Origin of the sequence: Pseudidiomarina woesei (assembly GCF_001418345.1) — a bacterium.
Taxonomy (GTDB): domain Bacteria; phylum Pseudomonadota; class Gammaproteobacteria; order Enterobacterales; family Alteromonadaceae; genus Pseudidiomarina; species Pseudidiomarina woesei.
Map to the genome: position 1 here is coordinate 115,344 of NZ_LIPW01000002.1, position 115,343 is coordinate 230,686.

Genomic DNA, 115,343 nt, shown 5'->3' on the forward strand with positions numbered 1-115,343 from the left:
TACAATTTCGCCGTTGTCGGTAAATTTAATCGCATTACTGACTAAATTAACCAACACTTGATTTAAGCGTAGCGGGTCGCCAATGAGGCGAGTGGGAATATTGGTTGGCAAATTGATGATAAATTCGAGGTTTTTGTCGTAAGCTTGGTAGGCAAACATGTCTGCAAGGTTACTTAACACTTCTTCTAAATCGAAGGGAATAGATTCGATGGTTAATTTGCCGGCCTCGATTTTGGCAAAGTCGAGCATATCATTAACGATACCCAGCAAAATGCGCGAAGAGCTCTCAATAGAGCGCAAGTAGCCGCGTTGCTGCTCGTCGAGGTGTGTCTTTAAGCTAAGTTGTGTCATTCCCAGAATTGCATTGATGGGAGTACGTATTTCATGACTCATATTTGCCAAGAATTCACTCTTAGCTTGGTTTGCGGCTGCAGCGTCTTGCAACTCACGTTCGCGCTCGGCTAAACGGGTAGCGCTTATTGAACCGTCATCGTTTTGCTGGGTTGAAAAGAAACGTTGGCACAACCTTTTAAAAAAAGACTGAGACAAATGTGCTTGTTGCCGCTGTTTAGTCATATTTGACGATAAACCTTTGGTAAACTTTATGAGGTCTATCATGCCACGGGGAGGGAGCGCTGCCAATGCCAAACCATGATCAACTGCAATGGACGAAAGCGCAATAAAACAGTACTATTTCGCTATAACTTATGGCTTGACGATATAAGGCAGGGAAAAAATTTGCAGTCATTATTTGCCGATGCGTTAGCACAACTTTCGCGCCCCGAAAATTCACATGCGCTTCGCGACATTCACCGTGGTGTGGAACGTGAAACTTTACGAATTACCAAGCAGGGACGGCTGGCGCCGACAGGGCATCCAAAGCAGCTGGGCTCGGCGTTTAAACACCCATTAATTACCACCGATTATTCGGAAGCTCTAATGGAGTTTATTACGCCGGTTGCCAATGATATTTCGGTAACAATGCAGCAGCTCGAAGATATTCATGCGCATGTGTACCGTCATTTGGGCGATGACATGTTATGGCCGCTCAGCATGCCATGTTTTGTCGGTGATGAGAAAGATATTGTCATCGCGCAATACGGCAGTTCTCACAGCGGGCGGATGAAGACTTTATATCGCCAAGGTTTAACCCACCGATATGGTGGGGCGATGCAGATTATTGCTGGGGTGCATTATAACTTTTCGCTTCCAGAAAGCGTGTGGAAAGTTCTCGCCCAGCAGCAGGGTGAATCGCTGAGCCAATCGTTTATTTCACAGCGTTACTTTCACCTTATTCGCAACTACAAGCGTGTTAGTTGGGTGATACCTTATTTATTCGGTGCTTCACCGGCAATTTGTAAGTCATTTTTGCAGCACACCGAAGATAACATCGAGTTTTCCGAAATGGGCAAGGGTACCGTTTATAGGCCTTATGGTACTTCGCTGCGTATGAGTGACTTAGGCTATACCAACAAAGAACAAGCCGATCTAAAAATTACCTACAATACCCTTGAAGAATATGTGGCTGGGCTGCGTCGGGCTATTTCTACACCATCTACAAGGTTTAGAAAAATTGGCGTTAAAGTAGATGGTGAGTATCGCCAACTGAACAGTAATATTCTACAAATAGAAAATGAGTTTTATTCGCCAATACGGCCCAAACGGGTAACGCGAGCAGGGGAAACACCAACACAAGCACTAGAGCGCGGTGGCGTTGAGTACATTGAAGTGCGCGCTTTAGATGTAAACCCATTTAGCTCTGTAGGTATTACTGCAGAACAAATGCGCATGTTAGACGTATTACTTGTGTACTGTGCTCTAAAACCAAGCCCTGAGTTGAGCTGGGATGAACAGGTGTTAACTGATAAGAACTTTAATCGAGTCGTTATGGATGGTCGCAATCCACGCTTGACCCTGTTAGAACAAGGTTATGAGCGGCCAATATCTGACTGGCTTGAAGAACTGTTTGCAGACTTTCATGAAGTGGCCACGCTGTTAGATAAAGCGCATCAGTCAACAGATTTTTCCCTGGCAGTAACCGCTCAGTATCGCTCAGTTCTAAATCCGGAACTGACATTGTCTGGGCAGTTTATGGCTCTGTTAAAAGACAACAAATGGGACAACAGCGAGTTGGGCATGCAGCTTGCAAAAAAATACAAAGAGCAGTTAACGTCAGCCTCATTACAATACTTTACTGAGCATGAGTTTGAGAAATTACGAGATGCATCAGTGACTGCTCAACATGAACTTGAACGACAAGACGCAAGTACAAGTTTTGATGTGTTTTTACAGGAGTATTTCCGGCGTGCTAAGTGCAAAACACCAGCCTGTGATTAGTCGGAGTGGTAAGTAATGAAGCTTAAAGTATCGCTTTTAACGACTGCGTTTATTCTAACAGGGTGTGCTTCGGCGCCACCTAAAGAACCAGAAAATCTTTGTCGGATTTTTTATGAAAAACGCGATTGGTATGATGCCGCTGCAGATATGCGTGACAAGTGGGGCGTGCCTATTCAAGTGCCAATGGCCATGATGTACCAAGAGAGTTCATTTAAACATGATGCAGTGCCGCCTCGAGATTATATTCTTTGGATTATTCCTTGGGGGCGTGTAAGCAGCGCGTATGGTTATTCTCAAGCAAAAACTGGAACTTGGGATGATTACGTCCGTGAAACCGGTAATTCGTGGTCATCACGTTCCGATTTTTCTGATGCGATCGATTTTATGGGCTGGTTTATTAGCAAGACGCATCAAATTAATGGGGTATCCAAGTGGGATGCTTACGGGCAATACTTAAATTACCACGAGGGCTGGGGCGGCTACCGTCGGCAAACCTACCGTAACAAACAATGGCTGGTAAACACTTCGCAGCGCGTAAAAGAACGCGCTAGTCGCTATGGTGCACAACTACGTAGTTGTGAAGAAGACTTGCAGCGTGGATGGTTATGGCGTTTATTTTTCGGTTAAACGCCATAACGTGATAACGGCTGTCATTGGTTAGGTAAAAAGCGTACTAACTTAACTAAGTTATCGCTACTTTCGACAATTTCTAGCGCGTAGCCGTTTATGCGCAAGCACAAAGGCGCCTGCGGAATATCGCCAAGTTGCTCGATAATCAGTCCACTGACAGTTTTTGGACCATCGGTCGGTAAGTCCCAATTCATTTCTTTGTTTAATTCACGAATATTGGCAATGCCCTCAACCAAGACTGAACCATCTGGTTGAATTTTGGATGTTTCGCTCGGAGCTGGCGTGATATTGGTAGTAAAGTCCCCAACAATTTCTTCCAATATATCTTCTAGGGTTACTAACCCTTGAATATCGCCGTATTCATCGACGACTAAACCAATGCGTTCTTTATTACGTTGAAACTTCAGCAACTGCACGTTTAGCGGTGTTCCTTCTGGAATGTAATAAATATCACGCGCCGCGCGAATTATTTCAGACTTGTCTATATCTGAATTATTCTTGGTCATAATTTGCATGATGTCGCGGGCATGCAAAAATCCAATGGCGTCATCTATTTCATTGCGATAGAGCAAAATGCGGGTGTACTGAGCTTGGCCTAGTTGCTTGATAATTGATTTAACGTCGTCTTGTACATCAATCCCAGAAATATCAGCACGTGGAATCATCACATCTTCTACTGTGACTTTCTCTAAATCTAAAATACTCAAGAGCATTTCTTGGTGACTTGATGGAATCATTGAGTTGGCTTCATTGACCACGGTACGCAGCTCTTCTGAGCTCAAGGCATCGCTGCCGTTTGCCGCGCTGGGGTTTATTCCCAGTAATCGCATAAAACCATTGGTTATAAAATTCACCGCCGCAACAAATGGATACATAATCGTTAGCAACGGTTTCAAGATGATTGAACTTGGAAATGCTACTCGTTCAGGGTGTAAGGCAGCAATTGTTTTCGGCGTTACTTCTGAGAAAATCAAGACAACTAAAGTTAAGCCAAATGTTGCAACAACAATACCAGCATCACCAAATAAGCGCAGACAAATTATGGTAGCAATAGAGGATGCGGCAATATTGACCAGGTTGTTACCAATTAGAATCAGCCCGATTAGCCGATCGGGGCGATCTAACAAATACTGCACGCGGCTTGCACCGGCATTTCCTTGCTGGGCGAGGTGGCGTAAACGATAACGGTTGACCGACATCATGCCGGTTTCCGAACCCGAGAAGTATGCGGAAAGCACAAGCAACACCCCTAGAATGATAAAGAGGGTTGCGGTGGATATCTCGTCCAAAAAATAATCCTATAACTTAAAACTGAACGCTTAATTTAGCCAGATGACATCACAAGTCAAGTGATTCAGCACGAATAAGCCTACAACTACATCGAAAGTAGAATATCTTTCACAAAACGGCTGCCAAAATAGGCAAGTGAAAGTAGCGTACTTGCAACCACACTCGTAATGACTAAGGCCTTACCACGGGAATGCTTAACGGCGTGTAAAAACAGCACCACAACGTACATAGTAAATGCGACTAGGCTCAATATTGTCTTGTGAGCTTGGCCTTGAGCAAACATGTCATCTAAGAATAGGAAACCACTTAATATCGATACAAATAACAATAAAGTTCCGGTGCTTAATAACCGGAAAAAATATCGCTCAACCGTCATTAACGGTGGTAAGTAATTAATAACTAAATGACTACGATGGTGCTTGAGTAAGTAATTCAAATACAGCAACTGAATAGCATAAAGAGTTGCTAGCATTAGCACCGCATAGGCTATCAACGACAGTACGATATGAATGACAAGGCTTTGACTTGCCCCCAGCTGTGCGCCCCAGTTTGCCGGGCTAATAACCATTAAAATGACACTAACAGCAGCAAATACGTAGATGATAGGGGTTAATAATAGACCGCCTACTTGCCGCGCTCGAACAAAAGCAAGTAATGACAGGAACAATGAGACAGTACTTAAGCTGGTTGTAATATTGAGATGATCAAAATGATCATAATTTAGATATTGCCAAAGTAACCCCGCATGGCTGGCAATTGCTGCTAACGGCATGGCCATAGTAAGCCAAGTTGACACCGTTGAACGACTCAGCTGGCGCCATAATAGGACGGCACTTAAGCCGTATAAAAAAACAGTTATTGGAAGCAAAATGGCCATGTTCATTATCGTTTTATTGTGCCGCTGAAAAAGAATAACCTCAGTATATGCATTGTGTTGGCGAAACCCAATAGGATCAGGAAACTTTGCTTGAATTAAGATATACTCGGCGCCATATCGTTATCAATGTTTATAGACAGTCACCTAAGAAAGTGAGCGAATTCGCATGTTTGAGAACTTAAGCGAACGGTTGTCGCAATCGTTAAAAAATATTACTGGTCGCGGTCGTTTAACCGAAGACAATATCAAAGACACTTTGCGTGAAGTGCGTATGGCGTTATTAGAGGCCGACGTAGCCTTGCCTGTGGTGCGAGAGTTTGTCAGCCGCGTCAAAGAACAAGCCTTAGGGGCTGAAGTTAATAAAAGCTTAACGCCTGGCCAAGTGTTCTTGAAAATTGTACAAAAAGAACTAGAACACGCCATGGGTGAGGGCAATGCCCCGATTAATTTAGCCGCGCAGCCACCGGCTGTAGTGCTGATGGCTGGTTTACAGGGTGCTGGTAAAACCACCAGCGTGGGCAAGCTAGCACGTTTTCTACGTGAAAAGCAGAAGAAAAAAGTATTGGTGGTTAGTGCCGACGTATATCGTCCAGCCGCCATTAAACAGCTTGAAACCTTGGCTGCCGAAGTTGAGGTTGAGTTTTTCCCATCGTCGACCGAACAGAAGCCGGTGGCCATAGCACAGGCAGCTATTGACCACGCCCGCAAGAAATTTATTGATGTGGTGTTGGTGGATACCGCGGGTCGTACCGCTATCGACGACGCCATGATGGATGAAATTAAAGCGTTACATCAGACCATCAACCCAATTGAAACCTTGTTTGTAGTTGATGCCATGACTGGCCAAGATGCCGCGAATACCGCCAAAGCTTTTAGTGAAGCGCTGCCATTGACCGGTGTTATTTTGACGAAAACAGATGGTGATGCTCGTGGTGGTGCCGCGCTTTCTATTCGTCATATTACCGGCAAACCGATTAAATTCTTGGGCGTTGGTGAAAAGAACACGGCCCTCGAGCCGTTCCATCCTGATCGCGTGGCTTCACGTATTTTGGGCATGGGCGACGTACTGTCGCTTATTGATGAACTTGAAACCAAGGTTGATAAAGCCAAAGCCGAAAAAGTTGCTCAAAAGGTGATGAAGGAAGGTAAGTTTTCACTAGAAGACTTCCGCGATCAGCTTGCTCAAATGCGAGATATGGGCGGCATGATGGGGCTTATGGATAAATTACCGGGTATGGGCAAAATGACAGCCCAAGTGAAAGGGCAGCTTGATGATAAGGTAACGGTTCGTATGGAAGCCATTATCAACTCAATGACGCCTAAAGAGCGTCAGCACCCAGACTTAATCAAGGGCTCGCGTAAGCGTCGTATTGCGCTTGGCTCTGGCACGCAAGTGCAGGATGTAAACAAATTGCTGAAGCAATTTATGCAGATGCAAAAAATGATGAAGAAAATGAAAGGCGGCGGTATGGCGAAGATGATGCGCGGCCTTGGCGGAATGGGCGGGAAAATGCCCCCAGGAATGTTCCCGAAACGCTAGTAAAAACTTGCATTCGGACCAAATTTCGGGTAAATTCCACGACCTCTTCGACCCCGGTCGGAGACTTTTTTATTTACTTAACATTAGAAACTGTATCGAGGAACGTAATGGTAACCATTCGTTTACAACGTGGTGGCGCTAAAAAACGCCCATTCTACCAAATGGTAGTTACTGACAGTCGCAATGCCCGCGACGGTCGTTTTATTGAAAATGTAGGCTTCTTCAACCCGGTTGCTCGCGGCCAGGAAGAAAAACTACGCGTAGACTTAGATCGTGTTGATCACTGGGTATCTAACGGTGCTTCATTGTCTGAGCGTGTAGCGAAGTTAGTTAAAGACGCGCGCAGCGCGGCTTAATTAAAGTTTTATTCCGAATTGGGTGACTATGAACAATCCTGCACAAACCGTCGTTGTTGGTCAACTTGGCGCAGTATATGGCGTAAAAGGCTGGATAAAAGTTCAAAGTTTCACTGACGATCCGGAAGCCATTTTTGAATACCGTCCTTGGCAACTTGTATTACAAGGCAAGGCGCAAGCAGTTCAAGTCGAAGAATGGCGTCGACACAATAAAGGACTGATTGCAAAGCTAGTTGGCGTAGAAGATCGTGATCAAGCCCACCGTTTCACGGGTGCTGAAGTTGTGATTTCTGCCGAGCTGCTACCGGAATTGCCAGAGGATGAATTTTACTGGCGCGATTTGATTGGTATGACCGTAGTAAATACTGACGGTTATAACATGGGAGTCGTTGACCAGTTAATGGCCACGGCATCGAATGATGTGATGGTGGTGAAAGCGAACAGCAATGATGCATTTGGTCGTTCTGAACGTTTGATTCCGTTTATTCAGAGTCAGTACGTGCAAGAAGTCGACAAAGAAAACAAGCGCATTATTGTGGATTGGCCGTCGGACTTTTAATGACTGCGAACTTACAGGTTGGGGTGATCAGCCTTTTTCCTGAAATGTTTCAAGCCATTACCGAGAACGGTGTGACCGGCAGGGCAGTGCGCGATGGGTTATTGGATATTCAATTAGTCAATCCGCGTGACTTTACCCATGACCGCCATCGTACCGTTGATGACCGCCCATATGGCGGCGGGCCGGGAATGTTGATGATGGTGCAACCGCTGACCGATGCGATTGCTGCCGCCAAACAACAACTCGGGGCCGATACCAAGGTGATTTACATGTCACCTCAAGGTCGCAAGCTTGACCATGCGGGCGCACAAGAATTAGCGCAACATGACAAGCTTATTCTAATTGCCGGTCGCTATGAAGGCATTGATGAACGCGTAATAACGCGCCACGTTGATGAAGAATGGTCGATTGGTGATTACGTGTTAAGTGGTGGTGAATTACCGGCCATGGTGATGATCGACACGGTTGCACGCTTGATTCCTGGGGTTCTTGGGCATCAAGATTCAGCCAGTGAAGATTCGTTCGCTGAGGGCTTGCTAGATTGCCCACACTATACACGACCAGAAATCTTAGATGGTGAGGCGGTTCCTGCTGTATTACTCAGCGGTAACCACGAAAATATACGTAAGTGGCGTTTGCAACAGTCTTTAGGTAGAACCTGGTTGCGCCGCCCTGAATTGTTAAAACACCTAGCTCTGACTGACGAACAGAAGCTGTTATTGGATGACTTCATTCAGCAACACCAAGACGCTTCTGATACAGGTTCGGGCAGTTAATCTAGGCAAGTGAGGCTATCATGGCAAAAGTAAATCAAAATTTGATCAAAGCGATCGAAGACGAGCAGTTGAAAACCGACCTTCCGGCGTACGCGCCAGGTGATACAGTGGTCGTTAATGTTAAGGTTGTTGAAGGTAACCGTGAGCGTGTTCAGGCATTTGAAGGCGTGGTTATCGCTAAACGTAATCGTGGCTTACACAGCGCAGTAACCGTTCGTAAAATCTCAAACGGCGAAGGCGTTGAGCGTACTTTCCAAGTACACAGCCCAATTATTGACAGCATCGTTGTGAAGCGTAAAGGTGCGGTACGTCGTGCTAAGCTTTACTACCTACGCGAGCGTTCAGGCAAATCTGCACGTATTCGCGAGAAGTTGTCTTAATAAGCATTTGCTTAGACGAAAAAACCCGCCGCTGGCGGGTTTTTTTATGGTACAAATGCACACTGATGTGTGTCGTTTAGTCGCTGTGGAGCTGTTGTGATGTCAAACTCTGAACTCGAGCTAGAAAGTTTACGCCAACGTATTGATGAAACCGACAGTGAGTTGGTGCGTTTACTATTGCAACGGCGCGAATTGGCCGCGCAAGTTGGGGTTGTGAAGCGACAGTTAGGTCAGCCACTGTATGTTCCTGAACGCGAAGAAAAGATGCTCAAAGCACGGCGCCAACAAGCCGCCGATATGGGCTTATCAGCGGACTTAATTGAAGATGTGTTGCGCCGAGTTATTCGCGAGTCATACCAACAGCAACAAGCAGCTGATGTACACCTGCAAGACAAGAACGTGGTAGTGGTCGGTGGCGCTGGTGCCTTAGGTAAGCTTTTTGTACGCCTTTTTGAATCTGCTGGCGCAGTAGTGAATGTGTTAGATAAAGACGACTGGGCGCTAGCGCCAATTTATTGTGCTGATGCCGATTTGGTATTAGTGGCCGTGCCCGTTGCCTTAACCGAAAGCGTCATTGAACAGTTGCCCACACTGCCACCGAGTTGCATATTGGCTGATGTAACTAGTATTAAGCGTCGACCGCTGGCGGCCATGTTAGCAAAACACAGCGGGCCTGTGGTTGGCTTGCACCCTATGTTTGGGCCGCAGCAGGCGACCCTAGCCAAGCAGTTGATGGTGGTGTGTCATGGTCGCGAAGAAGACAGCTATCAATGGTTGCTGCAGAGTATTCAGCGCTGGGGAGCGCAGTTGCATCACATTAATGCAGAACAGCATGATGATGCGATGGCTTTTGTGCAGGTGTTACGGCACTTATCAACTTTTGTTTACGGCGCTCATTTGGCCGAAGAACATGCTGATGTGCAGCAGTTACTCAATCTTAGCTCACCCATTTATCGTTTGGAACTAATGATGGTGGGGCGACTATTCGCGCAAAACGCCAATCTTTATGCTGATATTATTTTATCAGAGCCAAGAAACTTTCAGATGTTACGTAGGTACGTGCGTTTGTTTGAGCAAGTTATCAATCAGCTTGAAAATGGTGAGAAGCACGAATTTGTTGAAACTTTCGCCGAAGTTAGGCGTTATTTCGGCGAATTTTCAGATAAGTTTTTAGTCGAAAGCCAACGCCTACTCGATACAGCTGGCGATTCGCAATAAATCAGCCAACTCAGTTGGCTGTACTGGCTTGTGCAAGCGTTTATTAATACCTGCGGCTTCGCAGCGCTGCCCAAAGTCATTGCCTTGATGGCCAGTAACCATAGCGGCTAACGGCAGCTGTTCACCAAGCTTTTCGGCAAGCTGACAATAAACATCGATACCGTCAATATCTGGTAGTTCATGGTCAAGCAAAATTAAGCGAGGTCGTTCTGCAAGTGCAATGTCGATAGCCTCTTGACCCGATTGAGCGGTTAGTATTTGTACTGGATATTGACCGACCATGGCTTTTAATACTTCAAGTGAAATAAAATCGTCATCAACAATCAATACTTTATTGGCTGAGTTGCTCATTTTACTATCCTATACTTCACTGCAGGTAAGTTATGAATACTATTGAACATAAGGAAGCATCAAAATGCAACGGGTAAAAATTTGGGATAGCTTTGTGCGCTTGAGCCATTGGCTAATAGTGCTGCTAGTTGGGCTTATGTGGTTTACCGCAGAAGAAGGGTATATGGAATGGCACTTGCGCTTGGCACCTGTGCTTGGGGCGTTGGTAATAACCCGCGTGCTGTGGGGGGTGTTTGGCAGTGAATCAGCGCGTTTTTCATATTTTTTGAAAGGGCCAAAAGCTGTTGTTCATCATCTTAATGAGTTAAAGCAAGGCACGTATAAACCATCCAATACCCATAACGCAGCCGGAGGCTGGGCTGCGGTGCTACTATTATTGTTACTGGTACTGCAGTTTGCTACAGGTTTATTCGCTACCGATGATATTTTTTATTCGGGACCTCTGGCGAGTTCAGTTAGCTCAGGTTTCAGCGAGGTCGCTAGCGACTTTCATGAAATAGCATTTAATATTTTGCTGGCGCTCGTTATTGTGCATGTCATAGCAATAGTACTTTACCGTATCAAAGGTATTAACCTTATTGCTGCCATGTTGCATGGGTATCGTGAAGGTGTTGTTGCACCGCGTTTGGTATCTGGCTTACTAGGAATAATTGCGGCAGCAGTTATTGCTGCCGCACTTTTCTATTGGATTAACTAACACTAAATTAAGTGATTAGTCTTTGTATTGGTCGTGGCAGCCTTTGCAGTTGCGTGCTGCGGCCATAAAGGCTTTGCGAATATCACCTTGGTCGCCGGCTGCGGCAGCTGCTTGCAGTGCCTTAGCGTCATTTTGTAGTTGCTCAGCGCGCTCTACAAAGTCATCCCAATTGTCCCAGATAGCGGGGAGTGCATCGGTGTTGTTGCCTGGCTGTGCGCCCGGTTGACTAAAACCTATCCACGGAATTGCGCTAAGTGCGGCAAAATCATTGGCGCGTTCGGTAAAAATAACGCCGTCAAATTCAATGTCACCTTTTACCATGTCACCCATAACTGCGAAGTTGTTTTGCATAATGGACAATGCTTTTTGACGATATTCAACAGCTTTGTCTGCATTGTTAAACGCGTGCTGAGCAGCTGCTGAAAATGACATGGCTAAAAGTGTTGCGCTTACAAGCCCCATTCCTAATTGTGCTGTAAATTTCATAGGTTGCCTCTTTTGTGTTGTTTAACGACTGCAATACGCTTTTCATCCCTAAACGGATTGCGCCGAACTGCAGATCCCCAGTACTGTAAGCATAATAACCAAAAAATCCACGAAAGGGGAACCAGATGAACGGGACGAAACACCTCAGTAAGCTGACATTGGCTGTTTGTGCCGCATTGCCGCTAGTTGCCGCTGCCTCACAAACTACGCCAGTGCGAGGCTTGCATGATAACTCTTCAAGCTATGTTGCGTTACAAAATGCGACAATTTATACCGAGCCAGGAAAAAAGCTTGAGAATGCGACACTTGTGATACGTAACGGAAAAATTGTGAGTGTCGCAAAGAATAACCGAGCTCCTGAAGGTGCGCGAGTCATTGATGCGAGTGGACATACTATTTATCCGGGTTTTATTGATGCTTATAGCAACTACGGTGTTCCCGAAGCTGAAAAACCTGAGCGCGCCCCATACCGCAGTGCGACTCCTCAATACAATAACAAGCGTGAAGGCGGAAACGCGTCGAATGATGCTATTCATTCTCAGTTAGACTGGGTCGATGAATTCGCTACCAATGTAAAGGGTGCAAAAGACTACATAGAGCAAGGTTTTACCGCGGTACAAAGTGCTCGTATGGATGGTATTTTTCAAGGCCAAGCAGTGACTGTGTCGTTGGCAGACACCATTGCTAATGACGCTGTGTACAACCCGCGCGCGCGGCACTTTGGATCATTCGATAAAGGTTCATCGCTGCAGCAATATCCTTCCTCGTTAATGGGGTCAATTGCGCTTATACGTCAAACCTTGGCCGATGCAAATTGGTATGAGCAGGCGTATGGAAAAGATGCGCACAACGGTCCAGTCGAATACAACGCAGCATTAGCTGAGCTAGCAAATATTGAACAAGAAGGCATGGTGTTTAAAGTGAGCGATGACAAGTCGCTATTGCGCGCTCACGATGTGTTTGCTGGGTTTAAAGTTCCTATCACTTACGTCGGTTCGGGCTATGAATACGCCCGCATAAATGCGATAAAAAATACTCAAGCCTCTGTCATTTTACCACTGGACTTCCCAGCAGCGCCTGACGTAAAGGGTGTTGATGACCATCTAGATGTTAGTTTGGCTGATCTTCGACACTGGGAAAGAGCTCCCGGTAATGCTGCGGCGCTTGCCCAAGCAGACATCGACTTTTCCTTTACGTTACATCAGCTCAAAAAAGCCGATGACTTTTGGCCAAACTTACGCCGTGCTGTACAGCATGGTTTAAGTGCTGATAAAGCCTTAGCAGCGTTGACAACAGTGCCGGCAAAAATTGCCGGTGTTAGTGATAAAGCTGGTAAGTTAGCGCCAGGCTATATGGCAGACTTTGTGATTGCTGAAGGTGACTTGTTTATCAACGGTGAGATTAAATCCGTTTGGCTACAAGGTTCGCAGGTTGAGTTAGCGCCAATGCATCAAGCTAACTTTGGCGGCACACTAACATTGAACATTGCTAACCAAGACGCGCAATTGAAAATAACCGATGGTAAGCGAGTGTCCGGTTCATTGTTGGTTGGCGAACAAGACAGCAAGTTACGTGACGCAAAGCGTGATGAATCAATGCTAGAGTTTGTGGTAGACGCCGAATTCGCAGAGCTAAAAGGGGCTTGGCGTATGCGCTTAGAGCAAGCCGCAGAAGATAAATTCACCGGCATAGCCATTGCTCCAGATGGTCGCCAGTTACCGTTACAAGCCGAGCGCACTGAGGCTGCAGAAGCGACGAAAGAAAACGACACACAATCATCAGCCGATTATTTAAGTCGTTTAACTTTCCCGAATGTAGCTTACGGATTAGACGGCCTGCCTGAACGGCAAGACATTCATATTAAAAATGCCACGGTTTGGACCGCTGATGAGGCTGGCGTATTGGAAAACACCGATGTGCTGATTCGTGATGGCGAGTTTTACCGAATTGGAAAAAACTTAAGCACGCCGCGCGGCTATACGGTCATTGACGGTACTGGCAAGCACATTACGCCAGGTATTATCGATGAGCATTCACACATTGCTATTGACGGCGGTGTGAACGAAGGCTCAGAAGCAATTACTGCAGAGGTGCAAATTGGTGACGTGGTGAACTCGGATGATATTCATATATATCGTTCGTTGGCAGGCGGAACAACCATGGCGCAATTGCTGCATGGTTCGGCGAACCCAATTGGTGGTCAAGCGCAAGTGATTAAGTTGCGCTGGGGTGCTGATGCAAACACCTTAAAGTTTGATGCGGCGCCGCCGAGCATTAAATTTGCGTTAGGCGAAAACGTCAAGCAAAGCAACTGGGGAACGCAATATACTGTTCGCTACCCACAAACTCGTATGGGCGTTGAAGCAGTTATGCGCGATGGCTTTATCGCAGCACGTGAGTACCAACGACGCGTTGATGCATACAACAAGTTAAGTCGTAGTGAAAAGGCCAAAACAGCGCCACCTCGCACAGATTATCGCTTGGATACATTGCTAGAAATTCTGAATAGCGAACGCTTTGTGCATGCGCACTCGTATGTGCAATCGGAAATATTGATGCTTATTCGCTTAGCAGAAGAGTTTGATTTTACCTTAACTACCTTTACGCACATTCTTGAAGGTTACAAAGTAGCCTCAGAAATGGCGAAACATGGTGCAGGTGGCTCAACATTTGCTGATTGGTGGGCGTATAAATTTGAGGTTTACGACTCGATTCCGCAAAACGCCTGCTTGATGGCAAATAAAGGTGTACTAACCAGTATCAACTCGGACAGTAATGACTTACAGCGTCGTTTAAATACCGAAGCGGCTAAGTCAGTAACCTATTGTGGTATGTCGGAGCACGAAGCCCTGCAAATGGTAACTTTAAACCCGGCGAAGCAGCTTAAGGTAGACCAATACGTAGGTAGCATTAAAGCCGGCAAACACGCTGACTTTGTGGTGTGGAACGGTCACCCATTGAGTGCTTATTCACACCCAGAGCAAACGTGGATTAATGCACGTAAATACTTTGACCGTGAGCGTGACCAGGAATTGCGTGCGGCATTAGAAGCTGAGAAGCAAAGCTTAGTGCAAAAAGTGTTAGCTAGCCCAGAAAGTGCGCGCAATGGCAATGGCAACGGTTACAAAAAACCGCAGCCAACATGGCATTGCGAAGACAATCTAGACGTGTGGAGTGACCAGTTTACTTTGCATGGCGAACACTTGCATTCACACTAAGGAGAGCAACAATGAAAAAACTAATAACTACTGTAGTTGCTGCCAGTTTAAGTGTGGCAGCCGCAGCTCACGATATGGTACCTGGCGAGCCTCAGTCGCAGCCAATATTGCTGCAAGGCGGCACGTTGCACACGGTAACTCAAGGGGTGCAAGCGAACACTGATATTTTATTCGAGAATGGCAAGATCACCGCTATGGGTGAGAACCTTGCTGCCCCCGAAAACGCGCGCGTGATAGATGTGAGTAACAAGCATGTCTATCCAGGTTTAATCGCCTTGGACACCACACTTGGTTTGATTGAAATAGAAGCGGTAAGGGCAACCAATGACACGCGAGAAATTGGCAATATTACGCCTGAGGTAAGTGGTCACACTGCTTATAACCCTGACTCTGAGGTTATCCCGACAATTCGCTACAATGGTATAACGCATGCTGAAATTGTGCCGCAACGTAACTTAATTGCAGGCCGTTCAAGCTTGTTGCAAACCGACGGCTGGACTTTCGAGGACGCTGCCGAAGCGTTAAACGTTGGGGTTCATGTTAACTGGCCGCGGGCAGGCTTGAATACTGCATGGTGGGAGCGTCGTTCTGCCGAAGAACAACGTAAGGCAAATGCAGAAGCTCTCAAGCAATTGAAAAAAGCTTTCATTGACGCAAAAGCGTACTTTGATGCTAAACAAGCTGGCAAGCTTAACGGTACCGACGTACGTTGGGAAGCAATGACCGGGCTGTTTGATGGGTCAAGCAAACTGTTTGTACACGCTCACGACCAACGCCAGTTAGAGCAAGCAATTGACTTTGCAAAAGAGCAAGGGTTTGAGTTAGTGCTGGTGGGGGCGCGTGATGCTTGGCGTATTGCTGACCAATTGGCTGCCGAGGACATCATGGTTGTGTACGGCGAACCATACGGTTTACCAACACGACACGACGAAGCCTATGATCAAGCCTATGCAACACCGGCAGCGCTTGCTGCGGCAGGTGTAAACTTTGCGATAGCCTATTCAACCGGTTACTGGGATATTCGTAATCTAGCATTCGCTGCGGGTAACGCTGTGTCTTATGGTTTGTCAAAAGAACAAGCATTGGCCGCTATTACCATTAAGCCTGCTGAGGTGATGGGAGTTGCCGATAAAATAGGCTCGCTTGAAGTAGGCAAAAACGCTTCATTGTTTGTGTCAGAAGGCGATGTTATGGACCATCTTGGCCAACAAGTACAGTTGATGTTTATTGATGGCGCTGAAGTTGACCTTAACAATCGTCATAATCAGCTTTATCAAAAATATCGTCAAAAGCCTTAATTCTACGCTTAGGTATAAAGCGGTAGCAAAAAGCCGGATAACTATCCGGCTTTTTTATTGTTTTTTTCTGTAAAGTCAAAAGTAACTATTGTGTTAAGGTGCTTCAATTGGCAGTATTTCACTAGAGCGTTATTACGAGGATACACACATGCCATTACACCGCCAGTTTGCCAACGACGGCAAAGAGCTCATTATTGCAATAAAAGGGAAGTTCGACTTTGGGCTAGTACAGGAGTTTCGCCAAGCTTATGGCGATGTTGGTGATCAACAACCGACAGTGTTTATCGATTTGCGAGAGACGGAATATCTGGATAGCTCAGCGCTGGGTATGTTGCTCAATATGCGCAAGTCTCTTGGTAAGTCAGTAAAGGCAATTCATATTATTAATTGTCGCCCTGAAGTGCGAAGTATTCTTGATATTTCACGTTTCGATAAATTATTCGTTATTGAATAATGTGGCTTTAAATGGAAATCTATATTGAGCCTCCCATCGATAAAGCGCCAACGTGGCTGATCGTTGATGACTCAACTTTTGCGCAAGACGTGGCAGCCCAACTTCAACAACTTGGGCTCAAAAATTTAAAAATTTCATCTTACAAAAACGCCCATCAACTACACATTCGTCCACCGTTGATTTGGCTAATGTCAGCGGCGACATTAAACAGGCAAACGGATATAGCACAGCAGGCAAGTCAGTCTCAGGTCGGATTGTTAATCACTGAAGCTGATGTAAATATTGACGCTTGGTTGGCCTGTGTACCTGACGTATTGTTGTGGCCTGAGCCGTTGGGCTTAGTGCACATGCGCATCGAATTACTGCGGCGACTTTATGAAAATGAAAGTCAGGTAGAAGCGATGCGCCGCTCGCTGGCGTGGCACAAAGCTCGCGTTGAGCGAGAGCATCAACTGGTTGAGCATATTTTCCAGAATGCACTCAGCCGAAATTACCTTGACTTCGAGTTTGTACAAACTTACTTAACGCCAGTGTCAAAATTTAATGGCGACTTGTGCTTAATTTCGCCAGGGCCATTGGGCAATATCTATATGTTAATGGCCGACTTTACTGGGCACGGATTAGCTCCCGCAACTGGCGCTCTGCCGCTTTCTCAAGCTTTTTTTGCGATGTCAGACCGAGGTGTTTCGGTGGCTGAAATGGTGACTGAGTTCAACTACCGTATGAACAGGTTGCTGCCAAATGATATGTTTTGCGCTGCTATTTTGCTTGAACTGTCTGCCAATGGTGAACGCGTAACCTATTGGAACGGAGGTATGCCACCAGCGTTGCTGTTCAACGACACGGGTGAAATTTTACGGCGTTTAAACCCAGGCCATATGGCATTAGGCGTGGTTGATGACGATGAGTTTGATAGCCGTGTAACTACGTTTAGAACCCCAGCTCGCAGCTCAATTGCGCTATTCACCGACGGCGTCACCGAGCTTCTTGGGCATCAGCATCAATTTTTAGGGTCAGAAGCACTCGAGATTTTACTGAGTAAGTACCCTAAGGCGGAAGAGTTTACTCAAATCGTTGAGGCTCTCGAAGGGTTTCGCGGCGAAACCCCATTACATGATGATTTGTCATTAGCTATTCTGCAATGCCGGGCAACGGGGTTAGGCGCGGTTCAGCCAGAAGCCGACATTTATGGTTTGCCGTTCGAAATAAAGGTTGAGCTGACGCCTGAACACCTCAAAACAATAGATCCAGTTAGTCATATTCTTGCTGCGCTGAGCCAATTACCGTTTTTGCGTCGACATCGTACGACTATTTATCTGTTTTTGGCGGAAGCATTTAACAATGCCCTCGAGCACGGATTGCTGGGGTTAGACTCGTCAATAAAGCAAGATGTAGACGGTTTTGCTCACTACTATCAGCAACGCCACGAGCGTCTTGCAGAGCTTAATCAAGGGCATATCACGATTAGCGTAGCCTTTGACACGAAGCAACGACAACTGCGTGTTAGCGTAGCCGATAGCGGACATGGTTTTGCCGCGGCCAATGCGAATAAACACGATTTAACCAAAAGTTATGGACGCGGACTTGATTTACTTCGTCAAATGACAAGTAACTTGCGGTGGGACCAAGAGAAGCGCGAAGTGTCTTTTAATTATCAACTTTAGCCGCCGGCAAGCTTAACGGAAAAGCCTTTCTGCTCAAGCCAACGCTTAGCTTTTTCTCGTTGATCGCCTTGTAACTCAATCGTATCGTCTTTTACCGCACCGCCCACACCGCAAAGTTTACGCAATGCTGAGGCGTACTCTTGAAGAAGCGCATTCTGTGCGGGTAGATCGAAAATTACCGTAACGCCTTTACCTTTGCGACCTTTGGTTTGCCTTTGAATTCGCACAGGTACCGAAGTGTCAGGTGTGTCGTTATTACGGGGTGAGTCAGCAGAGTTAGCTTCAGGCGCCTCGGACGAAGCCTTAAAACCTAGATTTTTCAACTGATCTTGTAAGCTGTTCACTATTTCCTCAAATTCGTCTTGGAATAAATAGTTAAGGTGTTATATATTTTTGGCATAAGCATTTAACTTTGGACCACGCCATGAAGTTGCAGCAACTGCGCTATATTGTTGAAGTATTAAATCACAATCTAAACGTTTCAGCGACAGCTGATAGCTTGTATACCTCACAACCAGGTATTAGTAAGCAGGTGCGCATGCTAGAGGATGAACTAGGCATTCAGATATTTGAGCGCAGTGGCAAGCATTTAACCCATGTTACAGCCGCCGGGCATGAGGTCATTCAAATTGCTCGCAATATACTTTCTCAGGTTGAGTCTATTCGTGCCGTGGCCGGTGAGTACACGCAACCTAATCAAGGCAAACTCAATATAGCCACAACCCATACGCAAGCACGTTACGCACTGCCAGCAATGATTAAAGACTTTATGCTCCGCTATCCAGACGTTTCGTTGCACATGCATCAAGGCTCACCGGAACAAATTAGTGAAGCTGCCGCCAAAGGCAAAGCTGACTTTGCAATTGCAACCGAGGCGCTACATTTGTATCAAGACCTCATTATGTTGCCGTGTTACCACTGGAACCGTTCAATTATTGCGCCACCAGATCACCCACTAGGGCAATTGGACAAGGTAAGTGTAACCGACTTAGGGCAGTACCCGATTGTGACTTATGTGCATGGCTTTACTGGGCGTTCAGAGCTAGATAAGGCCTTTGGCGAAGCGGGTATCAAACCCAATGTGGTTTTTACCGCAACTGATGCCGATGTTATTAAAACCTACGTGCGTATGGGCCTAGGCGTTGGTGTGGTGGCCAGTATGGCCATAGATAAAAGCCACGATAGTGACTTATTAAGTATTTCAGCAGGGCACTTGTTTGCTCCAAGTACTACTAAAATTGGCTTTCGCAAAGGCACTTTTTTACGTAGTTATATGTATGATTTTCTGGAGGGTTTTGCGCCTCATCTCACCCGCTCGCGGGTGGATGAGGCGATCACCAAAAAATCGCAAGAAGAAATCGATAAGTTATTTAAAAATATCGAGTTCCCCTTACTTTAAGCGGTCCGTGTTAACACTCAATAATATTCACGGCTAAGCCGCCACGTGCGGTTTCTTTGTACTTGGTTTTCATGTCGTTACCGGTGTCCCACATGGTTTTAATAACTTTATCTAGGGAAACTTTGTGGTCACCGCTGCCGCGCAGTGCAAGACGTGCGGCATTAATAGCTTTAATTGAGCCCATAGCGTTACGTTCAATACAAGGTACCTGAACTAAGCCACCGACAGGGTCACAAGTTAACCCTAAGTTGTGCTCCATGCCAATTTCAGCAGCACACTCAACTGAGCTCACATTACCACCCATAAGCTCTGCTAAAGCGCCTGCGGCCATTGAGCAGGCCACGCCAACTTCACCTTGGCAGCCAACTTCAGCGCCGGAAATAGAAGCGTTTTTCTTGTACAAAATACCGATGGCAGCAGAAGTTAATAAGAATCGCACCACGGTTTCTTCATCAAGTGGGGCAATGAATTTATCCGCGTATTTCATGACTGCAGGAATAATACCAGCCGCGCCATTGGTTGGAGCCGTAACTACACGCCCGCCGGCGGCGTTTTCTTCATTCACGGCTAACGCGAATAAATCAACCCAGTCCATGGTTTGCATGGGGTCGGCCGACTTTTCATTTTTCAGGCGTTGATATAAACCTGGTGCCCGACGACGAACCTTCAAGCCGCCCGGCAAGATACCTTCGGTACGAATACCACGGTCAATGCACTCATCCATGGTTTTCCAAATATGCATCAGGCCGCTGCGAATGTCGGCTTCACTGCGAAACACTTTTTCGTTGGCCAGCATTAATGAGCTGATACGTAACCCGTGTTCATGACAGTGTTTGAGCAATTCATCGCAGCTATCGAACGGATATGGAATTGGTTTGCTTGATTGTTCAATAGCTTCTTCAAGGCTGTCGTCAAAGTCGGCATCTCGAACAATAAAGCCGCCACCAATAGAATAATATAGGTCTTTGTAGATGACTTCGTCGCCTTTATACAGTCTTAGTTCCATGGCATTGGCGTGTCGGGGCATGGTTTTGCGACGATGAAATACGATGGCGCCTTCGCGTGGGAATTTGATCTGGTGTGTGCCTAACAGGGCTAAAGTTTGGTTTTCGTCGGTGCGTTGCAAGAAGTTGTCAACCGTGGTGGTGTCCACCGTTTCTGGTTGCTCTCCCGCAAGCCCTAAAATAACAGCTTTGCCAGTGCCATGCCCTTTGCCGGTTTGGCCTAACGAACCGAATAGTTCAACCACAATACCGTCGGCATTGGTTAAACCAACGGCTTTATCGGCGGCATGCAAGAATTCATACGCAGCGCGCATAGGGCCCACAGTATGTGAGCTAGAAGGACCGATTCCGACTTTGTAGATATCAAACACACTAATCATAAAATTTTCTAATTCCGTTAGTCATTAAGTGGACGATACATAAATTGCCGCTCAGGATACACGTGATCGGCTAGCTCACGCAAAATTCCAGCGGTTGCCCCCCAAATATTTCGTTGTTGGTAGGGGATAAAGTATACCTGATCATAAATAAAACGCCTTAGACGATACACATAATGCTGATGTTGATGTAGGACATCGCGCAGCGGCACGGTAAAAATTTCGGCAACTTCTCGGGTTTCGCGCACAAATGGTTGGCTAGGCTGCGCAAATACCACAAAGGGCCGAATTAAAAAGTTACTAATGACAGGATAGTCTTGCAGTTGCCCAAGCAGCGTAACCGAGCTAGGGTCAAGGCCTATTTCTTCGTGTGCCTCGCGCAAAGCGGTGGCATATAGGTCTTTGTCTTGTGGCTCTTGTCGCCCACCCGGAAAGCTAATTTGTCCGGCATGATGACGCAACTGAGCACTACGCTGAGTTAGCACTACCTGCAGCTCGCCATGTTGCTCCAGCAATACCACCAGGACAGCAGCAGGGCGTAAACGCTTAAGTAAAGGTCGCTTGAGTTTCGGGGCAGGGTTTAACTGAAACCTATGTAAAAATTCGTCACGGGTCATACTAGTGGCGACTCCGTGCTCAACACTGGCAGAATTCGGGCCACTTTATCGAAAGTTTCTTGGTACTCTGCGGCACATTCAGAGTCAGCCACCAGACCGCCGCCCGCCCAGCAGTAAATATGGCCAACCTGCTCGTTTTGCTGCACCGCAACCAGAGTGCGTATGGCGATATTAGTATCGGCATGACCATGTTGTGAAAAATAACCAAAGCTGCCGCAATAATAGCTGCGACGATGAGGCTCAAGCTCATCAATAACTTCCATGGCGCGAATTTTCGGGGCGCCGGTAATAGAACCGCCGGGAAAGCACTGGGCAAGTAAGTGAATGGCTTGCTTGGTATCGGCTAATTCGCCAACCACAGTACTCACTAAATGATGCACCGCAGGGTACGATTCAATAGCAAATAATTTAGGTACTTTAACGCTTCCAGGTTTGCAAACGCGGCTAAGATCATTGCGCAGTAAGTCGACGATCATAACGTTTTCGGCGCGGTCTTTAGAGGAGTGCTGCAAGGCTTCGGCCATGGCTTTATCACGGTGCGGATCAGCTTGTCGAGGTCGGGTGCCTTTAATCGGCTTGGTTTCCACATGACCGTTAGCATCAATGGCTAAAAAACGCTCTGGTGACAATGACAGCAGGGCGCCCTGGGGTAACTTAAAAAATGCTGAAAAAGGCGCATTATTGTGGGCTCGCAGATTTTGGTACGCCGCCCAAGTATTGCCTTGGTAGTTGGCTTGAAAACGTTGTGCCAAATTAACCTGATAGCAATCACCGGCAAGCAAGTAGTTTTGTACTTGCTTGAATTTATCAGCATATTGCTCAGCTGTCATATTGCTCTGCCAAGCGCTCTTCAGGGTAAAACTTTGCTGTGCTGGTTGCTCAGCCGATAACCAGTAGTCGCTTAAAGCTTTTGTTTGTGAGGCCTCGGCCAACAACCAAGTTGCGCCGGTTGCACGCTCTTGCATAAGTGCTTGGGTGTATAAACCAACGGCAATATCGGGCAGTGCAATATCGGCCTCTGCCTGCGTGGGTAATTGCTCTAACGCTCGCCCTGCATCGTAACTCCAAGCACCAGCTAAACCACCTTGAAATGGCAAATGCCTAGGGCCTTGGTAACTGGGCGTTTGGGCAAGCAAAGCCGCCAATTGGCTTGGCCAATCGTTTATGTCGGTAACCACCCTCATAGGTTGGCGAAAAATCATGTCCCATTGCCCGGCAGCGCTGTTACAGCTATCTAACAGCAATGCCCAAGGCTCGTGCGCACAGCGCTCGAAAACCTCGGCTAAAGGTGATTTGATCGGCAATTGAACGGCGACTAACGGCACTGCAAAACCTCCATGCTAAATCTGCTGTGAAGCATATCATAATCTGTGTAAGAAGCTGTGCTGAAAACTGGTCAGCGTGGTGACAAAAGGCTATGATAGCGTCAACTTTACGTTACCCCCTGAAATTGAAACTTAAGCGAATTCCGAGGTATTCATGGCTATTATTCGTCAGGCAGACTTTATTGAAAGCATTGAAGATGCGTTGCAGTACATTTCGTATTATCACCCGCTAGATTTCGTACAGGCGCTAGAAAAAGCCTACCACCGCGAACAAAGTGACGCGGCGAAGAACGCCATTGCCCAAGTACTTACCAATTCACGGATGTCGGCTCAAGGTCATCGTCCAATTTGCCAAGACACCGGTATTGTCACCTGCTTTGTTAAAGTAGGTATGGGGGTGCAATGGGACAAAACCGATATGACTGTGCAGCAAATGGTGGATGAGGGTACACGTCGTGCTTATACCAACCCAGAGAACCCGCTGCGCGCTTCTATTGTTGCCGACCCTGCAGGTAAGCGCAAAAACACTGGCGACAATACGCCAGCTGTGGTGCATATTGATATGGTGCCGGGCGACAACATTGAAGTGATGATTGCTGCCAAAGGGGGCGGTTCAGAGAATAAATCCAAAATGGTTATGCTTAACCCCAGTGATAATATCGCTGATTGGGTGGTCGAAACCATGCCTAAATTGGGTGCCGGCTGGTGCCCGCCAGGAATGATTGGCTTGGGTATTGGCGGCACAGCTGAAAAATCAGCTGTATTAGCAAAAGAAGCGCTGATGGACCCTGTCGATATTCAAGAGCTACTTGATCGTGGCCCACAAAATGCCGAAGAAGAACTGCGTTTAGAAATTTATCACCGTGTGAATAAACTTGGTATTGGTGCACAAGGTTTAGGCGGCGTGACAACAGTTATGGACGTGAAAATTAAAAGCGCACCAACCCATGCGGCCTCCAAGCCGGTAACCCTCATTCCAAACTGTGCGGCAACGCGTCACGCGCACTTTGTGCTCGACGGCTCGGGGCCGGCAGATTTGCAGCCACCGAAATTAGAAGACTGGCCGGATATTACTTTTGAACTTGGTGACGATGCACGTCGAGTGAACTTGGACACGGTGACTCAAGCCGATATTGAAAGCTGGAAAACCGGCGAAACGGTGTTGCTCTCAGGCAAAATGCTGACCGGTCGCGATGCTGCGCACAAACGTATAAAAGACATGCTTGATCGCGGCGAGCAATTGCCAGTCGACTTTACCAACAAGTTCATTTACTACGTTGGCCCAGTGGACCCTGTCGGTGACGAAGTGGTTGGCCCTGCCGGCCCAACAACAGCCACGCGGATGGATAAGTTCACCGACATGATGCTCGATAAAACCGGTATTTTGGGCATGATTGGTAAAGCTGAGCGTGGCCCAGCTACCGTAGAGAGTATTAAGCAACATAAAGCGGTGTATTTAATGGCGGTGGGCGGTGCTGCTTATTTGGTGGCTAAAGCGATTAAAAAGGCTCGTGTGGTTGCCTTTGAAGACTTAGGTATGGAAGCCATTTATGAGTTTGACGTAGAAGACATGCCAGTAACTGTGGCGGTAGACAGCACGGGCGAAAATGCGCACGAAACAGGGCCTGCTATTTGGCGCGTGAAGCTGGAAGCCGCTGATGCTTAGTCTGGAGCTTTGGCATGTGGTAGCAGCGGTTAGCGCCGCTGCTATTATTGGGGGCGCTATAGGCTGGCTGTGGTTAGGGCCGCGGCAAAAAATGTTGGCCAGCCAACTTAACGATGCCCGTGAGCAATTGCAGCAGCAACGAGATGCCTACGAAACTCGGCTAAACTCGGTGACTGAACAATTGCAGCACACTCAGCAGCTACGTAGTAATTTGCAGGCAGAGCTGGCCGCGGTACGTGCCGAGCTTGGCGCTAAATTGCAGAACGCGACGGAAAAGCAACAGCTATTAGAAGCCAGTGAAGAGCGCTTAAAGAAAGAATTTGAGCGCTTAGCGCAGCAAATTTTTGAACAGAAATCTGAGCGTTTACAAGCCAATAGCAAGCAAACCTTAGAAACTACGCTGGCGCCGTTTAAACAGCAGCTTGAAGCATTTAAAACCCAAGTAACTCAGCAGTACACAGAAGAGCTCAAGCAACGTTCAGCGCTAACCGAGCAAGTGAACTCGTTACGCGACTTGAACAAGCAAATGGCCGCTGAAGCCGAAGCCTTAACCCGTGCACTAAAAGGTGACACCAAAGCCCAAGGTACTTGGGGAGAGGTGGTGTTAGAGCGTATTCTTAATCAATCTGGCTTGCGTGAAGGGCAAGAATACGAAACCCAGTCTCATCATCGTGACGAAGACGGCAAAAGCTTTAAGCCTGACGTTGTGGTGCACTTGCCAAACGACAAAGACGTGGTTATCGATTCCAAAGTGTCGCTCGTAGCTTATGAGCGTTATTTCAACAGTGATGATGAGGCCGAGCGCGAAAGCGCTATGAATGATCACGTCACCTCACTGCGTAATCATATTAAAGGGCTAGGTAAGAAGAACTACCAGCAATTGGAAAGTGTTCGAACGCTTGATTACGTATTGATGTTTATTCCTATTGAGCCAGCGTTTTTGTTAGCTGTTGACCGCGACCCAGAGTTGATTCGCTTAGCACTCGATAACAATATTATGTTGGTAAGCCCGACTAATTTGCTAGTTGCACTGCGTACCGTTAATAACATTTGGCAATATGAATATCAGAACCAAAATGCGCAGGTTATTGCCAATGAAGCGACCAAACTCTATGACAAGTTTGTTGGTTTTATTGACGATATGCAAAAAATTGGCAACGCCATAGACAGTGTTCGTAAGCATTATGATGGGGCGATGAATAAGCTCTCGAGCGGACGTGGTAATTTAGTTGGCCGAGTTGAGAACTTTAAAAAACTTGGTGTGCAGTCATCAAAACAAATTGATCGCAAGTTATTAAACAGTGATGACAAAGATGATGATGATTCATAAAAAAGCGCACGGTTAACCGTGCGCTACTTTTATTATCTCGATTCTCTGCCGGCCACGAGGGCTGTCCCACTCAATTTGTTGGCCTTCAGCTAAGCCCAAAATTGCAGCTCCGATTGGGGCAAACACCGAAATTCCGCTCTCAACCTGTTCTGCATCGCGCGGCAGACAGAGTACCTTAGTGAAGGTGGCACCTGTTGCCACAATTTTGAAGGTTACCGTACTGCCAATAGCAACCACATTTTCAGGTAATTCTGCAGACTTAACCACCTTGGCACGGGCAAGTTCGCCTTCAAGCGCATCAACACAGTCAGGTTTTTTGGTTTGTATAGCAAGCAAGCCTTCAATTTGGTCAAGATCATGTTGTGTGATCATAATATCCGGTTGATTCATGATATTTTCCTCGTTCATCACGAAAATAAATTAGCCCGTAACGATTGGTTGTTTATGAAGTAGTTATTTGATGTTTGGTGTGCGGAAACAGCACAATGTGCCGGACGTAAGAAAGTACGCCCGGCTTAACTAGGTAAGGTTAGAACAGTAATAAAAACGCTACGCGTATAGTTCAGCATAAAGCCGTTTATTTTCCTTTAAGCTTAAGAAACAGAACTTGCCAATAGATGAGTAAATAATAGAGCCGCTAAAAATAAAGGCAAGTGAAATATTCACTTGCCTTACGGTGCACGAGCTAGGTGTCAGCGTGATAACTATTAACGCTGCACCGTCCCCCATAAATCATATTCATCGGCATGTTCAATCAACACGTCGACCATGTCACCAGGTGCGACGTTCTGTTCACCATTTAAGTAAACTAAGCCGTCAATTTCAGGTGCATCAGCATAGCTGCGGCCAATGGCCCCTTCGTTATCAACTTCGTCAATGAGCACGCGCAGGGTGCGGCCGATTTTAGCTTGTAAACGTGCCGCACTAATTTGTTGCTGCACTTCCATAAAACGCGCATAGCGTTCTTGCTTGATATGCTCGGGAACCGGGTCGGGTAACTCGTTGGCTTTGGCGCCTTCAACGTCTGAGTAGGTGAAGCAACCAACGCGGTCAAGTTGTGCTTCGCGTAAAAATTGCAGCAGCTCTTCAAATTCTTCTTCAGTTTCACCCGGAAAGCCAACAATAAAGGTGCTGCGAATGGTCAAGTCAGGGCAAATTTCACGCCATTTTTGAATGCGCTCAAGAGTGCGCTCAGCTGAGCCTGGACGCTTCATGAGGCGTAAAATGCGCTTATTCGCATGCTGTAACGGAATATCCAAATAAGGCAGCAGCTTACCTTCAGCCATTAATGGAATAACGTCGTCAACCGATGGATAAGGGTAGACATAGTGCAGACGAACCCAAATACCGAGCTTACCCAATGCTTCGCACAGTGCTTGCATGCTGGTTTTTACCGGTTGGCCATCCCAAAACCCAGTTTTGTGCTTTACATCAACGCCATAAGCGCTGGTGTCTTGTGAGATAACTAGTAGCTCTTTGACACCAGCATTGGCTAAGCGCTGGGCTTCGTTTAATACGTCACCAATTGGTCGGCTCACTAAGTCGCCGCGCATGGAAGGAATAATACAGAACGTACAACGATGGTTGCAGCCTTCAGATATTTTCAAATACGCAAAATGCCGTGGTGTCAGTTTCACCCCAGTTTCTGGCACTAAGTTTTCAAATGGAATTTTTTCAGGTTTAGGCACATGTTGATGTACATGCCCCATCACTTCTTCATAGGCATGCGGACCAGTAATAGCCAGCACATTGGGGTGTACTTCACGAATTTCATCGTCTTTAGCGCCAAGACACCCAGTGACTATAACTTTGCCATTTTCGTTTAATGCTTCACCAATGGCGTCAAGCGACTCTTGAACGGCCGAGTCAATAAAGCCGCAGGTATTTACAATAACCATATCGGCATTGTCGTAACTGTTAACGATATCGTACCCTTCGGTGCGAAGTTGGGTAAGAATACGCTCAGAGTCCACCAAGTTTTTCGGGCAGCCAAGGCTAACAAAACCTATTTTTGCCGAGTTTGACGAGGTGTTCGGGGTAAATTGTTCAACAGTCATTGTGCGCTCATGTGCTTATTAAAACGAAGCGCAGATTATATCACGGCTGAATTGGCTCTAACCACTGTTTCAAAGTTTGTTGAAAAGCTGGGTCTTGCTGTACTTGTGGAATGGCCGAATTTATACGCTGTATTACTTCTGAACCCCAGTCATTGCGAGTGCAGGCTACAGCGCCTTTGATACGTTCTCCAGCTAACTGAGCAATGGGTAGGAAAGCTAAATTTCCGCCTTCGGTTTGTTCGTAATAAGCTTTGATCATTGGGTAATCAATCGTGAAATCAATGCGCTCGCGAAGAATCATGGATAGCATGGCGGTGTTCGCGTTATCGCTCGTTAAATCAAGGTGTAGTGACGTATCTAGCACGTATTGTTCAAGTAAACTTTGTAACTGCCCGTACATACGGCCAATGGGCTGAACGAATCTATAACTACGATCAGCTAGCATCAACTCAAGATCAACCGGGTTGCCATACTTTTTAGTTAAAGTGTCGGCGAGGGCTGGGCGAGTAATAATTCCGTGTGATGGGTAGTCGTGGGTTGGTTCTGAATAAATAATTAACTGTTGGTCATTAGCCGGGCGGTGAATCATACACGGGTAACACAAGTTTTGCTCATTCTCCCACAACATACCAATTCGCGCTTGGGGCAAGTATTCTACTTGGTGTTGTGTATTTGGCATTACACGCTTGAATGAGTCGACAAGCACATCGCAAACACCTTGGTGAGCAAGTTCACCGTCAATAATATGAAAGGGCGGTGCGACATTGGCCGACCAGAGGATGTAGTCGTCTGCTGGTCGATTCGGTTTAAGACTGTCTGCTGTCGCGAGGGCACTGCCCGCGGTGCACATGAGTAGCATGCCCACCAGCGACATCATAAGGTGCCCCAACGAAATCTGATTTTTCATTCTGCAACACTGCTCGATTGCTTAACATGTTAAAAAATTATAAACAGGTCGAGAGCTATTTCATAGTGTCATTCGTCGCGAATCTTATGTGATCTACCCACATTGCCGTGGCGCCGCAAACCGCGACTGGAATCATCACCAAGTTAACGACAGGAATACTGGCGAGAACCGCGACAATACAGCCAAAGCTAAGGCTTTTTCCGGAGCGTTGCCAGAGTTCAGCGCGCATGGTTCGAAACGGCACTTTGTGGTTGTCGAAGGGGTAGTCGGCATACTGAATGGTCATCATCCAACCGCCAAATAGAAACCACAGCAGTTGACCAATTATTGGAACGAACAGTAGCAGTAGGCCAAACCCAATAATTCGGGGTAAAAAATAGATGATTTTTTGTAGCTCGCGGCCAATAATCCGCGGAATATCACGCACCATACCGCTAATACCACCGTCAACAGGGGCAATACCGGTGAGCTTATATTCTACTTTTTCGGCGAGCAAGCTATTAAAAGGGGACGCAATAATATTGGCAACACTGGTAAAGGTAAGTGCGAATACCAACACCACCCCAATCACAACCAACGGCCACAGTAATACTTCTAGCCATTGTAAATAGCTAGGTAGCCATGCCTTGAGGTCAGCCACCCACATAGTCGCGTAATGAAAGGTGTAATAAATAGCGACACTAAATAGCACGACATTGATCAGTAAAGGTATCCAAACGTAACGGCGCACACCTTTTTGAAAGGCGAGCTCAAAACCTCGGGCCACATAACTGCCACCAAATTCACTATAAACCGGCATAGACATCCTTTGCTGTTTCATATGATTCGTTATGGCTGATTATAACGCAGTCAGCCAATTGATTTCACAGCGAACTGTAAGTAAATATTATCTTATTGAGATTGTTCTAGAACGTGTAAATCTGTTACAAAATAGCTGATTATCTGCTAATGTCGAAGCCATTTAGCACGAACAACCATATCTTTAACTGGTAGCGAACGTATAACGACTATAAATGCGCCTAAAACATATAAAACTGGTTGGCTTTAAATCATTTGTCGACCCCACAAAAGTACCCTTCCCGCACCAAATGACCTGTGTGGTAGGGCCTAATGGTTGTGGCAAATCAAATGTTATCGATGCGGTACGCTGGGTGCTTGGCGAGAGTTCAGCGAAGAACTTGCGCGGCGATGCTATGACGGACGTTATTTTTAACGGTTCGAATGCGCGCAAACCGGTTTCACAAGCCAGTGTTGAGTTAGTTTTCGATAATACATCGGGGCGTATTCAAGGCGAATATGCCAATTATGCTGAGATTTCTGTCAAGCGTCTCGTCACTCGCGACGGCCGTTCGGATTATTTTTTAAATGGCAGCAAGTGTCGACGACGTGACATCACAGACTTGTTTTTAGGCACAGGTTTAGGCCCACGTAGCTACGCCATAATTGAGCAGGGCATGATTTCACGGCTGATTGAGTCAAAACCCCAAGAGCTGCGTGTATTTCTTGAAGAAGCGGCAGGTATTTCGAAATACAAAGAGCGCCGCCGCGAAACTGAAAACCGTATGCAGCACACGCGCGATAACCTTGATCGTTTAAACGATGTGCGTGACGAACTAGGAAGTCAATTAGATAAATTGCAACGCCAAGCCGCAGCTGCTCGCCGCTACAAAGATTTAAAAGCACAAGAGCGCAAGTACAAAGCCGAGTTGCAAGCACTGCGCTGGTTAGCACAAGAGCAACAAGCTGAATCTATTCGGGCCAAGATTCGTGAACAAGAAACAGAGCTCGAGCGGTGGCTGGCGGAACAGCGCGGGAGCGAACGTGGCACGACGGAGTTGCGTGAGCAAGCTGAAGAAAGTAAGCAAAAGTTAGATGCCGTGCAGCAGCAATATTATCAGCTAGGCAATGACGTTACTCGTACCGAACATCAACTACAAACGCAACGCCAACAACTGCAACAGCGCGAACAGCGGCGGGCACAATTACAGGCTGAGCTGAGTCAGTTGCAGCAAACCCTTGCTGATGATCAACTACAGCGCGAAGAGCTTGAAGCCACGGTGATTGAACTGCAGCCACAACATGAAGCGGCAGAGCAAACAGTTGCAGCAGCGAGTGAACGATTTGAGCAGGATGAGTCGGCTTGGTTAAAGTGGCAAGACGACTATCAGCAACACCTTGATGCATTGCAGCGCCGCCGTGAACAACAACAGCAGTTACAATTGCAGCAGCAGCGCTTAGAACATCAGCAACAGCGACTTAGCGACGAATTAACTCGCGCTAAAACCGCCATTGACGAATTGCAACGCGAACAACAGCAATTAGACAGCAGCGATTTGCAAACGCAAATTGCGAAACTGACAGAACACGCTGAATTGCAGCAGCAGCGTGTTCTGCAAGCGCAATCACAACAACAGCAATTGCACGCTGAACTTGAGCAACTATTCGTTGAGCGCGACGAACAAAAGTCGACTCAACAACAGCTGCTCGGGCGCCAAAGCTCCTTGGAACATTTATTAAAAGCCGCTCAAGCGCAAGACTGGCCAGCGGCCGTACAGCAATGGCTGCAACAACACAACATCAAGCCACTCGGGCAGGTTCGAGACTTGCTGCAAGCCGATACCGACTGGCAACTGGCCGTTGAACAAGTTATTGCCCCTTGGCTAGATGCTTGGGTGGTAGAAAAATTACCCGCCCAATGGCCACAGCAGCTCGGTGCGCGTCTAATTACCCTAAGCACTCGTAACGTTGCAGCGACTAGCTTGGCAAGTAAAGTGACGGGGCCATTGGCGCGGTGGGCATTATTGCAGGGCATAACCTGTGTCGACAATGCAGATAGCGCAACGCCTAATGACGCTTGGATAACGGCACAAGGCCAATGGCTACATCGCGGTGGTTTTCAGGTAGCGAATTTTACTGCCGCAGACAGCCAGCTCGCGCAACAACAAGAGCTGGCTGATGTGCTGGCGTCACAGCAACAAGCAGAACAACGCTTAGCGACCATTGAGCAGCAACGCCAACAGCTACAGCAACAACTTGAAGAAGTGCAACACCAACATAGCCAGACTCAAGATAACCTACGAGAGGTGCAGGCGCAGCTAGCAAGCCGCCAAGAAAAACTGAAGTGGCAGCAGCAACAAGCGCAAGCGTTAGGGCTTAAGCAGCAACAATTGAGCGAGCAATGCGAGCAATGGCAGCAAGAGCAAGAAACGCTCGCTTTGACCCAGCAAGAGGTTGAGCAGCAGCTATTGCAGCTAAGCGAACAGCAACCCACCGGCGATGACGATAGTTGGCAAGCAAAACGCAGTGAACTGCAGTTGGCGCGGCAGCAATCGCGAGATGCTTTAACGACCGCGCAACAACAGTTACAACAATTGACCATGCAACTGCAGCAGGCGCAAACCCAGTTGCAACACCATCAAACGCTGATAAGTCGTGTTGCGCAGCAACAGCAGCAATTACACGAACAGTTACAACAGTTAAATGAACCCGATGTTGAAGGCCAAGAGCAGCTTGAGCTGTTAGCCATGCAGCTTGAGGAACTGTTGCAAACGCGCGAGCAGGTGGACGAAGAGCGGCGTACGTGGGCGAATACCTTAAGCGAACAAGAAGCTAAAATTCGTGAAATTAGCCAAGGCGCACAAGGTGTGCATGGACAAGTGGAAAAAGTTCGCGCGCAATTGCAAAGTAGCCAAATGGAGCTTGCTGCGCTGCAAGAGCGCACTCGCAACGTATTGGCCGTGCTACAAGAAATGAACCAACCATTAAAACCAGTGCTTGAGCAGTTGCCTGAAACCGCAGATGAAAAAGCTTGGCAAACAGAATTGGAGCGTTTACAAAACGCCATCCAACGTCTTGGAGCCATTAACTTAGCAGCCATCGAGGAAGCGGAAACCCTCGCAGAGCGCAAGCAATATCTGGATCAGCAAAACGACGATTTATCGGCGGCATTGGAAACTCTTGAAACGGCTATTCGAAAAATTGACAAAGAAACGCGACATCGTTTCCGCACCACATACGATGCAGTAAATAGCGGGTTGCAAGAGTTGTTTCCAAAAGTGTTTGGCGGCGGCAGTGCCTACTTAGAACTGACCGACGACGACCTGTTGGAAACCGGTGTGAGCATTATGGCGCGGCCGCCGGGTAAGAAAAACAGCACAATTCACTTGCTTTCGGGTGGTGAAAAAGCGCTGACCGCTTTATCATTAGTTTTTGCCATATTTCGTTTAAATCCGGCGCCGTTCTGTTTGCTCGATGAAGTGGACGCGCCGCTAGACGACGCTAACGTGGGGCGATTCTGTCGATTAGTTGAGGAAATGTCTGCGAGCGTACAATTTATTTATATTAGCCATAATAAAGTGGCGATGGAAATGGCGTCCCACTTAGCTGGGGTAACCATGCAAGAAGCTGGAGTGTCGCGGCTAGTTGCTGTGGATATAGATGAAGCCGTGGCGCTTACTGAAGCGTCTTAACAACAATTACGATTAGGCAAGTGAGTTGCATGATATGAGTACGATGCAGATAGTTTTTAGTATCATCGGGTTAGTGCTAATCGCCGCGATTATCGGTCACGGTATATGGACCATTCGGCGCAATGAAAAAGCGCAGCAACAGCGCGCCGAAATAATCGAACAAAAGCGTCGACAAGTGGACAGCCAAGGCTTTGATGATGATGGTGTTGGCGCCGTTCGGGTCGTTAAAAGCGCACCGCGAAAAGCCGCCGAGAGTATTCCTGAGCCTCGTTTAGAGTCGATTGACGAGGTGCCTGAAGCGAAAAGTCATAAGGCTGCAGAACATGAGGTTCAGCCCGAAGTCGCTATTCGAGCCAGTGACGATGAGCCTGAACTTGATTTACCAGAAGTGAAAGTCGAGCACGAGGAGTTACTTGAGCGGTCGCAGACAAAATCTGCAGAGCCTGCGCCGGCAAGTGCCACACGAAAAGCGGATAGCAAACCTAGCGCTGAATCATCGCGCGCGTCGCAAACAACAACGACAAATGCATCGCAACCATCTCAGCAAAGTATGGAACTACCGCTTGAACGAAGCGATGACGAGCCAATGCTTAATGACGAACCGGACGAAGTTATTGTCCTGCACGTAAGCGGAGATATTCAGGGGGCTGTATTGTTGCAACAAATGACCGAGCTTGGTTTTAAGTTCGGTGATTTCGACATATTCCACCGCCACGTAGATACCGCTGGAAATGGCGCTGTGTTGTTCAGCTTAGCAAACATGTATAACCCGGGCAGCTTTAACATCGACTCCATAGAAACCTTCCAAACAGACGGCGTCGCCCTGTTTTTGGCCTTACCAATAAAAAGCAACTCGCTGCAGGCATTTAACATGATGCATAACGCCGCAGTGAAGCTAGCTGCTGCAGTAGGGCGCGGGCAGGTGCTCGACGAGCATCGTAATCCTTTGACTCGCCAAGCGGTGCAGCACATTCATCAGCGAATACGTGAATTTGAACGTAAACGGCTGATCAAACATTCAAGCTAAACGGACACCATGAACAGAGATTTATTTGAAGAAGAAAGCGCTACGAGCTCTCACGCAGAGCAGCGAGTCACGCAGTTACGGGCGTTGTTAACACGTTATAACCGTGAGTACTACGAACTCGATCAGCCAACGGTGCCTGATGCCGAATATGATCGCCTGTTTCGAGAGTTGGTTGAATTAGAAAAACGGCACCCCGAACTGCAAAGTGATGCGTCACCCTCGCAAAAAGTGGGTGGCCAAGCGCTAGATGCATTCACCCAAGTTACCCACGAAACGCCCATGCTGAGCCTTGATAATGCATTTTCTTCGGAAGAGTTTGAGGCTTTTGCAACACGCGTGGCAGAGCGTTTAGATAGCGCGACAGCAATTGCCTTTTGTTGTGAGCCCAAACTTGATGGCGCAGCCGTTAGTATTCTGTATGAAGGCGGTGAATTAGTGCGTGCTGCCACTCGTGGTGACGGTCAAACAGGCGAAGACATTACCGCTAACGTGCGTACAATTCGCAATGTTCCACTGCAATTGCAGGGTGATTTTCCAGCACGTGTAGAAGTGCGCGGCGAGGTGTTTATGCCGACCAACGCATTTGAAAAATACAATGAGAAAGCGCTTGCTGCGGGTGAAAAAACCTTTGCCAACCCACGAAATGCCGCAGCGGGTAGTTTGCGCCAACTCGATTCTCGCATTACAGCCAAGCGACCGTTGCATTTTTATGCCTATAGCATGGGCGTTGTTAGCGACGACATTGATTTAGCTGACACGCATTTTGGCCGCCTTGAACAATTACAAAATTGGGGGCTGCCTATTAGCGACGAAGTAAAAGTAGTGGCGCAAAGTAGCGCTTGTAAAACGTATTACGATGATATCTTGGCGCGTCGAGCAAAATTGCGTTATGAAATTGATGGCATCGTACTTAAGGTGAACAGTATTGCCCTGCAGCAAGACTTAGGCTTTGTTTCCCGAGCTCCGCGTTGGGCCATTGCCTGGAAATTTCCCGCGCAAGAAGAGTTAACTGTGATTCGCGGTGTCGATTTCCAAGTTGGCCGTACCGGCGCTATTACCCCGGTAGCTCGGCTTGAGCCCGTTGCCGTGGGTGGGGTAACCGTTTCTAATGCGACGTTACATAACGCCGACGAAATAGCGCGCTTGGATATTCGCATAGGCGACACTGTGATTATTAGGCGCGCTGGAGACGTTATTCCACAAGTTGTGCAAGTCGTGTTTGAGCGCCGCCCCGAAAGCACCCAAAAAATTGAATTTCCGCAGCATTGTCCGGTATGCGATTCCCACGTAGAACGGGCTGAAGGTGAAGCCGTTGCACGCTGCACTGGTGGGTTGATTTGTGCCGCGCAGCGACGTGAGGCCATTAAGCATTTTGCCGCTCGAAAGGCTATGGACATAGATGGGCTTGGCGATAAGCTGGTTGAACAGTTAGTGGAACGTGAGTGGGTAAAATCACCCGCTGATCTCTTCCGTTTGTCGGTTCGAGAATTGGCGCAGTTACCTCGTATGGGCGAAAAGTCGGCTGAAAAAATCAGTGCTGCAATAGCGGCTAGTAAAACAACAACCTTACCGAGGTTTTTGTATGCACTAGGTATTCGTGAAGTTGGCGAGGCGACAGCGGCAAACTTAGCATCTCATTTTGCGTCGCTAGAAGCGTTAAGCAACGCCAATATTGAAGAACTAGAAGCCGTCAGCGACGTAGGAACTGTGGTCGCTAGCCATATATACCAATTCTTCCGCGAACCTCATAACCAAGAGGTTATTAACGAATTACTGGAACTTGGTATCCATTGGCCGGCGGTTGAGAAATTAACACAGAGCGAAGCAACCTTAGCTGGTAATACTTACGTGTTGACTGGTACCTTGAGCCAAATGACGAGAGATGAAGCGAAGCATGCTTTACAAGCTCGTGGGGCAAAAGTTTCGGGTAGTGTGTCGGCTAAAACGACTGCAGTTATTGCTGGCGATAATGCTGGGTCAAAACTAACCAAAGCGGAACAACTTGGGGTGACCATACTCAGCGAGGCCGATTTAATCGACCTGCTGAATAGTTAATTGCTTAAGACTGCGTGTTTAACCGGGTAACATCAACGTATAGTTTAAGTTGCTGGCCCGGTTGCAGGTAGTTATTACGATTGATTTGATTCCATTTCTCAATGTCAGTAATACTCACATTAAAGCGCGATGCAATACGCGCTAACGAGTCACCCGAACGGACTTTATAATTAAGGCTGCGAACAACGCCAGCTGGCTTTTCTGAGTGAGGCAACCAAACGACTAATTTTTTGCCGGGGCGTAGTGGGTCGGTCGGCGCCATGCCATTCCAACTCGCTAATGACCGTAAATTCACATTATATTCGCGACTAATATCCCAGAGCGTGTCGCCGCTAACAACTTCATGCTCCACTTTGTATGCGCCACGCGATTGAGATTGCTTGCTCACTAAGCGTTGTTCTGCTGAGAGGCTGTATTCATCAAGGTCACGTGTGGCTACAGGCACCAATAGATGGTCACCGGCGCGAATAATATGGCCGGAAATATTATTGGCCTGTTGAATTGCTTTTGCGGTAGTGTGGTATTGCTTGGCAATAACTAACAAACTTTCACCAGATTTCACTTGGTGGCGAGTCCACTGCACGAGTTCTTTACTGTCGGCGGTGGCTAACCAAGTTTGTAATTTACTTGCATTTTCTATCGGCAACAATAAACGGTGTGGCCCGACAGGGTCAGTAGCCCAGCGGTTATAAGCTGAGTTGTAATGATGCAAAGTGTCCAGATCAAGTTCAGCTATTTCTGCAGCCTTAGCTAAGTCAATTTGGCTATGCGCTTCAACAACAGCTAAGTAGGGCTTATTGTCAATGGGAAGCCAATGTTTGGCATAGTCATCGTAATTTTTGAGAATGTCGGCAAGTGCGAGTAGCTTCGGTACGTAAGCACGAGTTTCTCGCGGTAGATCGAGTGACCAAAAATCGGTAGGTTTACCGGCGCGCTTATTACGGCGGATTGAGCCTGCTACTCGGCCTTCACCTGAGTTATACGCAGCTAAAGCATGCAGCCAGTCGCCGTCAAAACGTTTTTGCAAAGCATCAAGGTAATCCAGAGCAGCGTGCGTCGCTGCGTATACATCACGACGGCCGTCATACCACCAATTAATTTCTAAGCCATAGTGGCGCGCTGTACCTGGAATAAATTGCCAAACACCTGCGGCCCGACCGTGCGAGTACGCAAACGGATCAAATGCGCTTTCCACAATAGGTAACAAGGCTAACTCTAATGGCATGCCACGACGTTCAATCTCATCCACAATCATGTACATGAATGGTTGTGCGCGTTTAGCTACACGTTCCATGTAATATGGGTTATTTAAATACCAATTGCGCTGACTGACTAAGCGCGGAAGTTCAGGCGCTTCCATGGTTAACTGGCGACGAATACGTTGCCACAAATCGGCTTCTTGCTGAGGCGTAAGCTCAATGACTGCGGGCTCGACTTCGCTATGCTCAGCAATAGCCTCAGCCTCGAGTAAAGTATTCGTTTCAACAGGCTCTGCAACCGGCTCCGCAGGAACTGTTTGTATAGTTTCATTAGCAGCAGAGTCGCTTTGCCAAGGCGTTAACGAGCATCCCGTTGCCAAAGTACTCGAAATTGCCAGTGCTATCCATTTTTTCATGTACATCATTCCAAAACTCTAATTGGTCGGCAGTTTACGGGATTAGAACTGGTCTTTCCACCGCCGCAGCTCGGCAAAATGCTCAGAACCTTTGGCCCGTAAAAACGGATTAATTGCTTTTTCAATGCCAATTGTACTTGGCAACGTTTTTAACCCATGTTCGCGCAGTGCCCGAACTTGTTGGGCATATTGACGCAATGTTTCATTACTTGGTTCAGCTGCTAGCGCGAATTTTACGTTCGCTTCTGTGTATTCGTGTGCACAATAGACGCTGGTCATGTCGGGGAGTTCAGCTAAGCACTGTAAAGATTCATAAAACTGTTCAGGTGAGCCTTCAAACATGCGGCCACAGCCAGCAGAAAATAATGTGTCACCAACAAACACATGACCCGGTGTGTAAAAGCATATGTGGTCTAAAGTATGACCTGGGGTCGCGAAAACAGTAAAGGGTATGTCGCCGCTTAAACTAAAACGCTCACCATGACCGACCGGATTGGTGACTCCTTCGATAGTGTCGGTATGAGGGCCGTAGACAGTCACTGGGTAATCTTTAAGAAGCGGTAACAGGCCTTGGGTATGGTCCCAATGATGGTGAGTAATTAAGATGGCACTAATTTCCACGTCGTGGTGGCGCAGCCATTGGCGAACCGGCTGATCGTCGCCTGGGTCAACAATAATGGCATCAGCGCCGTCGTATGGCTGAATGGCCCAAATGTAGTTATCATCAAAGGCCGGAATTGCGGACACGTGCATAATTCACCATCCTATGAACGTAAGCGAACGTAAGCTAATAAACGTAGTTATACGTTGTCATTATAACGAGGGCAAGCAACGATGTTAAAGCCAGCACGCCGTGAAAAAGCCACAAAGGCGCCACTAAATTGGCAGCAGTTACCTCATGGATTATGGCTTAAGCAGCAATTAAGCGAAACGTTGGCGCCACATACGGCGAAAATGTTTGGCTATTATTCGGCTCGCTTGGGGCACTTAGCAGCGCAACTAGAATTACCGGAATTACGACTGCAACATGATTTTTCAGTAGCTGCGGATGCCGAGCCCAAAGTTAGAGCCGAGTTGGAACACTTGCCGTTTGCTGAGTCCGCGTTGGATGCAGTATTTTTAGTCGGGCAACTTGAATTTGAACGTGATCCACACCAAGTATTAAGGGAAGTGAGTCGCAGTTTAATTGCCGATGGCTACGTGGTGATTGCCGGCTTTAATCCGCTATCACCAGCATTATTAACTGGATTATGGCCGAGTAACTTGCGGCAATTACCATGGTGTGGTCGTTATTTTACCAAGGCACGCATATGCGACTGGCTGTCGTTGTTAAATTTTGAGGTGGTCGCATCGGGCTATGTGGGCGCAACACTAATGTGGTCTGCGACTAAGCGTCCGGATTTTGCGTTTGCTCGGCTGAGCCAAATGGCGCCACCACTGCGTAGTATGTACTATCTGGTAGCACGTAAGCGCGAGTTCCCGTTAACCGTTGTTCGTGTGCGCAAGCGCAATAAACCACGCATGAGTTCAATGCCCGTTGCAAATCGTGTTAAATAGAAATTTGTCGATAAAATAGGAGTTGTTGATGTTAAGTCCGAAGGAATACTGTGCTCAAGCGCAAGCGAACGTAACTGAAGTAGACATACATGCATTGCAGCAAAAAATTGCCGAGGGAGCTCGCGTGATTGATGTACGGGAACCAGGTGAATTTGCCGCTGGGCATATCCGTCAAGCCGTGAACATGCCTCGTGGCGTGTTAGAAATGCAAATTAATCAACACCCTGCGGTAGCCGGATATGACGACGCACTGCAGCGAATTGCTGAAGAACCATTGTATTTAATTTGTCGCTCCGGTGGGCGCTCAGCGTTAGCTGCGGAGTCGTTAGTGCGTATGGGCTTTGATAAAGCGAAGGTCATTTCTGTCGCCGGCGGTATGCAGGCTTGGGAAGAAGCCAAATACCCACAAGTTGCCGGCGAATAAACTAAGCCTCTGGATTGAACCCGCTGTCCTCAAGCAGTATCTTGCTGCTTGCTGCGACGCGGGCAAGTTCGTCGCAGCGCTCATTTTGTGGGTGGCCAGCATGGCCTTTCACCCAGTCCCAACGCACTGAATGATGACGCTGCGCGGCCTGGTCAAGAGCTTGCCATAAATCGGCGTTTTTTACTGGTTTGCGGTTTGAAGTACGCCAACCGTTTTTTTTCCAGTTATGAATCCAGCTTTGAATACCTTGGCGTAGGTATTGACTATCTGTCGTTAACACGACATCGCAGGGCCGAGTTAAAGCCTCTAAACCCTTTACCGCAGCAAGCATTTCCATGCGATTATTGGTGGTTAATTTATAACCCTGCGACAATTCCTTTTGGTGTTCACCGTATTCAATAACCACACCATAGCCACCAGGCCCTGGGTTACCTAGGCAGGATCCGTCAGTATAGATGTGTACTTTTTTCGACATATAAATGTTACTCGTTTTTCGTGCGCTGCGCTGTTCGTTATTGGTTGATAGTTTGCTTGTTTTGTTGAGTCGGAACAAGTAAACACATCAAAAAATATCAAATCCACTTGGTTCTAAAATTCTGTTAGACTCGTGCTTCTAACCAATAGCGAATAACGAACAGCGCAGCGAACGAACAACGAACAACGAACAACGAACAACGAACAACGAACAACGGAATACCTATGCGACAAATAGTTCTTGATACAGAAACCACCGGTTTAGATCCCGCCCAAGGCCATCGGATCATTGAAATTGGTGCGGTTGAAGTGATTCGCCGAAAATTAACCGGTCGAACCTTCCATGTTTATATCAATCCGCAGCGCGTCGTTGAGCAAGAAGCTATTGAAGTGCACGGAATCACCAACGAGTTTCTGCAGGACAAGCCTGTATTTGCGCAGATAGCGGATGACTTTTTAAATTTTATTGAAGGTGCTGAGTTAGTTATTCATAACGCTGCGTTCGACGTTGGCTTTATGAATCATGAGTTCGCATTACTGCGTAACGGTACCGGTAAAACGACGGACTACTGCACTGTGCTTGATACGCTGATGTTAGCGCGAGAAATGCGACCAGGGCAGAAAAATAATTTGGATGCTCTGTGTCGTGCCTATGGTATCGACAACTCAAACCGAACCTTCCACGGTGCATTGCTTGATGCTGAGTTGTTAGCCGATGTTTACCTGATGATGACCGGCGGGCAGACTAAACTCGAGCTAGCTGGCCAACATAAACATCAGAAAGGCTCACAGAATACAGGGTGGACGCGCATTGAGAATAAACCTGCACTGAAAGTGGTGCGTGCCAATGCAGATGAAGAGCAAGCGCATCAGCAGCGACTGGCAATAATTGATAATCATTTGTGGCAATAGTTTTTCGTTGTTTAGGGTCGGCTAGGTTGTAGAGTTAGCTACTTTTGCAACGTTTTGCGCATTTTTCAGGCAAACGATACAAAAGTTGAAAAAAAAGGTTGACGATAGAATGCCGCACTCGTAATATTCGCTCCGCATTCAGGGGCACCCACCCGGGTTACCCAGAATCAGGAAAGCGGAGCGGTAGTTCAGTTGGTTAGAATACCGGCCTGTCACGCCGGGGGTCGCGGGTTCGAGTCCCGTCCGCTCCGCCACTTTCCTGAAAATTGGTTTCATACCGCTGCGGAGCGGTAGTTCAGTTGGTTAGAATACCGGCCTGTCACGCCGGGGGTCGCGGGTTCGAGTCCCGTCCGCTCCGCCATTTCAAACGATTATCTATTCTTTTTTGGAGTGTCGTGCGATGAGTTTGGCTAACGCCTGCTTGACGTGTGGGGCTTGCTGCGCGTCTTATCGTGTATCTTTCTACTGGGGCGAAGCAACTGGCGCTCCTGAAGGTTATGTTCCCAGCGAACTGACTGAATCCTTTCATCCTTATTTGCTGTGCATGCAGGGCACCAATACTAAATACCCGCGATGTGTAGCGTTGGAAGGCGAAATTGGTCAGCACGTAAGTTGCAGTATTTATCAAAACCGTCCTAGTCCATGTCGCGACTTTGATATCTCCATCAATGGTTCAAACCCTTATTGTGACAAAGCGCGCGCTAAATATGGTCTCGCCAAGCTTATTCCTGTGCAAGAAGTAGCCTGATACAGCGCGCGAATGGGGTAAATTGTTACAATTGCGCCATGAATGGCTCTTGAGCCGATCTGCATAGGGGGTTACATTAGTAGGGTTAAATACAACCACAAGGGAGATACCTTATGCGCAAGAGCCTAATCGCTGTTGCTATTGGCGCGACATTAACGGTCGCTGCATGTTCTGATAAAGAAGCAACGCAAGCTGTGAATGAAACAGCTCAAACCGAACAAACACAAGCAGTTGAATTTAATCAAAGCAACCCATTTTATGCTGAGAGCTCGCTGCCTTTCCACGCGCCAGATTTTTCAAAGATCAAATTTGAGCATTACAAGCCAGCATTATTGGCAGGTATGGAAGCGCATAGCAAAGAAATTGAAGCTATTGCGAATAACGCTGAAGCACCAACTTTTGAAAACACGATCGTTGAAATGGAGCGCTCTGGTGCTTTATTAAGCCGTGTTGCATCAGTTTTCTATAACGTTGCTGGTTCAAACGGTAATGATCAGACCCGCGCTTTGCAAGGCGAGTTGGCGCCATTAATGGCCGCTCATGGTGATAGTATTTCATTAAACCCGAAATTATTCGCTCGCGTTAAAGCCGTATACGAAAACCGCGACAGCCTTGAAGGCGAAGCATTGCGTTTAGTGGAAGACACCTACAAAGGTTTTGTGCGTTCAGGTGCAGAGCTTAACGAAGAAGCAAAAGACAAAATTCGCGCAATTAATACCGAATTATCGTCATTAACTACTGAGTTTCAGCGCAACTTAATGGCGCTGGCCAAAGAAAATATGGTGATTGTTGATGACAAAGCGCAACTTGCGGGTTTAAGCGACACTGAAATTCAACAGCTAGCCGATGCAGCCACGGCTGCAGGTCATGAAGGCAAATACGCGATTTCAATTACTAATACGACGCGTCAGCCGATTTTGTCATCGTTGGAAAACCGTGAAGTACGTCAGCGCGTGTGGGAAGCATCAGCTTACCGCGGTACTGGCAACACTGAAACGGACAACCGTCCGCTGGTTAAGCGTTTAGCTGAATTGCGTGCGCAGAAAGCGCAGCTGTTAGGGTACGACACCTGGGGTGACTACGTATTAGAAACCAGCATGGCAGGTAGCCCAGAAGCTGCGCAAAAAATGTTGCGTGACTTAGTACCAGCAGTTGTCAGCAACGTTGAAGCTGAAAAAGCTGAAATTCAAGCGATGATCAACAGCGAAGGCGGTGATTTTGAAGTTCAGCCTTGGGACTGGGCTTACTATGCAGAAAAAGTGCGTGCTGAAAAATATGCACTAAATGCAGAAGAAGTTAAACAATATTTCGAATTTAACCGTGTGGTTGAAGACGGCGTATTTTATGCCATGAACCAGCTCTTTGGAATTAGCTTTGAGCAGCGTGATGACATTCCTACCTACGGCGATAACATCCGCGTTTATGAAGTAAAAGACATTGATGGCGAAACACTTGGTTTATTCTATGGCGACTGGTTTACCCGTGACGGTAAGCGCGGTGGCGCTTGGATGAGTTCATTTGTTAGTCAGTCTGAATTACTAGGCAACAAACCGGTAATTTTGAACAACCAAAACATCAAAAAAGCTGCAGAAGGCCCAACTTTCCTGAGCTTTGATGAAGTAAGCACCATGTTCCATGAAATGGGTCACGGCTTGCACGGCATGTTCTCTGACGTAATGTACCCATCACTGGCGGGTACGTCAGTGTCGCGCGACTACGTTGAGTTTCCTTCAACGTTCCAAGAAGACTGGATGTTGAACGAAAAAGTACTGAATAACTTTGCCAAGCATTATGAAACTGGCGAACCAATGCCAAAAGAATTACTTGATAAAGTGATGGCTGCGAAAAACTTCAACATGGGTTATGACACACTTGAATATATCGCGTCAGCCTTGTTGGATTTTGAGTACCACACCTTAACGCCTGAAGCGGCAGCAAGCATTGAAGATGTTGCGGCATTTGAGGCTGCAGCACTTGAGCGTAATGGCGTAGCGATTGACGCGGTACCACCACGTTATAAATCAACCTTCTTCGCTCATGTGTTTGCCGGTGGTTATTCTGCTGGATATTACGCGTATATGTGGTCAGAAATTTTGGCTGCTGATGCGTTCAAATATATGCAAGAGCAGGGCGGTTTAACGCTCGAAAATGGTCAGAAATTCCGTGACACTATTTTGTCAAAAGGTAACAGTAAAGACCCAATGCAACAGTACATCGACTTCCGTGGCCAAGAGCCAACTGGTGAAGCGTTACTTGAGCGTCGTGGCTTAACCACACCTAAAATTGACTAAATATTTAATTAATCGGTACTGAAAAAACAGAGCCTCGGCTCTGTTTTTTTTGTGCAAATAAAATTTCTTTATATAGTTAATAAATGGTTAAAGCTGTTAATTAAATTGATTTTTTTCAAATTTATTTCATAAATAAGTAAGCAACTCATGAAGTTGCGACAACAACAGATAACATTACCAGGGAATGTATTTATGAAAAAAATCAATTTACCTTTCGGGGTGTCGCTGTGTGCTATAGCAGTGGCTGCAGCGTTGCCGCAAATAGCATTGGCACAGGACAATTCAGAAGTAAGCGAAACGGAAGCGCAAGAGCGAATCACAGTGACGGGTTCGCGCATTAATCGAACCGATTTGGAAACCGCTTCGCCTGTTGAAATTATTTCTCGCGAAGACATTGAAGCTTCAGGCTTTTCTAATCTTCAACAATTATTGGAGCGCTCCCCCGCGGCCGGTGTTGGTACCTTTTCGACCCGCGGCAACAGTCAAGACTCAACCGCCAATGGCGGGGCCGCGGTAAGCTTACGAGGCTTTGGTGCTGATGCGACCTTGGTGCTGGTGAATGGTCGCCGCGTTAACGTGTCTGCGTTTGCTGAAGGTGTTGCCAATTCATTTGTTGATATCAACACAATACCGGTGGCCGCCATTGAGCGTATCGATATTTTAAAAGATGGTGCGTCAGCTATTTATGGCTCGGATGCAGTGGCTGGTGTTGTTAACGTTATTCTTCGCAAAGACTACGAAGGAATGGAGCTTAGTTTAAGCCATGGCGCCACGACAGGGCCTAGCTATGACGAAACTTCAGTCAGTACAGTTTGGGGGACAGGTTCAGCAACGAGCAACACCACGGTGATTTTTGACTACTATAAAAACACGTCGATTATGGGGTCAGAAATGGGGCGCTTTGGTACCGCCAACCAAGCTCCTTATGGTGGTAATGACTTCCGCTCTTCTCGTGGTTATCCAGGAAACTTCATTCTGAACGGTCAAGTGGTGATTGATCCAGACTGTCCGCCAGAACAAACTTTTGGTCAAACTTGTGTCTACGATTATGGGCCAGCCACCATGACTTGGCCTGAAGCTGAGCGAGTTGGTGCTATGGTGTTGTCTAACTTTCAAATTACGAGTGACATGGATGCCTACATCGAGTTTGCCGCTCAGCACAACAGTTCGAAGGCTGGCGGGGCCGCAACGCCGTTAGATGGCGATGCGGGCTTGTATGTACCGGCAAATCATCCAAACAATCCATGGGGTGAACGGGTAGAAATTAACCGTTATCGTACTGTCGATGCTGGTAACCGAGTGTGGGATATTGAGTCAGATACCTTACGGTTTGTGGCTGGCTTACGCGGCTATCTTGATACTTGGGCATGGGATGTGTCTGCTACCAAAGCGCGTAGTCGTGGCCTGCAAACAGGTAGCAAAGATCAAGGCTGGGTGCGTACGGATTTTCTGCAAGAGGAAATTAATGCTGGCCGATATAATCCATTTGGCGGGGTCACCAACGACCCAGCGGTTATTGATGCTATTACCACAAGTTTAGTGCGTCGTGGCGAGTCACATCTGACTGCCGTAGATGCGAGCATTAGCGGTGAGCTTTTTCAGCTTGGCGATAATATGGTGTCAATGGCTGCAGGTTTTGAGTATCGCGAAGAAGATGTTGTTGATACCCCAGATGATCAATTCCAACGCGGTTTAATTTTTGGTACTGAATCTGTTTCGGCACAAGCGGAGCGTGATCAATGGGCGGCCTATGCTGAGTTTTTAGTGCCCTTAGCCGATGCAGTTGAGCTAAGTTTAGCGCTACGTCACGATGATTACAGTGATTTCGGCTCAAGTACCAACCCGCAAGCAAAAATTCAGTGGTTTGTTTCTGATGATATCACTGTTCGAGCGTCGGCCGGAACAGGTTTCCGCGCACCCTCACTAGCACAAATTGGTTTGGGCCCGTCGCAAGTATCTCAGTTCTTTACTGATACCTATCGTTGTCCAACGCCAGATCCGAACAACCCAGCCTGTGCCGCGACTGACTACACGATAGTTTTTGGTGGTAACCCGAACCTTGAGGCAGAAGAGTCGGAAAGCTGGAACATTGGTGGTGTATGGCAAGTAAACGACAGTTGGGACGTTAGTTTGGATTACTGGTCAATTGTGCAAGACAACAAAATTGACCGAAATAACTATGAACTTGTTTATGCAGCAGAGTGTAATGATCAAAACAGCACAATATGTGTGCGTTTGCCGCCGCTGCCCGGTGAAACCTTAGGTTCGTTATCAACCCTATATAACAGCTATATCAACATCAGCTCGCAAGAAGCAACAGGGCTTGATGTGTCGACCAACTATTTGTGGCCGATTAGTGGTTTTGGTGATCTTAAGTTTGGTTTGGATTGGACTTACATGACCAAGTTTGAGAAAAATGGTATCGATTATGCGGGTGAGTATAATTACCCACAACATCGTTGGATTGGCAGTGTAGATTGGACGCGCGATGCATGGGGGGCGACAGCGATTGTCACTTACATCGGCGAGTTTGAAGATTATCAGTCACCGCAAGATGTCGAAAACTCGAAAGCGCGTACGGTTGATGCACATATGATGCTGGACTTACAAATGCGTTACGACATTAGCCAAGCCACGCGGTTAAGTGTTGGAGTCAATAATATCCTCGACGAAGAGCCGCCCTTTGCTATTGGGGACGGTGATGGCGACCTTTATGGATATGCATCAAGCGTTCATAATCCACGTGGCGCTTTTGCTTATGCGAAGTTGAACTTTAAGTTTTAAGCTTTGCTAAAAATCATGCAAAAGGGGACAGAGCTAGCTCTGTCCCCTTTTTTTTGGTATATAGTGACGTAAAATAAATGTGAAAGAGAGTAATGGAATGCCAGACACTTTGTTCGCCTCACAGCCTATTTACGACCATACAGGTAAAATTTACGCGCACGAATTACTCTACCGTCATGAGGACGGGATTACTGCGTTTGAAGTTGGCGATAGTGTCGCAACAAGCGAAGTTTTATATAACTTATGCACAGGGTTGCTGGATTACGTTGAACACATAAAGTTACCTGTGTGCGTGAATGTATCGACTGAGTTTTTGCTGTCTGGTCTATTCTTACCCTTGGCACCTGAACACGTTATTGTCGAGCTGGTTGAACGTATTGAACCCACCAACGAAATAGTTGACGCCATTCGGCGCTGGGTGGCCAAAGGCTTTCGTTTTGCGCTGGATGATTTTGAATTTCAAGATAGTTGGCAGCCATTACTGGAATTAGCCACCATCATTAAAGTTGATATTGAACGCACGCCGTTTGAAGTTGCGCAGCAACGTTATGAAGAACTGCGACATTTAAACGTTTTATGGCTAGCCGAACGTATTGAAGACGAACCTACATTAAATAGCTATAAAGAACTCGGTTTTGATTTATTTCAGGGCTATTTCTTAGCCAAGCCAACAGTGGTTGAAGGCAAACGTGTTCCCTCAGCAGCTGCTACGCAGCTAACCTTAGTTATTAATCAATTATTTTCAGAAGAGCCCGAACTTTACGAAATTGTTGCAGCATTGCAGACCGACCCGGTACTGGTGGTAAATTTATTACGAATTGCCAACAGCCCTTATTATGGTGTGACACGCAAAATTGAATCGCTCAAAGAGGTGGTCATGTTGCTTGGGTTGGAACCGCTTCGTAAATGGGTTCTATTAATTGTTTCGGTGAAAGGCCAAGCTCCTGAAAAAACAAAATTTGTTCTAACACGTGCATACATGTGTAGCGAATTGGCGCGCAAAAAAGATCCGTTCAACCGTTTATCAGGGCCGGCATTTTTAGTGGGGTTACTAGCGGGCTCAGATGTTTTATTAGGCATTGATAAAAAAACCTTTTTGCGAGACCTCAACATTTCAGAAGCGGTACGTGCGGCGGTGTTACAAAGGGGGGGCGAACTAGGCGATTACCTCAAAGCGGTTGAAGCTTTTGAATATGATCTTGCAATGAAGACCCCTTTAGAAAAGCATGGTGATTTATTTGATGTCTACCAACAATGCCATTTCTTGGTGAATGAACTACTCAGCAACGTTGCTATCGAACAGTAAGCTTGAGCTAGTGATTTGAGCTGTATCCTGCTATAATTCGGGCCACTTTTTCTGTCCTGAACTAATGAATAGGAATCACTATGTCGACTGATAGTTCAAAGATTATTTACACTGAAACTGATGAAGCACCACGTTTAGCAACCTATTCGTTGTTGCCAATTATTCGTGCCTTTACTGATGCCGCGGGCGTCAGCGTTGAAACACGCGACATCTCTTTAGCTGGCCGTATTATTGCTAATTTCCCTGAGTTTTTGAACGACGACCAGCGCATTGGCGATGCGTTAGCAGAACTTGGTGAGCTGGCGAAAACGCCAGAAGCAAATATCATCAAACTTCCGAATATCAGTGCATCTATTCCTCAGTTAACTGCAGCCATTAAAGAGCTTCAGCAACAGGGCTACAACCTGCCAAACTATCCATTTGAGCCACAAACCGACGAAGAACGCGACGTGAAAGCGCGTTACGACAAAATTAAAGGCTCAGCGGTAAACCCGGTATTGCGTGAGGGTAACTCTGACCGTCGTGCACCAACGTCTGTAAAAAACTACGCCAAAAAGCACCCGCATCGTATGGGTGCATGGTCTAGCGACTCACAAACCCACGTTGCGCATATGAGCGACGGCGATTTTTATAGCAGCGAACAGTCAACCACGTTTGCACAAGCAGATGACTTGAAAATTGTATTAAACACGCCAGCTGGTCAGACAGTACTGAAAGACTCAGTGAAAGTGTTGGCTGGCGAAGTGGTTGACGCCGCGCGTATGAGTGCAGCGCAATTACAAGCGTTTTTTGCCAAAGAAACGGCTGCCGCAAAAGAAGAGGGCATTTTGTTGTCGTTGCACTTAAAAGCAACCATGATGAAAGTGTCAGATCCAATTATGTTTGGCCATGCCGTGAAAGTTTATTTTGCTGATGTGTTTGCGAAGCATGCTGAAACCTTCAAGCAATTGGGCGTTGATGCAACCAACGGTTTTGGTGACGTGCTAGCTAAAATTGCTGAGTTACCAGCAGACGAGCGTGCTGCCATTGAAGCAGATATTCAAGCGGTATATGACAACCAGCCTGAATTAGCTATGGTGAACTCAGATAAAGGCATCACCAACTTGCACGTGCCAAGCGACGTAATTATTGATGCGTCAATGCCAGCGATGATTCGTGATGGCGGCAAAATGTGGGACCGTCAAGGCAAAACCCAAGACACCAAAGCAATGATTCCAGATCGTTGCTATGCGGGTGTTTACCAGGCCACTATCGATTTCTGTAAAGCCAATGGCGCATTTGACCCTGCCACCATGGGTACGGTGCCAAACGTGGGCCTGATGGCACAAAAAGCCGAAGAGTATGGCTCTCACGATAAAACCTTCGAAATTCCGGCCGACGGTACCGTGGTGGTATTAAACCAAGCAGGCGAAACTGTATTTTCACACGACGTACAAAAAGGCGATATCTGGCGTATGTGTCAGGTAAAAGACGCGCCAATTCGTGACTGGGTTAAATTGGCAGTGAATCGTTCACGCTTAAGCGGTATGCCAGCAGTATTTTGGTTAGACGAAAACCGCGCTCATGACGCGCAGTTAATCAAAAAGGTAAATACTTACCTTAAAGAGCATGACACTGACGGTTTAGATTTGCGTATTTTGGCACCAACTGAAGCGACTAAGCACACTTTAGCGCGCATGAAAGATGGCCAAGACACAATTTCGGTAACTGGTAACGTGTTGCGTGACTACTTAACCGACTTGTTCCCAATTCTTGAGTTGGGTACTTCAGCGAAAATGTTGTCTATTGTGCCATTGATGAACGGTGGTGGTTTGTTTGAAACTGGCGCTGGTGGTTCGGCACCGAAGCACGTGCAACAGTTTGTTGAAGAAAACTACCTGCGCTGGGATTCTCTCGGTGAATTTTTGGCGTTAGCTGCGTCGTTAGAGCATTTGGCGCAACGTAACAACAATGACCGCGCACAAATCTTAGCAGACACGTTAGACGCGGCAACAGCTAAGTTCCTTGAGAACGACAAGTCGCCAGCACGTAAGCTTGGTCAAATTGACAACCGTGGTAGCCATTTCTACTTGGGTATGTATTGGGCCGAAGCATTAGCTGCGCAAACGAAAGACAGCGCATTAGCAGAGCGTTTTGGTAAGTTGGCCAATGCATTACAAACCAACGAAGCCAAAATTATTGAAGAGCTTAACGGCGTGCATGGCAATAGCGTAGAAATTGGTGGCTATTATCAGCCTAACGCTGAGTTAGTCGATAAAGCGATGCGCCCATCAGCCACACTTAACAGCGCTTTAGCAAGTCTTTAATACCGAAATTTTTAAGTATTCGGTGTACTATAAAAGGGTGTCAGTGTTGTGCTGGCGCCCTTATTTTTTGAAACAAGGAAAAGGCCATGACCGACAACGTAGAATATATTCAAAGCCCATTGTGCCAGCAGTATAGCGATAGTGGCCAAACGGTAGATATTGATATTTATCGCACAGAAGACTCGGGTTGGATTTTAGAAATTGTCGACAGTGGCAATAACTCCACGGTTTGGGAAGACCCATTTGAAACCGACCAAGACGCTTTAGATGAAGCCTTAGATGCATTAAAACAAGAAGGCATTGAAGCTTTTGTCGGCACCTTTGAATAAACAACGCGAGTCGTAAATAATTAGTTATGTATGACATTATCGGTGACGTACACGGCCATGCCGACCAACTAATAGCGTTACTAAAAAAGCTTGGCTATGAGAAAAAATCGGGTGCGTGGCGACACTCCGAGCGCCAACTCATATCTGTGGGTGATTTGATAGACCGTGGCCCTTTGCAACGGGAAACGGTCGATACCTTGCGAGCTATGGTTGATGCCGGTAGCGCGCAAGTGATTATGGGCAATCATGAGCTCAACGCGGTGGCTTGGACATTACCAGATGGGCAAGGTGACTATTTGCGCAAACACAGTGCGGGTAACCTGAAGCATCATCGTGAATTTTTGCTGCAAGCAAAACCAGAGTCAGATTGGTATAATAGCACCTTGGCCTGGTTTCGTCAGTTGCCTTTGTACTTAGACTTACCCGAATGCCGAGTTGTACATGCGTGCTGGCACGAGCCCGCCAAGCAAGTTGTCGATGACCATACTTGCGCAGCAAACAAGTTACGCGATGAAGCCGCTTGGTATGCAGCTCATGATCGTGAGCATCAGCTACACTCTGCTATAGAAACGCTCTGCAAAGGCTTGGAAGTTGCGCTACCCGATGGCTTGCATTTTCACGATAAAGCAGGGGTTAAACGCACGGCGATGCGAACCCGTTGGTGGCAAGCGCACAGCACTAATTATCGTGACTTAGCTTTGGGTGTGGAACCGCTGCATAGTTTACCCGACCGAGATATTCCAGATACCGTTATGCCAGGCTATGCCGCTGACAAACCAGTATTTTTTGGTCATTATTGGATGCGTGGCACACCACATGTACTTACTCCTCAGGTTGCTTGCCTAGATTGGTCTGTTACACAGCCAAATGGCCGGCTGGTAGCATATCGCTACGATGGCGAGCAGCAATTACGTAATGACAAGTTTATTTGGGTCATGACATAGCCGCGCGCTTGCGGCACAATAACTCAATAATAACTGACAACAGTGTATGAACTAGGCGCATGAGCGAAAACAACAAGCGACAACCTCAATTTATTCATCTGCGAGTTCACAGCGACTTTTCCATGGTCGATGGCTTAGCTAAGGTTAAACCTATCTGTGAAGATGTTGCTGCCAAAGGGATGCCGGCGGTTGCGCTAACCGACCAAATGAACATGTGTGGTTTGGTTCGTTTTTATCGCACCGCGCATGCTAACGGTTTAAAGCCAATTGTCGGCTGTGACTTATGGGTGCTGCCAGAAGGCTGGACAAGCGACTCACAAGAGCAACCGTTTCGACTAACAGTATTGGCCATGAATAATCATGGTTATCAGCAGTTAACTCAGCTGATTAGTCGCGGTTATTTGGCTGGTCATCGGGCTGGCAGGCCCTGTGTTGATCAAGCTTGGTTAGCGGAGCACCAGCAAGGCTTGTTGCTATTGTCTGGTGGTCGCGAGGGTGATATTGGCGCCAAGTTGCTACAAAACCGCCATGCCGAAGCCCGCGAAGCTTTAGCGTTTTATCAACAGCACTTTACCGATCGATTTTTTCTTGAATTGCAACGCACGGGGCGCCCCGGCGAAGACGACTATGTGCATGCCGCTGTTAGGTTAGCCGCTGAATGTGATGTGCCGGTGGTTGCCACTAATGAAGTCGTATTCTTAAAGTCGGAAGACTTTAATGCTCATGAAGTGCGTGTGGCTGTGGCCGACGGGTATACGCTTGATGATAAACGCCGACCGAAGAAATACAGCGCTGAGCAATATTTGAAAAGCCCTGAAGAAATGGCCGAGTTGTTTGCAGATATTCCTGAGGCTATTGAAAATACAGTAGAAATAGCTAAGCGTTGTAATGTCACGGTCAAGCTTGACGAATATGTTCTGCCTGAATTCCCAACTGGCGGCATGAGCCCCGAAGACTTTTTGGTGAAAAAATCCCAAGAAGGCTTAGAGGAGCGCCTGCAGCTATTGTTTCCTGACGAACAGGAGCGGCAACAGCAGCGTAAACCTTACGATGAGCGCCTGCAAATTGAACTTGATGTAATCAACCAAATGGGCTTCCCTGGTTACTTTTTGATCGTGATGGAATTTATTCAGTGGTCAAAAGATAACAATATTCCTGTGGGCCCAGGGCGGGGATCTGGTGCGGGCTCATTGGTGGCCTATGCGCTTAAAATTACCGACTTAGACCCGCTGGAGCTGGATCTTCTCTTCGAGCGATTCTTGAACCCAGAGCGGGTATCCATGCCCGACTTTGATATCGACTTTTGTATGGATCGTCGAGACGAAGTTATTGAACACGTAGCTGACTTATATGGCCGGGAAGCGGTTTCACAAATCATTACCTTCGGTACTATGGCTGCCAAGGCTTCGATACGTGACGTAGGCCGCGTACTTGGTCACCCGTATGGGTTTGTCGATAAAATCACGAAGTTAGTGCCGGGTGACCCGGGCATGACCCTAGAAAAAGCTTTCGAAGTTGAACCGCGCTTGGTTGAAATGTACGAGCAAGATGACGATGTACGCGAAATTATCGACATGGCGCGAATTCTTGAAGGGGTGACGCGTAACGCAGGTAAACACGCCGGTGGGGTGGTTATTGCCCCAGAAAAAATCACTGACTTTTCGCCACTATATTGTGATGAAGAAGGCAAACAACCGGTTACTCAGTTTGACAAAAACGACGTGGAAGCAGCGGGCCTGGTGAAGTTCGACTTTTTGGGTTTACGTACGCTAACTATTATTCAGTGGGCGCTCGACATGGTAAACGCCAACCGTCAACGGGACGGCAAAGCACCGATCGACATCAATCAGATTCCGCTTGATGACCCGCGCTGTTTCAAACTGCTGAAAAAGGCGTCCACTACCGCGGTGTTTCAGCTTGAATCATCAGGTATGAAGCAGCTGATTAAGAAGCTACTGCCGGATAGTTTTGAAGATATCATCGCACTGGTGGCCTTGTTCCGGCCCGGCCCATTGCAGTCGGGCATGGTGGATAACTTTATTGACCGTAAACATGGCCGCGAAGAAATATCTTACCCAGATAAAGACTATCAACATGAACTGTTGAAGCCCATATTAGAGCCAACCTACGGCGTTATTTTGTACCAAGAGCAGGTTATGCAAATAGCCCAGGTACTTGCCGGTTATTCGCTTGGCGGCGCTGACTTGTTACGCCGTGCTATGGGTAAGAAAAAGCCGGAAGAAATGGCCAAGCAACGGGCAGTATTTGAAGAAGGTGCGCGTAAAAACGGCATTGACGGTGAGCTAGCAATCAAAATTTTCGACTTGGTGGAAAAATTTGCCGGGTATGGTTTTAACAAATCACACTCAGCTGCTTATGCTTTGGTGTCGTACCAAACGCTGTGGATGAAAACCCACTTTCCGGCTGAGTTTATGGCGGCCGTCATGTCCGCTGATATGGATAACACCGACAAAATTGTGACCTTAGTTGATGAATGCGAAAACATGGGGCTTAAACTTTTACCGCCCGATGTGAACGTGGGGCAGTATAAGTTCACGGTAGATGCCGAACAACGCATTGTGTACGGCATTGGTGCCATAAAAGGTGTTGGTGAGGGCCCCATTGAAGCGATTTTAGCCGCACGTGCTGACGGCCCTTTTACCGACTTATTTGATTTCTGCTGTCGGGTTGACCTGAAGAAGCTTAATCGTCGGGTGCTAGAAAAACTGATTAAAGCTGGCGCCATGGACTCGCTCGGCCCACACCGCGCAACCATTATGGCCAGCTTAGAAAAAGCCATGCGTCAGGCAGAGCAACATGCGCGCGCTGAGGCGATTGGTCAAAGTGATTTGTTTGGGGTTTTAGCGACCGCCAACGACGACGTTGAAATTGAACATGAGTTTGTGCACGTTGCACCATGGCAAGAAGCCATGTGGCTTGAAGGCGAACGCGAAACCCTTGGGCTATACTTAACAGGGCACCCAGTAAATCGGTATCGCAGCGAATTAAAAAACTATGTGCCATGCGTATTGGCTGACGTGAAACCGACAGGGCGCGATCAGACCACGACGGTAGCTGGGTTAGTGGTTGATGTACGAACTATGTTGAACCGACAAAACCAACGTTGGGCGATTGTGACCTTGCATGATAAAACAGCACGTTTTGATGTACGGTTTTATGCTAAAGATTATGAAAATTATCAGCATTTGCTCGAAAAAGACCAAATTTTAGTGATAAAAGGAGAGGTCAGCTTTGATGATTACTCCGCAGCCAATACAATGACGGCTCGCGAAGTGATGACCATTATCGGTATGCGGGAGCAATACGCCAAGACGTTACGCATATCGGTTCGTCCAGAGCACCTTGAAGGGCAGGGCTTAATGCAGCTAAAACAGCTCATTGAGCCACATAAAGAGGGCGCTTGCCCATTGCACATTCGTTATGTGCGGCCCGATGTTGAAGCCGAATATGTTGCGGCCACAGAATGGTATGTGACCCCAACCGATGAATTGATTTACGAATTACAACAACGATTAGGTAATCAAGCTGTTGAATTAGAGTTTTAATGGCAACTTAATTAGTGGCAAACAGGAGCCATAATGAGTCTTAAATTTTTAGATTTTGAACAGCCCATTGCTGAGCTTCAAGCACAAATCGAAGAATTAAAAGCAGTAGGCGCAAAAGGCGACTTTGATATTTCCATTGAAGAGGAAATTGCTAAGCTGCAAGAAAAACGTGAGCAGCTGGTTGAGAAAATTTTTGGTGACCTTGGTGCTTGGCAAGTGGCGCAACTCGCTCGTCACCCATTGCGACCTTACACACTCGATTACATTAAGCACATGTTTGATGACTTTGATGAGCTAGCGGGCGACCGTACCTTTGCTAACGATGAAGCCATTGTTGGCGGAACCGCGCGTTTGAACGGCACACCGGTGATGATTATCGGTCATCAAAAAGGTCGTGAAACCAAAGAAAAAATTCGCCGTAACTTTGGTATGCCAAAGCCGGAAGGTTATCGCAAAGCCTTGCGTTTAATGGAAATGGCTGAACGCTTCAAAATGCCAATTATTACCTTTATTGATACACCGGGTGCCTACCCAGGTATTGGTGCTGAAGAACGTGGCCAGTCTGAAGCGATTGCCCGCAATTTGAAAGTGATGGCGCGCCTAAACACCCCAATTATTTGCACAGTTATTGGCGAAGGTGGCTCGGGTGGAGCTTTGGCGATTGGTGTGGGTGACCGTGTGAATATGCTGCAGTATTCAACGTACTCGGTTATTTCACCTGAAGGTTGTGCGTCTATTTTATGGAAAAGTGCCGAAAAAGCGCCATTAGCCGCTGAAGCCATGGGTGTTACCGCGCAGCGCTCAAAAGAACTTGGTTTAATTGACACCATTATTGCCGAACCCATTGGTGGTGCGCATCGCGACCATGAAGAAATGGCCCGGCGCTTGAAGAAGCAGTTACAGGCTGACCTTGATGCACTGGTAAATCTAGACAGCGCATCTCGTCTTGAGCAGCGTTATCAGAAATTAATGTCCTTTGGCTACTGTTAACAAACCTGTCGGGAGTCACGACACCAGTGACTCCCTTTACGCGTTATTCAAAAAGCGCTTGCTCACCCTACAATTAGCTGAGCAACAGCAACTTATTGCCTGCTTAGGCGGTGGCGCAGATTCACAAACCATTCTTGATTTGCTGGATCGCTTTCGCCACGATTTTCCGCATTATCGTTACCTTGCTATTCATCTTGACCATGCGTTTCACCCAAACTCAGACGAATGGGCACAAGGCTTAGTAGCAGATTGTCAACGGCGTGATTTCCCGATGCTGTGCGAAACCTTACCTGTAAAAACCGGAGCCCGTATTAGCAAGGAAGCGGCCGGTCGCGAAGCGCGTTATCAGCGTTTAAGTGAACTGGGCGAAAGCAACGCGGTGTTTTTGCTTGGCCAGCATCGCAACGATCAGATTGAAACGTTTTTATTGCAGTTAAAGCGCGGTGCTGGGCCCAAAGGTTTGGCGGCCATGGCACCTTTGTCGTTGCGTAATCAACAGCAATGGTTGCGTCCGTTATTGGATGTGAGTAAGCAAACCATTTACGACTATGCGCATGCACGCCAACTATTTTGGATTGAAGACGACACCAATTACGATACCGCAATAGAACGTAATTTTTTGCGCCACGATATTATTCCCAAACTTGAGCAGCGTTGGCCGCATTTTGGCGATGCGGTGCTACGCAGTGCGCAGTTGTGCGCAGAAACCCAAGGCTTGTTGGAGCAATTATTATCTGATCGGGTATCACCACATATAAACGCCGATGGCGCGTTAGCTACCCGTTGGTTAGCCGCAACCAGCCCCGACTTGCAGCGCGGCGTGCTGCGATATTGGCTGCAGAGTCAACAGGTACCTCTGCCTTCGTATGCGCAATTAGAGCAGTTGCGCACGCAAATGTTACACACCACCAATGACACGCAACCACAGGTATGTTGGGCGCAGTATTGCGTGGTACGTGAGGTTGCGGACAATAAAGATCGTTTATTACGGCTTATTTCACGGCCATGAAAGATCAACGAAAAGCCATTATCTACGCGCTAGCTGCGGTACTTTTATGGTCAACCGTTGCCACCGCATTCAAACTCGCCTTGCAATACGTAACCCCGTTGCAGTTATTATCGATAGCGGCAGTAAGCAGCCTGGCTGTATTTATAATTATTTTAACGTGGCAGCGACGTTGGCAAGAAACTTGGCAAGTCGGGCGAGCGCGAGTCGGCTTTTATATGTTGCAAGGCTTTATTAACCCAGCAGCGTATTACCTTGTTTTATTTGCTGCCTATAATCAGTTGCCCGCACAACAAGCACAGGCCATTAATTACACATGGGCCATAACCATGTCGCTGTTGGCGGTGCCATTACTTAAACAAAGTCTTAGTAAGAAAGAGCTATTGGCTATGCTATTGGCCTATGGCGGCGTTTTTCTAATTGCCACTGGCGGTAATTGGGACTTTAGCCAAACGAACTGGCTTGGCATTGGTTTGGCGTTGTTCAGCACTTTATTATGGGCCTGTTATTGGCTCATCAACACGAAAAATACCGATAAACCAGTACCGGCGTTATTTTGGTGTTTTATGTGGGGCACGTTGTGGTTGGTGCTGTTTAATGTGGTTCATGCCAGCTGGCATCAGCAACCATTGTTGCCAGATATTAATCCCAAGGGCCTATGGGCCGGTATCTACGTGGGTATTTTCGAAATGGGGTTAACTTTTTTCTTGTGGTTAACCGCCATGCGCTTAGCGACCAAAACCGCACAAATTTCTACCTTAATATTTCTAAGCCCGTTTGTTTCATTGCTGCTGATCTATTTTATACTCGGTGAAACAATTCAACTAACCACTATAATTGGCCTATCATTAATTTGTGTTGGTTTATATAGATTACGGGAGTAACCGTGTTAGATATCTACGCTGAGTTTACTTTACTGCTAGTTATAGCGTGTGGGTTAGGGCTTGTAGGCATGTTGCTGAAGCAACCGCTGATTGTGGCATTTATTGTTGCCGGCATTGTGGTTGGTCCTTCAGCACTAGATCTGGTAAACCATCACGCGCCAATTGCCTTATTGGCTAGCGTAGGTATTACGGTTCTGCTTTTTGTAGTGGGCTTGAAGCTAGATCTGCACTTAGTTCGACACCTTGGTCCGGTTGCTTTAGCAACGGGCTTAGGCCAACTATTATTTACCATTGTCTTTGGTTGGGGGCTGGGCCTATTACTCGGGCTGGGCATGCTTGAAGCGATTTATGTGGCGGTGGCACTTACCTTTTCTAGCACCATTATTGTGGTGAAATTGCTGGCCGATAAACGCGAAATTGACTCGCTGCATGGCCGCATTGCCATGGGTTTCTTAATTGTTCAAGACATTGCCGTGGTTATTGCCATGATGGCTATGGGAAGCGGCGGTGCGGCCAACGCCGACGTTGGTGTGTTCTTAATCATCGCTGAAATAGTTGCGAAGCTTATTGTTGCGGTGATTATGGTTGCATTGGCAATGAAGTTTATTTTGCCGTATTTACTGAAGCAAGTCGGTAAGTCGCAAGAGCTATTGCTATTATTTGCTATTGCTTGGGGTACGTTATTGGCTGCAAGTGGTGAGTATTTTGGATTTTCCAAAGAAGTCGGTGCATTTTTAGCCGGTTTTTCATTAGCTTCAACATCGTATCGTGAGGCCATTGGCGCGCGCCTTACCAGTTTGCGCGACTTTCTTTTGTTGTTCTTTTTCATAGAGCTTGGTAGCGCATTGGACATGGCGACGTTAGGTGATGCAGTGATACCTGCAATTGCCTTGTCATTATTTGTGTTAATTGGTAATCCGCTTATCGTAATGGCCATTATGGGCTACATGGGCTATCGCAAACGTACCGGCTTTATGGCTGGCTTAACCGTAGCCCAAATTAGTGAATTCTCGATAATTTTTATTGCTATGGGCATTTCGTTGGGGCACATACCGCAAGCGGCACTCGGTTTAGTTACGCTCGTTGGTTTAGTAACAATAGCGGCGTCAACCTACATGATTTTGTATTCGCGCCAGTTATACAACGTGTTTGAACCTTATTTAGACGTGTTTGAACGTAACAAACCGTTTCGTGAAATTAGCGACTCTGAACAGAGCCATGCAAATCTCAATAAAGGCCAAGTTATTGTTTTTGGTGCGGGGCGTTATGGAAAAAAATATGCCCTAAAACTTGCTGAAAATAAGGTCAATGTGATTGCGGTAGATTTTGACCCAGAAGTAACGCGCACAATTCATCATCCGCATATTGTTATGCGCTACGGAGATGCATCAGACCAAGAATTTATTGACTCCTTGCCGTTATCCACGGTGCATGCGGTGGTGTGTACCATTCCAGATATTGAAACTCAACTTATGTTGGTTGATGCGTTAAAGCAACATCACTTTAAAGGAAAAGTGGTGATTACTGCGCACCAACCGGGCACCCGTAAAGAGCTTGAATCCGCCGGCGTTGATGAAATATTTGTCCCTCTGCATGACGCTGCTGATCATGCGGCTGAAAAGATGCTTGATGAGCTTGCCGTACGTGTTTAAGTCACTGCGAAAGTTGGTATATTCTGCTGGCCATTTACAACTGCTAACACATTGTTACTAACGGATTTGACGACACTTCGTCATACTATATTCAGCAAATTATTTTTATATACTTTAACTGATGGAATCAGGACGTTATGGCCTTTAAGAAACGTGCACTTTTACCTCCTATTATTCTTGTTGTCGCGATTATACTGTTAATCCTCATGGTATCGTTACGGCCTCAGCCGCCGCAAAGAGCCAATGAGCGGCCTGCGGTGCTAGTGGAAGTGCTTGAAGTACAGCCAGAGAATATTCGTTTTGCTGTAGACGGGCAGGGCAATGTGCGTCCTAAACACATGACCAACCTAGTGACGCAAGTCAGCGGTCAAATTGTTGAAGTAGCAGATAACTTTGTTAACGGTGGCTTTTTCAATAAAGGCGATATGTTGGTTACCATTGACCCATCAGACTATCAAGTTGCGCTACAGAGCGCTAAAGCTTCGCTAGCGCAAGCCAAAGCAGCTTTAGCTGAAGAAAGCGCGCGTGCCAAAGTTGCTAAAGATGAGTGGGAATCACTGCAAATGGGCGAAATTCCTGCGTTAGGTATTCGTGAGCCACAAGTCGCTAGTGCGGTTGCAGCGGTGCAATCGGCCGAAGCTGCAGTAGCTAAAGCGCAACGAGACTTAGACCGCACTGTGATTCGTGCGCCTTATGACGGGTTGCTACAGAACAAAAATGTCGACATTGGCCAGTTTGTTTCAATGAACACGCAAGTAGGGGCTCTGTACAGCTCAGAAATTGCTGAAATTCGTGTGCCGTTAAGCGACCGTGACTTAGCCTATATTGACTTGCCAGATGCTAACCATGACGGTGCTAGCCCGCACGTTGCACTAAGCAGTGAGGTGGCTGGTGAGACCTATACTTGGCACGGCAACTTAGTGCGCAGTGAAGGCGTACTTGATCAAGATAGCCGCGTTATTTATGGTGTGGTAGAAGTTAAAGACCCCTATAACCGCAACGCCGACCAACACCCTGTGCCATTGCGCTTTGGGCGTTTTGTACAGTTAGTAATTGACGGTATTGAAGCGCAACAGGTGTATCGCATTCCACGTTACGCATTGTCAATTAACAACACCGTGTGGGTGGTTGATGACGAGCGCCGTTTGCAGCAACGAAATGTGAATATTGTCCGTGCTGAAGCGCAGCATGCGGTTATCAATGAAGGCCTCGAGCCTGGTGACTTGGTAGTACTGACACAGTTATCGAATGCGTTACCAAGTATGAAAGTGCGTATTCCTGGCGACCCTGTCATAGAAGGGGAAGAAAAGGCAGCACAAACCGCCACTGAAGTAGCAGGTAAAGACAATGACTAATTACGATATCGATCCTAAAAAAGGGATTATCTCGTGGTGGGCCAATAACTCAGTTGCTGCCAACCTGCTAATGGCGTTAATTATTATTACTGGGATATTCATGGTGGGGCAGGTGCGAAAGCAAATGTTCCCAGAAATTGAGCTGAATATTATCAGTGTGCAGGTTCCTTTTCCTGGCGCTGCTCCACAAGAAGTTGAACAAGGGGTGTTGGTTCGAATTGAAGATGCCATTGAAGACGTCAATGGTATTGAGCGCGTAACTTCGACAGCTCGCGAGGGCAATGGCTCGGTCTCGATTGAAGTAGAAAGTGGCTACGACGTGCAAGTTGTCATGGATGAAGTCAAAATGCTGATTGACGCAATTCCAAGCTTTCCCCAGCAAATTGAAAAACCCAATATTTATCGTATACGTCCTCAGCGTCAAGTTATCTGGATTAGCGTGTTTGGCGACATGAGCGAAATGTCGCAAAAAGAACTGGCAAAAGAGATCCGTGACGACATCAAAGACATAGGTGGTATTACCCGTGTCGAAGTGGTTGGCGCACGTGATTATGAAATATCGGTGGAAATATCAGAAGCTGATCTACAACGTTACAATTTAACTTTTCAGCAAGTGGTTAATGCCATTCGCGGTACTTCGTTAGATGTTGCTGGTGGTTCTATTCGTACGCCGAATGGCGATATATTGCTGCGTGCCAATAACCAAGCTTATCAGGGTGATGAGTTTGAACAAATTGTATTGATTAACCGCCCAGATGGCACGCGTTTGACATTAGGTGATATTGCCAAGGTTCAGGATGCGTTTATAGAACGGCGACGCTTTACGCAGTTTGATGGCAAAATGTCTACCTTCGTGCGGGTTGATTCAGTGGGTGATCAAAACGATCTACGCACAGCCGAAGTAGTCAAAAATTACATTGAACGCAAACAAAAAGAACTACCGCCAGAGGTAAAAATTGCGCACTGGGGTGACTCGTCTTATTACCTGCAAGGTCGACTAGACTTAATGATCGATAACATGCTGTTTGGTGGCGCGTTAGTATTCATTATGCTGGCGTTATTCTTACAGTTGCGTCTGGCATTTTGGGTCATGATTGGTATTCCGTTGTGTTTCTTGGGAACCATCGCCTTAATGCCGTTACCTATGTTTGATATTTCTATCAACATGATTTCGCTGTTTGGTTTTATCTTGGTGCTCGGGATAGTCGTCGACGATGCCATAGTCATAGGCGAGAGTGCGTATTCCGAAATTGAAGCCAATGGCAAGTCGATAGATAACGTTGTTATTGGTGCAAAAAAAGTCGCGATGCCAGCAACCTTTGGGGTGTTAACCACCATGGTTGCATTTATTCCAATGCTGATGGTTGAAGGCGGCATGGGGGCCATTTGGGAATCTATCGCGTGGGTGGTCATTCTGTGTTTGGCATTCTCATTAATTGAGTCGAAATTTATTTTGCCGGCGCACATTGCGCACATGAAGTTTTCCAAAACGGCGAACGAAAAGCAGAACGGCTTTCAGCGTGTGCGTAATAAAATTTCTCACGCGTTGCAGCACTTTGCGAAAACCTACTATCAGCCATTTTTGAAAAAGTGTCTGCACTATCGTTATACAACGTTAGCGGCGTTTATTGGTATGTTCATTTTGGCAATAGGCCTTATTGCCGGTGGTACCGTGCGTTGGGTGTTCTTCCCCAATATTCCAAGTGACTTTATTCAGGCTAACGTACAAATGCAGCCGGGAGCTTCAGAAGAGTCGACTATTCGCACGCTGCAAGCGGTGGAACAAGCGTTGCTAGACGTGGACCAAAAAGCTGAGCAAGAGAATGGTGAGAATATCATTAAGCACATTAACGTGTGGATGAACGGGTCCACCAGCGGTACCGTATTTGCGGAGTTAGAAAAAGGCGAAGACCGTAATTTAGATGGTTTTGCCATTATCAATAACTGGCGTGAAACAACACCTGAAATTGCTGGCGTAAAAGCGCTGAACTTCCAAGGGAGTATTGGCGGCGGTGGCGGCTTTGACGTCGAGTTCCAATTAACCGGTCAAGATCTCGAAGAGCTTGCTGCGGCAGCCACTATTTTGAAGCAAGACTTAGCGCAATTTGACGGGGTGTTTGATATTGAAGACACCTTTGGTGAGGGCAACGATGAGATTATTCTTGAGTTGAAACCCTTAGCCACCGCCATGGGCATTACCTTGCAAGAACTGGCAAGCCAAGTGCGCTATGCGTTCTACGGTGCTGAAGCTCAGCGTATTCAGCGCAATGACGAAGAAGTGAAAGTTATGGTGCGTTATCCGTTGTCTGAGCGCCAGTCGGTGGGCAACCTAGAAGACATGAAATTGCGCACAGCAGACGGCGCTTTGATACCCTTTACGGAGCTAGCCGATGTTCGCTTTGCCAAGGGGTATAATACTATCACTCGCATTAATCGTGAGCGCTCAGTGAATGTGCGTGCGCGAGTTGATAAAGACAAAGTGCAGCCGTTTGATATTGTCCGTCAGGTGCGCGAAAGTAAAATTCAGCCAATTCTTGATCGCTATCCATCAGTTGGGTTCCAGCTTGAGGGAGCCTCACAAGATGAAGCCGAAGCCACGAATTCTTTGGCGATTGGTTTTGTGTTGGCGTTATTTGCGATTTATGCGTTGATGGCTATTCCATTGAAGTCATATAGCCAACCGCTAATTATTATGTCGGTAATTCCATTTGGCATGATTGGTGCGGTGGTTGGTCATTGGCTGCTAGATATGCCAATTTCAATTCTTAGCTTGTTTGGTATTATTGCGCTAGCGGGGGTTGTGGTAAACGACTCCTTGGTTATGGTTGATTACGTCAATCGTGCTCGTGCGCAAGGGGAAAGCTTACGTAAAGCTGTCGCTGAGGCGGGTGTGGCACGTTTCCGCGCCATTATATTGACCTCGTTGACCACTTTCTTCGGGTTAGTGCCGATTGTGTTTGAAAAGAGTATGCAGGCCAAGCTTGTTATTCCAATGGCGATATCGCTAGCTTTTGGTATCTTGTTTGCCACGGTGATCACGCTACTCTTAGTGCCAAGCTTGTACTTAATTTTGAATGACACACGTCGTGGCGTGAAAACCATGCTGAGTTGGTATGGTCTGACCAAGCCCCCTGAACCGAAATCAGAACAACACAATTCAGTCACATAATGTTAAACTATTGACCTTACACTAATGAACGCCAACAACGATAAGTTGTTGGCGTTTACTGCACCAGCAGAGTCACGGGAAGGTCATACATGAATCTGGCACTTATCGATATTATCGCGCTAGTGTTTTTTGTTACTGTCTGGGTTACCTACACGCAATTTGCCCGTATTCGCGCGCGATCTACTTATAGCCTTTCGCATATTTTGCGGCAGTTGCGCATTGACTGGATGCGCACCTTAACTCGTAAAGAGCACCAAATTGCTGATGCCGCGTTACTTGGTAACGTTGAGCGCACCGTGACCTTTTTTGCTTCTTCAACCGTGCTGGTATTGGCTGGTGTTATTACGTTACTGGCTTCTGCCGATAAAGTGGTCGAAGTGCTGCAATCAATTCCTTACACCGCCGACACCGCCACCGATAAAGTACAATTCAAACTTGCGGTGCTGTCATTGTTATTTGTATTTGCGTTTTTTAAGTTTACTTGGTCGATTCGTCAATTTGGTTTTGTATCGGTACTGATGGGCGCTGCGCCTCAATACCGTTCAACGGACTTTACAGACGAGCAGCGCGAGATATTTGCGCGCCAAACAGCCAAGGTTATTGACCAAGCCGGCCATGAGTACAATAACGGTCTGCGCGCCTACTATTTTGCCTTGGCGTTTTTATGTTGGTTTATTCACCCGTATTTATTTATTGCCTCAACCGCTGTGGTGGTATTGGTGCTGTATCGTCGCGAATATCGTTCTAAAGTGCTACGTGCACTGCTTGCTACTAAAGGTTGGGAACCGGGCCCGATAACAGATAATGGAGATGCTTCGTGACCCTAGATGTCTTGCAATGGACCATTGCTGAGTACTTTCAACAAACTAAACAAGATTTGCCTGCTGAACTGCCAAGTGTGTTAGGGCCCTATGAAGGCCCATCGTTGATTGGTACAGCGCAGCGCGTGAACAGCGCCAGCGTTGAATTCTGGGATGCCGGAGTGATTGTGGTTGAGCCAGATGCGCCAGCCGGCAAAGATGTGGTTTTTTCGTGCGCCGTGCACGGTGACGAAACCGCGCCAATAGAAATGGTGCGTGACATGCTTCACGATATTCTGGCAGGCCAGCTAACGGTTAAGCAGCGTACCTTGTTTTTAATCGCAAATCCGGCTGCTATTGTGAATGGCACGCGCTTTGTGGATATGAACATGAACCGTTTGTTTAGCGGGGCGCATGCCAACGGTAATAGCCCTGAACATGCGCGAGCCGCGAAGATAGAACAATACGTCGGTCGGTTCTTTAAGCAACAGCAGCGTTTTCATTACGATTTACACACCGCTATTCGTGACTCTGCGCATGAAAAATTTGCGGTTTACCCCTTTACTCATGGTGCGCCCTACAAAAAGCAACAACTGACGTTTTTAGCCGAGTGTGGTGTCGATACCATTTTGTTGAATCAAGCGCCAACCACCACTTTTAGCTATTTTAGCGTGCGTGAGCATCAGGCTGATGCGTTTACGGTTGAACTTGGCAAAGTACGCCCATTTGGGCAGAACGACATGTCGCGGTTTGCCAAGGCCGATACCATGTTCCGTAAACTTATTGCTACAGAAACGCTGCAGCTACCAGAGTTCGATGCGTCGCGTCATCATATTTACGATGTGTGTCGTACCATAAATCGTACTGCACAGAATTTTGAATTGAATTTTCCTGATGACGTTGCCAATTTTACAGAGTTTGACACCGGCTTCGTGCTCGCGCGTGATGGCGAAACACCATACAGGGTTGAGCGGTCAGGTGAGCGCATTATTTTTCCGAATGCCCAAGTGGCAATTGGCCAGCGCGCTTTATTAACGGTTATTCCACTACCGGTTGAACAACTTGAACTGGTCTGATTTTTAACTTTTTATGACGCACGCTGTTTGCATGTCAGTTGACGTAAAGGTAAAGTGTGCGCAATTTTTCTTAGAACGAGAAAGTTATGGCGAAAGATAAACAACATCAGTTGGACATCGTCACCAAACCGCAGTTTATTGACGGTTCGGCGTTGAAGATTCCAATGCTACAGATCCTCGCTGAGGACGGTACCATTCGTAAAGGCGCAGAGCTGCCAGAAATGGACAAAGAGCTTGCCCTTAAAATTTTCGACACCATGCAGTTTATTCGCATTCTTGATGAGCGCATGATCGCTGCGCAGCGCCAAGGTCGAATTAGCTTCTATTTGTCATCGTTGGGCGAAGAAGCGGCCAGTATTGGCTCTGCTGCTGCACTTACTGACGGCGATATGATCATGGGCCAATACCGAGAGCAGGGCGCTTTGGCGTTCCGCGGCTTTACGGTGGAGCAGTTCATGAACCAGTTGTTCTCAAACGAGCGCGACTTAGGCAAAGGCCGCCAAATGCCGGTGCATTATGGCTGTGCCGAGCTAAACTTTATGACCATTGCGTCACCGTTGGCTACGCAAATTCCACAAGCCACCGGCTATGCCTATGGCCAAAAAATGGATAAAACAGGCAACTGTACCATTTGTTACTTTGGCGAAGGTGCCGCTTCTGAAGGCGACTTCCACGCCGCATTGAACATGGCTGCTGTTTACAAAGTACCGGCCATTTTCTTCTGCCGTAACAACGGTTATGCCATTTCAACCCCATCGCAAGGTGAGCAGTATGCTGGTGACGGCATTGCGCCACGTGGTGTTGCGTATGGCATGAAGACCATTCGGGTTGACGGCAATGACGTATTTGCTGTGTACCAAGCCACACAATTGGCACGTAAATTAGCGGTTGAAGAAAACGAGCCAGTGCTCATTGAAGGCATGAGCTACCGTATGGCGGGGCACTCAACCTCAGATGACCCTACCGGCTACCGTACCCGCGACGAAGAAGACGCATGGCGCGCGAAAGACCCTGTGGTACGTTTCCAAAAATGGCTGCAAGCGCAAGGTTGGATCAGCGAAGACGAAGCGCAAAAGAATTACGACGAGAAAAAAGCAGCTGTGCTCGCTGCGTTGAAGTCTGCTGAAACCGTGCCGGTGCCGCATATTGATGAAATTATTGAAGACGTGTACGACACGCCACCGCCACACTTGAAGAAGCAGCTTGAGGCGCTAAAAGCGCACATTCGCAAGTATCCGGAAGCTTATCCGAAAACAGCGTCGCGTATTGATGGAGGTGACAAGTAATGGCCAAGATGAACCTATTACAAGCCATCAATAACGCACTTGATATTGCGATGGCAAAACATGACAACGTATATAGCTTTGGTGAAGACACTGGTGCCTTTGGTGGCGTATTCCGCGCAACCTCTGGCTTAACTGAGAAATATGGTCGTCATCGTAACTTTAATACGCCGTTAGTTGAGCAAGGTATTTTGGGCTTTGCCAACGGTTTAGCTTCTCAAGGGAGCTATGCGGTTGCTGAAATTCAGTTTGGCGACTATATCTTCCCAGCGTTTGACCAAATTGTGAATGAGTCAGCGAAATTCCGTTATCGCTCTGGTAATGAATTTAACGTCGGTGGTTTAACCATTCGTACGCCATACGGCGGTGGTATTGCTGGTGGTCACTATCATTCGCAGTCACCAGAAGCATACTTTGCTCACACGCCGGGCTTGAAAATTGTTATGCCACGTAACCCATACATGGCAAAAGGCTTATTGTTAAGCGCAATTTTCGATAAAAACCCAGTGTTATTTATGGAGCCTAAACGTTTATACCGTGCATCGGTTGGTGAAGTTCCAGAAGAAGAGTACACACTTGAGCTTGGCAAAGCTGACGTGGTGAAAGAAGGTAAAGACATCACTGTGCTGGCCTGGGGTGCGCAAGTTGAAATGGCTGAAAAGGCCGCAGAAATGGCGGCTGAAGACGGTATCGACTGTGAAGTAATTGATTTGGTTAGCATCTTGCCATGGGACGTAGAAACCGTCGCTGAATCTGTGCGTAAAACAGGTCGCTTAGTGATCACGCAAGAAGCACCGATTACGGGTGGTTTTGCCAGTGAAGTAGCAGCAACGATTCAAGACGAGTGCTTCTTGTACCTTGAGTCGCCAATTGCGCGCGTGTGTGGCTTGGATACCCCGTATCCATTGAGCCATGAAAAAGAGTACTTCACTGACCACTTGAAAGTTTACGAAGCGATTAAAGCTTCGATGACCTACTAAGAGGCCTATGCAATGAGTAAAGATTTTATCTTACCGGACATCGGCGAAGGGATTGTCGAATGCGAAATCGTCGAGTGGTTGGTGCAAGAAGGCGATAGCATTAAAGAAGATCAGCCTGTGGTTGACGTAATGACCGATAAAGCTTTGGTGCAAATTCCCGCCAAAGAAGACGGTGTTGTCGCCAAGCTCTACTACGCAAAAGGCGATATCGCCAAGGTACATGAGCCATTGTTTGCGATTGATTCTGGTGATTCGAGTGCATCAGAAGCATTAGAACCAAAAGCGACACAGCCAGTTGCGGCAGCGCAAACCGAAAATAAGCAAGCGGATAGCACCGTCACCGACTTTATTTTGCCAGACATTGGTGAAGGTATTGTTGAATGTGAAATTGTTGAATGGCAAGTCAAAGAAGGCGACACCATTGAAGAAGATCAGCCCGTTGTTGATGTAATGACTGATAAAGCTTTGGTACAAATTCCGGCCAAAGAAAATGGTGTGGTTGAAAAGCTATACTACGCTAAGGGCGATATTGCCAAAGTACATGAGCCGTTGTTTGCTGTTCGTGTAGCGGGTGGCTCAAGCGAAGCTGCGCAGCCAGCGGCGAACGAATCGACTGCGGCCAAGGCATCAGCGGACGCAGCTAAGCCAGAAGCGGGCCGAGCTGAAGCACCTGCTACTGCGCGTCAAGGTAAAGCTATTGCTAGCCCAGCGGTGCGCCGCCGTGCTCGTGAATTAGACGTCGATATTAGCCAAGTGGCTGGTTCTGGCGCTAAAGGGCGGGTAATGAAAGAGGATGTTGAAAGCTTCGCGTCTGGCTCTGCCGTATCGGCATCTAAAGACTCGAGAGGGGTGTCAGACCCAGCTAAAGCTGGCTCTGACACTCAGCGCGGTTCTAGCTCTGCTGTTGGTGGGACTCGTACTGAGACGATTCGTGGCGTGAAGGCGGCGATGGCGAAGCAGATGATGAAGTCGGTTAGCACCATTCCGCACTTTACTTATGCTGACGAATTCGACTTGACTAACGTGATGGCGCTGCAAAAACAGCTCAAGGAAAAGTATGCGGACAAAGGCGTACGCATTACCATGATGCCGTTTTTCATTAAAGCCTTGTCGTTAGCCTTGAAAGAGTTCCCAATCATGAACGCTCAGGTAAACGACGATTGCACTGAAATTACGTACTTTGACGATCACAATATTGGTATGGCAGTGGATACCAAAATTGGCTTGTTAGTGCCGAATATTAAGCAGGTACAAAACAAGAGCATTATCGAAGTTGCGCAAGAAGTAACGCGTTTAACCCAAGCGGCTCGCGAAGGCCGAGTGGCGCAAGACGATATGAAAGGTGGAACGATTTCTATCTCGAATATTGGCGTTATTGGCGGCACGGTCGCCACCCCAATTATAAACAAGCCAGAAGCGGCCATTGTTGCGTTAGGTAAAGTGCAAGAGTTACCGCGTTTTGACGCCAACGGCAATGTTGTGGCGCGTAAGATAATGACCGCAAGTTGGTCGGGCGACCACCGTATTATTGACGGCGGCACCATTGCTCGTTTCAATAAGCTCTGGCAAGAGTTTTTGGAAGACCCCACCAGTATGTTGATTCATATGAGTTAATCTTCAAAGGCCGCGTAAGCGGCCTTTTTTATGATCCGAAAGCCTTAAGATTTGCTATATCACGCCGATATAATTAAATTGGTAAAAAAATAATAAAGGCGGCACATGGATTTTCCTGATTCAATTAAACAACAAACCTGCATGGACTGCTTAAGTGGGCAGTCGCTAGGCTTTGAAATACGCATGGCATTTCAGCCGATTGTTGATGTAAAAAAGCAAGAAATAGTTGCCTACGAAGCGTTGGTGCGCGGGCCCGAAGGGCAGGGCGCAGGCTGGGTATTCGAGCGTGTGAATGAAGACAATCGCTATTATTTTGATCAAGCCTGTCGGGTAAAAGCAATAGAAACAGCTGCTCGCCTGGGGTGTGATGCCTATTTAAATATTAATTTTTTACCTAACGCGGTTTACAGCCCAGAAACCTGCATTAAGGCGACCATTGAAGCAGCTGATTTATACGGCTTTGATTTAACCAAGCTGGTTTTCGAAGTGACAGAAAGCGAGCAAATTCTTGATAAAAACCACTTGCAGAATATCTTCAGTAGTTATTCTAAGCGTGGTTTTAAAACAGCTATTGATGATTATGGTTCCGGCTTTGCCCGCATTGACTGGCTTATTGATTTGCGACCAGACATTTTAAAGCTTGATATGGCGCTTATTCGCGATATTAATGTACACCCAGAAAAACAAACGGTCGTTATTGAAGCACTGAAACAATGCGCTTTACAGGGCACCCAGTTATTAGCTGAAGGCATTGAAACCAAAGAAGAACTAGACTGCCTTCGTGACATCGGCATACACTTATTTCAAGGTTATTATTTCGCCAAACCAGAGCTCGAGGCTTTAGCTCAGGTTGACTTAGTGAAGCTTGGGTGAACCTGAGTTCATATTTACACCACAAGGATAGTTTCGCAACATGAAAAAGCTCAGTGCAACACTGTGGTTTATACAGCTAATCTTGTTACACAGTTTATTGACGCCGAGCCAAGCCACTGCGAAAACCGTTAAGCCATTAAATGAATATGCCATGCGCACCTGGACTACTGCGCATGGCTTACCGCACAACTCCGTCAACGCAATAACACAATCAGCAGACGGCTATTTATGGTTAGCCACTTGGGAAGGCCCTGTTCGCTATAACGGCCGCGAATTCACAGTATTTGATGATATTCAAATAACTCAGATGCCAGAAGCTGGAGCCCTTGATATTCATGTTCACCCGAACACGGGTGACATGATTGTTGCTGGCCCCCGCGGTGGGGTGGTGTTTTTTAACGGCCAACAATGGCGGCCTTATCAATTTGGCCGTGGCTATGCTTATGAAACGGTGGTTGATGACTTGCAGCGCCTGTGGGTAGCGACCAGTGCCGGAGTATACCGGCTTGATAGCCGCGGAGAAGTAGAGCTTTTCGATGTAACCAAAGGGCTACCCGATAATACAACGATACGTATAGCGCTGGTTTCTGATGCCAATAATCAACAACAAATTTGGGCCGGCACGCGCGGGGGGCTTGCGGTATTTGAACCAAGTACTGAGCGCTTTACCAAAGTAAATGAGCTTCCCACAGCGCAAATTCGTGAAATTCGGCAGTTGCAAGATGGTCGTATAGCCGTATCAAGCGACGATGGACTTTTTATTCAGCAATCATCGGGCGAATTTAAGCCTTGGCCGGTTGCAGTGAAAGGCCCTATAACTGCAATTACTGAGGGGCCGGAAGGCTGTTTATGGGTGGGAACATTTGAATACGGTGTCGGCCGACTCTGCGCCGATCAACAAGAATGGCTGAGTGTTGATCAAGGGCTACCAAACTCACATGTACTTGATATTTTTCGTGACCGGGAAAACAACATGTGGGTATCTACTCACGGTGGCTTTGCCCAATTTCGCGCTGCATTATTTACCAGTTTCACACCCCATCATGGGTTAAAGGGCGCCTACGCGCGTTCGGTTCATGTTGATAACAATGGCATGATTTGGGTAGGCACCAATGATGGCCTAAGTTATCGCAAAAATGGCCGTTTTATTGGCTTAGATCAACAACCACGTTTACAAGCACTATCTGTACTTTCTATTGCCTCAGACGACGCCAACCGTCTGTATGTAGGCTCTTATACCGAAGGTGTATTGCAACTGCAAGATGGCAGAATTACAGCCCAGTTAAACCGTAACAGTGGTCTTGAGTTAAATGAAATTCGTGTGGTTAAACCTATTCCAAACAGTAATTATGTGCTTGTTGGCACACCTAGTGGGCTTTATTTAACCCAGGTGCGAAACGGCCAATTTGTTATTGTAAAACACTATACCACCGCTGACGGCATGGCTTCTGATTTTGTTCATTCGTTAACATTGGCGCCAGGTGGCGACTTGTGGGTGAGTTCAACATCAACATTAACGTACTTTAAAGCAACACCGACGCGTTTTGAGTGGAAGCCTGAACCAGTTGATTTAGCTTCGTTTACCCGTGCGCGAAATATCTTTTCAGGTATTGTTCACCAGCAACGATTATGGTTAGCGACCGATAACGGCGTGCTTACTCGTGACTTAACCAGTGGCACATGGCATTGGTTGGGGCGCCAACAAGGGCTGCCGTTTGAGAAAGTATTTACGATAAATTTCGATGCGCAAGCCAATTTATGGCTAGGCGGCTCGCGGGGAATTATTCGCGTCGGCGCTGAGCAACTTGAACAGTGGTTAAGCGGCGATATTCAGTTGGTTACTCATAAGTTATTTTCCGAAGCCGATGGCATGAAAAGTCGGCAAATAACAACTGGCGGTTTAGCGTCGGCGTTAGATACGCAAGGCCATCTTTGGTTCGCCTCTGCGGTTGGTGCCATTCGCGTTGACCCAAGCCAATACAACGCCCATGAAAATTCAGCTCCGGCTCCAGTCATTGAGTCTGTTAGCCATGATTATGGGCTGCTTGAGTTGGGTGCAGAACTACCCGCAAATAATACCCGCACGGCATTTAATTATGTCGCGCTTGGTTATCAAATGCCGGAGCAAATTGAGTATCAAGTTCGTATGTACGGTTATGACACACAATGGCGAGACCGCGAAGATAACTTAACCACTGAATATACTGCACTGCCACCTGGTGATTACCGTTTTGCGGTTCGTACGCGCTACCCAGGTGAAAATTGGTCGCAGCCAACTGAGTTTAGCTTTTCAAAAGCAGCCTATTTTTATCAACGGCCATGGTTTTGGTTTATTTTTGCTATTGCGTTTATCGCTCTAGTGGGCGGAATTGTCCATTGGCGTATTCGTCAGCTTGAAAAAACGCGTGTACGCTTGCAAGCCATGGTTCATCAGCAAACTCTTAAATTAGAGCAACTTGCACTAACAGACCCATTAACTGGGTTGGCAAACCGTCGCGCATTTGACCAGCGTTTAGCGTTGGAAGTGAAAAACAGCACGCGGCACCAAACGCCATTGTCTGTTGGTTTGCTTGACCTCGATTATTTTAAAGCGATCAACGACAAATACCTGCACGCTGGCGGTGATATTATTTTAACGCAGGTGGCGCAGGTGATAGCAGCCAATGCACGCGAAGTTGACTTAGTGGCAAGGTGGGGAGGCGAGGAGTTTGCCATTATTTTTCCAGACACGACACAAGCTCAGGCGGCAAAAATTCTCGAACGTATTCGATTAATGGTCGAGCAGTTAGCGATACCAGAAGTGAGCGATGACGCGCGAGTAACGGTAAGTATTGGCTTAGTAAGCAGCCAATCAGCTATGAACAGCGATGCGCAGCAGTTGTTAAAACTTGCCGATAGAATGCTTTATCAAGCGAAAAAAGGCGGCCGCAACCGCCTTTCAATTTATCAAGCTGATAATACTAACGGTTAGCCACCATACGGCGCACTAAACCTGGAAAAAAGCGTTGTAAGAAAGGGGCTAGCTTTGACACGCCAGAGCCCACAACAACCTCGGCTTTTTGTTTCGCAATAGCCTGCAGCGATTGACGAGCGCATGCTTCGGCCGAAATACCGCCGGCATTGTCAGGGTCTTCGTGTCCTAACGCAGAGCCGTCACCGGTTAATGAGTTATGTGCAACTTGTGTATTGATAAACCCAGGTAAAATGGAGGTCACTACAAGTTCATGTTGCTTCATTTCGGCCCGTAGCGAGTCCATAAAACCAATAACACCAAATTTGGCGCCATTGTAGCCACTACGCAGCTTTGTGCCGACTTTGCCAGCCACACTTGAAACCGTGACAATATGCCCCGAACGGCGCTCAACCATGCGTGGCAACACCAATTTGGTTAACGCGATAACGCCGAAATAATCAATTTCCATTAGTTGCCGGTAAACGGCCATATCGGTGTCTAAAATTAGCGAGCGCTGCGACACGCCAGCGTTATTAATTAAGATATCGATGACTTGATCGCCAAGCTGCGCTTGCGCTTGTTGGGCGGCAGTTTCAGGCTGGCTTAAGTCAAGTGCAAGCACCCGGTGACGCTCTGGATGAGCCAGCGATAAACGCACTTGTTCAAGCGCCTCAGCGCGGCGTGAGGTTAGAATAAGATGAGCACCGGCCTCTGCCAATTGCTCAGCCATGGCTAAACCGATGCCCGAAGAGGCACCGGTTAGCCAAACAGTTTTACCTTGAAAGTAGGTCATTTAGATTATCCTGCGGGATAAACATAATTCGCTTGGAAACCAAGCGGAATGCCAATCATCCAGTAGATGATCAAGAAAGCTGACCAAATCACTAATAAGCTCACCGTAAACGGCAACATCATGGCCACTAGAGAACCAATACCCGTGCCCTTCACGTAGCGCTGGCAATACAGCACCACTAATGGGAAGTAAGGCAATAGTGGGGTAATAATGTTACTAATTGAGTCACCCACGCGATAAGCGGCTTGGGTTAGATCTGGTGAGTAGCCTAATTGCATGAGCATAGGGACAAATATTGGCGAAATAAGCGCCCATTTGGCCGAAGCTGAACCAATAAATAGGTTAATAAAGGCCACCAAGATAATAATACCAACCATAGTGACGCCACCTGAGAGCTGCAACGAGCTTAAGAATTGCGCGCCTTTAATGGATAGTAAGGTACCTAAGTTAGAGTCGCCAAAGGCTTTGATAAATAAGGCACAGAAGAACGCCATGACCATATAGTAGGCCATGCCCTCCATAGACTTGGTCATAGCGCCAACCACGTCTTGTGAGTTCTTAAAGCTGCCAGAAATAAAGCCATGCACAATGCCTGGAATAATAAACAGCAAGAAGATAAGTGGCACAATCATTTGCATCAGTGGCGCGGTAAACGAAGCGAGCTCACCTGTTGCATCGGCCAATGGTGTATTTTCAGCGCTAGCAGCAAAATATAGTGCAACTAGGCCAAATACCATAGTCAATACGCCCGCATAAAATGCCTTACGGTCGCGCGGTGTTACGTCATCAAGTACCGGCATATCTTCTTGATCGCCATCAATGGTGGCATTTTTTTGCAAACGCGGCTCAATAACACGGTCAGTCAAATACCAACCCACTAGCACCACTACCACAGACGACGCCGCGGTGAAGAAGTAGTTGTTTAGCGGGTTTAACTGAATAGCAGGGTCAAGAATTTGGGCTGCGCTTTGGGTAAAGCCTTGCAGTAATGGGTCAATGGCAGAAGGCACAAAGTTGGCACTAAAACCACCGGAAACACCGGCGAAAGCAGCCGCAATACCCGCCAAAGGATGACGCCCAGCAGCAAAGAAAATAACGCCGCCTAATGGAATAACCAATACGTAGCCGGCATCAACTGCGGTATGACTAACAATAGCTACTAAAATTAACACTGGCGTAAGTAACATTTTTGGCGTGACGTTAAGCATGAGCTTAATAGCCACATTGATGAAGCCACTACGCTCGGCTACGCCAACGCCTAACATGGCAACTAGCACCACACCCAAGGGCGCAAAGCCCATAAAGGTGCCAACCATGTTGGCAAGAAAGTCGGCCATTTGATCGCCAGCTAACAAGTTGGTAATGCCAACGTTTTCGTTAGTTAGCGGATGAACCGCGTCGAATTCAATGCCCGAGAGTAAAAAACTGAACACCCAAACGATAATGAGTAATCCAAAAAACATGACCGCTGGGTCAGGAAGTTTGTTGCCCACTTTTTCAACTTTATCGAGTATACGATTCAGAAGTGTGGACGATTCTTGCGAACCAGACATGAGGAAACCCCTTGTTGTATTGTTATTATGATTAAGACGAAAGTATCATAACGCATCAACCGACAACAACAAGATGAAAACCGATGATTTGTGGAACTGATGAAGCTGGGCGAGGCCCAATTGCAGGGCCGGTAGTGGCGGCAGCGGTAATTTTAGACCCGAATAACCCAATTGCTGGCATTAATGATTCAAAAAAACTGTCTGAAAAAAAGCGCTTAGCACTAAGCGAAGAAATAAAGCAAAAAGCGCTTTATTGGGCCATTGCGCAATGCGATGCAGAAGAAATAGATGCAATTAATATTTTACAGGCCTCGCTACTGTCTATGAAGCGTGCGGTTGAAGCATTGCCGGTTAGCCCAAGTAAGGTTCTAGTGGACGGTAATAAGTTGCCGCAATTGCATGTGCCCGCTGAGGCAATTGTTGGCGGCGATGCGTTAGAGGCTTGTATTGGTGCAGCATCAATTTTGGCGAAAGTGGAGCGCGACCGGCAAATGCTCGAATGGCACGCGCTTTACCCAGAATACGATTTTGCCAAACATAAGGCCTACCCAACAAAAGCCCATTTGTCTGCGCTCACAGAGCATGGCCCCTGCCCGATACACCGCAAAAGTTTTGGGCCAGTTGCTCGGCTGCTAGCTACGCCTGACAAATAGTACGAATTAAATTGCGAATTTGATTCTGTGCAGGCGCTATTTCGTCAATTTGAATATACTCGTCGGGCTGATGGGCTTGGGCAATATTACCAGGCCCCATGATAATTGTTTGACAGCCGAGCCCCTGCACAAATGGTGCTTCAGTGCAGTAGTTTGCAACTTCTGGGGCATTGCCGGTTAAGCCATGAGCTAATTGCACAATGTCTGAGTCATTATCACAGCGATAGCCGGGAATGGGTTCGTGCATATGTTGTAAGCAGACAGCGCCCGGGTATTTAGCTTTCACTTCACGCAGGCGTTCGTCAATAATGCCGTACATATCGTCAATATTCATGCCCGGCAGCGGACGCATATCAATGTGCAATTCACAGCAGGCACAAATTCGATTGGCAGCGTCACCGCCATGTATGGCACCGAAATTTAAGGTGGGGTATGGCACTTCAAAGGTGGCATCATTGAAACGTTGCTGAAATTCTTGCTGCACAGTTCGCAGCTCGGTGATGACGTCGTGCATAATTTCAATAGCATTCACACCGCCGGCCGGATTTGAACTATGGCCAGATTTACCTGTAACCCGCACAGCTTCAGTTAAATGGCCTTTGTGCGCAGTTACTGGCGTCATCGAGGTCGGCTCACCAATAATGGCAAACTCAGGTTTTAAGTGGCCAAATGCATCTAACTCGCGTGCCCCTGCCATAGTGGTTTCTTCGTCGGCTGTGGCCAAAATATACAGAGGCTTAGTTAGGGTCGTTAAATCAATATTTCGCAATGCTTCTAACACGAATGCGAAGAAGCCTTTCATATCGGCACTGCCCAGCCCGTACAAACGACCATTGTCCTCACGTAATTTAAACGGGTCTTGAGTCCAGCGACCTTCATCCCATGGCACAGTGTCGGTATGGCCAGCTAATAATAAACCGCCTTCACAAGCGCCTTCGGGAACAAAGTGTGCCAGTAAATTGTATTTACCGGGTTGGCGATCAAGCTCGTGAATATCAATTTGAAAACCTAAGCTTTCTAACCAAATAGCAAGCTTTTCGATGACGGCTCTATTGCTGGTGTCCCAACTTGGGTCGAGGCAGGAAACGGAAGGAAGCGCGATAAGTTCGCGATACATTTGAATGAAACTAGGCAGCTGTGGCATCACATCTCTCCGGTACAACGGTTAGTGAGCCACAGCATACCTGATTTATTTAAAAGTGATAACTACCACGCAAGCGAACACCGTCACCAAATTCGCTATCTTGATAGCCTACACCAACCGAAACATCTGAATTAATGTAGTAATTCACACCAAATTGATACTGGTTGTCCGAACCCGCGTCGAAATAATCAACCCAGCCTAAGCCGCCATAAAATTCGAACTGTTCAATGCGCTGTCGCAGGTTCGCTTCAACTCCCCAAAAACCAGTGTCATTTCGGCCAAAATCAACATGGCCCATGCGTAAACCAGCGTCCGCGGTTAGCCCTTGGCTTAACCAAAAATAACGACCTAGCTTAGCGGCAATAACGTCATTGCTGCTACCGAAATCATTGTCGAAGTTACGGTAATAGCCACTGACAAAATAAGGAGACTTAAATTCATATGAGCCTTCTAGTAGAATGCTATCGCCACCGTCGTGATCCGCAACGGCTGCGCCAATATAGTTATAGGCACTATGACCACGTGTTGGCTGCTGCGTTTGTTGCTGTTGCGCCAATGCCGAGGTGGAAACTAGGCTTGCAGAAGCTAACGTTACCGTTGCCATGGCTGCTGATAAAATACGTACTTGCAATGTCATCGTGATATACCTCACTTTTTGCTAAAATCTGCAAATAACGGTAGCAACCTTAAATTGTAAACAAAAGGCGGTTTACTCAAGATTTACCCTTGTCTAGACAGGCTAAAATACTTAGCATAGGCGCCTATTTTCACACTTATTGTCGGGAACAAACGATTCATGAAATCCATACCACATATTGATATGAGCCTGTATGGCCAAGACTTTAACGCGTTCGCACAGCATGTGGGCGAAGGGTACGAAGCGAACGGTTTTGTTGCTTTAACCAAGCATGGTATCGACCAGCAGCTCATTGATAACGCGCTGGATATATGTCGTGAGTTGTTTGCGTTACCGGAAGACGTGAAGAAAAAATATCACATTCCAGGTGGTGGTGGTGCGCGCGGCTATACGCCATTTGGTACCGAAATAGCGAAAGACGCCAAGCACGTTGATTTGAAAGAGTTCTGGCATGTGGGGCGGGAAGTAGAAGGTACGCCGCCATTCCCACAATTAACACCCAACGTATGGCCGGCTGAGCTACCTGAATTTAAAGAGAAAATTCTAAAATTATATCGTGCGTTAGACGCATTAGGCTTGCAGGTACTCGAAGCCTTGGCGGTTTATTTGAAGCAGCCGCGTGACTTCTTTAACGACAAAGTGAATTTGGGTAACTCTATTCTTCGCCCCTTACACTACCCACCAATTATTGATGAAGGCACACCTTCAGTGCGCGCCGGTGCGCATGAAGATATCAACGTACTGACGTTGCTGGTCGGCTCGCGTGAGCCTGGCTTAGAAGTGCTGGCCAAAGACGGCTCGTGGATTCCGGTGACCATTATTGAAGGCGCCATTATTTGTAACGTAGGTGATATGCTGCAACGCATGACCAACGGTGTATTGCCTTCGACCACGCATCGCGTGGTGAATCCGCCGGCGCCATTTAGCTCGAAGTCGCGTTATTCAATTCCGTTTTTCTTGCATTTTAACCCGGACGTAATGATTACCCCGTTAGAAAGTTGCATTAATGAGGAAAACCCACAACGTTTTGACCCAATTAGCTCTGACGACTATTTGATGGAACGTTTGCGTGAAATTGGTCTCGTTAAATAACGCTTAAACATCTGGAGTGGTGATGAAACGCCTGTTAGTTTCGCTAGTAAGTTGCGCAGCTTTAGTTAGCTGCGCACAGTTGTCAACGCCGCAACCCTATACTCTTACGGTTGCGCATATTAACGATCACCACTCTCATTTGTTGCCTATTAGTGGCACCAGTGTGCGAATTCAAGGTGAAGAGCTGAAAATTGAAACCGGCGGCTTTGCCCGCGTTGCCACGCAAATTGAAACCATACGTAAAAATAAACCGAATGTGTTAACGCTGCACGCTGGCGATGCTATTACCGGCACACTTTTTTACACCTTGTTTGATGGTGCCGCCGATGCGGCCTTAATGAACCAAGTTTGCTTTGATGCCTTTGAACTCGGTAATCATGAGTTTGATAGTGGTGATGCAGGCCTCAAGCGATTTTTAGATGCTTTAAGCTTAAGTGACTGCGGCACTGTGGTGCTCGGCGCGAATGTTGAGCCGGAAATTGGGGTGTCGCCGTTAACGCCTAAAACTCGCTGGGACAGCTTTAAGCCATATGCTATTTATGACGTGGGCGGCGAGCGCATCGGTGTGATTGGCATAGACATTGCGGTGAAAACCAAAAACTCGTCACAGCCAGACAAAACCACCGAGTTTGCTGATGAGTACACCACGGCAAAATACTACATTGATGAGTTACGCCAATTAGGCATCGAAAAAATTGGTCTGCTAACCCACATTCAATATGAAAACGACTTGGCATTGGCAGAAAAGCTACCAGCGGTTGATTTTATTATTGGTGGCGACTCGCACACCTTGTTGGGAGATTATGCCCGTTACGGTTTGCCAGCCGTTGGGCCATATCCAATGACCGTTAATAATGCCGATGGCGACCAAGTTTGTGTGGCGCATGCTTGGCAATATAGCCAAGTTGTTGGTGAGTTAGCGGTTACTTTCGAAGGTGACGTAGTTGCCAATTGCGGTGGCCAGTCACACTTTTTAATTGCTGAAGACGCACCGGCAGCGCTAGCGAATTTGCCGCAGTTTGCGGCAGTTTCAGAGCACCCGCAACTCAAACAAGAATTAACCAATTATCAAACCAAAATTGACGAATTAACTCAGCAACAAATTGCTCAGGTTGAACAACGTTTGTGTATGCGTCGTATGGGCCCACAAACAACCGAAGACTGCGGTGTAGGTCGACATTCAGATGCGCATGCAGTGGTGGCGCAGGCGTTCTTAGCAAGTACTCCACAAGCTGATTTTGCGTTACAAAATGGCGGTGGCGTGCGACGTGAAATAGCTGCTGGAACACTGACCGTAGCCGATGTCTATAGTTTACTGCCGTTTTCCAATACCTTGGTAGAAATGCAAATTACCGGCGCTGAGGTGAAGCAAGTGCTCGAGCAAGCATTGGCTTATGCGACATCGGCAGGGGGCTCTGACGGTGCTTACCCGCATGGTGCAGGTATTCGTTTCGCGGTCGATATGACAGCGGCAGAAGGGCAGCGAGTGAGTGAACTTGAAGTATGGTCCGATAATAGCTGGCAAGCACTTCAACCAGCGCAAACTTACATCATGGTGACTAATAGTTTTTTGGCGGCCGGCAACGATGGCTGGGCGCTATTAGGGGATATTACTGCTGCTGGACGCAGCACCGATACTTATGTGAACTATGCACAATCGTTTGTCGATTGGGCCCGCAAAACAAAAACAATAAAACGGCCAGACACACATAGCACCAAACGCTATAAGTCGGCCGCTCAATGACCATATTTCAAGTATCCGATAAAGCCCGTTTTGATTTAGTGGTGGTGGTGCTGGCGCTGTTAACAGCGTTCGGCCCACTGTCCATTGATATGTACCTGCCAGCTTTTGGCGACATAGCGCAAAGCTTTTCGACCGAGTCGAATCGGGTGGAACTGTCATTAACCTCGTTTTTCTTGGGCTTGTTTATTGGTCAATTGCTATATGGCACTGCGTCTGATCGCTTTGGCCGCAAGCCGCCGTTGTATTTTGGCTTGGCGTTATACATTGGTACTTCTATTGCTTGCGCATATGCGCCTAACCTTGAAAGCTTAATCGTTTTACGGTTTTTGCAAGCTATTGGCTCGTGCGCTGGTTTGGTGATAGCGCGCGCTATGGTACGCGATTTGTATACCCCCCAAGCGTCTGCGCAAGTATTTAGTTTCTTGATACTGGTCATGGGTATTGCGCCAATATTAGCACCGCTTGCGGGCGCTTATGTGACAGCAGCGTTTGGTTGGCAGGCTATTTTTATCATTGTTGCCGCGTTGGGCGTGGCGTGCTTGGCGGTGGTACATGTGCGTTTGCCAGAAACCCGGCTGCCGAATCGTAGTATTCGTATGCGCTCAAGCTTGCCAATTTATTGGCAGGTATTAAAAGACCCCAATTTCTTGCGTTACTCACTAAGCGGCGGCATCGCACAGTCGGGCATGTTTGCCTATATTACCGCTTCGCCGTTGGTGTTTATTGAGCACTTTGGTTTGGCGCCAACGCACTATAGCTGGCTGTTTGGTGCGAATGCCATTGGCATTATTGGTATGGCGCAATTGAATGCATGGCTACTACGGCGTCGCGACTCGCGAAAAATATTGAATAAATCGTTGCCGGTGTTGGGCGTGGTTTCGGTACTGTTGATTATTGCTGGCTGGAATGATGTCGGCTTAGTTGGCGTGCTGGTGCCATTATTTCTGTATGTAAGCACCCTTGGTATGGTCTTCCCGAATGCTATGGCTGGTGCGCTTGCTGAGCAGCAAGAACGGGCTGGTTCGGCATCGGCCGTGACGGGAAGCTTACAGTTTTTAATTGCAGGCGGTATATCGGCGCTGGTGAACCTGCTTGGCCACCAGCATCCATTAGCTATGGTATTTGTTATGGGCGGTTGTGGCCTCACCGCCGTTACCATTTACCGTTTATTGAGGCGCTAGGTATTGCGTATACGCAATACCTGTAGCCCGGCGTTTTACGCCGGGTGGTGGCTCAGCCACGGTAATTGTCGAGTTCAACGATAACGAAGCTTCACCCTCGGCGTAATTGTCGAATTCAACGATAACGTAGCTTCACCCTCGGCGTAATTGTCGAGTTCAACGATAACGGTGCTTCACCCTCGGCGTAATTGTCGAGTTCAACGATAACGGTGCTTCGCACCACCCGGCGTAGAACGCCGGGCTACGGGTTGTAATAAGTTGGGGTGTTAATGCCTACTGGCATATCGAGACCGAATACCCATAAGAAAAACAGTGCGGACCAACCAATTAAGAACATAATGGTATACGGCAACATCATGGCTATCATGGTGCCAATACCGGTGTCTTTCTTGTAGCGCACTGCCACCGCAAGTATTAAGCCAAAGTAACTCATCATTGGGGTAATAATATTAGTTACCGAGTCGCCAATACGGTAGGCCGCCTGAATAACCTCAGGTGCATAGCCAATGAGCATTAGCATAGGTACAAAAATAGGTGCGGTAATTGCCCATTGAGCTGACGCAGAGCCCAGCATGAGGTTTACAAACGCGCACATTAAAATAAACAGTATAAATACCGCGGGCCCAGTTAAACCGGCTTCTTGCAAGAAGGTAGCGCCTTTAATGGCCAAAATACTACCGAAGTTCGTCCAACCGAAAAATGCCACAAACTGCGCTGCAAAGAACACCAGCACAATGTACATGCCCATTGTGCTCATGCTTTCTGACATGGCGTCAATAACATCGCGGTCAGTGCGCATAACTTTGGTAATGCGGCCATAAACATAACCGGGAATGGCAAAGGTTATGAAGATAAAGGCAACAATGCCTTTCAAAAATGGTGAGCCTGCAACTTCGCCGGTTTCAGGGTTACGCAAAATTCCCCACTCAGGAACAATAGTTAGCGCCAATAAAGCACCTAACACTAAAAAGCTTAAGCCGGCGCCAATAAGGCCTTTTTTCTCAATAGCTGATAAAGACTCTATTTTTTGTTCGTTTAAATTAATTGATGCCTCTTTGGGGTCGTATTTACCAAGTTTTGGCTCAACAATTTTCTCGGTGACAAAAGTGCCCATAATGGCAATTAAGAACGTTGAAATCATCATGAAGTACCAGTTGGCTTCGGGGCCAACGTAGTATTCTGGATCGATAAGGTTTGCCGCTTTGGTGGTAATACCTGCCAATAACGGGTCAACTGTGCCAATCAATAAGTTCGCGCTATAACCGGCAGAAACGCCCGAGAAGGCAGCCGCAAGACCGGCCAAAGGGTGACGCCCTAAAGAGTGGAATATCATGGCGGCCAGCGGCACTAATACCACGTAGCCAAGCTCTGCGGCAGTGTTTGAAATAACGCCGGCAAAAACTACGGCAACAGTCACAACGCGAGGGTGTGCATTCATAACCAAGCCGCGCATAGCGGCAGAAAGCATACCTGAACGCTCTGCAATGCCAACACCCAATAACGCAACTAGTACGGTGCCAAGCGGCGTAAAGCCGGTAAAGTTAGTGACCAAGCCAGTAACAATACGTTGTAAGCCTTCGGCATTGAATAAACTAACAACCTCAATTAATTCGCCGCCTGGCCGTGGATCTTGAGCGCTTAGGCCAAAATAGCTAGCAACCCCGCTAAGTACCACAACGGCTATTGCGAATAAGGCAAATAAGGTAATGGGGTGGGGAAGTAAGTTGCCGAGCCATTCGACAGTATCGAGAAAGCGCGTAAAGGCGCCGCGTTTTTCGGTGGCTGATGAGGCTTGCGTCATGCAGTTCCTGCTCCTGTTTTCCGACTTTTAGTTGTTTTGTTGAATTCGAATTAGCGCTGAATTGTACACATAAAAAAGGCCAATCGCGAGGATTGGCCTTGTCAAATGCATAACCTGTGCGATAACTAGCGCTTAGGCAGCGTTATTTTGCTTACCAGCGGCTGCTAAAGCGACGTCACGGGCATGCTTACCAGCAATGAGGTCTTCATGGGCAAAGTCATCAACGTTAATGACTTGCAAGCGACCTTGTTCCGCGCGTTGTAGTAACGCCACTTCTTCGTCACTAAGTACGCCAAGCTCTTTACCTTTCGCGGCCACTTTGTCCAAGAACATGAATGGCATGCGGCGATCGTTGGCGGCTTTACGCACACGGTCAAACAATGGCTCTGCGGCAATAATGTCGCGCAAGGTTTGCTCAAGGTAACCAAACTGACCTTCTGGCGCTAAGAATTGGCCTTGACCTAAACGTTCGCGGCTAGCGTTTGGCGTTAGCAAAATTTTTGCAACCTTGCTATCTAAACGGTCAGAAGGGCGTTTCGCAATACGGCCAAATGGATACATAATGGCTTTCATGGTTGTACCCACAGCACCAAAGTTATCCAACAACGCCAATTGGCTTTCTTGCAGTTTGTACAAGGTGTCTTGCAACGCCCAGTGCACTAATGGCAGGTCGTCTTTCTGACGGCCTTCGTCTTCAAAGCGCTTCAATGTGGCAGAAGCAATAAACAAGTAGCTGAGCATGTCGCCTAAGCGCGCTGAAATACGTTGTTTACGTTTTAATGAACCACCTAACACACCCATGGCAACGTCAGACAATAACGCCAAGTTGGCACTAAAACGGTTCATTTGCTTGTAGTATTTCGCCGTGCTGTCGCTGTACGGCGAGCTAGTGAAGCGCCAGAAACCTAAGCCAAGCACCAATGAGCGTACAAAGTTGCTCATGCCGAAACCAATATGGCCCCAAATGGCTTTATCGAAGCGTACCAGGCCTTCTTTGTTGGTTTCTGCTGAAGCCAACATTTCTTCCAATACATAAGGATGACAGCGAATTGCACCTTGACCGTAAATCATTAAGTTACGGGTAAGAATGTTCGCGCCTTCTACGGTTATAGCTACAGGTACACCCTGGTAACCGCGGCCTAAGTAGTTATTCGGACCTAAGCAGATGCCTTTACCGCCGTGAATGTCCATGGCGTCATCCATACAGGCACGTAGCTTTTCAGTCATGTGGTACTTGGCGATAGCTGAAATAACCGACGGCTTTTCACCTAAATCAATACCTTTGGTTGAGAAGCTGGTTACGGCGTCCATCAAGTAGGCATTACCACCAATTCGCGCCATGGCTTCTTGCACGCCTTCCATTTTACCAACAGGCAAACGGAACTGACGGCGAATATAAGCATAAGCACCGGTTGCCAGTGCGATAGACTTCACGCCACCAGCACTGTTTGAAGGTAGCGTAATTGCACGACCAACCGACAAACATTCAACCAGCATGCGCCAACCTTTGCCGGCCATTTCTGGGCCGCCAATAATGTAGTCTAATGGAACGAACACATCTTTACCGCGCACCGGACCATTCTGGAACGGTACATTTAATGGCAAGTGGCGACGACCGGTTTCAACACCCTTGGTGTCATGCGGAATCAATGCCGCAGTAATACCGAGTTCTTCTTTGTCGCCCAACAATTTGTCAGGGTCAGACAATTTGAAGGCTAAGCCAAGTACAGTAGCTACTGGCGCTAAGGTGATATAACGCTTATTAAAGTTTAAACGAATACCGACAATTTCTTTGCCTTCCCATTCGCCTTTGCAAACGACACCGGTGTCTGGAATTGAACCAGCATCTGAACCTGCTTCTGGGCTAGTTAATGCAAAACATGGAATTTCTTGGCCGTTCGCTAAGCGCGGCAAGTAATAATCTTTCTGTTCTTTGGTACCGTAGTGTTGCAATAACTCGCCTGGACCTAGTGAGTTTGGTACACCCACAGTAGAGGCCAAAATAGTGCTTACGCCGGCAAGTTTCTGCAACACGCGAGACTGTGCATAAGCTGAAAACTCTAAGCCGCCATATTCTTTTTTGATGATCATGGCGAAGAACTTGTGGTCTTTTAAGTATTGCCACACGTGCTCAGGCATGTCTGCTAGCTCGTGCGTTGCTTCCCAGTCGTTCATTAATTTGCAAACTTCTTCACATGGCCCTTCTAAGAACGCTTTTTCTTCGTCGCTTAGTTCTGGCTTTTGAATGCTGTGAAGTTTCTTCCACGCCGGGGCGCCACGGAATAGCTCGCCTTCCCACCAGGTGGTGCCGGCGTCAATTGCGTCTTTTTCTGTTTCTGAAATTTCAGGCATGACTTTGCGGTACATACCTAGCAGCGCTTTTGACAACACGCCACGACGAAATGGAGCAAGGTTGAACGGAATTAACACAATGGCTAACAACGTCCACAGTACAGGGCCGACAATGTCGAACCAACTGCCAATTGCAAACATACCCACAAGGCCGATGCTAGTGACTAGCAACGAACTGCGGAAATACAAAAAACCACCCAAGACAAGAAGGGTAGCAACAACCCATAAGGCAATGCTCATGTTATCTAACTCCGTTGTTCTTTTTAGAGGTCTGACCAGTACGTTGAGGGTAGTCGTTTTGATCACTTTTTTCAAGAGTAAACAGCGGTTGATAGTGGTCTAATCGGTAAATAATTATAAACTTTGCTAAATTTGTGCGGTCTGAAAACAAAGAATTTCGCTGGCACGATGACTGTGCAAGCGCTGCGCACTAGTCGTGCAACCAACGAAGGTATGAATTATGACGTTTTTGCGATCAATAAACACGCAAGCCGGTTTGCTAAGAGTAATGCTCACCGGTGCCTTGTTCAGCGCTAGTTTTGCTGCCTCGGCTATGGTGAATGAGCCGAGTTCTACAGTGTTAACGCCATACGAAGCGCGCTACGAAGTGTTGCGCGGTGGTAGCAACTACGGCGAAGCAGTTCGCAGTTTGTCGGTTACCGACGGTGTTTATAAGTTGTATACCGAAACTGAGATCTCACTGCTATTTCTATCCGACAGGCGTCGGTTTTGGTCTGAGTTTGTGCTTGAAAATGGCCGTATTCAAACCCAAACATTCGCGTATAAACGCTCCGGCACTGGGCGCGATAAAGGGTTTAGCGGCATATTTGATTGGCAACAAAAGCAATTGATTAATCGCAATACAACGCAACCGGTGGCGGTAAACATTGTGCAGTACAGCATGGATGAAGCAGCTAATGTGGAGCAATTGCGCTTAGATGTGCAACACCAGGCACAAACTGAATTTGTGTATAACGTGATTGATGAAAAGGGCCAAGCCGATCAATTGCGTTTTCAGCGCGTGGGCGAAGAGGTACTCACCTTGCCATATGGCGAAATAACTGCGGTAAAAGTTGAGCGTGTACGCGAAAACTCACGACGAGAAACCGACTATTGGTTTGCCCCTGAATTAGGGTACGTGTTGGTTAAAATGGCTCAACGCGAAGATGGCGATGAGGTTGCCACTTTGCAGTTAAGCCATATTCAACAGTAACCTTAGTCGTCGGCGTAGCCGGCCGCCCCGAGCAGCTGGCCATCGAGTTCAGCGCCTTGGTCGGTTAGGCGCAATCGTTCTGCACAAAACCACTGCACCACCAACGGGTAAATAGCATGCTCTTGCGTATGCACGCGGGCCTGCAAGTCAGCAGCGGTGTCGCCGGCAAATACCGGTACTGTGGCTTGCAATATCACTGGCCCACCATCAAGCTCTTCGGTGACAAAGTGAACACTTACCCCATGCTCAGAGTCGCCCGCGTCTAACGCCCGTTGGTGGGTGTTGATGCCTTTGTATTTAGGTAATAACGACGGGTGAATATTGAGCATGCGACCGTGATAATGGCGGGTAAAGTCAGCGGTCAAAATACGCATAAACCCAGCAAGCACAACTAAGTCAGGTTGAAAACTATCAACCAGTTGCTGTAACTCAAGGTCGTAAGCTTCGCGTGTGGCAAAGCCTTTGTGTGACAGTACCGCAGTTTCCACGCCCGCATTGGCGGCTTTTTCTAAACCGCCAACATCGGCTTTGTTGCTGATTACAGCCACCACATTGCCGGCAACCTTACCAGCTTGGCAGGCATCAATAATGGCCTGCATATTGGTGCCTGAACCACTAATTAAAACAACAATGCGCTTCATGAATGAATTTCAACCTGGGCTTCATCACCGTTACGTGCTGCCACTGAGCCAATAACCCAAGCGTCTTCGCCATGCTCGCGCAATAGGGCTACGGCCTGTTCAGCTTGTGCTTCTGGTAGCGCCATAATCAAGCCCACGCCGCAGTTGAAGGTACGGTACATTTCTTTGGTGGTAACGTTGCCGTTGTGCTGCAACCAGTTAAACACGAGTGGCCATTCCCAGCTGCTGTCGTCAATAACGGCTTTGGCTGATTCAGGCAGTACGCGTGGAATGTTTTCCCAGAAGCCGCCGCCGGTAATATGCGAAATAGCATGAACTTCAATCTGTTCAAGCAAAGCTAATACCGATTTCACATAAATTTTGGTGGGAGCTAGTAAGTGCTCGGCTAGCGGCTTACCGTCAAGCATTTCTTCGGTAGGGTTCACGCCGCTCACTTCAAGAATCTTACGCACCAATGAATAACCATTTGAATGCGGGCCCGATGAAGCCAAAGCAACTAATGCGTCACCTGGGGCAACTTTGCTGCCGTCAATAATTTGGTCTTTTTCAACCACGCCCACACAAAAGCCGGCAATGTCATAGTCGCCGTGTTCGTACATACCTGGCATTTCAGCGGTTTCGCCACCAATCAGCGCACAGCCGGCTTGCACACAACCTTCGCCAATACCTGTCACAACGTCGGCGGCGACATCCACCTCAAGCTTGCCGGTAGCATAGTAGTCGAGGAAAAATAACGGCTCCGCACCTTGTACAATGAGGTCATTCACACACATGGCAACTAAGTCGATGCCTACGGTATCGTGTTTTTTCAGGTCAATGGCTAAGCGTAACTTGGTACCTACGCCGTCAGTGCCAGAAACCAATACCGGTTGTTTGTATTTGGTTGGCAGCTCACAGAGCGCGCCAAAGCCGCCAATGCTGCCCATCACTTCTGGACGTTTTGTCCGTTTTGTTACACCTTTAATACGCTCAACAAGGGCATTGCCCGCGTCAATGTCGACACCAGCGTCTTTATAGCTTAATGAAGGTTTTTCAGTACTCACGGAAGGATCCTCGGCTAGGGCAAAAAATTTGCGCGCTAGTTTATCACTTTCATGTGCACGGTGCGACAGGCTTGGCGTATAATAATCGCTCATTTTACTTTTCGCGTGCACGGCGCGCTTCGGTCACTTCATGCAAAACGCTATGCCACCAGTTAGGCAACAACAAATGCAACAAAATAAGCAGCTTAGTATTCAGCACGTACAGCTAGTGAACGCAGAACGTGCCGATTTAGATGCGTTAGAAGCCATTGAAACCTTAAGTTTCGTGACCGATCGCATTAGTCGTCGTAGTTTTAAGCGCTTTGTTGATCACCACATTGGTGATTTCAAAGTAGCCCGATATAACGGCCAAACTATTGGCTACTACATTGTTTTGTATCGACAAGCGACCGAACTTGCGCGGCTTTATTCGCTAGCCGTGCACCCCGACTTTCGTCGTCGCGGAGTGGGGCGTTTGCTGCTTGATGCTGCCGAGCATGATGCCGATGAGCGCTATTGCCTATTCATGCGCTTAGAAGTAAAAACCGACAACATGGCGGCGCTAAAAATGTATCACCATGCCGGTTACTACGACATGGAAATACGGCCTGAGTATTATGAAGACGACAGTGACGCATTGGTATTACAGAAATTACTGCCGCGCTTTGAGAAAAGTGACTTAGATAACGGCAACGCCAATTTGGTGCCATACCGAACCCAAACCACTGAATTTACCTGTGGGCCGGCAAGTTTGCTCATGGCCATGGCCTATTTTGATATTCCCTGTCGTGACGCCCACCATGAAGAGCTTGAAATTTGGCGCGAAGCTACAACGATCTTTATGACCTCAGGCCACGGTGGCTGTGGGCCACACGGTTTAGCGCGCGCTGCGGTTAAACGCGGATTGAATGTCGAATTGCATGTGAGTGAGCCAGGCCCGTTGTTGCTAGATTCGGTACGTAGTGCGGAAAAAAAGCAAATTATGTCGCGTATTCAAGAGGCCGACATTGCTGCACTAAAACGCGCCAAGGTACCTATAATTGTGGGGGATTACTCGCTAAGCCAGCTGATCCACGATCTGAATCAGGGTAAGCTGGTGGTTGCGCTAATTAGCACTTATGTATTTGATGAAAGCAAAGCCCCACACTGGGTGCTAATTTGCGCTGCAGATGAGCACTACGTGTATATTAACGACCCCGACCAAGACACCTTTCCGTGGCAATCACCGGCCGATCGACAGTATTTGCCAATACCGTTAGCGACCTTTAGACGAGCGTTTGGTTTTGGTAAACGTAAGCAACGCGCGGCTGTGGTGCTTAGCCGCGCGTGATCTCTGCTTGGTAATGAAGTGCGGTTAACTTATGACTTAACTTGTTTTTTGCGTTTTTTAACGGTTGCGCTTTTTAACTCTAAGCTGTCATCAAGTGGTAAAGAAATTAAACCAGCACCTGAGCGTAAGGTCACTCGATCGTCGCTGCGCTCTAGCACCTTGCCGTTAATTTCAAACACAATGCGAGGTGATAAAAAGGTCGACTCAATAAGTACATGCTCAAGCTCAGTATACTTACCTGTGCGATCATTTACGTAAAGCGCGACAATATCGTCAAAGCTTTGTTCAATAGCCTCATGAATTTGTGTGTGCTCCTCATCACTGAGGCCGTCAGCGATGTCGTCAATGGGTAAATGCAAAGAAGTTTGGTGCGTATAACGACCATTCCAAACCGTGCCATCTTGCTGTGGCACTTCAACAATTAACGCGGTGCCCATACGCAACATTTCATCTTCGTCACGTACCACCATCACAAAAGGGTGAAAGCGTACGTTAGATGTTTCATCGTAGCTAACTGCTTGATTGGCTGCTGCCTGACCGAACATAACCCCTACCGGCAATGGTAACTTGCCGTATAGCTTTTCAACGTCAGCGTCGGTTTCGGCTTGAATCATACTAATGTTTGCTAATACACCTAATGGCCCAAAAGCGACACCGACGGCCACGCCACCACCGCCAAAATTCTGTACGTAGGTAATGTCTTTGGCTTCGTCTAAGTGCACTTGGACGTGGCTACTGGCTTTAATGGCCGGATTTTCAAACAGTTTGTAGTTTAGGGCTTGCTCTGCGTTCGCAGCAGGGGCTGGCGTTTGAAAGTGTGGGGCTGCACTACAGCCTGTTAGAAATATAACGCAACTAATGAATAAAAATTTGCGCACAAGGTTGTCCTGTATTTTTGTTGTTATTAAGGGCGAATAGAATAAGAGAAGTGACAGATGCGACGCAATATGACGCAGTAAAAAAAACCAACAAAATTTACTTTTACTTTACTTATTAAGTGTTTAGATAGTTTGTTTGAGCTGATAGCTTAAAGTCGTTGCTGAAAATATAAGCAGTAACACCAACGCGCAGCCGAACGTTGTATCCCGCCGCTGTTAAGCAAAGGCTATAAATGCCACACATAATAAAAAGAGAAGAATATCCATGAAAAAACTGTCATTTTTAACGCTGTCGGCGCTCGCCGTTTCAGTGTCAGCCGCTGTCGCTCAGCCTCCAGAGCACAGCAATGCCAAACCCTTGCAAACGGCTCAAGCCGAAGTAACTGGCCCACAACGCTACATTATTAAATTTAAAGAAAACAGCAAAGCGGTACAAAAGTCTGGTAATCGTGGTCGTTCAGAGTTGGCGCTAGCACATGCGAAATCAATGGTCGAGCAGGCCGGTGGCCAAGTAAAACTGAGCATGCGTCACAATTTGGCGGTGGCCGCTGAGTTAACGCCCCAGCAAAAAAAGCGGTTAGAAAACAACCCGAACATTGCCTACGTTGAAGTGGATCAGCCTCGTCGACTCATGGCTCAAACCGTGCCTTACGGCATTAACATGGTGCAAGCCAACCAAGTAGATGACAGCGTGGCCTCAGCCGCTGCCGGTGGTAAAAAAATCTGTGTGATTGACTCAGGTTTAGACCTGCCACACGAAGACATGGGCACCCGGTTCGGCACCATTAATGGCACTAACAATAGCGGTACCGGGAATTGGTACGACGAAGGCGGCCCGCACGGCACCCATGTGGCCGGCACCATTGCTGCACTTAATAACGGTTTAGGCGTACGTGGCGTGATTGGTAGCGACCCTAGCATGCATATTGTCAAAGTGTTTAACGCTAGTGGGTGGGGCTACTCATCGTCATTGGTTGCCGCCATTGAAACCTGTGCCGACAACGGTGCAGACGTGGTAAATATGAGCTTAGGTGGCAGTGGTTCAAGCCAAACCGAAGCCAATGCCATGCAGAATTTGTATAACCAAGGTGTGTTATTGATTGCTGCAGCCGGTAACGACGGTTCAGCCTATAGCTCCACTGACGCAATGTCTTATCCTGCTTCTTACAATGCGGTAATGTCGGTTGCTGCAGTAGATAGCAACAAAGGCTTGGCATCGTTTTCACAGAAAAACAGCCAAGTAGAAATTGCTGCCCCAGGTGTGAACGTATTATCTACATACCCAGAAGGCACCGGTAGCCAAGGCAACTATGGCAACATGAGCGGCACGTCAATGGCATCGCCACACGTGGCCGGTGTAGCCGCCTTGGTTTGGTCACATTACCCTAGTTGTAGCGCAGCTCAAATTCGTGGTGCATTGAATGCGTCGGCTGAAGACTTAGGCTCAGCAGGCCGAGACGTGCGCTTTGGTTATGGCTTGGTGCAAGCCAAAGACGCCATTGATTACCTTGCTGCCAACGGCTGTGACGGCTCTGGTGGCGGCGGTACTGAACCTCCCGCCAATAACGAATTAACCAATGGGCAAACGGTTTCTGGTTTAGCAGCAACCACTGGTGATGCCCTGTATTACACGTTAAACGTACCAGCCGGTGCAACCGACTTAAGCTTTAGCATGAATGGTGGCTCGGGCGACGCGGACTTGTATGTGCGTTTTGGCTCCCAGCCAACCACCTCTACCTATGACTGCCGTCCATACCGTACCGGTAACACAGAAACCTGTACCATCTCAAATGTGCAAGCCGGTACTTACCACGTTATGGTTCGCGCTTATTCAAGTTTTTCAAACGTGAACTTAACTGGAGCGTACACGGAAGCAAGCTCTGGTGGCGGCGAGGGTGGCTCTGCTACGGCTACTGACCTTTCTGGCGCCACCGGCTCATGGTCTCATTACTATGTTGACTTACCTGCCGGTATGACGACATTAAACGTGACTATGTCTGGCGGTAGCGGCGATGCGGATCTGTATGTACGCCAAGGCTCACAGCCAACCGAGTCTAGCTACAACTGTCGTCCGTACCGCTCTGGTAACAACGAAAGCTGCAGCATTGATAACCCTAGCAGCGGCCGTTGGTACATCAGCCTACAAGGCTACCAAGCCTATTCAGGTGTTGATTTGCTCGTTGAATGGCAATAACGTTGACTATTTGCGCTGTCAGCACTTGAAATAGCTGACAGCGCCGCCATATAAGTGTAGACTTTAAAACGTTAACCTTAGGGGCTGATTTGGATTCGACGGAATACACGAAACCCAAGGTGCATGCCGAGGTGAGGCTGGCCTCGTAAAAAGCCTCAACTTAATAGTTGCAAACGACGACAACTACGCTTTAGCGGCTTAATAACCCGCTGAGTCCGACCCCTAGCGCTTTGTCTGTGAGACTAGGATCAGTCGGTTCACCCCAAAGCAGACTCGCGTGGAGGCTTCGCCCGTAGCCAAAGCGTTAAAACCAATCGGGATCGTCACCTTAAGTAGCCTGTCTGTCGGCGACTTGGTGATTAACTAAAAGACTGACTAAGCATGTAGGACCGAGGATGTAGGTATTACGGACGCGGGTTCAACTCCCGCCAGCTCCACCAATACCAGAAGGCCGCTTTCATAAGCGGCCTTTTTTTGCGACGGAAAAAGCGACGCTTGAGCACATTAGCTGCCTGTGTTAGCTTTATCGGGTTGATTTATCAAACAAAGGTTACTGCGGTTGTCTAAGACGATTTGGTCGCTAATCATTATAATTTTACTGCACAGTTTTTTTACCTGTGCGGTTGCGGCTGGGCACGTGGAAGATAGTGAACACACGTTTGATTATGCACTTCAACAGCACGTGCACAATGATCATCAACCCAGTTCTTCAGACACAATTGACCCTAATCATGAGCATCAATTTCATGCGCATGTGAGTTGCCTAACGGGTTATTCAATTGTTTCTAAAGCAATACCATGTCAAAGCATTGCCATTGCGCATGTTTCATCCTTTTTTGACAGCAACGATAAGCAACCTCCAACACCTCCGCCAAACGCTTAATCTTCACGTTAAAAATCGTGCGTAAGCACATTATTCTACGATGGAGATGATCATGAAGTTAATTTATTTTGTGATTGCTGGTCTTGTGGGTGGCATTTGTTTCCCATGTTCAGCAATTGCCAATGAGTTGACCCTGCGCGAAGCGTTTGAAAAAACTTTGCGGGGCAACCCGACTTTACAAAAGTACCCGTATCAGCAACGCATGGTAGAGGCAGATAAACTGCAAGCGGCGCTGCGGCCGAACCCAACAATTGGACTTGAGCTGGAGAACGTTGCCGGTAGCGGTAATAGCCAAGGTTTGGAGCATGCGGAAGCGACTTTATCGTTTAGCCAGCTGATTGAGCTCGGTGGCAAACAAGAGCAGCGAATTGAGTTAGTGTCAGCACACGCAAGCCAATTAGAAGCCGAGTTCGGTTATGCCAAAATTGAAATGTTGGCCGAAACTGCGCGCCGCTTTTATGACGTTGTGCGATTGCAAAACTTGGCAAAATGGAATTTTCAGCAGCGTGAGCGGCTTGAAAAAGCGCAGAAAACGGCACAACAACGCGTTGATTCGGGAGCGGTTCCACCATCTGAAGTAACGCGAGTTTTGTTGCAACAGCGCCAGGTTGTCGCTCGTTCACAAGAGCTGGCAGGCCAACTTAAAGAAGCAAACGCTCATTTGAGTGCAATGTGGGCGGGTGAGCCTAAATTCACTGGCGTAATCGGTGAGTTTCAATCCGCTATTGAGATACCTTCTCAAGCTGAAGTTGAACGAGCCGTAAACCAAGCACCTGAATTACTCCGGCTGCTAGACTCAGAGCGTTTGCTTAGCGCGAAAGCCGAATCGATAAAGGCGAGTGCGTCGGCCGATCTCAGCTTAGGTTTAGGTGTTCGTTTTAACAATCAATCAAATGATACGAGCTTAGTGTTCCAAGCGTCGATGCCACTGCAGCTATCGAATCCAAGTGAGGGAAGTATTCAAGCAAATAGGACTGAACGGGAATTAAATCTCGATCAACAGCGATTGGTTCGCCAGCAATTGAATGTATATGCGAGCGCTTTGTTAGCTCGTATACAAACAAATTTTCGCTACTTAAAAACCATTCAATCCGACCTATTGCCTCTTGCTGAGCAATTAGAACAAGAGACGAAAGAGGGGTATGCGAAAGGAATTAATAGCCTATTGGTGATACTCGATGCTCAGCACGAACTTGCGCAACTGGAGTATCAGTTAATTGAACGCCGCAGCGCTATTTACCACGATATTCTCGAACTCGAACGAATGACGGGTCAATCATTTTTGGAATCTAAATTATGAATTTCACAAAAGTAGTGTGCATGGTAATGAGTTTGTGTTTTGCGTTTAGCGCATCGATGCCCAGCTATGCATCCTCTGAACACAAGCATGAAATTACAGAAGAAAAGGGACCAAACGGTGGGACACTTTTGAGCGATGGTGAATTGAGTGTCGAAATCACAATATACGAATCGGGTATTCCACCTGAAATGCGTGTTTATACCTATTCAAACGGTCAATTAGTGAAACCAACAACAGTTGATTTACAAGTAACATTGCATCGTCTTGGTCATGAGAATGACAAACTCAGCTTTACCCCAGAAGGCGATTACCTAGTAAGTAATGAGGTTATTAGAGAGCCACATTCATACGAGGTTTCGGTCGAATTGTCGGTTAATAATGCTAGCGCAAAATGGCATTACGAAAGCTTTGAAGGCAGAACAACACTGTCAGATCGCATTATTGAGCGGGCTAATATAGTCGTTGAGCCTGCTGGCCCGCAAACGCTCAAGTTTAAGGAGCGATTGTTTGGTGTTGTTGCCCCTATAACAGGCAAAATTGCTGCCGTGGCGCCTACGTATAAGGGAAAAATTGAGTCAGTACTTGTGTCGGTTGGTGACAAAGTAACGCAAGGTCAAACGTTGGCGAAAGTAATCAATGCTGCTAGCGGCGTGAGCTACAACATTGTCAGCCCAATTTCTGGTGAAATTACAGAGCAATTTGTAACGGCAGGCGAAGTTGCCAATCAGCAAACACTTTTTGAAGTGGCCGACTTATCGTCAGTTTGGGTTGAGCTTTCAGCCTTTCCTGAAAACATCGAAAAGCTTCAAGTTGGGCTCGGTGCGGAAGTTTCTGACCTACATCGTCACGAACGGGTTCAAGGCGAGGTGATTTATATCGCGCCAGTTATGACCGGAGGGCATATTGCTCGGGCCCGGGTGCTTATTAAGAATGATTTAGGACATTGGCGCCCTGGAATGCATGTGCAAGCCGATGTAAAAACTAGCCAACAAGAGGTGCCGCTTGCTGTAAAAGTGGATGCAATTCAACGCTTTCGAGACATGCCAGTGGTGTTTGCCCAATACGGTAACACCTTCGAAGTGCGCATGGTTCAGCTTGGAGAAAGTGATGGCGAGTATGTTGAGGTTACTGGAGGGCTAGCTCCGAATACACCTTATGTTGTAGGGAATAGCTATCTCCTCAAGGCCGATGTGTTGAAAGACGGCGCCAGCCATGACCACTAAAGGGCGAATTCATGATTGATTTACTTATCCGCTTCGCTATTCAACGTCGTTGGTTGGTTATAGCAGCAACTATATTGGTTGCAGGTATTGGCGTATTTAGTGCTTTGAAACTGCCGATTGATGCGGTTCCTGATATTACTAACGTGCAGGTGCAAGTTAACACTGAAGCTGCTGGCTATTCGCCGTTAGAAACAGAGCAACGAATTACGTACATTGTTGAAAATGCCATGGCAGGCATTCCTGACCTTAGCTATACCCGGTCGATATCTCGCTACGGATTGTCTCAGGTGACGGTGGTATTTGAAGAAGGGACTGATATTTATTGGGCACGTCAGCAAATTAGTGAACGTTTGCAAATGGTGCGTGGCGAATTACCAAATGATGTCGAACCTGCCCTTGGGCCTATCGCTAGTGGCCTAGGAGAAATCTTCACCTATATTGTTAGTGCAAAGCCAACTGCGCGTGATGAAAATGGGCAGCCATATACCTTGGAATCGCTGCGCACGCTGCAAGACTGGGTTATCCGCCCACAGTTAGTAAAAGTACCCGGTGTAACGGAAATTAACACCGTAGGCGGCTACGAGCGCGAATATCAGGTGTCACCTGAACCGGGAAAGCTACTTGCCTATAAAATTTCGGTCGATGACGTATTTAGAGCACTGCAATTAAATAACGCCAACGCCGGGGCTGGTTACATTGAACGCAATGGTGAACAGTGGCTAGTGCGGTCGCCTGGACAATTACAGTCGTTAGATGACATTCGAAACGTGGTGATCACAAAGCGTGATGACGCACCGGTGCGCATTAAAGACGTAGCCAAAGTAGCTTTTGGTGAAGAATTGCGCACAGGAGCAGCAACAGCGGATGGTCAAGAGGTTGTACTTGGCACCGCGATGATGCTCATTGGTGAAAACAGCCGGATAGTATCGCAAGCTGTTGCTAAGCGTTTAGAAGATGTGCAGTTAAGTCTTCCCAAAGGGGTTACAGTTGAGCCGGTATACAACCGTACAACGCTTGTTGAAAAAACCATTGCAACGGTTGAAAAAAATCTCTTCGAAGGCGCTGTACTGGTTATTGTGGTGCTGTTTCTTTTATTAGGTAATGTCAGAGCCGCATTGATCACTGCCCTTGTTATTCCGTTAAGCATGCTGTTCGCTTTAACCGGAATGGCAGCGAACCGAGTGTCAGGCAATTTAATGAGCCTGGGCGCTATTGACTTCGGTATCATTGTGGATGGGGCGGTTATTGTCGTTGAAAATGCACTGCGTCGTCTGGGCTTAGCGCAACAACGACTTGGACGAATATTAACGCTCAAAGAACGCTTGCAAGAGGTCTTTGAAAGCACGCGAGAAGTATTTAACCCAGCAGTATTTGGCGTGCTAATTATCATGTTGGTTTATCTACCAATCTTTGCGCTAAACGGCGTTGAGGGCAAGATGTTCCATCCAATGGCATTTACTGTAGTTTTTGCGTTACTGGGTGCTCTTATCTTCTCAATGACGTTTGTACCTGCAGCACTTGCAATTTTCGTGAAAGGGAAAGTAAAACACGGTGAAAACAGCATCATGCGTGTTGCGCGACGGGCATATGAGCCGCTGCTACACATGTCGCTAAATAAGCCATTGTTGATTATTACAATTGGTTTTAGTTTGTTTATCGGCTCGGTTTATCAAATATCTAGAATGGGAACTGAGTTTTTACCGCAGCTGGACGAGGGGGATATTGCATTGCATGCACTGCGTATTCCCGGCACCGGTATTCAGCAATCGGTAGATATGCAGCTTCAACTTGAATCAGTGATTACTGACTTTGCTGAAGTGAAACGTGTTTTTTCTAAAATTGGCACTCCCGATGTTGCGACAGACCCTATGCCGCCAAGTGTTGCAGATACGTTTGTTATTCTTAAGCCACGAAGCGAGTGGCCTGAGCCAGACAAAACCAAGGAGGAGTTTGTTGCAGAGTTACGTGCTGCTGTTGAAAAAATTCCCGGCAATAAATATGAATTCACCCAGCCTATAGAAATGCGTTTTAATGAGCTGATTGCTGGCGTTCGTGCTGATGTCGCTGTGCGTATATATGGTGATGATCTTGAACAGTTGAAAATAGTGGGCGATCAAGCTGTTCAGCTCATTACAGATGTTGATGGTGCCGCCGATGTTCGCGTTGAGCAAATGACCGGATTACCAACATTATCTGTGACGCCACAGCGTGATCATCTGGCCTTGCTGGGTTTAACAATTCAAGACGTGCAAACAGCAGTTCAAAGTGCTGTTGGGGGGTTAAACGCAGGTACTATTTATGAAGGTGACAAAAGGTTTCGTTTAATGGTCCGTTTGGACGAATCCTGGCGACGCAATATCGATGCATTAAAGCGGCTTCCTGTGGCTGTGCCTCAGGCGACTAATCCCGAATTGCAATATGTTCCATTGGGGGAAATTGCAGACGTCGCGTTAACCGTTGGGCCAAACCAAATTAACCGGGAAAGCGGTAAGCGCAACGTGATTGTCAGTGCTAATGTTGTTGATCGTGACCTAGGCTCATTTGTTGCAGATATTCGAAGTCAGTTACAAAACGAGCTAGCGTTACCGGCTGGCTACTGGATTGATTATGGTGGTACTTTTGAGCAACTCCAATCAGCGTCACAACGTTTAGCAATTGTTGTTCCATTAACACTACTATTGATTTTCGGTCTGTTGTTTAGCGCATTTAACTCGCTATCAAACGCTTTAATTATTTTTACGGGAGTTCCGCTTGCACTTACCGGAGGTATTTTGGCCCTTTCATTAAGAGGCATGCCATTGTCAATTTCTGCTGCCGTTGGGTTTATTGCTCTGTCTGGTATCGCGGTGTTGAATGGGGTGGTTATGTTATCGTTTATTCAGCAGTTGCGTAATGAAGGTAAGGCCGTTATCGAAGCTGTCTATGAGGGAGCTCGTCAGCGGCTAAGGCCGGTGCTTATGACCGCGCTTGTGGCAAGCTTTGGCTTTATTCCAATGGCGTTTAATACAGGCACGGGCGCTGAGGTTCAGCGGCCTCTAGCTACGGTTGTCATCGGCGGAATTGTCTCATCGACATTACTGACGTTGGTTGTACTTCCGGCGCTTTACCTGCTGATAAGTAAGTTCCGACGACCGCAGGTTCATTCGTAAGCTAGTAACGTATTAAGTTGGGCTTAATCGCCCAACTTTCAATGGTGGAATTCATGCGCGAGCTAGGCTGATCAGGTAGTCGGCTAGGGCACCCATGCCCGTCGCTGCAACACCGGCGCGCTGTTCAGCTGCTTGGTTGTAATTGGTGTTGGTGTTGACGTCGTACACAAATAGTTCGCCCGCAGCATCTTCTATAAACTCAATGCCAGCTACGTCTATTTGGTTTGCTTCTAAAAAGCCTTCAAGCTTGCCAATTATGTCGTGGTTATCAAAGCGTTCGGTAATCGAAAACTTGTGCGCTTGCTCGCCGGTTGGGCAGAATTGCTCTTCTATGGAGCAGTTATCCGCAGGGCATAGTTCAAATCCGTCTTCGGTGTTCACTTGTACCGTGTACAAAAATTTGCGGCCAATAAATTCGGCGCGGGTAATAAACGGCTGTTGGGGCTGAATGTATTCTTGTAACAGCCAAATACCGTCTAGCGGCTCGTCAATGTCAGTTCGCGCAAGGTACTTTTGCAGAGGTTCAATCGACTCAAAACGCTGTACGCCCAAACCCTTACCACCGCGGTTTGGTTTTAAAATAAGCGGCCATTGGTTGAATGCTTGTGCTGCTTCAAGAATATGTTGTTTGCCAACTACGGCGTGTGTTCGCGGCACTTGAAGCCCGGCGCGTTGCAAAGCTGCATACTGCGATAATTTGCACACCTCGAAGGCAAGTACTTTGGTGTTATTCACAACGGTGCGGTCAAAGCTTTCCAGCCGTGTCAGCACAGCGCGGGTTAACTCAGGGGCAAAGCGATGGCCGCGGGTATGTGACGATGCGCTCATGCGGTTGTAATAAACGGCGTCTGCTGGGGCTTCATCAAAAGCAACAGCGCCGGTATCTAAAAACCATTCAATGGCGGTAACGCCGCGCTTGGCAAATTCAGCTCGCAGCGGCACTAACCACTCGTCGTTTTCGTGCAGTACAACTATGTCGCGCATTTGGCTCCCGTGAACATTCTTTGGTTACATTTTGATGTGTATATTACAGTCTATAATTGGGAAAACGATCAATTCGAAAAAGCTATAAGTCAGACCTGAAGATTCTACCTTAAGTGGGCTACCCAACACGAAAACGCAGAACCTGTTCACCATCAACAACAACGTCAGAATGTAACACACCGCCGCTGGCCACAATAAGTGCGCGCGAGGCTGAATTATGGGCATGACAGTGAATATGCACGCAGTTATTGCCCAAGCGGCGAGCTTCGGCAATGCTTAACTGCATCAGGTGAACGCCCAAGCCGTGGCCACGTGCGCTAGGGCGAATACTGAGGCCAATATGGCCACCGCAGTGCTCTATTTGAGCATTTAAGAAGTGCCGAACGTTGGTGCAGCCAACAATTTCGCCATCTCGAATCAGCCAAAACGTCGAGCTTGGCACATAGCCTTGTGGAATATCCTCACCCAGACGAAATGCTGCAATTCGCGCCAACATGGCTGGAAAATCACTGTGCTCAAAGTCTAACGGAAAAGGGTAGCGCTCTTCGTCGCCAAGCTCCGCAATATAGCTTAAATAACTGGCCTGGTAGTCGGCACTCGGCACAACAAGTTGCAGCATTACTCGGTAACCGCTTTTGTGGCGTTCCAGTTCACAGCGCGCCACTGGCCGTTTTGCTTTTGCAGCACACCGGTATTGTAGAATCGCTGCGATGGTTCGTTGCTATCGACTGGGGTGAGTACCAAGGTGAAATTAACCAAAATCGCGTCGCCAAAGCGCTTAAATTCAAAGTTTTCACCGGTGTACCAGGCTGTTACTTCGCTTTTTTCTAGCGGCGGTGCGTCGCTGAACCCTTGCGCAAGTTCGGGCCAACCAAAGCGGGTGCCACTTGAACTGGTGTAGGTTAATTGCTCTGACCAAAATGCACGGTGGGCAGCGCTATCATTCACACTAGCGCCATACAAAAAGGTTTCAATGGCCTGTTGTACTTCTTGCTGAACTTCTTGTTGTACTTCGTTAGTTGCTTTCGCTTGCACTGCGGTTTGGGCAAGCAGGCAGCCAAGCATCAGGCTAATTATTAAGAGGTTTTTCATTTTATTTTTCCACTGTATTTTTCTACGAAAGCGCGTTAAAAAGTCAGTGTTTTACTCTAATCGTTTTGCAGTAGTAACACTATCCTTTGATATCGATTTCTATTTCTGGATAAGAAGCGCTATGATCAGGCAACTGTTATCTGCCTAATGAAAAGAAGTAAAACGATGAGCCTACCAAATTGCCCAAAATGTAATTCAAGTTATGTTTACGAAGACCAAGCGTTGTTGATTTGCCCCGAGTGTGCCTATGAGTGGAACCCCAACGAAGTTGCGGAAGAAACGGCTGTTCAGGTGAAAGACGCCAATGGTACGCCGTTAGCTGAAGGCGACAAGGTGACGTTAATTAAAGACTTAAAAGTAAAAGGCTCGTCATTGGTGTTGAAAGTGGGCACCAAGGCAACCATTAAGCGCTTTGCCGATGGCGATCATGACATTGACTGCAAAGTGGATGGCGCCGGCGACATGATGTTGAAATCGCAGTTCGTAAAACGTCAAAGCAGCTAGACTGTGGCGCACAGCAAACAGTGTTCAACAAGCGTTGTACTAAGTTCTTTTGTATAAATAAATAACGAGAAAACCATGAAAGTAGGCGTGTTTGACAGTGGGGTTGGCGGTTTAACCGTGGCCAAGTCGTTGCAGCAAAGCGGGCTGTTTAGCGAAATCACCTATTTTGGTGATACCGCTCGGGTGCCCTATGGTAATAAAGATAAAGCCACTGTAACGCGTTATGCACTTGAAGCGGTTGAGTTTTTTAACGGCGCCGATGTGGACTGTGTGGTGGTGGCCTGTAACACCGTGAGTGTGACGGCGCTGGAAGCCATGCAGCAATTTTCGAACAAGCCTGTTTATGGTGTGCTAGAGCCTGGGGTTATGGCGTTGCAGCAGCTCGGAACTGTCAGCAATAAAACGCGAGTGCTCATTATTGCCACGCGATCCACCATCAGCTCAGGGGCTTACCAAAAGCGCATTGACGCCCTTGGTGTGGGGCATATTGACGCCATAGCCACGCCGTTATTTGTGCCCATTGTGGAAGAAGCGCTGTTTGAAGGGCCGATATTGCAAGAAACCATGCGTCATTATTTCAGCCCGTTAACCAAACCCGATGTGGTGTTGTTGGGGTGCACGCACTTTCCATTAATTGCTGAGCAAATTGCACAGTATTTTGGTGGCGTTGCGGCCATTCATTCGGGTGAAGCTATGGTGGCGTGGCTACAACAAAACCTTGATTTACCCCAGCGTTTTGAGCAGACACCGATTCGTATTTTAGCTTCAGAAAATGTTGAGGCGGTAAAACGCACGGCAAAGCACTGGGGCTTGTCGCTTTAACAACCATAACAATAAGAAAAATCAAAACTAGGAACCTCTTATGGCTCGCACACTTACGTTTGCTACACGTATTGTTTCACTGTTGGGGCGTATTGATATTACTGACAGTTCATCTGAGCAATTGGCGTACTACGCTAAAGGTGAATTTGCTTTACTTAAACGGCGTTGGCGTATTTACGACCACAATAACCAAGAGCTGATGCAAATTCATCATAAACGGTTGGCTATACGACCGACGTTTGTGGTTTCGGGCCAGCTTGGGCCGATGACACTGCAACGCAAATTCTTTAGCTTGAAGCGTGAGTATTGGGTTACCGGTGGTCCCTATGAAGGCGCAGTTTTTAAAGGTAATTTGCTGGATTTAGCCTTTACCATTACGCGCAATAATCAACTGTTGGCGAAGGCTTCCGAAAAATTGTTATCTATTCGCGACACGCACAATGTTGAAGTGTTGACCGACAGCCATGACGATGAGCTTTTTACCGTGTTGGCGGTGGTGGCTATGCAGCTTGAGAAGAAGGCGTCGGATTAAATGGCCAATGCACTGTTGCGTACACTTGTTTGGGTGGTTATTTCTTTGGGGGTATTTGGCATGGCACATGCAGAAACTAATCAAACACAAGCTCAAGCCGAGGCCGAAGCGAGCAGGGCTAGCCAAACCATTTATGTGTTTCGACATGCCGAGAAAGTAGCTAATAAGCCAGATCCTGAGCTATCTGAAAAAGGCCGGCGCCGCGCGGCAAACCTAGCTAAAGTGCTTAGCAAAGCAAGCATACAACGTATTTATGCGACCAAATATCAGCGCACTCAACAAACCGCGCAGCCGTTAGCAACGCAATTGAACCAAAGTGTTAACACCTATGCTGCCGGCGATAGTGTTGGTCTAATTCAAGCCATTCGCGCTTATGGACAAACGGCCGTAATCATTGGTCATAGTAATACCGTGCCCGATATAGTTCGCGCAGCCGGCGGTGATGCACCAGAGCTGTCAGAGAAAGACTACGGCGACTTGTTTGTGGTGCAAATTGTCGGTGGCAGAGTCACTACATTGCGCTTATTTATTCCTGCCGAATAAGCAAGTTTATGGTCGTTACTGAGGCGCTAAAGCGCTATGTTGAAACGCTTGCTAAATTTCGTGAATATTGGCAATTCGTTGCATTTTCGGCGGTCTGCGACTCGCCTGAAAATACCGACCCATTGTTAGCATTTGCTGCAAGCGATCTACGCCACGCACTTGAACACCTAAGCGATGATGAGGTTGAGCACCTTGATACCAATACTGACGCCTTAAATGCGTTTTTTGCTCCTTGGTTCAACGACGTCATTGCGCTACCAACCATCACCAGCAATAACCAACTAAGCTCGTTCTCGCAGGAGGAACTGCCGTTTTGGTTGAGTAACGGTATTGGCGGGCGTAAATTGGCACAAATTCGTGCATTTTTAGGGCAAATTCCGGTTGTTTCTGGTACAGCCATTGAATGGTGCGCCGGAAAGGGGCATTTGGGCCGATTGTTGGCATTTACCCGTGCCCAGCCGGTAGTTAGTGTGGAATGGCAAGCGCCGCTATGCCACGCGGGCCAGGCTCTGGCTGAAAACTTGCAACTTCACCAGCGCTTTGTGCATGCCAATGTCATGACCGATGCACAACGTTTGGCACCAGAATTCACCGAAGCCTCGCAAGCCTTCGCGCTGCATGCATGTGGCGATCTTCATCATGCCCTTATTGCACAAGCCGCCGCAGCGCATTGCGAGCAGATTTATATAGCGCCTTGTTGCTACCACTTAACGAAGCAAGTGCCATATCAAGGGTTATCCAACGCAGCACAGCAGCAACTGCAACAGCAGCATCTTAGTTTCAGTGCGCATGACCTCAAGCTGGCAGTTCAAGCGCAAGTAACTGCGGGAGAACGAATAGCAAAGCTGCGCAAAACCGAAGTTCATTGGCGGCTGGCTTACCAATGTTGGCGTGAATCACTTACCAGTGATTCGTACTATAAACCGTTGAGTTCGGTGAATAAAAAGTGGTTTGCTGGCGGCTTTGCAGATTTTGCACAGTGGGCGGCACAACAACACCAGCTTGAGCTACCAGCGCAGTGTGACTGGCCTCGGTATTTAGCCGAAGGGCACCAGCGCATGCAGCGAGTGGCGCGGTTAGAATTATTACGCCATGTATTTCGACGCCCGCTAGAGTGTTTGTTGGTACTTGACCGAGCGGCTTGGCTAGAAGAGCTAGGTTATAACGTGACTGTTGCTGAGTTTTGCGACTACCAACAAACCCCGCGAAATTTTCTGCTAAAAGCGCAGCGATGTTAGTTGTTGCGCGCGGAAGTTTGACGCTCATCAATATAATTTTTAGTGGCTCGACTACCATAAACTCATAAACCACATAAGGAGTAAGGTTATGAGTGTATGGCGCGAGTTTTTTACTGACCCGGTTATTTTCTTTTCATTTACTGGCCTCGCAATCGTTGTCGGCTTGTGTGTTTTTTATGCCATCTTCTTTATTAAAAAAGCTGCAGAGGCAGAACTAGAGCAAAAATCGGGTTCTCATTGATCAATTGCGAACTTGTTGGCGTAAGTTAGGGACTAATTCTAATCTTATTTAAATACTTCATTTAAGTGAAAGGAATGCCCGATGAAACGTTTTCAAGTTGCATTATCGCCGGTGGCTTTCAAGTCATTAACTCTAGCGGTTATGTTTGCGCTGCCTACAACGGTTGTCGCACATAATCATTCCAAAGCTGAAGACGACCAGCGCTATGCGTTGCCAAAAAGTGCCACCGCGCAAGATTTCATTGCCATTTTTAAAGAGATTAACGGTGAGCACCCTGGTATTCGCAAGGCACACGCACGTGGTGTTTGTGCGGTGGGAGCGTTTACTCCATCGACGGCAGCGAAACAGCGCTTCACCAGCCCGTTATTTCAAGTAGATAATGCGCCATTAACCCTGCGTTTTTCGATGGGCGGTGGTAACCCTAATGCCGATGAACGACGCGGAGCGCGCGGCGTAGGTATTCAGTTTGATTTGCCAAATAGTCAATCACATACCATTGCCGGTATTACTTCGCCGGTATTTTCAGGTGCCACCCCAAACCACTTTTTAGGCCTGCTGCAGTGGAACCTAAAAATGATGCGTGGTGAAGCAACCCGCGAAGATGTACAAAAATTTATGGCAGCGCACCCGTCAATGCAGCCAGCGATTGAATGGAATCGCGGGCGTACCCCGTCGGCTGAATACACATCGGCAACCTACTATGGTATTCATGCTTTTTGGGCAAATACCCAAGGTGATGCGGAAAAATTCCGTTGGCAATTGGTGCCGCAGGAGGGCGAGAAAAGCCTCACTAAAGAGCAAGTTGACTCTGGGCCAAAAAGCTTTTTGACTGAACGACTACTTGAGCGGGTGAAAAGCGACGGTTCGGTGACCTTCGATTGGCATTGGACTATTGGTGCGGCTGACGACCCAACCAATGATCCATCGGCCCAATGGCCAGCCGAGCGAGAGCAAGTTAACGTCGGCACCATTACGGTCACGAGTGCCGGTGGCGAGGCCTGTACTCCAATTAATTTCGACCCAGTGCGTGTTGCGCGTGGTATTCGCCCAAGTGACGACCCCGTGCTACCAATTCGCTCAGCGGCATATGCTATTTCATTTGGTAAACGCTTAAGTAATCAATAATCACTTAGTCGTTGTTCATACTGTCAAGCAGGCGTTGAAACTCTGAATTTTCTTCAAGTAACTCAACGCCTGCTGAGATTAACGCGTCAGCTTGTTCTTTATTTAGCGACAAGCTGGTTGGAATTTGATTAAAGAAACTTCGCCGCTGCTGCTGTTGAATTCCTTCGAAACTTATCTCTACAAAATAGGGATCAATCGGTTCCCAAAACGACGATAGTTCGTCAGACCAACGTGCCATGCTTCGACGAATTAGGCTAATTGTCGCTGCATTATATCGGTGCAGCTGTGTGTCAGTTACGGCGCTAATCGTTGATTCAATGTCAGGAATTTCATTCGTGTGTTCAATATTGTAACGTGGCTTTGTCGAAGCATTGACCGAAATAATAACCAAGCGCTTTGAAGGTTTACTACCAATGCGCTTCATAAAGTTGGTAATGCCGCCGCCAATTTCTACGAGCTCATAAAATGCCATTAAACCGAGGTTATCGGTAATACCGCCATCAACCAAATGAATGTATTGGCGCTCGTCTCTATTTTTATAACTGCGCAGCGACGCAACAGTTTCCAATAGGTGCGGCGACAACTTGGCTTCGGCAATTTGCGATTCGTTTAATTCTTCTAGGTAATTTTGCGCTGCATTAAAACAGCCTTTATGGTTTTTTAACACTACAGGGTTGAGCATAACGGGTACTGCTGAAGAAGCGGTAACTGCGCGTGAAATAGGGTAACTGGCAATATTCGAGCACAACAAATCGAAATATTCTTGCACGAATGAAAACCGTATTCCGCCACCTAAGTCAGACGCGTTGATTAAAATGAGTGGGCCATTGCGTTTGTTCAAATCTGCAAAGGTTGCGCCTTTGAATAAGCGTTCTTCGTAAATACGCGTGGCAATATCGGTGCGGCCACGGTTCGAAAACCACAACACTGGACTAGCAATACCGTAAACCCATTCCGACACGTAGTCGCGGCGCAAAAAGTCATCTTCAAAGTCATTAAATATTTTGTCGCCGTGCAGTCCAAAGTACGCCGCGGTAAAACTTCCGCCTGACACTGAGGTAATCATGTCCACTTCATCAAGTAAGCGAACCGACTTACCGTCAATAGTCACTTGGGTATCTCGTAGCCCTTCAAGCACGCCATAAGATAAAGCTGCGGCGCGGCTGCCACCACCAGAAAAAGCCAGCACCAAGGTTATATCGTCCGAACGGTTATGTTCCGCAGCATAGTTAGCTAACGAATAATTTTGTGGTGCTGCATCTTCCACTTGGGAATGGTTATCGATTGCGCCATAGGTGGCGCAACCAGATAGCGCTGTGACTAAAAAAAGAATAACGGAAACTTTATTAAGTACCAAGTTTGACACTTTATGCGCCTCGGCTTGCGGCTTTTCGGGCGGCGTTACGTGTGGCATAGTATTCCTTGTCTAATCTACAAATAACTAAACTCAGTGTATAGCGAGTTCAAATGACTAGCTAGTTTCGAGCAATAATTACGCAATTTGATACGAAAATTCAGTTGCTAATTACACCAGTTGCATTATGTTTAAAGTGTTTACATTGTTATTGGAGCCACTGTGTTCGTCACACGACCCAAACGGATAGTCTTTATTGTTGCTGTGCTCAGTTCATTGGCTCTGGCTTTAGTTTCAGTTGAATACTTTCATAGCTTAAATAAAGAGCGCGCCAAAGCCCACTATTTGAGTGAAACTCAGACAGAGTTTACCAAACTACGTGCCGATATTGAGTCAGAGATAAATTTAGCGATTTATAGCGCTTGGGGCTTTGCCAGCTACTTAACCTCGCATCCGACTAGTTCGCCCGCAGAATGGCAACGTTTGGCGCAAGATCTTATTGATCAAACCAAGTTCGTTCGTAACCTTGCAGTTGCTCCAAATAACATTATTGAATTTGTGTACCCGCTAAAAAATAATGAAGCTATCATTGGCTTTGATTATGATTCCATACCTGAGCAGCGAGACGCAGTTCGACGCGCTCAAGAAACGCAAAAAACTATTTTGGCCGGGCCGGTAAGCCTTATTCAAGGCGGGCAAGGCTTAATTTATCGCATTCCGGTTTTCACCCATACCGATCAATCTCAGGAATATTGGGGAGTGATCGCCGTGGTGGTTGATGTGGAGGCTCTATTCGCCGAGGTTGGTCTGCATCGCATGGCTGAGCGCTACGACATTGCCATGCGTGGGCGTGACGGGCTTGGTGCACAAGGTGATATTTTTCTGGGCTCTGCAGATACCTTTACCAATGCTAACCTTACGGAGCGCGTGCGTTTTCCGAATGGTTACTGGCTGTTGGCCTTGGCAGCCGATGCCAATGAAGTATTAACGTTTTGGCAGGAGCAAAGGGTTCGCCTCATCGGATATCCTTATGTGCTGGCGTTGTATATCATGCTCTTTACATTGTTTTTGTGGTATCGTGCCTCTTACGGTGAGGCCATGGTTGACCCATTAACGAACGTTGCGAATCGTCGTAAGGTTATGGAGCAACTGAATACCTTAGTGAATATTTACGGGCGACACCCAACCCCGTTCACAGTCGTCGTTATCGACATTGATCGCTTTAAGCAAATTAATGATCAATTTGGCCATCAGGCAGGCGATACCGTATTAAAATCGTTGGCTCACCGTATGTTGGTGAATACCCGCACGTCCGATTTAGTTGCCCGCATTGGCGGCGACGAGTTTTTGGTAGTGCTGATGGGGGTTGATAACCCGAAAATTATCGCCGAGCAATGTAATAAACTTGCGCAAGCAATACGAGAGCCGGTGAGTTATAAATCGCAGCTAATTGAAGTGTCGGCCAGTTTAGGGCATGCCAGCTTTCCCGCTGATGGCGAAACCCTTGATGCGTTAATACACAGCGCCGATCATAAGATGTACAAACAAAAACGGAACGCATGAATACAGACCGCACCCTTGCTGAATTAATTGAAGTTATTCCTGATGCTGCCATGGTGGTTAACCGAAACAGTGAATTTGTATTGGTTAACCGTATGTTGGTTGACATGTTTGGCTATGACAAAAAGCGTGAACTGCTTGGTCAAAGCTTGGATATGCTTTTGCCTGATGCGGTTCGCGGTGCTCACCAAAATCATGTAAATGCATTTTTTGCGCGCGGTGAAAATCGGCCCATGGGCAAAGGCTTTAAGTTTGTCGGTCAGCGCAAAGATGGCAGCACCATTTACGTCGAAATTATGCTTAGTCATGTGGAGCTTGAGGATGGCGCATATGCCATTGCCTTTGTGCGTGATACGACTTCTCTTAAGCTCACTGAAGACAAAATACGACGTGAACTCGAACATGAGCGAGCCCTGGCGTTAACTGATCATTTAACCGGCCTTGCGAACCGCCGTTCGTTTGTTGAAGAGCTTGAAACCGATATTCTTGAACTACGTGAACATGGCTGGCAATTTGCCGTATGTTTCATTGATTTAGATGATTTTAAACGCATTAATGACACCCAAGGTCATGAAGTTGGTGATAATGTTCTACAACACGTCGCTTCAGTGATTAAAAACGGTTGCCGTGGTTCAGACCTCGTGGCACGTGTTGGTGGTGATGAGTTTGCTACCATTCACCCAGGCGCAACTCTTGAAGATGCCTTGCATGTACTTGAGCGGGTGCGAGAGCGTTTAATGCATGAGCTTGCCGACCATAACTGGCCAGTGACGTTATCAATGGGGGTTTGCCATTGCGGAGATCAGACGATAAATTACGATGTTGCGGGTATTTTGCGCGCTGCCGATGCAGCGATGTACGAGGCTAAACAACAGGGCAAGAATCAGATTAAGATTGCGCGCGTTGCTGCTTCAAATTGCGAATAAAGGTAATTAAATGCTCAATGGGCATTGGGCGCGCATACAAATAGCCTTGAAACTCTTCACAACCGGCGTTCATTAGGTAATTTGCTTGTGCGTGTGTTTCGACACCTTCGGCAACCACCCGCAGATGAAGCGCTTGTGCCATAGCTAAAATAGTGCGCACAAGTTTCGCATCTTGCTTGTTTTTGACGATATCTTTGACAAAGCTTTGGTCTATTTTTACTTCTTGAATAGGCAGTAACCGTAACGTATTCAACGAAGAATAACCGGTTCCAAAATCATCCAGCGAAACTTGAACCCCTTTTTCGTGAAGTACATTCAGAACACCTTTAATACCTTCTAAGTTTAACAGCGCCGCGCTCTCGGTCAGCTCTAACTCAATGACAGACCAGTCACCCGGTAACGAAGACAGGTTTGCGATAAAGCGCTCGCAACTTTCGCTATTGTTAAAGTCAGCGGCAGAGACATTAAACGACACTCGTTTAATGTCACGATAAAGTAATTCGTTCGAGATTAATTCGTGTATGGCTTGGCGCATCACAAAGTCTGTAATTGCGCAAATTAAACCATTCTCTTCGGCCAGAGGAATAAAGTCAGAGGGGGGAATCATGCCTTTTTTCGGGTGATGCCAACGCACTAGCACCTCAACGCCGGTCATGATGTTTTTCTGTACGCAAAACTGTGGTTGGTAAACTACCGTTAATTGCTTTTGTGCAACCGCTTCTTTTAGGTCAAGTAATAGCTGCGCGCGCGCTGAAACAATTTGACTTAACTCGGCATTAAACAATTTATATGAGCCGCGAGCCGAGTTTTTGGCTTCATCTAACGCCAAGGTTGCTGCGTCAATAAGGGTATTTGCTGTGTTGCCATCGCGAGGGTACAGCGAAATACCGGCGCTACTTGAGAAGTTAAGTCGCGGCGCTTCGGCAACATGCAAGTTTTCAATGCGCCGTTGTATGTTTTGAATAAGCGGCACAACAGCGTCAGGCCAGCGCGAGTCGGGTAGGGCTATGGCGAATTCATCGCCCCCAAATCGCGCTAATAACGCCTGTTGATGACAAGAGTCGCGAATAATATCTGCAATTTGCACTAAAAAGCGGTCGCCAGCTTCAAGGTTGACGTGGCTGTTAATTTGTTTGAAACCGTCAATATTGAGAATAATGACGGTTAGGTTGTGATCTTTGTTTTTGGCGTAAGCCAATTCACTGTTCAGTTCGCGCTCAAACATGTGCCGATTTAATAACAGCGTTAACCCATCGCGCTCAGAAAAATTGCGTTCACGTTGTAGGGCTCGGTGGGCAAGAATATAGAGCATAAAGGCAGTGACCGTAACATAAGCCCAACCTTTGTAGGTTTGTAATTGGGTTAAATAAGAAGACTCGGCGGCGAGGGTAAAAACAAAACGATCTGAAAAGCTAATCCAGATATAGCCTAAGAATAAATAGAGAAACGCAATGGCTGCGGCTGTGCGACGCGGCGACATATACTGCTCCTTGTCGTGTTGTTTTACCGTTTAGGTAAAATTTACATTAGCAAGGAGCAGAAAATTTAACCACATTTATTTTAAGTATTTCGCATGAAAATGTAAGTGCTGCTCAATAAAGCTCGCAATAAAATAATAGCTGTGGTCGTAGCCTTCATGGCGCTCAAGTGTGGCCTCAATTCCTGTTTGCGCAATAGCTTGCCCAAGATCATCGGGGCGCAGTTGCTCGGCCAGAAAATTATCAGCTTCACCTTGTGAAACCAGCATTGGCGGCGCAGTGCGATGTTTCAGCAATAGTTCGGTGGCGTCGTAGGCCTGCCAATCATCACGGTCATCGCCTAAATAGCCACTGAAGGCTTTGTGCCCCCACGGGCATTGTGTGGGGTGGCAAATGGGTGCAAATGCCGACACACAACGGTACATGCCTTTATTGCGTAAGGCCATAACTAGCGCGCCGTGACCGCCCATTGAATGGCCGCTAATGCTGCGCGCTGAGGTAAGTGGAAGTGATTGCTCAACAAGCTCAGGTAGTTCCTTAACAATGTAGTCATACATATGGTAATGCTTTGCCCACGGCTGTTGAGTGGCATTCACGTAAAACCCAGCGCCTAGGCCAAAGTCATAAGCGCCGTCGCTGTCATCGGGTACGCCTTCGCCACGTGGGCTGGTGTCAGGAATTATCAGCGCTATACCTAGCTCTGCAGCCACGCGTTGCGCGCCTGCTTTGCTGCTAAAATTTTCATCGGTACAGGTTAGCCCAGACAACCAATACAGTGCAGGTACTTTGGCGTTCGCGGCTTGTGGCGGCAAAAACACGCTAAACTGCATGGTGCAGTTTAGTGTGTTTGATTCATGTTCAAAGCGCATTTGGCGGCCGCCAAATGCTTTGGTTTCACTAAGTTTATTTATCATAGTGAATCACCGAGCGAATCGATTTACCTTCGTGCATTAAATCAAATGCTTTGTTGATGTCGTCTAGGCCCATGGTGTGAGTAATAAAGGTACTTAACTCAAACTCGCCATCAAGATAACGTTGCACGTAATCGGGTAATTGGCTGCGGCCTTTTACGCCGCCAAAAGCGCTACCACGCCAAACTCGGCCGGTAACCAATTGAAATGGGCGGGTTGAGATTTCTTCGCCGGCACCGGCAACCCCAATAATGACAGACTCGCCCCAACCTTTGTGGCAACATTCAAGAGCAGAACGCATAACTTTTACGTTACCAATACACTCAAAAGAGAAATCAACACCACCGTCGGTCATCTCGACAATAACTTCTTGAATAGGCTTGTCGTAATCTTGTGGATTAATACAGTCGGTAGCTCCCAGTTTTTTCGCAATACCGAACTTTGACTCGTTAATATCAATGGCAATAATGCGACTAGCCTTGGCCATCACTGCGCCAATAATTACCGACAAGCCAATACCGCCTAGGCCAAATACTGCTACGGTATCGCCAGGTTGTACTTTGGCTGTGTTCATTACCGCACCCATACCGGTGGTTACGCCGCAACCTAATAGACACACTTCTTCTAAAGGTGCTTCTTTGCTGACTTTGGCTAAAGCAATTTCGGGTACTACCGTGTATTCAGAGAAGGTTGAGGTGCCCATGTAATGATAAATAGGCTTGCCGTTTTTTGAAAAACGAGTGGTTCCGTCAGGCATTAAACCTTGACCTTGAGTGCTGCGAATAGCTTGGCACAGGTTGGTTTTGCCCGATTTACAGAACTTACATTCACCACACTCAGGTGTGTACAAAGGAATGACGTGATCGCCAACTTCAACAGAAGTAACGCCCTCACCAACGGCTTCAACAATACCGCCGCCTTCGTGACCTAATATAGCCGGAAATACGCCTTCAGGGTCTGCGCCTGACAAGGTGTATGCGTCGGTATGGCAAACG

94 protein-coding genes, 2 tRNA genes and 1 other RNA gene (2 of these 97 cut by a window edge) are annotated in these 115,343 nt (G+C 47.3%); 65 read left to right on the forward strand and 32 right to left on the reverse strand.

The annotated features are described in order from the left end of the window. Positions 1 to 576 carry the start of a response regulator gene (locus ASC40_RS04690; protein WP_055438625.1) on the reverse strand. 1,542 nt of this gene lie to the left of the window's left edge, so 576 of the gene's 2,118 nt are visible here — the first part of the coding sequence; its start codon is at positions 574 to 576; its stop codon lies beyond the left edge, outside the window. Positions 577 to 738: 162 nt separating this feature from the next. Here ASC40_RS04690 and gshA point away from each other — a divergent pair, with 162 nt between their 5' ends. Then, positions 739 to 2,337: a glutamate--cysteine ligase gene (gene gshA / locus ASC40_RS04695; protein ID WP_055438626.1), complete on the forward strand. Its 1,599-nt coding sequence runs from the start codon at positions 739 to 741 to the stop codon at positions 2,335 to 2,337. A 15-nt stretch (positions 2,338 to 2,352) separates the two neighbouring features. Further along, positions 2,353 to 2,964 (forward strand): transglycosylase SLT domain-containing protein, encoded by a 612-nt coding sequence (locus tag ASC40_RS04700; protein ID WP_055438627.1) that lies wholly within the window; start codon positions 2,353 to 2,355, stop codon positions 2,962 to 2,964. Between the two features lie 23 nt (positions 2,965 to 2,987). Here ASC40_RS04700 and ASC40_RS04705 read toward each other — a convergent pair whose 3' ends face one another. Then, entirely contained in the window at positions 2,988 to 4,256 is a 1,269-nt protein-coding gene (locus ASC40_RS04705; RefSeq protein ID WP_055438628.1) for an HlyC/CorC family transporter, read from the reverse strand. An 86-nt stretch (positions 4,257 to 4,342) separates the two neighbouring features. Beyond that, the gene (locus ASC40_RS04710; RefSeq protein WP_245622209.1) at positions 4,343 to 5,134 is read right to left on the reverse strand and encodes a cytochrome C assembly family protein; all 792 of its coding nucleotides are present in this window, start codon (positions 5,132 to 5,134) and stop codon (positions 4,343 to 4,345) included. 166 nt (positions 5,135 to 5,300) lie between these two features. Between ASC40_RS04710 and ffh the strand changes: the two genes are divergently transcribed. The 6 genes from ffh (at position 5,301) to tyrA (ending at position 9,963) form a co-directional block, all read left to right on the forward strand. Then, positions 5,301 to 6,674, forward strand: coding sequence for a signal recognition particle protein (gene ffh / locus ASC40_RS04715; protein ID WP_055438630.1), 1,374 nt, complete (start codon positions 5,301 to 5,303; stop codon positions 6,672 to 6,674). Positions 6,675 to 6,781: 107 nt separating this feature from the next. Then, positions 6,782 to 7,030, forward strand: a complete 249-nt coding sequence (rpsP, locus tag ASC40_RS04720) for a 30S ribosomal protein S16 (RefSeq protein ID WP_055438631.1) — start codon at positions 6,782 to 6,784, stop codon at positions 7,028 to 7,030. Positions 7,031 to 7,058: 28 nt separating this feature from the next. Further along, positions 7,059 to 7,589, forward strand: coding sequence for a ribosome maturation factor RimM (rimM, locus tag ASC40_RS04725; protein ID WP_055438632.1), 531 nt, complete (start codon positions 7,059 to 7,061; stop codon positions 7,587 to 7,589). Then, positions 7,589 to 8,365 (forward strand): tRNA (guanosine(37)-N1)-methyltransferase TrmD, encoded by a 777-nt coding sequence (gene trmD, locus ASC40_RS04730; RefSeq protein ID WP_055438633.1) that lies wholly within the window; start codon positions 7,589 to 7,591, stop codon positions 8,363 to 8,365. Before rimM ends, trmD begins: the two co-directional genes overlap by 1 nt. A 20-nt stretch (positions 8,366 to 8,385) precedes the next feature. Continuing rightward, positions 8,386 to 8,745 carry a 50S ribosomal protein L19 gene (gene rplS, locus ASC40_RS04735; protein ID WP_055438634.1) on the forward strand — a complete coding sequence of 120 codons (360 nt, stop codon included), beginning with the start codon at positions 8,386 to 8,388 and terminating at the stop codon, positions 8,743 to 8,745. A gap of 99 nt (positions 8,746 to 8,844) precedes the next feature. Further along, positions 8,845 to 9,963 (forward strand): bifunctional chorismate mutase/prephenate dehydrogenase, encoded by a 1,119-nt coding sequence (gene tyrA, locus ASC40_RS04740; protein ID WP_055438635.1) that lies wholly within the window; start codon positions 8,845 to 8,847, stop codon positions 9,961 to 9,963. Here tyrA and ASC40_RS04745 read toward each other — a convergent pair. Then, positions 9,934 to 10,314, reverse strand: coding sequence for a response regulator (locus tag ASC40_RS04745; RefSeq protein WP_055438636.1), 381 nt, complete (start codon positions 10,312 to 10,314; stop codon positions 9,934 to 9,936). The two genes, tyrA and ASC40_RS04745, sit on opposite strands and share 30 nt — an antisense overlap. A 64-nt stretch (positions 10,315 to 10,378) precedes the next feature. Here ASC40_RS04745 and ASC40_RS04750 point away from each other — a divergent pair, with 64 nt between their 5' ends. Next, entirely contained in the window at positions 10,379 to 11,011 is a 633-nt protein-coding gene (locus ASC40_RS04750; protein WP_055438637.1) for a cytochrome b/b6 domain-containing protein, read from the forward strand. Between the two features lie 15 nt (positions 11,012 to 11,026). Here the strand turns inward: ASC40_RS04750 and ASC40_RS04755 are convergent, their stop codons facing one another. Next, positions 11,027 to 11,497 (reverse strand): c-type cytochrome, encoded by a 471-nt coding sequence (locus ASC40_RS04755; protein WP_082432453.1) that lies wholly within the window; start codon positions 11,495 to 11,497, stop codon positions 11,027 to 11,029. 125 nt (positions 11,498 to 11,622) lie between these two features. Between ASC40_RS04755 and ASC40_RS04760 the strand changes: the two genes are divergently transcribed. The 4 genes from ASC40_RS04760 (at position 11,623) to ASC40_RS04775 (ending at position 18,131) form a co-directional block, all read left to right on the forward strand. Next, positions 11,623 to 14,715 (forward strand): amidohydrolase family protein, encoded by a 3,093-nt coding sequence (locus ASC40_RS04760; protein ID WP_055438638.1) that lies wholly within the window; start codon positions 11,623 to 11,625, stop codon positions 14,713 to 14,715. 11 nt (positions 14,716 to 14,726) lie between these two features. After that, positions 14,727 to 16,013, forward strand: a complete 1,287-nt coding sequence (locus ASC40_RS04765) for an amidohydrolase family protein (protein WP_055438639.1) — start codon at positions 14,727 to 14,729, stop codon at positions 16,011 to 16,013. 148 nt (positions 16,014 to 16,161) lie between these two features. After that, a complete protein-coding gene (locus ASC40_RS04770; RefSeq protein WP_055438640.1) occupies positions 16,162 to 16,467 on the forward strand; it encodes an STAS domain-containing protein in 306 nt (101 codons plus the stop codon). A gap of 11 nt (positions 16,468 to 16,478) precedes the next feature. After that, positions 16,479 to 18,131 carry an ATP-binding SpoIIE family protein phosphatase gene (locus tag ASC40_RS04775; protein WP_055438641.1) on the forward strand — a complete coding sequence of 551 codons (1,653 nt, stop codon included), beginning with the start codon at positions 16,479 to 16,481 and terminating at the stop codon, positions 18,129 to 18,131. Here the strand turns inward: ASC40_RS04775 and ASC40_RS04780 are convergent. Next, the gene (locus tag ASC40_RS04780; RefSeq protein ID WP_342666840.1) at positions 18,128 to 18,475 is read right to left on the reverse strand and encodes a translation initiation factor; all 348 of its coding nucleotides are present in this window, start codon (positions 18,473 to 18,475) and stop codon (positions 18,128 to 18,130) included. The two genes, ASC40_RS04775 and ASC40_RS04780, sit on opposite strands and share 4 nt — an antisense overlap. Positions 18,476 to 18,555: 80 nt before the next feature. Here ASC40_RS04780 and cysB point away from each other — a divergent pair, with 80 nt between their 5' ends. After that, positions 18,556 to 19,530, forward strand: a complete 975-nt coding sequence (gene cysB / locus ASC40_RS04785) for an HTH-type transcriptional regulator CysB (protein WP_055438642.1) — start codon at positions 18,556 to 18,558, stop codon at positions 19,528 to 19,530. A 10-nt stretch (positions 19,531 to 19,540) separates the two neighbouring features. On the opposite strand, the gene ASC40_RS04790 is transcribed toward cysB, so the two are convergent. Genes ASC40_RS04790 through pabB form a run of 3 tightly spaced genes read right to left on the reverse strand, consistent with a single transcriptional unit; the run spans position 19,541 to position 22,853 of the window. Continuing rightward, a complete protein-coding gene (locus ASC40_RS04790) occupies positions 19,541 to 20,914 on the reverse strand; it encodes an L-serine ammonia-lyase (RefSeq protein WP_055438643.1) in 1,374 nt (457 codons plus the stop codon). A gap of 17 nt (positions 20,915 to 20,931) precedes the next feature. Beyond that, on the reverse strand, positions 20,932 to 21,528 hold the full coding sequence (locus ASC40_RS04795) for a CoA pyrophosphatase (RefSeq protein WP_055438644.1): 597 nt from the start codon (positions 21,526 to 21,528) through the stop codon (positions 20,932 to 20,934). Further along, complete coding sequence (gene pabB / locus ASC40_RS04800; protein ID WP_055438645.1) at positions 21,525 to 22,853, reverse strand: aminodeoxychorismate synthase component I; 1,329 nt, start codon at positions 22,851 to 22,853, stop codon at positions 21,525 to 21,527. Before pabB ends, ASC40_RS04795 begins: the two co-directional genes overlap by 4 nt. A 154-nt stretch (positions 22,854 to 23,007) precedes the next feature. On the opposite strand from pabB, the gene ASC40_RS04805 reads away from it, so the two are divergent. Further along, complete coding sequence (locus ASC40_RS04805; protein ID WP_055438646.1) at positions 23,008 to 24,519, forward strand: fumarate hydratase; 1,512 nt, start codon at positions 23,008 to 23,010, stop codon at positions 24,517 to 24,519. Further along, the gene (rmuC, locus tag ASC40_RS04810; protein WP_055438647.1) at positions 24,512 to 25,849 is read left to right on the forward strand and encodes a DNA recombination protein RmuC; all 1,338 of its coding nucleotides are present in this window, start codon (positions 24,512 to 24,514) and stop codon (positions 25,847 to 25,849) included. Before ASC40_RS04805 ends, rmuC begins: the two co-directional genes overlap by 8 nt. Positions 25,850 to 25,861: 12 nt before the next feature. Here rmuC and rnk read toward each other — a convergent pair whose 3' ends face one another. The 4 genes from rnk to cysZ form a co-directional block, all read right to left on the reverse strand. After that, positions 25,862 to 26,239 (reverse strand): nucleoside diphosphate kinase regulator, encoded by a 378-nt coding sequence (gene rnk / locus ASC40_RS04815; RefSeq protein ID WP_055438648.1) that lies wholly within the window; start codon positions 26,237 to 26,239, stop codon positions 25,862 to 25,864. 317 nt (positions 26,240 to 26,556) lie between these two features. After that, positions 26,557 to 27,906, reverse strand: coding sequence for a 30S ribosomal protein S12 methylthiotransferase RimO (gene rimO, locus ASC40_RS04820; RefSeq protein WP_055438649.1), 1,350 nt, complete (start codon positions 27,904 to 27,906; stop codon positions 26,557 to 26,559). A 40-nt stretch (positions 27,907 to 27,946) separates the two neighbouring features. After that, positions 27,947 to 28,813, reverse strand: coding sequence for a hypothetical protein (locus ASC40_RS04825; protein ID WP_141656109.1), 867 nt, complete (start codon positions 28,811 to 28,813; stop codon positions 27,947 to 27,949). Between the two features lie 55 nt (positions 28,814 to 28,868). Further along, complete coding sequence (gene cysZ, locus ASC40_RS04830; RefSeq protein WP_245622210.1) at positions 28,869 to 29,633, reverse strand: sulfate transporter CysZ; 765 nt, start codon at positions 29,631 to 29,633, stop codon at positions 28,869 to 28,871. A gap of 193 nt (positions 29,634 to 29,826) precedes the next feature. Here cysZ and smc point away from each other — a divergent pair, with 193 nt between their 5' ends. From smc to ligA, 3 genes are read left to right on the forward strand one after another with little or no spacing between them, the layout of a single operon-like run. Further along, entirely contained in the window at positions 29,827 to 33,282 is a 3,456-nt protein-coding gene (gene smc / locus ASC40_RS04835; protein ID WP_055438651.1) for a chromosome segregation protein SMC, read from the forward strand. Between the two features lie 34 nt (positions 33,283 to 33,316). Continuing rightward, the gene (gene zipA / locus ASC40_RS04840; RefSeq protein WP_072243383.1) at positions 33,317 to 34,309 is read left to right on the forward strand and encodes a cell division protein ZipA; all 993 of its coding nucleotides are present in this window, start codon (positions 33,317 to 33,319) and stop codon (positions 34,307 to 34,309) included. Between the two features lie 9 nt (positions 34,310 to 34,318). Next, complete coding sequence (ligA, locus tag ASC40_RS04845; RefSeq protein WP_055438653.1) at positions 34,319 to 36,364, forward strand: NAD-dependent DNA ligase LigA; 2,046 nt, start codon at positions 34,319 to 34,321, stop codon at positions 36,362 to 36,364. A 4-nt stretch (positions 36,365 to 36,368) separates the two neighbouring features. Here ligA and ASC40_RS04850 read toward each other — a convergent pair whose 3' ends face one another. Both ASC40_RS04850 and gloB read right to left on the reverse strand, forming a co-directional pair. Continuing rightward, entirely contained in the window at positions 36,369 to 37,985 is a 1,617-nt protein-coding gene (locus ASC40_RS04850; RefSeq protein ID WP_141656113.1) for a LysM peptidoglycan-binding domain-containing protein, read from the reverse strand. Between the two features lie 36 nt (positions 37,986 to 38,021). Beyond that, positions 38,022 to 38,732, reverse strand: a complete 711-nt coding sequence (gene gloB / locus ASC40_RS04855) for a hydroxyacylglutathione hydrolase (RefSeq protein WP_055438655.1) — start codon at positions 38,730 to 38,732, stop codon at positions 38,022 to 38,024. A gap of 81 nt (positions 38,733 to 38,813) precedes the next feature. On the opposite strand from gloB, the gene ASC40_RS04860 reads away from it, so the two are divergent. Then, entirely contained in the window at positions 38,814 to 39,536 is a 723-nt protein-coding gene (locus tag ASC40_RS04860; protein WP_055438656.1) for a methyltransferase domain-containing protein, read from the forward strand. A 28-nt stretch (positions 39,537 to 39,564) separates the two neighbouring features. Continuing rightward, on the forward strand, positions 39,565 to 39,960 hold the full coding sequence (locus ASC40_RS04865) for a rhodanese-like domain-containing protein (protein WP_055438657.1): 396 nt from the start codon (positions 39,565 to 39,567) through the stop codon (positions 39,958 to 39,960). 1 nt (position 39,961) lies between these two features. Here the strand turns inward: ASC40_RS04865 and rnhA are convergent, their stop codons facing one another. Further along, complete coding sequence (rnhA, locus tag ASC40_RS04870) at positions 39,962 to 40,441, reverse strand: ribonuclease HI (RefSeq protein WP_211256864.1); 480 nt, start codon at positions 40,439 to 40,441, stop codon at positions 39,962 to 39,964. Between the two features lie 218 nt (positions 40,442 to 40,659). Between rnhA and dnaQ the strand changes: the two genes are divergently transcribed. The 24 genes from dnaQ (at position 40,660) to ASC40_RS04990 (ending at position 74,273) form a co-directional block, all read left to right on the forward strand. Further along, complete coding sequence (dnaQ, locus tag ASC40_RS04875; RefSeq protein ID WP_055438659.1) at positions 40,660 to 41,346, forward strand: DNA polymerase III subunit epsilon; 687 nt, start codon at positions 40,660 to 40,662, stop codon at positions 41,344 to 41,346. Between the two features lie 177 nt (positions 41,347 to 41,523). Then, positions 41,524 to 41,600, forward strand: a tRNA-Asp gene (locus ASC40_RS04880). Positions 41,601 to 41,630: 30 nt separating this feature from the next. Next, a tRNA-Asp gene (locus ASC40_RS04885) sits at positions 41,631 to 41,707 on the forward strand. 39 nt (positions 41,708 to 41,746) lie between these two features. Next, positions 41,747 to 42,094 carry a YkgJ family cysteine cluster protein gene (locus tag ASC40_RS04890; protein WP_055438660.1) on the forward strand — a complete coding sequence of 116 codons (348 nt, stop codon included), beginning with the start codon at positions 41,747 to 41,749 and terminating at the stop codon, positions 42,092 to 42,094. Between the two features lie 113 nt (positions 42,095 to 42,207). Then, positions 42,208 to 44,385, forward strand: a complete 2,178-nt coding sequence (locus ASC40_RS04895) for a M3 family metallopeptidase (protein ID WP_055438661.1) — start codon at positions 42,208 to 42,210, stop codon at positions 44,383 to 44,385. 192 nt (positions 44,386 to 44,577) lie between these two features. Next, positions 44,578 to 47,169 carry a TonB-dependent receptor plug domain-containing protein gene (locus tag ASC40_RS04900; protein WP_211256859.1) on the forward strand — a complete coding sequence of 864 codons (2,592 nt, stop codon included), beginning with the start codon at positions 44,578 to 44,580 and terminating at the stop codon, positions 47,167 to 47,169. A gap of 97 nt (positions 47,170 to 47,266) precedes the next feature. Continuing rightward, positions 47,267 to 48,475, forward strand: a complete 1,209-nt coding sequence (locus tag ASC40_RS04905) for an EAL and HDOD domain-containing protein (protein ID WP_055438662.1) — start codon at positions 47,267 to 47,269, stop codon at positions 48,473 to 48,475. An 80-nt stretch (positions 48,476 to 48,555) separates the two neighbouring features. Beyond that, on the forward strand, positions 48,556 to 50,781 hold the full coding sequence (locus ASC40_RS04910) for an NADP-dependent isocitrate dehydrogenase (protein WP_055438663.1): 2,226 nt from the start codon (positions 48,556 to 48,558) through the stop codon (positions 50,779 to 50,781). An 86-nt stretch (positions 50,782 to 50,867) separates the two neighbouring features. After that, the gene (locus tag ASC40_RS04915) at positions 50,868 to 51,110 is read left to right on the forward strand and encodes a hypothetical protein (protein ID WP_055438664.1); all 243 of its coding nucleotides are present in this window, start codon (positions 50,868 to 50,870) and stop codon (positions 51,108 to 51,110) included. A 26-nt stretch (positions 51,111 to 51,136) separates the two neighbouring features. Then, the gene (locus ASC40_RS04920) at positions 51,137 to 52,054 is read left to right on the forward strand and encodes a metallophosphoesterase (protein ID WP_055438665.1); all 918 of its coding nucleotides are present in this window, start codon (positions 51,137 to 51,139) and stop codon (positions 52,052 to 52,054) included. 59 nt (positions 52,055 to 52,113) lie between these two features. Continuing rightward, positions 52,114 to 55,620, forward strand: a complete 3,507-nt coding sequence (dnaE, locus tag ASC40_RS04925; RefSeq protein ID WP_055438666.1) for a DNA polymerase III subunit alpha — start codon at positions 52,114 to 52,116, stop codon at positions 55,618 to 55,620. A gap of 33 nt (positions 55,621 to 55,653) precedes the next feature. Beyond that, positions 55,654 to 56,610 (forward strand): acetyl-CoA carboxylase carboxyl transferase subunit alpha, encoded by a 957-nt coding sequence (accA, locus tag ASC40_RS04930; RefSeq protein ID WP_055438667.1) that lies wholly within the window; start codon positions 55,654 to 55,656, stop codon positions 56,608 to 56,610. Then, complete coding sequence (gene tilS, locus ASC40_RS04935) at positions 56,597 to 57,619, forward strand: tRNA lysidine(34) synthetase TilS (RefSeq protein WP_055438668.1); 1,023 nt, start codon at positions 56,597 to 56,599, stop codon at positions 57,617 to 57,619. The genes accA and tilS overlap by 14 nt, the downstream gene beginning before the upstream one ends. Then, positions 57,616 to 58,500, forward strand: coding sequence for a DMT family transporter (locus ASC40_RS04940; protein WP_055438669.1), 885 nt, complete (start codon positions 57,616 to 57,618; stop codon positions 58,498 to 58,500). The genes tilS and ASC40_RS04940 overlap by 4 nt, the downstream gene beginning before the upstream one ends. A gap of 2 nt (positions 58,501 to 58,502) precedes the next feature. Next, a complete protein-coding gene (locus ASC40_RS04945; RefSeq protein ID WP_055438670.1) occupies positions 58,503 to 60,152 on the forward strand; it encodes a cation:proton antiporter in 1,650 nt (549 codons plus the stop codon). Positions 60,153 to 60,289: 137 nt separating this feature from the next. After that, the gene (locus ASC40_RS04950) at positions 60,290 to 61,507 is read left to right on the forward strand and encodes an efflux RND transporter periplasmic adaptor subunit (RefSeq protein ID WP_055438671.1); all 1,218 of its coding nucleotides are present in this window, start codon (positions 60,290 to 60,292) and stop codon (positions 61,505 to 61,507) included. Then, the gene (locus ASC40_RS04955) at positions 61,500 to 64,676 is read left to right on the forward strand and encodes an efflux RND transporter permease subunit (protein ID WP_055438672.1); all 3,177 of its coding nucleotides are present in this window, start codon (positions 61,500 to 61,502) and stop codon (positions 64,674 to 64,676) included. Before ASC40_RS04950 ends, ASC40_RS04955 begins: the two co-directional genes overlap by 8 nt. A gap of 89 nt (positions 64,677 to 64,765) precedes the next feature. After that, positions 64,766 to 65,497, forward strand: coding sequence for a DUF599 domain-containing protein (locus ASC40_RS04960; protein WP_055438673.1), 732 nt, complete (start codon positions 64,766 to 64,768; stop codon positions 65,495 to 65,497). A gap of 68 nt (positions 65,498 to 65,565) precedes the next feature. Next, positions 65,566 to 66,552, forward strand: a complete 987-nt coding sequence (gene astE / locus ASC40_RS04965; protein ID WP_425415061.1) for a succinylglutamate desuccinylase — start codon at positions 65,566 to 65,568, stop codon at positions 66,550 to 66,552. 86 nt (positions 66,553 to 66,638) lie between these two features. Then, positions 66,639 to 67,838 carry a thiamine pyrophosphate-dependent dehydrogenase E1 component subunit alpha gene (locus ASC40_RS04970; RefSeq protein ID WP_055438675.1) on the forward strand — a complete coding sequence of 400 codons (1,200 nt, stop codon included), beginning with the start codon at positions 66,639 to 66,641 and terminating at the stop codon, positions 67,836 to 67,838. Further along, the gene (locus ASC40_RS04975; RefSeq protein ID WP_055438676.1) at positions 67,838 to 68,815 is read left to right on the forward strand and encodes an alpha-ketoacid dehydrogenase subunit beta; all 978 of its coding nucleotides are present in this window, start codon (positions 67,838 to 67,840) and stop codon (positions 68,813 to 68,815) included. The genes ASC40_RS04970 and ASC40_RS04975 overlap by 1 nt, the downstream gene beginning before the upstream one ends. A 12-nt stretch (positions 68,816 to 68,827) precedes the next feature. After that, positions 68,828 to 70,429 carry a dihydrolipoyllysine-residue acetyltransferase gene (locus ASC40_RS04980; RefSeq protein ID WP_055438677.1) on the forward strand — a complete coding sequence of 534 codons (1,602 nt, stop codon included), beginning with the start codon at positions 68,828 to 68,830 and terminating at the stop codon, positions 70,427 to 70,429. Between the two features lie 105 nt (positions 70,430 to 70,534). Further along, positions 70,535 to 71,302, forward strand: a complete 768-nt coding sequence (locus ASC40_RS04985; RefSeq protein ID WP_055438678.1) for an EAL domain-containing protein — start codon at positions 70,535 to 70,537, stop codon at positions 71,300 to 71,302. Positions 71,303 to 71,342: 40 nt separating this feature from the next. Further along, a complete protein-coding gene (locus tag ASC40_RS04990; RefSeq protein WP_055438679.1) occupies positions 71,343 to 74,273 on the forward strand; it encodes a ligand-binding sensor domain-containing diguanylate cyclase in 2,931 nt (976 codons plus the stop codon). Here ASC40_RS04990 and ASC40_RS04995 read toward each other — a convergent pair. Both ASC40_RS04995 and ASC40_RS05000 read right to left on the reverse strand, forming a co-directional pair. Then, a complete protein-coding gene (locus ASC40_RS04995; RefSeq protein WP_055438680.1) occupies positions 74,263 to 75,048 on the reverse strand; it encodes an SDR family oxidoreductase in 786 nt (261 codons plus the stop codon). The two genes, ASC40_RS04990 and ASC40_RS04995, sit on opposite strands and share 11 nt — an antisense overlap. Before the next feature lie 5 nt (positions 75,049 to 75,053). Then, positions 75,054 to 76,601, reverse strand: coding sequence for an AbgT family transporter (locus ASC40_RS05000; protein WP_072243385.1), 1,548 nt, complete (start codon positions 76,599 to 76,601; stop codon positions 75,054 to 75,056). Positions 76,602 to 76,684: 83 nt separating this feature from the next. On the opposite strand from ASC40_RS05000, the gene rnhB reads away from it, so the two are divergent. Continuing rightward, complete coding sequence (gene rnhB, locus ASC40_RS05005; RefSeq protein ID WP_055438681.1) at positions 76,685 to 77,254, forward strand: ribonuclease HII; 570 nt, start codon at positions 76,685 to 76,687, stop codon at positions 77,252 to 77,254. On the opposite strand, the gene argE is transcribed toward rnhB, so the two are convergent. Beyond that, on the reverse strand, positions 77,238 to 78,398 hold the full coding sequence (gene argE / locus ASC40_RS05010; protein WP_055438682.1) for an acetylornithine deacetylase: 1,161 nt from the start codon (positions 78,396 to 78,398) through the stop codon (positions 77,238 to 77,240). The genes rnhB and argE overlap by 17 nt on opposite strands. Positions 78,399 to 78,447: 49 nt before the next feature. Next, positions 78,448 to 79,035: a hypothetical protein gene (locus ASC40_RS05015; RefSeq protein ID WP_055438683.1), complete on the reverse strand. Its 588-nt coding sequence runs from the start codon at positions 79,033 to 79,035 to the stop codon at positions 78,448 to 78,450. Positions 79,036 to 79,194: 159 nt separating this feature from the next. On the opposite strand from ASC40_RS05015, the gene ASC40_RS05020 reads away from it, so the two are divergent. The 3 genes from ASC40_RS05020 to ASC40_RS05030 are packed head-to-tail and all read left to right on the forward strand — an operon-like array spanning position 79,195 to position 83,052. Further along, positions 79,195 to 80,127 (forward strand): isopenicillin N synthase family dioxygenase, encoded by a 933-nt coding sequence (locus ASC40_RS05020; protein ID WP_055438684.1) that lies wholly within the window; start codon positions 79,195 to 79,197, stop codon positions 80,125 to 80,127. A 22-nt stretch (positions 80,128 to 80,149) separates the two neighbouring features. Further along, a complete protein-coding gene (locus ASC40_RS05025; RefSeq protein WP_055438685.1) occupies positions 80,150 to 81,871 on the forward strand; it encodes a bifunctional metallophosphatase/5'-nucleotidase in 1,722 nt (573 codons plus the stop codon). Next, positions 81,868 to 83,052, forward strand: coding sequence for a multidrug effflux MFS transporter (locus ASC40_RS05030; RefSeq protein WP_055438686.1), 1,185 nt, complete (start codon positions 81,868 to 81,870; stop codon positions 83,050 to 83,052). The genes ASC40_RS05025 and ASC40_RS05030 overlap by 4 nt, the downstream gene beginning before the upstream one ends. Positions 83,053 to 83,293: 241 nt before the next feature. Here ASC40_RS05030 and ASC40_RS05035 read toward each other — a convergent pair whose 3' ends face one another. Beyond that, positions 83,294 to 84,853 (reverse strand): AbgT family transporter, encoded by a 1,560-nt coding sequence (locus ASC40_RS05035; RefSeq protein ID WP_055438687.1) that lies wholly within the window; start codon positions 84,851 to 84,853, stop codon positions 83,294 to 83,296. Positions 84,854 to 84,985: 132 nt separating this feature from the next. Next, on the reverse strand, positions 84,986 to 87,445 hold the full coding sequence (gene fadE, locus ASC40_RS05040) for an acyl-CoA dehydrogenase FadE (RefSeq protein WP_055438688.1): 2,460 nt from the start codon (positions 87,443 to 87,445) through the stop codon (positions 84,986 to 84,988). A gap of 220 nt (positions 87,446 to 87,665) precedes the next feature. Between fadE and ASC40_RS05045 the strand changes: the two genes are divergently transcribed. Beyond that, positions 87,666 to 88,418, forward strand: coding sequence for a DUF3108 domain-containing protein (locus tag ASC40_RS05045; protein WP_055438689.1), 753 nt, complete (start codon positions 87,666 to 87,668; stop codon positions 88,416 to 88,418). A gap of 2 nt (positions 88,419 to 88,420) precedes the next feature. Here ASC40_RS05045 and purN read toward each other — a convergent pair whose 3' ends face one another. Further along, positions 88,421 to 89,059, reverse strand: a complete 639-nt coding sequence (gene purN, locus ASC40_RS05050; RefSeq protein WP_055438690.1) for a phosphoribosylglycinamide formyltransferase — start codon at positions 89,057 to 89,059, stop codon at positions 88,421 to 88,423. Continuing rightward, entirely contained in the window at positions 89,056 to 90,102 is a 1,047-nt protein-coding gene (gene purM / locus ASC40_RS05055) for a phosphoribosylformylglycinamidine cyclo-ligase (RefSeq protein ID WP_055438846.1), read from the reverse strand. The genes purN and purM overlap by 4 nt, the downstream gene beginning before the upstream one ends. A 166-nt stretch (positions 90,103 to 90,268) precedes the next feature. Between purM and rimI the strand changes: the two genes are divergently transcribed. Then, positions 90,269 to 91,411, forward strand: a complete 1,143-nt coding sequence (rimI, locus tag ASC40_RS05060) for a ribosomal protein S18-alanine N-acetyltransferase (protein ID WP_072243394.1) — start codon at positions 90,269 to 90,271, stop codon at positions 91,409 to 91,411. Positions 91,412 to 91,440: 29 nt separating this feature from the next. Here the strand turns inward: rimI and ASC40_RS05065 are convergent, their stop codons facing one another. Then, on the reverse strand, positions 91,441 to 92,289 hold the full coding sequence (locus tag ASC40_RS05065; protein WP_055438691.1) for a hypothetical protein: 849 nt from the start codon (positions 92,287 to 92,289) through the stop codon (positions 91,441 to 91,443). Between the two features lie 265 nt (positions 92,290 to 92,554). Between ASC40_RS05065 and ASC40_RS05070 the strand changes: the two genes are divergently transcribed. The 5 genes from ASC40_RS05070 (at position 92,555) to ASC40_RS05090 (ending at position 101,038) form a co-directional block, all read left to right on the forward strand. Further along, entirely contained in the window at positions 92,555 to 94,483 is a 1,929-nt protein-coding gene (locus ASC40_RS05070; protein ID WP_055438692.1) for a S8 family serine peptidase, read from the forward strand. 80 nt (positions 94,484 to 94,563) lie between these two features. Continuing rightward, positions 94,564 to 94,923: a transfer-messenger RNA gene (ssrA, locus tag ASC40_RS11740) on the forward strand. Positions 94,924 to 95,418: 495 nt separating this feature from the next. Continuing rightward, the gene (locus ASC40_RS05080; RefSeq protein ID WP_055438694.1) at positions 95,419 to 96,666 is read left to right on the forward strand and encodes a TolC family protein; all 1,248 of its coding nucleotides are present in this window, start codon (positions 95,419 to 95,421) and stop codon (positions 96,664 to 96,666) included. Next, positions 96,663 to 97,889: an efflux RND transporter periplasmic adaptor subunit gene (locus ASC40_RS05085; RefSeq protein ID WP_055438695.1), complete on the forward strand. Its 1,227-nt coding sequence runs from the start codon at positions 96,663 to 96,665 to the stop codon at positions 97,887 to 97,889. The genes ASC40_RS05080 and ASC40_RS05085 overlap by 4 nt, the downstream gene beginning before the upstream one ends. Positions 97,890 to 97,900: 11 nt before the next feature. Further along, a complete protein-coding gene (locus ASC40_RS05090) occupies positions 97,901 to 101,038 on the forward strand; it encodes an efflux RND transporter permease subunit (RefSeq protein ID WP_055438696.1) in 3,138 nt (1,045 codons plus the stop codon). 51 nt (positions 101,039 to 101,089) lie between these two features. On the opposite strand, the gene ASC40_RS05095 is transcribed toward ASC40_RS05090, so the two are convergent. The 3 genes from ASC40_RS05095 to ASC40_RS05105 all read right to left on the reverse strand — a co-directional run bounded on the left by ASC40_RS05095 (position 101,090) and on the right by ASC40_RS05105 (position 103,114). After that, on the reverse strand, positions 101,090 to 102,022 hold the full coding sequence (locus ASC40_RS05095; RefSeq protein ID WP_055438697.1) for an ATP-grasp domain-containing protein: 933 nt from the start codon (positions 102,020 to 102,022) through the stop codon (positions 101,090 to 101,092). Positions 102,023 to 102,140: 118 nt separating this feature from the next. Beyond that, positions 102,141 to 102,641 (reverse strand): GNAT family N-acetyltransferase, encoded by a 501-nt coding sequence (locus ASC40_RS05100; RefSeq protein ID WP_072243386.1) that lies wholly within the window; start codon positions 102,639 to 102,641, stop codon positions 102,141 to 102,143. After that, positions 102,641 to 103,114 carry a nuclear transport factor 2 family protein gene (locus ASC40_RS05105; RefSeq protein WP_055438698.1) on the reverse strand — a complete coding sequence of 158 codons (474 nt, stop codon included), beginning with the start codon at positions 103,112 to 103,114 and terminating at the stop codon, positions 102,641 to 102,643. Before ASC40_RS05105 ends, ASC40_RS05100 begins: the two co-directional genes overlap by 1 nt. Before the next feature lie 165 nt (positions 103,115 to 103,279). Here ASC40_RS05105 and ASC40_RS05110 point away from each other — a divergent pair, with 165 nt between their 5' ends. From ASC40_RS05110 to ASC40_RS05135, 7 genes are all read left to right on the forward strand, one after another. Beyond that, entirely contained in the window at positions 103,280 to 103,618 is a 339-nt protein-coding gene (locus ASC40_RS05110) for a zinc ribbon domain-containing protein YjdM (RefSeq protein WP_055438699.1), read from the forward strand. A gap of 75 nt (positions 103,619 to 103,693) precedes the next feature. Then, complete coding sequence (gene murI / locus ASC40_RS05115; RefSeq protein WP_055438700.1) at positions 103,694 to 104,440, forward strand: glutamate racemase; 747 nt, start codon at positions 103,694 to 103,696, stop codon at positions 104,438 to 104,440. Positions 104,441 to 104,480: 40 nt separating this feature from the next. After that, complete coding sequence (locus tag ASC40_RS05120; protein WP_055438701.1) at positions 104,481 to 104,972, forward strand: LURP-one-related/scramblase family protein; 492 nt, start codon at positions 104,481 to 104,483, stop codon at positions 104,970 to 104,972. Next, the gene (locus ASC40_RS05125; protein WP_055438702.1) at positions 104,973 to 105,515 is read left to right on the forward strand and encodes a SixA phosphatase family protein; all 543 of its coding nucleotides are present in this window, start codon (positions 104,973 to 104,975) and stop codon (positions 105,513 to 105,515) included. An 8-nt stretch (positions 105,516 to 105,523) separates the two neighbouring features. Then, positions 105,524 to 106,753 carry a methyltransferase gene (locus ASC40_RS05130; RefSeq protein WP_055438703.1) on the forward strand — a complete coding sequence of 410 codons (1,230 nt, stop codon included), beginning with the start codon at positions 105,524 to 105,526 and terminating at the stop codon, positions 106,751 to 106,753. Positions 106,754 to 106,841: 88 nt separating this feature from the next. Continuing rightward, positions 106,842 to 106,994, forward strand: coding sequence for a DUF3149 domain-containing protein (locus ASC40_RS11745; RefSeq protein WP_072243387.1), 153 nt, complete (start codon positions 106,842 to 106,844; stop codon positions 106,992 to 106,994). A gap of 81 nt (positions 106,995 to 107,075) precedes the next feature. Beyond that, a complete protein-coding gene (locus tag ASC40_RS05135; RefSeq protein WP_055438704.1) occupies positions 107,076 to 108,119 on the forward strand; it encodes a catalase family peroxidase in 1,044 nt (347 codons plus the stop codon). Positions 108,120 to 108,123: 4 nt separating this feature from the next. On the opposite strand, the gene ASC40_RS05140 is transcribed toward ASC40_RS05135, so the two are convergent. Next, the gene (locus ASC40_RS05140; RefSeq protein ID WP_055438705.1) at positions 108,124 to 109,533 is read right to left on the reverse strand and encodes a patatin-like phospholipase family protein; all 1,410 of its coding nucleotides are present in this window, start codon (positions 109,531 to 109,533) and stop codon (positions 108,124 to 108,126) included. Between the two features lie 162 nt (positions 109,534 to 109,695). On the opposite strand from ASC40_RS05140, the gene ASC40_RS05145 reads away from it, so the two are divergent. Next, positions 109,696 to 111,036: a diguanylate cyclase domain-containing protein gene (locus tag ASC40_RS05145; protein WP_055438706.1), complete on the forward strand. Its 1,341-nt coding sequence runs from the start codon at positions 109,696 to 109,698 to the stop codon at positions 111,034 to 111,036. Continuing rightward, complete coding sequence (locus ASC40_RS05150) at positions 111,033 to 111,959, forward strand: sensor domain-containing diguanylate cyclase (RefSeq protein ID WP_055438707.1); 927 nt, start codon at positions 111,033 to 111,035, stop codon at positions 111,957 to 111,959. Before ASC40_RS05145 ends, ASC40_RS05150 begins: the two co-directional genes overlap by 4 nt. Here the strand turns inward: ASC40_RS05150 and ASC40_RS05155 are convergent. The 3 genes from ASC40_RS05155 to ASC40_RS05165 all read right to left on the reverse strand — a co-directional run. After that, positions 111,922 to 113,439 carry a putative bifunctional diguanylate cyclase/phosphodiesterase gene (locus ASC40_RS05155; RefSeq protein ID WP_055438708.1) on the reverse strand — a complete coding sequence of 506 codons (1,518 nt, stop codon included), beginning with the start codon at positions 113,437 to 113,439 and terminating at the stop codon, positions 111,922 to 111,924. The genes ASC40_RS05150 and ASC40_RS05155 overlap by 38 nt on opposite strands. Positions 113,440 to 113,514: 75 nt before the next feature. After that, a complete protein-coding gene (gene fghA, locus ASC40_RS05160; RefSeq protein WP_055438709.1) occupies positions 113,515 to 114,351 on the reverse strand; it encodes an S-formylglutathione hydrolase in 837 nt (278 codons plus the stop codon). After that, positions 114,341 to 115,343, reverse strand: the 3' portion of a protein-coding gene (locus ASC40_RS05165; RefSeq protein WP_055438710.1) for an S-(hydroxymethyl)glutathione dehydrogenase/class III alcohol dehydrogenase. It continues 122 nt past the right edge of the window; the window shows 1,003 of its 1,125 coding nt (coding positions 123–1,125); its start codon lies beyond the right edge, outside the window; its stop codon occupies positions 114,341 to 114,343. The genes fghA and ASC40_RS05165 overlap by 11 nt, the downstream gene beginning before the upstream one ends.

Coding starts and splice junctions, on each gene's coding strand:
- ASC40_RS04700 (WP_055438627.1), top strand. CDS start 2,353: ATGAAGCTTAAAGTATCGCTTTTAACGACTGCGTTTATTCTAACAGGG.
- ASC40_RS04710 (WP_245622209.1), bottom strand. CDS start 5,134: ATGGCCATTTTGCTTCCAATAACTGTTTTTTTATACGGCTTAAGTGCC.
- ffh (WP_055438630.1), top strand. CDS start 5,301: ATGTTTGAGAACTTAAGCGAACGGTTGTCGCAATCGTTAAAAAATATT.
- rpsP (WP_055438631.1), top strand. CDS start 6,782: ATGGTAACCATTCGTTTACAACGTGGTGGCGCTAAAAAACGCCCATTC.
- rimM (WP_055438632.1), top strand. CDS start 7,059: ATGAACAATCCTGCACAAACCGTCGTTGTTGGTCAACTTGGCGCAGTA.
- trmD (WP_055438633.1), top strand. CDS start 7,589: ATGACTGCGAACTTACAGGTTGGGGTGATCAGCCTTTTTCCTGAAATG.
- rplS (WP_055438634.1), top strand. CDS start 8,386: ATGGCAAAAGTAAATCAAAATTTGATCAAAGCGATCGAAGACGAGCAG.
- tyrA (WP_055438635.1), top strand. CDS start 8,845: ATGTCAAACTCTGAACTCGAGCTAGAAAGTTTACGCCAACGTATTGAT.
- ASC40_RS04745 (WP_055438636.1), bottom strand. CDS start 10,314: ATGAGCAACTCAGCCAATAAAGTATTGATTGTTGATGACGATTTTATT.
- ASC40_RS04750 (WP_055438637.1), top strand. CDS start 10,379: ATGCAACGGGTAAAAATTTGGGATAGCTTTGTGCGCTTGAGCCATTGG.
- ASC40_RS04755 (WP_082432453.1), bottom strand. CDS start 11,497: ATGAAATTTACAGCACAATTAGGAATGGGGCTTGTAAGCGCAACACTT.
- ASC40_RS04760 (WP_055438638.1), top strand. CDS start 11,623: ATGAACGGGACGAAACACCTCAGTAAGCTGACATTGGCTGTTTGTGCC.
- ASC40_RS04765 (WP_055438639.1), top strand. CDS start 14,727: ATGAAAAAACTAATAACTACTGTAGTTGCTGCCAGTTTAAGTGTGGCA.
- ASC40_RS04770 (WP_055438640.1), top strand. CDS start 16,162: ATGCCATTACACCGCCAGTTTGCCAACGACGGCAAAGAGCTCATTATT.
- ASC40_RS04775 (WP_055438641.1), top strand. CDS start 16,479: ATGGAAATCTATATTGAGCCTCCCATCGATAAAGCGCCAACGTGGCTG.
- cysB (WP_055438642.1), top strand. CDS start 18,556: ATGAAGTTGCAGCAACTGCGCTATATTGTTGAAGTATTAAATCACAAT.
- ASC40_RS04790 (WP_055438643.1), bottom strand. CDS start 20,914: ATGATTAGTGTGTTTGATATCTACAAAGTCGGAATCGGTCCTTCTAGC.
- ASC40_RS04795 (WP_055438644.1), bottom strand. CDS start 21,528: ATGACCCGTGACGAATTTTTACATAGGTTTCAGTTAAACCCTGCCCCG.
- ASC40_RS04805 (WP_055438646.1), top strand. CDS start 23,008: ATGGCTATTATTCGTCAGGCAGACTTTATTGAAAGCATTGAAGATGCG.
- rmuC (WP_055438647.1), top strand. CDS start 24,512: ATGCTTAGTCTGGAGCTTTGGCATGTGGTAGCAGCGGTTAGCGCCGCT.
- rnk (WP_055438648.1), bottom strand. CDS start 26,239: ATGAATCAACCGGATATTATGATCACACAACATGATCTTGACCAAATT.
- rimO (WP_055438649.1), bottom strand. CDS start 27,906: ATGACTGTTGAACAATTTACCCCGAACACCTCGTCAAACTCGGCAAAA.
- ASC40_RS04825 (WP_141656109.1), bottom strand. CDS start 28,813: ATGAAAAATCAGATTTCGTTGGGGCACCTTATGATGTCGCTGGTGGGC.
- cysZ (WP_245622210.1), bottom strand. CDS start 29,633: ATGAAACAGCAAAGGATGTCTATGCCGGTTTATAGTGAATTTGGTGGC.
- smc (WP_055438651.1), top strand. CDS start 29,827: ATGCGCCTAAAACATATAAAACTGGTTGGCTTTAAATCATTTGTCGAC.
- zipA (WP_072243383.1), top strand. CDS start 33,317: ATGAGTACGATGCAGATAGTTTTTAGTATCATCGGGTTAGTGCTAATC.
- ligA (WP_055438653.1), top strand. CDS start 34,319: ATGAACAGAGATTTATTTGAAGAAGAAAGCGCTACGAGCTCTCACGCA.
- ASC40_RS04850 (WP_141656113.1), bottom strand. CDS start 37,985: ATGTACATGAAAAAATGGATAGCACTGGCAATTTCGAGTACTTTGGCA.
- gloB (WP_055438655.1), bottom strand. CDS start 38,732: ATGCACGTGTCCGCAATTCCGGCCTTTGATGATAACTACATTTGGGCC.
- ASC40_RS04860 (WP_055438656.1), top strand. CDS start 38,814: ATGTTAAAGCCAGCACGCCGTGAAAAAGCCACAAAGGCGCCACTAAAT.
- ASC40_RS04865 (WP_055438657.1), top strand. CDS start 39,565: ATGTTAAGTCCGAAGGAATACTGTGCTCAAGCGCAAGCGAACGTAACT.
- dnaQ (WP_055438659.1), top strand. CDS start 40,660: ATGCGACAAATAGTTCTTGATACAGAAACCACCGGTTTAGATCCCGCC.
- ASC40_RS04890 (WP_055438660.1), top strand. CDS start 41,747: ATGAGTTTGGCTAACGCCTGCTTGACGTGTGGGGCTTGCTGCGCGTCT.
- ASC40_RS04895 (WP_055438661.1), top strand. CDS start 42,208: ATGCGCAAGAGCCTAATCGCTGTTGCTATTGGCGCGACATTAACGGTC.
- ASC40_RS04900 (WP_211256859.1), top strand. CDS start 44,578: ATGAAAAAAATCAATTTACCTTTCGGGGTGTCGCTGTGTGCTATAGCA.
- ASC40_RS04905 (WP_055438662.1), top strand. CDS start 47,267: ATGCCAGACACTTTGTTCGCCTCACAGCCTATTTACGACCATACAGGT.
- ASC40_RS04910 (WP_055438663.1), top strand. CDS start 48,556: ATGTCGACTGATAGTTCAAAGATTATTTACACTGAAACTGATGAAGCA.
- ASC40_RS04915 (WP_055438664.1), top strand. CDS start 50,868: ATGACCGACAACGTAGAATATATTCAAAGCCCATTGTGCCAGCAGTAT.
- ASC40_RS04920 (WP_055438665.1), top strand. CDS start 51,137: ATGTATGACATTATCGGTGACGTACACGGCCATGCCGACCAACTAATA.
- dnaE (WP_055438666.1), top strand. CDS start 52,114: ATGAGCGAAAACAACAAGCGACAACCTCAATTTATTCATCTGCGAGTT.
- accA (WP_055438667.1), top strand. CDS start 55,654: ATGAGTCTTAAATTTTTAGATTTTGAACAGCCCATTGCTGAGCTTCAA.
- ASC40_RS04940 (WP_055438669.1), top strand. CDS start 57,616: ATGAAAGATCAACGAAAAGCCATTATCTACGCGCTAGCTGCGGTACTT.
- ASC40_RS04950 (WP_055438671.1), top strand. CDS start 60,290: ATGGCCTTTAAGAAACGTGCACTTTTACCTCCTATTATTCTTGTTGTC.
- ASC40_RS04955 (WP_055438672.1), top strand. CDS start 61,500: ATGACTAATTACGATATCGATCCTAAAAAAGGGATTATCTCGTGGTGG.
- ASC40_RS04960 (WP_055438673.1), top strand. CDS start 64,766: ATGAATCTGGCACTTATCGATATTATCGCGCTAGTGTTTTTTGTTACT.
- ASC40_RS04970 (WP_055438675.1), top strand. CDS start 66,639: ATGGCGAAAGATAAACAACATCAGTTGGACATCGTCACCAAACCGCAG.
- ASC40_RS04975 (WP_055438676.1), top strand. CDS start 67,838: ATGGCCAAGATGAACCTATTACAAGCCATCAATAACGCACTTGATATT.
- ASC40_RS04980 (WP_055438677.1), top strand. CDS start 68,828: ATGAGTAAAGATTTTATCTTACCGGACATCGGCGAAGGGATTGTCGAA.
- ASC40_RS04985 (WP_055438678.1), top strand. CDS start 70,535: ATGGATTTTCCTGATTCAATTAAACAACAAACCTGCATGGACTGCTTA.
- ASC40_RS04990 (WP_055438679.1), top strand. CDS start 71,343: ATGAAAAAGCTCAGTGCAACACTGTGGTTTATACAGCTAATCTTGTTA.
- ASC40_RS04995 (WP_055438680.1), bottom strand. CDS start 75,048: ATGACCTACTTTCAAGGTAAAACTGTTTGGCTAACCGGTGCCTCTTCG.
- ASC40_RS05000 (WP_072243385.1), bottom strand. CDS start 76,601: ATGTCTGGTTCGCAAGAATCGTCCACACTTCTGAATCGTATACTCGAT.
- rnhB (WP_055438681.1), top strand. CDS start 76,685: ATGATTTGTGGAACTGATGAAGCTGGGCGAGGCCCAATTGCAGGGCCG.
- argE (WP_055438682.1), bottom strand. CDS start 78,398: ATGCCACAGCTGCCTAGTTTCATTCAAATGTATCGCGAACTTATCGCG.
- ASC40_RS05015 (WP_055438683.1), bottom strand. CDS start 79,035: ATGACATTGCAAGTACGTATTTTATCAGCAGCCATGGCAACGGTAACG.
- ASC40_RS05020 (WP_055438684.1), top strand. CDS start 79,195: ATGAAATCCATACCACATATTGATATGAGCCTGTATGGCCAAGACTTT.
- ASC40_RS05025 (WP_055438685.1), top strand. CDS start 80,150: ATGAAACGCCTGTTAGTTTCGCTAGTAAGTTGCGCAGCTTTAGTTAGC.
- ASC40_RS05030 (WP_055438686.1), top strand. CDS start 81,868: ATGACCATATTTCAAGTATCCGATAAAGCCCGTTTTGATTTAGTGGTG.
- ASC40_RS05035 (WP_055438687.1), bottom strand. CDS start 84,853: ATGACGCAAGCCTCATCAGCCACCGAAAAACGCGGCGCCTTTACGCGC.
- fadE (WP_055438688.1), bottom strand. CDS start 87,445: ATGAGCATTGCCTTATGGGTTGTTGCTACCCTTCTTGTCTTGGGTGGT.
- ASC40_RS05045 (WP_055438689.1), top strand. CDS start 87,666: ATGACGTTTTTGCGATCAATAAACACGCAAGCCGGTTTGCTAAGAGTA.
- purN (WP_055438690.1), bottom strand. CDS start 89,059: ATGAAGCGCATTGTTGTTTTAATTAGTGGTTCAGGCACCAATATGCAG.
- rimI (WP_072243394.1), top strand. CDS start 90,269: ATGCAACAAAATAAGCAGCTTAGTATTCAGCACGTACAGCTAGTGAAC.
- ASC40_RS05070 (WP_055438692.1), top strand. CDS start 92,555: ATGAAAAAACTGTCATTTTTAACGCTGTCGGCGCTCGCCGTTTCAGTG.
- ASC40_RS05080 (WP_055438694.1), top strand. CDS start 95,419: ATGAAGTTAATTTATTTTGTGATTGCTGGTCTTGTGGGTGGCATTTGT.
- ASC40_RS05085 (WP_055438695.1), top strand. CDS start 96,663: ATGAATTTCACAAAAGTAGTGTGCATGGTAATGAGTTTGTGTTTTGCG.
- ASC40_RS05090 (WP_055438696.1), top strand. CDS start 97,901: ATGATTGATTTACTTATCCGCTTCGCTATTCAACGTCGTTGGTTGGTT.
- ASC40_RS05095 (WP_055438697.1), bottom strand. CDS start 102,022: ATGCGCGACATAGTTGTACTGCACGAAAACGACGAGTGGTTAGTGCCG.
- ASC40_RS05100 (WP_072243386.1), bottom strand. CDS start 102,641: ATGCTGCAACTTGTTGTGCCGAGTGCCGACTACCAGGCCAGTTATTTA.
- ASC40_RS05105 (WP_055438698.1), bottom strand. CDS start 103,114: ATGAAAAACCTCTTAATAATTAGCCTGATGCTTGGCTGCCTGCTTGCC.
- ASC40_RS05110 (WP_055438699.1), top strand. CDS start 103,280: ATGAGCCTACCAAATTGCCCAAAATGTAATTCAAGTTATGTTTACGAA.
- murI (WP_055438700.1), top strand. CDS start 103,694: ATGAAAGTAGGCGTGTTTGACAGTGGGGTTGGCGGTTTAACCGTGGCC.
- ASC40_RS05120 (WP_055438701.1), top strand. CDS start 104,481: ATGGCTCGCACACTTACGTTTGCTACACGTATTGTTTCACTGTTGGGG.
- ASC40_RS05125 (WP_055438702.1), top strand. CDS start 104,973: ATGGCCAATGCACTGTTGCGTACACTTGTTTGGGTGGTTATTTCTTTG.
- ASC40_RS05130 (WP_055438703.1), top strand. CDS start 105,524: ATGGTCGTTACTGAGGCGCTAAAGCGCTATGTTGAAACGCTTGCTAAA.
- ASC40_RS11745 (WP_072243387.1), top strand. CDS start 106,842: ATGAGTGTATGGCGCGAGTTTTTTACTGACCCGGTTATTTTCTTTTCA.
- ASC40_RS05135 (WP_055438704.1), top strand. CDS start 107,076: ATGAAACGTTTTCAAGTTGCATTATCGCCGGTGGCTTTCAAGTCATTA.
- ASC40_RS05140 (WP_055438705.1), bottom strand. CDS start 109,533: ATGCCACACGTAACGCCGCCCGAAAAGCCGCAAGCCGAGGCGCATAAA.
- ASC40_RS05150 (WP_055438707.1), top strand. CDS start 111,033: ATGAATACAGACCGCACCCTTGCTGAATTAATTGAAGTTATTCCTGAT.
- ASC40_RS05155 (WP_055438708.1), bottom strand. CDS start 113,439: ATGTCGCCGCGTCGCACAGCCGCAGCCATTGCGTTTCTCTATTTATTC.
- fghA (WP_055438709.1), bottom strand. CDS start 114,351: ATGATAAATAAACTTAGTGAAACCAAAGCATTTGGCGGCCGCCAAATG.